Source organism: Mesobacillus sp. QJM3NY_10, assembly GCF_056173465.1.
The window spans coordinates 2,803,040-2,918,382 of sequence record NZ_CM149675.1; the positions used below are offsets into that span (position 1 = coordinate 2,803,040).

The 115,343-nt window shown below is 41.1% G+C and carries 120 protein-coding genes and 1 riboswitch (2 of these 121 running past the window's edge); of the genes, 42 read left to right on the plus strand and 78 right to left on the minus strand.

Annotation, left to right across the window (positions count from 1 at the left end; all coding sequences use genetic code 11):
- Positions 1-264, minus strand: partial view of a LysE/ArgO family amino acid transporter gene (locus AC0VX7_RS14080; RefSeq protein WP_475424745.1) — the start only. It extends 345 nt beyond the left edge of the window; only the first 264 of its 609 coding nucleotides appear in the window; its start codon is at positions 262-264; its stop codon lies beyond the left edge, outside the window.
- A gap of 176 nt (positions 265-440) precedes the next feature.
- On the opposite strand from AC0VX7_RS14080, the gene AC0VX7_RS14085 reads away from it, so the two are divergent.
- Positions 441-1,181, plus strand: a complete 741-nt coding sequence (locus AC0VX7_RS14085; RefSeq protein WP_475424746.1) for a class I SAM-dependent methyltransferase — start codon at positions 441-443, stop codon at positions 1,179-1,181.
- 39 nt (positions 1,182-1,220) lie between these two features.
- Here AC0VX7_RS14085 and AC0VX7_RS14090 read toward each other — a convergent pair whose 3' ends face one another.
- From AC0VX7_RS14090 to AC0VX7_RS14120, 7 genes are all read right to left on the minus strand, one after another.
- The gene (locus AC0VX7_RS14090) at positions 1,221-1,394 is read right to left on the minus strand and encodes a hypothetical protein (protein ID WP_475424747.1); all 174 of its coding nucleotides are present in this window, start codon (positions 1,392-1,394) and stop codon (positions 1,221-1,223) included.
- A gap of 9 nt (positions 1,395-1,403) precedes the next feature.
- Entirely contained in the window at positions 1,404-1,868 is a 465-nt protein-coding gene (locus AC0VX7_RS14095) for an NUDIX domain-containing protein (protein WP_475424748.1), read from the minus strand.
- The gene (locus tag AC0VX7_RS14100; protein ID WP_475424749.1) at positions 1,849-2,232 is read right to left on the minus strand and encodes an HIT family protein; all 384 of its coding nucleotides are present in this window, start codon (positions 2,230-2,232) and stop codon (positions 1,849-1,851) included. Before AC0VX7_RS14100 ends, AC0VX7_RS14095 begins: the two co-directional genes overlap by 20 nt.
- 59 nt (positions 2,233-2,291) lie before the next feature.
- Positions 2,292-2,747, minus strand: a complete 456-nt coding sequence (locus tag AC0VX7_RS14105) for an NUDIX hydrolase (protein WP_475424750.1) — start codon at positions 2,745-2,747, stop codon at positions 2,292-2,294.
- Between the two features lie 5 nt (positions 2,748-2,752).
- Entirely contained in the window at positions 2,753-3,469 is a 717-nt protein-coding gene (locus tag AC0VX7_RS14110) for a class I SAM-dependent methyltransferase (protein WP_475424751.1), read from the minus strand.
- A gap of 25 nt (positions 3,470-3,494) precedes the next feature.
- Complete coding sequence (dnaN, locus tag AC0VX7_RS14115) at positions 3,495-4,616, minus strand: DNA polymerase III subunit beta (RefSeq protein ID WP_475424752.1); 1,122 nt, start codon at positions 4,614-4,616, stop codon at positions 3,495-3,497.
- Positions 4,617-4,731: 115 nt separating this feature from the next.
- Positions 4,732-5,328: a class I SAM-dependent methyltransferase gene (locus tag AC0VX7_RS14120; RefSeq protein WP_475424753.1), complete on the minus strand. Its 597-nt coding sequence runs from the start codon at positions 5,326-5,328 to the stop codon at positions 4,732-4,734.
- 234 nt (positions 5,329-5,562) lie between these two features.
- On the opposite strand from AC0VX7_RS14120, the gene AC0VX7_RS14125 reads away from it, so the two are divergent.
- Positions 5,563-5,766 (plus strand): thioredoxin domain-containing protein, encoded by a 204-nt coding sequence (locus tag AC0VX7_RS14125; protein ID WP_475428155.1) that lies wholly within the window; start codon positions 5,563-5,565, stop codon positions 5,764-5,766.
- 155 nt (positions 5,767-5,921) lie between these two features.
- Positions 5,922-6,461: a DUF3231 family protein gene (locus AC0VX7_RS14130; protein WP_475424754.1), complete on the plus strand. Its 540-nt coding sequence runs from the start codon at positions 5,922-5,924 to the stop codon at positions 6,459-6,461.
- 931 nt (positions 6,462-7,392) lie between these two features.
- Here AC0VX7_RS14130 and selB read toward each other — a convergent pair.
- Positions 7,393-9,276 carry a selenocysteine-specific translation elongation factor gene (selB, locus tag AC0VX7_RS14135; RefSeq protein WP_475424755.1) on the minus strand — a complete coding sequence of 628 codons (1,884 nt, stop codon included), beginning with the start codon at positions 9,274-9,276 and terminating at the stop codon, positions 7,393-7,395.
- 204 nt (positions 9,277-9,480) lie between these two features.
- Between selB and AC0VX7_RS14140 the strand changes: the two genes are divergently transcribed.
- The 3 genes from AC0VX7_RS14140 to AC0VX7_RS14150 all read left to right on the plus strand — a co-directional run bounded on the left by AC0VX7_RS14140 (position 9,481) and on the right by AC0VX7_RS14150 (position 10,735).
- Positions 9,481-9,705 (plus strand): spore coat protein, encoded by a 225-nt coding sequence (locus tag AC0VX7_RS14140; RefSeq protein ID WP_475424756.1) that lies wholly within the window; start codon positions 9,481-9,483, stop codon positions 9,703-9,705.
- 135 nt (positions 9,706-9,840) lie between these two features.
- A complete protein-coding gene (locus AC0VX7_RS14145; protein ID WP_215036824.1) occupies positions 9,841-10,275 on the plus strand; it encodes a spore coat protein in 435 nt (144 codons plus the stop codon).
- Positions 10,276-10,303: 28 nt separating this feature from the next.
- Positions 10,304-10,735, plus strand: coding sequence for a spore coat protein (locus AC0VX7_RS14150; protein ID WP_215036823.1), 432 nt, complete (start codon positions 10,304-10,306; stop codon positions 10,733-10,735).
- Positions 10,736-10,806: 71 nt separating this feature from the next.
- Here the strand turns inward: AC0VX7_RS14150 and hutG are convergent, their stop codons facing one another.
- The 6 genes from hutG to AC0VX7_RS14180 form a co-directional block, all read right to left on the minus strand.
- Complete coding sequence (hutG, locus tag AC0VX7_RS14155; RefSeq protein ID WP_475424757.1) at positions 10,807-11,748, minus strand: formimidoylglutamase; 942 nt, start codon at positions 11,746-11,748, stop codon at positions 10,807-10,809.
- Entirely contained in the window at positions 11,717-12,997 is a 1,281-nt protein-coding gene (gene hutI, locus AC0VX7_RS14160) for an imidazolonepropionase (protein WP_475424758.1), read from the minus strand. Before hutI ends, hutG begins: the two co-directional genes overlap by 32 nt.
- Positions 12,998-13,099: 102 nt before the next feature.
- Positions 13,100-14,761, minus strand: a complete 1,662-nt coding sequence (gene hutU, locus AC0VX7_RS14165) for a urocanate hydratase (protein WP_475424759.1) — start codon at positions 14,759-14,761, stop codon at positions 13,100-13,102.
- Positions 14,762-14,790: 29 nt separating this feature from the next.
- Positions 14,791-16,311: a histidine ammonia-lyase gene (gene hutH / locus AC0VX7_RS14170; protein WP_475424760.1), complete on the minus strand. Its 1,521-nt coding sequence runs from the start codon at positions 16,309-16,311 to the stop codon at positions 14,791-14,793.
- Between the two features lie 104 nt (positions 16,312-16,415).
- Positions 16,416-16,850 (minus strand): hut operon transcriptional regulator HutP, encoded by a 435-nt coding sequence (gene hutP / locus AC0VX7_RS14175; RefSeq protein WP_215036819.1) that lies wholly within the window; start codon positions 16,848-16,850, stop codon positions 16,416-16,418.
- A gap of 162 nt (positions 16,851-17,012) precedes the next feature.
- Positions 17,013-17,594: a branched-chain amino acid aminotransferase gene (locus AC0VX7_RS14180; RefSeq protein ID WP_475424761.1), complete on the minus strand. Its 582-nt coding sequence runs from the start codon at positions 17,592-17,594 to the stop codon at positions 17,013-17,015.
- A gap of 195 nt (positions 17,595-17,789) precedes the next feature.
- Between AC0VX7_RS14180 and AC0VX7_RS14185 the strand changes: the two genes are divergently transcribed.
- Positions 17,790-18,536, plus strand: a complete 747-nt coding sequence (locus AC0VX7_RS14185) for a CotY/CotZ family spore coat protein (RefSeq protein ID WP_475424762.1) — start codon at positions 17,790-17,792, stop codon at positions 18,534-18,536.
- 235 nt (positions 18,537-18,771) lie between these two features.
- Positions 18,772-19,587 (plus strand): CsxC family protein, encoded by an 816-nt coding sequence (locus tag AC0VX7_RS14190; protein ID WP_475424763.1) that lies wholly within the window; start codon positions 18,772-18,774, stop codon positions 19,585-19,587.
- A gap of 40 nt (positions 19,588-19,627) precedes the next feature.
- Here the strand turns inward: AC0VX7_RS14190 and AC0VX7_RS14195 are convergent, their stop codons facing one another.
- The 3 genes from AC0VX7_RS14195 to AC0VX7_RS14205 all read right to left on the minus strand — a co-directional run bounded on the left by AC0VX7_RS14195 (position 19,628) and on the right by AC0VX7_RS14205 (position 22,723).
- Positions 19,628-20,632, minus strand: a complete 1,005-nt coding sequence (locus AC0VX7_RS14195) for a hypothetical protein (protein WP_475424764.1) — start codon at positions 20,630-20,632, stop codon at positions 19,628-19,630.
- Positions 20,633-20,854: 222 nt separating this feature from the next.
- A complete protein-coding gene (locus AC0VX7_RS14200; RefSeq protein ID WP_475424765.1) occupies positions 20,855-21,634 on the minus strand; it encodes a CsxC family protein in 780 nt (259 codons plus the stop codon).
- Between the two features lie 321 nt (positions 21,635-21,955).
- Positions 21,956-22,723, minus strand: a complete 768-nt coding sequence (locus tag AC0VX7_RS14205; protein WP_475424766.1) for a CsxC family protein — start codon at positions 22,721-22,723, stop codon at positions 21,956-21,958.
- 201 nt (positions 22,724-22,924) lie between these two features.
- On the opposite strand from AC0VX7_RS14205, the gene AC0VX7_RS14210 reads away from it, so the two are divergent.
- Together AC0VX7_RS14210 and AC0VX7_RS14215 are read left to right on the plus strand one after the other, a co-directional pair.
- On the plus strand, positions 22,925-24,115 hold the full coding sequence (locus AC0VX7_RS14210; RefSeq protein WP_475424767.1) for a ParM/StbA family protein: 1,191 nt from the start codon (positions 22,925-22,927) through the stop codon (positions 24,113-24,115).
- 5 nt (positions 24,116-24,120) lie between these two features.
- Positions 24,121-24,495, plus strand: a complete 375-nt coding sequence (locus AC0VX7_RS14215; protein ID WP_286181261.1) for a hypothetical protein — start codon at positions 24,121-24,123, stop codon at positions 24,493-24,495.
- 106 nt (positions 24,496-24,601) lie between these two features.
- Here AC0VX7_RS14215 and AC0VX7_RS14220 read toward each other — a convergent pair whose 3' ends face one another.
- The 12 genes from AC0VX7_RS14220 to pdxR form a co-directional block, all read right to left on the minus strand.
- A complete protein-coding gene (locus tag AC0VX7_RS14220; RefSeq protein WP_475424768.1) occupies positions 24,602-25,255 on the minus strand; it encodes a hypothetical protein in 654 nt (217 codons plus the stop codon).
- Positions 25,256-25,358: 103 nt separating this feature from the next.
- Complete coding sequence (gene glsA / locus AC0VX7_RS14225; protein WP_475424769.1) at positions 25,359-26,285, minus strand: glutaminase A; 927 nt, start codon at positions 26,283-26,285, stop codon at positions 25,359-25,361.
- A 92-nt stretch (positions 26,286-26,377) separates the two neighbouring features.
- Complete coding sequence (locus tag AC0VX7_RS14230; RefSeq protein WP_475424770.1) at positions 26,378-28,054, minus strand: ABC1 kinase family protein; 1,677 nt, start codon at positions 28,052-28,054, stop codon at positions 26,378-26,380.
- 14 nt (positions 28,055-28,068) lie between these two features.
- Positions 28,069-28,452 carry a phasin family protein gene (locus AC0VX7_RS14235; RefSeq protein ID WP_475424771.1) on the minus strand — a complete coding sequence of 128 codons (384 nt, stop codon included), beginning with the start codon at positions 28,450-28,452 and terminating at the stop codon, positions 28,069-28,071.
- A 174-nt stretch (positions 28,453-28,626) separates the two neighbouring features.
- Complete coding sequence (locus AC0VX7_RS14240; protein ID WP_475424772.1) at positions 28,627-29,892, minus strand: LysM peptidoglycan-binding domain-containing protein; 1,266 nt, start codon at positions 29,890-29,892, stop codon at positions 28,627-28,629.
- Positions 29,893-30,165: 273 nt separating this feature from the next.
- Entirely contained in the window at positions 30,166-32,742 is a 2,577-nt protein-coding gene (locus AC0VX7_RS14245) for a DEAD/DEAH box helicase (protein ID WP_475424773.1), read from the minus strand.
- A gap of 165 nt (positions 32,743-32,907) precedes the next feature.
- Positions 32,908-33,288 (minus strand): hypothetical protein, encoded by a 381-nt coding sequence (locus AC0VX7_RS14250; RefSeq protein WP_475424774.1) that lies wholly within the window; start codon positions 33,286-33,288, stop codon positions 32,908-32,910.
- Between the two features lie 178 nt (positions 33,289-33,466).
- A complete protein-coding gene (ppdK, locus tag AC0VX7_RS14255; RefSeq protein WP_475424775.1) occupies positions 33,467-36,139 on the minus strand; it encodes a pyruvate, phosphate dikinase in 2,673 nt (890 codons plus the stop codon).
- Positions 36,139-36,951 carry a pyruvate, water dikinase regulatory protein gene (locus AC0VX7_RS14260; RefSeq protein ID WP_475428156.1) on the minus strand — a complete coding sequence of 271 codons (813 nt, stop codon included), beginning with the start codon at positions 36,949-36,951 and terminating at the stop codon, positions 36,139-36,141. Before AC0VX7_RS14260 ends, ppdK begins: the two co-directional genes overlap by 1 nt.
- 20 nt (positions 36,952-36,971) lie before the next feature.
- On the minus strand, positions 36,972-37,619 hold the full coding sequence (gene ccpN, locus AC0VX7_RS14265; RefSeq protein WP_475428157.1) for a transcriptional regulator CcpN: 648 nt from the start codon (positions 37,617-37,619) through the stop codon (positions 36,972-36,974).
- Between the two features lie 965 nt (positions 37,620-38,584).
- Positions 38,585-39,340 carry an exodeoxyribonuclease III gene (locus AC0VX7_RS14270; RefSeq protein ID WP_475424776.1) on the minus strand — a complete coding sequence of 252 codons (756 nt, stop codon included), beginning with the start codon at positions 39,338-39,340 and terminating at the stop codon, positions 38,585-38,587.
- A gap of 59 nt (positions 39,341-39,399) precedes the next feature.
- Positions 39,400-40,809 carry a MocR-like pyridoxine biosynthesis transcription factor PdxR gene (gene pdxR, locus AC0VX7_RS14275; protein WP_475424777.1) on the minus strand — a complete coding sequence of 470 codons (1,410 nt, stop codon included), beginning with the start codon at positions 40,807-40,809 and terminating at the stop codon, positions 39,400-39,402.
- 139 nt (positions 40,810-40,948) lie between these two features.
- Here pdxR and AC0VX7_RS14280 point away from each other — a divergent pair, with 139 nt between their 5' ends.
- Positions 40,949-41,836 (plus strand): DMT family transporter, encoded by an 888-nt coding sequence (locus AC0VX7_RS14280; protein WP_475424778.1) that lies wholly within the window; start codon positions 40,949-40,951, stop codon positions 41,834-41,836.
- Here AC0VX7_RS14280 and AC0VX7_RS14285 read toward each other — a convergent pair.
- The 4 genes from AC0VX7_RS14285 to AC0VX7_RS14300 form a co-directional block, all read right to left on the minus strand.
- The gene (locus tag AC0VX7_RS14285) at positions 41,819-43,204 is read right to left on the minus strand and encodes an FAD-binding domain-containing protein (RefSeq protein WP_475424779.1); all 1,386 of its coding nucleotides are present in this window, start codon (positions 43,202-43,204) and stop codon (positions 41,819-41,821) included. The two genes, AC0VX7_RS14280 and AC0VX7_RS14285, sit on opposite strands and share 18 nt — an antisense overlap.
- A gap of 111 nt (positions 43,205-43,315) precedes the next feature.
- Positions 43,316-44,179, minus strand: a complete 864-nt coding sequence (locus tag AC0VX7_RS14290; RefSeq protein WP_475424780.1) for a DUF3307 domain-containing protein — start codon at positions 44,177-44,179, stop codon at positions 43,316-43,318.
- Positions 44,180-44,209: 30 nt separating this feature from the next.
- A complete protein-coding gene (locus AC0VX7_RS14295; protein WP_475424781.1) occupies positions 44,210-44,953 on the minus strand; it encodes an RNA polymerase sigma factor in 744 nt (247 codons plus the stop codon).
- A 207-nt stretch (positions 44,954-45,160) separates the two neighbouring features.
- Positions 45,161-45,598, minus strand: coding sequence for a peptidylprolyl isomerase (locus AC0VX7_RS14300; RefSeq protein WP_475424782.1), 438 nt, complete (start codon positions 45,596-45,598; stop codon positions 45,161-45,163).
- A gap of 573 nt (positions 45,599-46,171) precedes the next feature.
- Here AC0VX7_RS14300 and AC0VX7_RS14305 point away from each other — a divergent pair.
- On the plus strand, positions 46,172-46,663 hold the full coding sequence (locus tag AC0VX7_RS14305) for a VanZ family protein (RefSeq protein ID WP_475424783.1): 492 nt from the start codon (positions 46,172-46,174) through the stop codon (positions 46,661-46,663).
- Positions 46,653-47,183 carry a GNAT family N-acetyltransferase gene (locus AC0VX7_RS14310; RefSeq protein WP_475424784.1) on the plus strand — a complete coding sequence of 177 codons (531 nt, stop codon included), beginning with the start codon at positions 46,653-46,655 and terminating at the stop codon, positions 47,181-47,183. The genes AC0VX7_RS14305 and AC0VX7_RS14310 overlap by 11 nt, the downstream gene beginning before the upstream one ends.
- 137 nt (positions 47,184-47,320) lie before the next feature.
- On the opposite strand, the gene AC0VX7_RS14315 is transcribed toward AC0VX7_RS14310, so the two are convergent.
- From AC0VX7_RS14315 to AC0VX7_RS14325, 3 genes are all read right to left on the minus strand, one after another.
- Positions 47,321-47,839 (minus strand): mismatch-specific DNA-glycosylase, encoded by a 519-nt coding sequence (locus AC0VX7_RS14315; RefSeq protein WP_475424785.1) that lies wholly within the window; start codon positions 47,837-47,839, stop codon positions 47,321-47,323.
- A gap of 36 nt (positions 47,840-47,875) precedes the next feature.
- On the minus strand, positions 47,876-48,121 hold the full coding sequence (locus AC0VX7_RS14320; RefSeq protein ID WP_041965827.1) for a hypothetical protein: 246 nt from the start codon (positions 48,119-48,121) through the stop codon (positions 47,876-47,878).
- Positions 48,122-48,207: 86 nt separating this feature from the next.
- On the minus strand, positions 48,208-48,639 hold the full coding sequence (locus tag AC0VX7_RS14325; RefSeq protein WP_475424786.1) for a hypothetical protein: 432 nt from the start codon (positions 48,637-48,639) through the stop codon (positions 48,208-48,210).
- A gap of 183 nt (positions 48,640-48,822) precedes the next feature.
- Between AC0VX7_RS14325 and AC0VX7_RS14330 the strand changes: the two genes are divergently transcribed.
- Positions 48,823-48,978, plus strand: coding sequence for a hypothetical protein (locus AC0VX7_RS14330; RefSeq protein ID WP_475424787.1), 156 nt, complete (start codon positions 48,823-48,825; stop codon positions 48,976-48,978).
- A 70-nt stretch (positions 48,979-49,048) separates the two neighbouring features.
- On the opposite strand, the gene AC0VX7_RS14335 is transcribed toward AC0VX7_RS14330, so the two are convergent.
- Complete coding sequence (locus AC0VX7_RS14335) at positions 49,049-49,291, minus strand: hypothetical protein (RefSeq protein ID WP_041965829.1); 243 nt, start codon at positions 49,289-49,291, stop codon at positions 49,049-49,051.
- A 260-nt stretch (positions 49,292-49,551) separates the two neighbouring features.
- Entirely contained in the window at positions 49,552-49,740 is a 189-nt protein-coding gene (locus AC0VX7_RS14340) for a hypothetical protein (RefSeq protein ID WP_475424788.1), read from the minus strand.
- 243 nt (positions 49,741-49,983) lie between these two features.
- Here AC0VX7_RS14340 and AC0VX7_RS14345 point away from each other — a divergent pair, with 243 nt between their 5' ends.
- The 5 genes from AC0VX7_RS14345 to AC0VX7_RS14365 all read left to right on the plus strand — a co-directional run bounded on the left by AC0VX7_RS14345 (position 49,984) and on the right by AC0VX7_RS14365 (position 54,138).
- Positions 49,984-50,232, plus strand: a complete 249-nt coding sequence (locus tag AC0VX7_RS14345; protein ID WP_475424789.1) for a hypothetical protein — start codon at positions 49,984-49,986, stop codon at positions 50,230-50,232.
- A 77-nt stretch (positions 50,233-50,309) separates the two neighbouring features.
- A riboswitch (TPP riboswitch) is annotated at positions 50,310-50,408 on the plus strand.
- A 105-nt stretch (positions 50,409-50,513) separates the two neighbouring features.
- On the plus strand, positions 50,514-51,116 hold the full coding sequence (locus AC0VX7_RS14350) for a YkoF family thiamine/hydroxymethylpyrimidine-binding protein (protein ID WP_475424790.1): 603 nt from the start codon (positions 50,514-50,516) through the stop codon (positions 51,114-51,116).
- A complete protein-coding gene (locus AC0VX7_RS14355) occupies positions 51,116-51,712 on the plus strand; it encodes an ECF transporter S component (protein WP_041965833.1) in 597 nt (198 codons plus the stop codon). The genes AC0VX7_RS14350 and AC0VX7_RS14355 overlap by 1 nt, the downstream gene beginning before the upstream one ends.
- Positions 51,696-53,372, plus strand: coding sequence for an ABC transporter ATP-binding protein (locus AC0VX7_RS14360; RefSeq protein WP_475424791.1), 1,677 nt, complete (start codon positions 51,696-51,698; stop codon positions 53,370-53,372). The genes AC0VX7_RS14355 and AC0VX7_RS14360 overlap by 17 nt, the downstream gene beginning before the upstream one ends.
- Positions 53,359-54,138, plus strand: coding sequence for an energy-coupling factor transporter transmembrane component T family protein (locus tag AC0VX7_RS14365; protein ID WP_475424792.1), 780 nt, complete (start codon positions 53,359-53,361; stop codon positions 54,136-54,138). The genes AC0VX7_RS14360 and AC0VX7_RS14365 overlap by 14 nt, the downstream gene beginning before the upstream one ends.
- 45 nt (positions 54,139-54,183) lie before the next feature.
- Here AC0VX7_RS14365 and AC0VX7_RS14370 read toward each other — a convergent pair whose 3' ends face one another.
- The 4 genes from AC0VX7_RS14370 to AC0VX7_RS14385 form a co-directional block, all read right to left on the minus strand.
- Positions 54,184-55,116, minus strand: a complete 933-nt coding sequence (locus AC0VX7_RS14370; protein ID WP_475424793.1) for a c-type cytochrome — start codon at positions 55,114-55,116, stop codon at positions 54,184-54,186.
- A 150-nt stretch (positions 55,117-55,266) separates the two neighbouring features.
- Complete coding sequence (locus AC0VX7_RS14375) at positions 55,267-55,695, minus strand: ferritin-like domain-containing protein (RefSeq protein ID WP_475424794.1); 429 nt, start codon at positions 55,693-55,695, stop codon at positions 55,267-55,269.
- Between the two features lie 65 nt (positions 55,696-55,760).
- The gene (locus AC0VX7_RS14380; protein WP_475424795.1) at positions 55,761-56,360 is read right to left on the minus strand and encodes a class I SAM-dependent methyltransferase; all 600 of its coding nucleotides are present in this window, start codon (positions 56,358-56,360) and stop codon (positions 55,761-55,763) included.
- Positions 56,361-56,508: 148 nt separating this feature from the next.
- A complete protein-coding gene (locus AC0VX7_RS14385; RefSeq protein ID WP_475424796.1) occupies positions 56,509-57,642 on the minus strand; it encodes a zinc-dependent alcohol dehydrogenase in 1,134 nt (377 codons plus the stop codon).
- Positions 57,643-57,786: 144 nt separating this feature from the next.
- Between AC0VX7_RS14385 and AC0VX7_RS14390 the strand changes: the two genes are divergently transcribed.
- Both AC0VX7_RS14390 and AC0VX7_RS14395 read left to right on the plus strand, forming a co-directional pair.
- Complete coding sequence (locus AC0VX7_RS14390) at positions 57,787-57,987, plus strand: hypothetical protein (protein WP_475424797.1); 201 nt, start codon at positions 57,787-57,789, stop codon at positions 57,985-57,987.
- A gap of 2 nt (positions 57,988-57,989) precedes the next feature.
- Positions 57,990-58,241 (plus strand): sigma-G-dependent sporulation-specific acid-soluble spore protein CsgA, encoded by a 252-nt coding sequence (locus tag AC0VX7_RS14395; protein WP_475424798.1) that lies wholly within the window; start codon positions 57,990-57,992, stop codon positions 58,239-58,241.
- Positions 58,242-58,360: 119 nt separating this feature from the next.
- Here the strand turns inward: AC0VX7_RS14395 and AC0VX7_RS14400 are convergent, their stop codons facing one another.
- Both AC0VX7_RS14400 and AC0VX7_RS14405 read right to left on the minus strand, forming a co-directional pair.
- Positions 58,361-59,221 carry a YihY/virulence factor BrkB family protein gene (locus AC0VX7_RS14400; RefSeq protein ID WP_475424799.1) on the minus strand — a complete coding sequence of 287 codons (861 nt, stop codon included), beginning with the start codon at positions 59,219-59,221 and terminating at the stop codon, positions 58,361-58,363.
- Between the two features lie 304 nt (positions 59,222-59,525).
- A complete protein-coding gene (locus AC0VX7_RS14405) occupies positions 59,526-60,281 on the minus strand; it encodes a TraR/DksA C4-type zinc finger protein (protein WP_041965843.1) in 756 nt (251 codons plus the stop codon).
- Between the two features lie 152 nt (positions 60,282-60,433).
- Between AC0VX7_RS14405 and AC0VX7_RS14410 the strand changes: the two genes are divergently transcribed.
- Positions 60,434-61,213 (plus strand): hypothetical protein, encoded by a 780-nt coding sequence (locus tag AC0VX7_RS14410; RefSeq protein ID WP_475424800.1) that lies wholly within the window; start codon positions 60,434-60,436, stop codon positions 61,211-61,213.
- 342 nt (positions 61,214-61,555) lie between these two features.
- Here AC0VX7_RS14410 and AC0VX7_RS14415 read toward each other — a convergent pair whose 3' ends face one another.
- The 3 genes from AC0VX7_RS14415 to AC0VX7_RS14425 all read right to left on the minus strand — a co-directional run bounded on the left by AC0VX7_RS14415 (position 61,556) and on the right by AC0VX7_RS14425 (position 67,103).
- A complete protein-coding gene (locus tag AC0VX7_RS14415; RefSeq protein WP_215034021.1) occupies positions 61,556-62,326 on the minus strand; it encodes a 3D domain-containing protein in 771 nt (256 codons plus the stop codon).
- A gap of 368 nt (positions 62,327-62,694) precedes the next feature.
- Complete coding sequence (gene fdhF, locus AC0VX7_RS14420; RefSeq protein ID WP_475424801.1) at positions 62,695-64,755, minus strand: formate dehydrogenase subunit alpha; 2,061 nt, start codon at positions 64,753-64,755, stop codon at positions 62,695-62,697.
- Between the two features lie 188 nt (positions 64,756-64,943).
- Positions 64,944-67,103 (minus strand): PAS domain S-box protein, encoded by a 2,160-nt coding sequence (locus tag AC0VX7_RS14425; RefSeq protein ID WP_475424802.1) that lies wholly within the window; start codon positions 67,101-67,103, stop codon positions 64,944-64,946.
- Between the two features lie 358 nt (positions 67,104-67,461).
- Here AC0VX7_RS14425 and yhfH point away from each other — a divergent pair, with 358 nt between their 5' ends.
- From yhfH to AC0VX7_RS14445, 4 genes are all read left to right on the plus strand, one after another.
- Positions 67,462-67,596, plus strand: a complete 135-nt coding sequence (gene yhfH, locus AC0VX7_RS14430) for a protein YhfH (RefSeq protein WP_079509337.1) — start codon at positions 67,462-67,464, stop codon at positions 67,594-67,596.
- Positions 67,597-68,456: 860 nt separating this feature from the next.
- Entirely contained in the window at positions 68,457-68,627 is a 171-nt protein-coding gene (locus AC0VX7_RS14435; RefSeq protein ID WP_475424803.1) for a hypothetical protein, read from the plus strand.
- 66 nt (positions 68,628-68,693) lie between these two features.
- Positions 68,694-68,942 (plus strand): transcriptional regulator SplA domain-containing protein, encoded by a 249-nt coding sequence (locus tag AC0VX7_RS14440; RefSeq protein ID WP_041965879.1) that lies wholly within the window; start codon positions 68,694-68,696, stop codon positions 68,940-68,942.
- Positions 68,943-69,282: 340 nt separating this feature from the next.
- A complete protein-coding gene (locus tag AC0VX7_RS14445) occupies positions 69,283-70,314 on the plus strand; it encodes a class I SAM-dependent methyltransferase (protein WP_475424804.1) in 1,032 nt (343 codons plus the stop codon).
- Between the two features lie 34 nt (positions 70,315-70,348).
- On the opposite strand, the gene AC0VX7_RS14450 is transcribed toward AC0VX7_RS14445, so the two are convergent.
- From AC0VX7_RS14450 to AC0VX7_RS14460, 3 genes are all read right to left on the minus strand, one after another.
- Positions 70,349-70,507 carry a hypothetical protein gene (locus AC0VX7_RS14450; RefSeq protein WP_475424805.1) on the minus strand — a complete coding sequence of 53 codons (159 nt, stop codon included), beginning with the start codon at positions 70,505-70,507 and terminating at the stop codon, positions 70,349-70,351.
- A gap of 20 nt (positions 70,508-70,527) precedes the next feature.
- Positions 70,528-70,728 (minus strand): YozQ family protein, encoded by a 201-nt coding sequence (locus AC0VX7_RS14455; RefSeq protein ID WP_475424806.1) that lies wholly within the window; start codon positions 70,726-70,728, stop codon positions 70,528-70,530.
- A gap of 151 nt (positions 70,729-70,879) precedes the next feature.
- On the minus strand, positions 70,880-72,055 hold the full coding sequence (locus AC0VX7_RS14460; protein WP_475424807.1) for an MFS transporter: 1,176 nt from the start codon (positions 72,053-72,055) through the stop codon (positions 70,880-70,882).
- Positions 72,056-72,262: 207 nt separating this feature from the next.
- On the opposite strand from AC0VX7_RS14460, the gene AC0VX7_RS14465 reads away from it, so the two are divergent.
- Positions 72,263-72,433: a XapX domain-containing protein gene (locus tag AC0VX7_RS14465; RefSeq protein ID WP_192471710.1), complete on the plus strand. Its 171-nt coding sequence runs from the start codon at positions 72,263-72,265 to the stop codon at positions 72,431-72,433.
- Positions 72,434-72,787: 354 nt separating this feature from the next.
- On the opposite strand, the gene AC0VX7_RS14470 is transcribed toward AC0VX7_RS14465, so the two are convergent.
- Together AC0VX7_RS14470 and AC0VX7_RS14475 are read right to left on the minus strand one after the other, a co-directional pair.
- Positions 72,788-73,624, minus strand: coding sequence for a formate/nitrite transporter family protein (locus AC0VX7_RS14470; protein ID WP_475424808.1), 837 nt, complete (start codon positions 73,622-73,624; stop codon positions 72,788-72,790).
- Between the two features lie 301 nt (positions 73,625-73,925).
- Positions 73,926-75,854, minus strand: coding sequence for an endonuclease MutS2 (locus AC0VX7_RS14475; RefSeq protein WP_475424809.1), 1,929 nt, complete (start codon positions 75,852-75,854; stop codon positions 73,926-73,928).
- A gap of 522 nt (positions 75,855-76,376) precedes the next feature.
- Between AC0VX7_RS14475 and AC0VX7_RS14480 the strand changes: the two genes are divergently transcribed.
- Positions 76,377-77,039, plus strand: coding sequence for a Crp/Fnr family transcriptional regulator (locus tag AC0VX7_RS14480; RefSeq protein ID WP_475428158.1), 663 nt, complete (start codon positions 76,377-76,379; stop codon positions 77,037-77,039).
- Between the two features lie 44 nt (positions 77,040-77,083).
- Here AC0VX7_RS14480 and AC0VX7_RS14485 read toward each other — a convergent pair whose 3' ends face one another.
- Together AC0VX7_RS14485 and AC0VX7_RS14490 are read right to left on the minus strand one after the other, a co-directional pair.
- Positions 77,084-77,731, minus strand: a complete 648-nt coding sequence (locus AC0VX7_RS14485) for an LrgB family protein (RefSeq protein ID WP_475424810.1) — start codon at positions 77,729-77,731, stop codon at positions 77,084-77,086.
- Between the two features lie 13 nt (positions 77,732-77,744).
- A complete protein-coding gene (locus AC0VX7_RS14490; protein ID WP_475424811.1) occupies positions 77,745-78,143 on the minus strand; it encodes a CidA/LrgA family protein in 399 nt (132 codons plus the stop codon).
- Positions 78,144-78,333: 190 nt separating this feature from the next.
- Here AC0VX7_RS14490 and AC0VX7_RS14495 point away from each other — a divergent pair, with 190 nt between their 5' ends.
- The gene (locus tag AC0VX7_RS14495) at positions 78,334-78,933 is read left to right on the plus strand and encodes an SCO family protein (RefSeq protein WP_475424812.1); all 600 of its coding nucleotides are present in this window, start codon (positions 78,334-78,336) and stop codon (positions 78,931-78,933) included.
- A 131-nt stretch (positions 78,934-79,064) separates the two neighbouring features.
- On the opposite strand, the gene AC0VX7_RS14500 is transcribed toward AC0VX7_RS14495, so the two are convergent.
- A complete protein-coding gene (locus AC0VX7_RS14500; protein ID WP_023627787.1) occupies positions 79,065-79,202 on the minus strand; it encodes a hypothetical protein in 138 nt (45 codons plus the stop codon).
- Between the two features lie 530 nt (positions 79,203-79,732).
- Here AC0VX7_RS14500 and AC0VX7_RS14505 point away from each other — a divergent pair.
- Positions 79,733-81,352, plus strand: a complete 1,620-nt coding sequence (locus tag AC0VX7_RS14505; protein ID WP_215034041.1) for an ABC-F family ATP-binding cassette domain-containing protein — start codon at positions 79,733-79,735, stop codon at positions 81,350-81,352.
- Between the two features lie 58 nt (positions 81,353-81,410).
- Here AC0VX7_RS14505 and AC0VX7_RS14510 read toward each other — a convergent pair whose 3' ends face one another.
- Positions 81,411-81,545 (minus strand): YuzL family protein, encoded by a 135-nt coding sequence (locus tag AC0VX7_RS14510; protein WP_475424813.1) that lies wholly within the window; start codon positions 81,543-81,545, stop codon positions 81,411-81,413.
- Positions 81,546-81,649: 104 nt separating this feature from the next.
- On the opposite strand from AC0VX7_RS14510, the gene AC0VX7_RS14515 reads away from it, so the two are divergent.
- From AC0VX7_RS14515 to modB, 3 genes are all read left to right on the plus strand, one after another.
- Positions 81,650-81,901 carry a YkuS family protein gene (locus tag AC0VX7_RS14515; RefSeq protein ID WP_475424814.1) on the plus strand — a complete coding sequence of 84 codons (252 nt, stop codon included), beginning with the start codon at positions 81,650-81,652 and terminating at the stop codon, positions 81,899-81,901.
- A gap of 181 nt (positions 81,902-82,082) precedes the next feature.
- Positions 82,083-82,856, plus strand: a complete 774-nt coding sequence (gene modA / locus AC0VX7_RS14520) for a molybdate ABC transporter substrate-binding protein (protein ID WP_475424815.1) — start codon at positions 82,083-82,085, stop codon at positions 82,854-82,856.
- A 5-nt stretch (positions 82,857-82,861) separates the two neighbouring features.
- Complete coding sequence (gene modB / locus AC0VX7_RS14525) at positions 82,862-83,518, plus strand: molybdate ABC transporter permease subunit (RefSeq protein ID WP_475424816.1); 657 nt, start codon at positions 82,862-82,864, stop codon at positions 83,516-83,518.
- 361 nt (positions 83,519-83,879) lie between these two features.
- Here modB and AC0VX7_RS14530 read toward each other — a convergent pair whose 3' ends face one another.
- The 4 genes from AC0VX7_RS14530 to AC0VX7_RS14545 form a co-directional block, all read right to left on the minus strand.
- Positions 83,880-84,533 carry a DUF4352 domain-containing protein gene (locus AC0VX7_RS14530; protein WP_475424817.1) on the minus strand — a complete coding sequence of 218 codons (654 nt, stop codon included), beginning with the start codon at positions 84,531-84,533 and terminating at the stop codon, positions 83,880-83,882.
- Positions 84,534-84,599: 66 nt separating this feature from the next.
- Positions 84,600-85,988 (minus strand): alkaline phosphatase, encoded by a 1,389-nt coding sequence (locus tag AC0VX7_RS14535; protein WP_475424818.1) that lies wholly within the window; start codon positions 85,986-85,988, stop codon positions 84,600-84,602.
- A 159-nt stretch (positions 85,989-86,147) separates the two neighbouring features.
- The gene (locus AC0VX7_RS14540) at positions 86,148-87,314 is read right to left on the minus strand and encodes a D-alanyl-D-alanine carboxypeptidase family protein (protein WP_475424819.1); all 1,167 of its coding nucleotides are present in this window, start codon (positions 87,312-87,314) and stop codon (positions 86,148-86,150) included.
- A gap of 337 nt (positions 87,315-87,651) precedes the next feature.
- A complete protein-coding gene (locus tag AC0VX7_RS14545; protein WP_475424820.1) occupies positions 87,652-88,845 on the minus strand; it encodes a DHH family phosphoesterase in 1,194 nt (397 codons plus the stop codon).
- Between the two features lie 138 nt (positions 88,846-88,983).
- Between AC0VX7_RS14545 and AC0VX7_RS14550 the strand changes: the two genes are divergently transcribed.
- From AC0VX7_RS14550 to AC0VX7_RS14565, 4 genes are all read left to right on the plus strand, one after another.
- On the plus strand, positions 88,984-89,433 hold the full coding sequence (locus AC0VX7_RS14550; protein ID WP_475424821.1) for a cupredoxin domain-containing protein: 450 nt from the start codon (positions 88,984-88,986) through the stop codon (positions 89,431-89,433).
- Positions 89,434-90,229: 796 nt separating this feature from the next.
- Positions 90,230-92,455: a formate C-acetyltransferase gene (pflB, locus tag AC0VX7_RS14555; RefSeq protein WP_475424822.1), complete on the plus strand. Its 2,226-nt coding sequence runs from the start codon at positions 90,230-90,232 to the stop codon at positions 92,453-92,455.
- Between the two features lie 79 nt (positions 92,456-92,534).
- The gene (gene pflA / locus AC0VX7_RS14560; protein ID WP_475424823.1) at positions 92,535-93,275 is read left to right on the plus strand and encodes a pyruvate formate-lyase-activating protein; all 741 of its coding nucleotides are present in this window, start codon (positions 92,535-92,537) and stop codon (positions 93,273-93,275) included.
- A gap of 90 nt (positions 93,276-93,365) precedes the next feature.
- Positions 93,366-94,100, plus strand: coding sequence for an urease accessory protein UreH domain-containing protein (locus tag AC0VX7_RS14565; protein WP_475424824.1), 735 nt, complete (start codon positions 93,366-93,368; stop codon positions 94,098-94,100).
- A gap of 793 nt (positions 94,101-94,893) precedes the next feature.
- Here AC0VX7_RS14565 and AC0VX7_RS14570 read toward each other — a convergent pair.
- The gene (locus AC0VX7_RS14570) at positions 94,894-95,214 is read right to left on the minus strand and encodes a hypothetical protein (protein WP_475424825.1); all 321 of its coding nucleotides are present in this window, start codon (positions 95,212-95,214) and stop codon (positions 94,894-94,896) included.
- A gap of 182 nt (positions 95,215-95,396) precedes the next feature.
- On the opposite strand from AC0VX7_RS14570, the gene AC0VX7_RS14575 reads away from it, so the two are divergent.
- The 3 genes from AC0VX7_RS14575 to abc-f all read left to right on the plus strand — a co-directional run bounded on the left by AC0VX7_RS14575 (position 95,397) and on the right by abc-f (position 98,594).
- Positions 95,397-95,684 (plus strand): hypothetical protein, encoded by a 288-nt coding sequence (locus tag AC0VX7_RS14575; protein WP_475424826.1) that lies wholly within the window; start codon positions 95,397-95,399, stop codon positions 95,682-95,684.
- 21 nt (positions 95,685-95,705) lie between these two features.
- A complete protein-coding gene (yidC, locus tag AC0VX7_RS14580) occupies positions 95,706-96,476 on the plus strand; it encodes a membrane protein insertase YidC (protein WP_475424827.1) in 771 nt (256 codons plus the stop codon).
- A gap of 396 nt (positions 96,477-96,872) precedes the next feature.
- Positions 96,873-98,594 carry a ribosomal protection-like ABC-F family protein gene (gene abc-f, locus AC0VX7_RS14585; RefSeq protein WP_475424828.1) on the plus strand — a complete coding sequence of 574 codons (1,722 nt, stop codon included), beginning with the start codon at positions 96,873-96,875 and terminating at the stop codon, positions 98,592-98,594.
- A 105-nt stretch (positions 98,595-98,699) separates the two neighbouring features.
- Here abc-f and AC0VX7_RS14590 read toward each other — a convergent pair whose 3' ends face one another.
- From AC0VX7_RS14590 to AC0VX7_RS14645, 12 genes are all read right to left on the minus strand, one after another.
- Positions 98,700-99,050, minus strand: a complete 351-nt coding sequence (locus AC0VX7_RS14590; protein ID WP_475424829.1) for a fluoride efflux transporter FluC — start codon at positions 99,048-99,050, stop codon at positions 98,700-98,702.
- Complete coding sequence (gene crcB / locus AC0VX7_RS14595; RefSeq protein WP_475424830.1) at positions 99,047-99,436, minus strand: fluoride efflux transporter CrcB; 390 nt, start codon at positions 99,434-99,436, stop codon at positions 99,047-99,049. The genes AC0VX7_RS14590 and crcB overlap by 4 nt, the downstream gene beginning before the upstream one ends.
- A gap of 24 nt (positions 99,437-99,460) precedes the next feature.
- A complete protein-coding gene (locus AC0VX7_RS14600; RefSeq protein WP_475424831.1) occupies positions 99,461-100,045 on the minus strand; it encodes a GNAT family N-acetyltransferase in 585 nt (194 codons plus the stop codon).
- 133 nt (positions 100,046-100,178) lie between these two features.
- Positions 100,179-100,385 (minus strand): DUF6501 family protein, encoded by a 207-nt coding sequence (locus AC0VX7_RS14605; RefSeq protein WP_475424832.1) that lies wholly within the window; start codon positions 100,383-100,385, stop codon positions 100,179-100,181.
- 69 nt (positions 100,386-100,454) lie between these two features.
- Entirely contained in the window at positions 100,455-100,658 is a 204-nt protein-coding gene (locus AC0VX7_RS14610) for a hypothetical protein (RefSeq protein WP_475424833.1), read from the minus strand.
- Positions 100,659-100,764: 106 nt separating this feature from the next.
- A complete protein-coding gene (locus tag AC0VX7_RS14615) occupies positions 100,765-101,433 on the minus strand; it encodes an SOS response-associated peptidase (protein WP_475424834.1) in 669 nt (222 codons plus the stop codon).
- Positions 101,434-101,539: 106 nt separating this feature from the next.
- A complete protein-coding gene (locus AC0VX7_RS14620; protein ID WP_102263167.1) occupies positions 101,540-101,809 on the minus strand; it encodes a hypothetical protein in 270 nt (89 codons plus the stop codon).
- 180 nt (positions 101,810-101,989) lie between these two features.
- The gene (locus AC0VX7_RS14625; RefSeq protein ID WP_475424835.1) at positions 101,990-103,084 is read right to left on the minus strand and encodes a threonine aldolase family protein; all 1,095 of its coding nucleotides are present in this window, start codon (positions 103,082-103,084) and stop codon (positions 101,990-101,992) included.
- Positions 103,077-103,646 carry an N-acetyltransferase family protein gene (locus AC0VX7_RS14630; protein ID WP_475424836.1) on the minus strand — a complete coding sequence of 190 codons (570 nt, stop codon included), beginning with the start codon at positions 103,644-103,646 and terminating at the stop codon, positions 103,077-103,079. Before AC0VX7_RS14630 ends, AC0VX7_RS14625 begins: the two co-directional genes overlap by 8 nt.
- Before the next feature lie 182 nt (positions 103,647-103,828).
- Positions 103,829-105,469: an AMP-binding protein gene (locus AC0VX7_RS14635; protein ID WP_475428159.1), complete on the minus strand. Its 1,641-nt coding sequence runs from the start codon at positions 105,467-105,469 to the stop codon at positions 103,829-103,831.
- Between the two features lie 153 nt (positions 105,470-105,622).
- Positions 105,623-106,192, minus strand: coding sequence for an FAD-dependent oxidoreductase (locus tag AC0VX7_RS14640; RefSeq protein WP_475424837.1), 570 nt, complete (start codon positions 106,190-106,192; stop codon positions 105,623-105,625).
- A 316-nt stretch (positions 106,193-106,508) separates the two neighbouring features.
- Positions 106,509-107,642: an MBL fold metallo-hydrolase gene (locus AC0VX7_RS14645; protein ID WP_475424838.1), complete on the minus strand. Its 1,134-nt coding sequence runs from the start codon at positions 107,640-107,642 to the stop codon at positions 106,509-106,511.
- Positions 107,643-107,927: 285 nt separating this feature from the next.
- Here AC0VX7_RS14645 and sda point away from each other — a divergent pair, with 285 nt between their 5' ends.
- Together sda and AC0VX7_RS14655 are read left to right on the plus strand one after the other, a co-directional pair.
- The gene (gene sda, locus AC0VX7_RS14650; protein WP_023627756.1) at positions 107,928-108,062 is read left to right on the plus strand and encodes a sporulation histidine kinase inhibitor Sda; all 135 of its coding nucleotides are present in this window, start codon (positions 107,928-107,930) and stop codon (positions 108,060-108,062) included.
- 292 nt (positions 108,063-108,354) lie between these two features.
- Positions 108,355-109,263, plus strand: coding sequence for an NERD domain-containing protein (locus AC0VX7_RS14655; RefSeq protein WP_475424839.1), 909 nt, complete (start codon positions 108,355-108,357; stop codon positions 109,261-109,263).
- 634 nt (positions 109,264-109,897) lie between these two features.
- Here AC0VX7_RS14655 and odhB read toward each other — a convergent pair.
- The 4 genes from odhB to mnmH all read right to left on the minus strand — a co-directional run.
- A complete protein-coding gene (odhB, locus tag AC0VX7_RS14660; RefSeq protein ID WP_475424840.1) occupies positions 109,898-111,190 on the minus strand; it encodes a 2-oxoglutarate dehydrogenase complex dihydrolipoyllysine-residue succinyltransferase in 1,293 nt (430 codons plus the stop codon).
- Entirely contained in the window at positions 111,177-114,032 is a 2,856-nt protein-coding gene (sucA, locus tag AC0VX7_RS14665) for a 2-oxoglutarate dehydrogenase E1 component (protein WP_475424841.1), read from the minus strand. The genes odhB and sucA overlap by 14 nt, the downstream gene beginning before the upstream one ends.
- Before the next feature lie 277 nt (positions 114,033-114,309).
- The gene (locus tag AC0VX7_RS14670) at positions 114,310-114,546 is read right to left on the minus strand and encodes a hypothetical protein (RefSeq protein ID WP_475424842.1); all 237 of its coding nucleotides are present in this window, start codon (positions 114,544-114,546) and stop codon (positions 114,310-114,312) included.
- Positions 114,547-114,745: 199 nt separating this feature from the next.
- Positions 114,746-115,343, minus strand: partial view of a tRNA 2-selenouridine(34) synthase MnmH gene (gene mnmH / locus AC0VX7_RS14675; protein ID WP_475424843.1) — the 3' portion only. It continues 461 nt past the right edge of the window; the window shows 598 of its 1,059 coding nt (coding positions 462-1,059); its start codon lies beyond the right edge, outside the window; its stop codon occupies positions 114,746-114,748.

The following is a 115,343-nucleotide window of genomic DNA, read 5'->3' on the forward strand; positions in this document are numbered from 1 at the left end:
ATAACCCATGTAGATTAAAAATAGTATTCCGGCTGATAACAGCAATGTTTTCAGCCAGGCAACCTGCAGGACGATGACCGATATCCCCAGAACAGCCAAAGTAATTAAGAGAGTGTCACTAATCGAAGCAGTCAGGATCACCGGTAATACCCTCCTATATTTTTTGTGAATCGATCCCTGATTGAAGACAAATACATTCTGGACTCCTAATGGCAGGATCAAACCGAATGCGAGGATGAATCCATGAATACCTGCAGCTAGCATGCGCCTTTCCCTCCACCTAACCACCTAGCTATTTCAGAATTAGCCTTCATCAAATTCTTTTAATAAGCTGGCAAATGAATTTTCAAATCATTAATTATTACAAACCACAAATATACTTGGAGGAAATTTCTAGATATTAGAGAAATATAACATATTAAGTTTTGGAGGTATTAAGTTTGAACAATGACACACTATTAATCAATAAAAAGAGCTGGGACGAGGTCGCTCCTCGTTTTTATGGACGAACAGCATTGCCTGAGTACGGTCCGTTCGCTCCTGAAGAAACAGAGCTAAACCTGTTTGGGAACATAAACGGAAAAAAAGTTCTCGATATTGGTTGTGGAAGCGGACACTCTTTAAAGTACATGAACGATAATGGCGCTGTAGAACTGTGGGGGTTGGATCTTTCACACTCACAAATTTCAGCGGCAAAGGAATTACTAAAAGATACAAAGGTTCAATTATTCCAATCACCTATGGAACTCAATCCTGGCTTACCCCATGCCTACTTTGATGTTATCTACTCGATTTTCGCACTTGGTTGGACGACGAACCTGGAACAGACACTTAAGAATGTCCATCAATATTTAAAGCCAGGTGGAACATTCATTTTCAGCTGGGAGCATCCATTATTTAGCAGAATCCAAAATACAGAGGATGGCCTGTTGTTTAATAAATCGTACCATGAAGAAGGCCCCTATGATCATCAGGCATGGAACCACCCTGCCATCATGCAGCAGTATAAAGTAAGTACATACATTAATTCACTTGTCGATACAGGTTTTAAGATTGTGAAAATGGTGGAAGAAGTGAGAATCACCGAAGAATTAATAACCCGGGATCATAACAGATGGTATAACCGGGCTAAAGTTGAGTCAGTACCGACGACGATTATTTTCAAATGCGCAAAATTATAGTAGAACAAAAAAGGACTTAGGCCTAAGTCCTTTTTTTGATTAGTCTTTAATCACTTTCTGTGTGAGATAAAAAACAGCTAAACTGACAATAAAAGCAAACATGCCAGCGTAGATTTTATTTTCCCAAGCAATCACATGATTGGTGAACGTTAAAATTGTAGCAATAAAAAAGCTCGCGAAAAGCACCTGAAAGAAACTTAATTTTTTACTCATTTTCAACTCCTATGATTTTAAATTTAATAGACTTACGTATTCTAATATAGCTAAATCCACCTGATCGATGTGTATAGCTTCTTCAAGGCACCAGAGTCTAATATCAGTCATCTCTTCATTTTGTTGAAAGGGGCGTAGAGAATTAGTTTTCGAATAGTATAATGGATTGAACTTTTCTGCTCCGTTAAGATGATTTCTCACCCTTGCAAGGCCAATAAATTTAAGATCATCGACGTATTGTCCAGTTTCTTCAAGAAGTTCTCTTCGAGCGCAATCCATAGGAGTTTCACCTTTCTCCCTCTTTCCGGCCGGTACTTCCCATTGCTGCCTGAAGGTGTTGTATCCAATTAGATATCTCCCCTTCACCTTAATAATGGCATATGATCCTGCCAGTGGCTGATATTGCCCCATATTCATTTCTTTTATTTCTAGAATTTCTATCAATTCAAACCCATTATTTTGTTTCGTGATCATGAAGCAACCGTCCTTGCTCGTCACGTACCCTCGCACCGAAATGAACATGCCAGTGCATATGCTTATTGCTTTGGTAGTTTCCAATGTTAGTCGAAATCGTGCAGGCGCCATAATCCTTTTCAAGCTTAGAGGCAATCTGCTTCACAACTTTAAGCACATCAATCAAGATTTCATTTTCCTCACTGGATACTGTTAAAAAGGATAAAATATGTTTCTTTGGAATGACTATAATATGTATCTCATAATATGGTCGAGTGTGATAGAACGCGATTGTTTGCTCCGTTTCCAGCACCTTTTCTACCTGGGTTTTACCTGATAATACTTCATCACAATAGAAATCTTCCCATTTTTGTTCAGCGATCATATGAACACCTCTTTAATTTCCTGTCTTCACTTCGGACAATGAGCCGCAAACCTTTCTCACTATTCTATGGCGTTATTTTTAAGATAATGATTTATATAATCCAGGTAACTTTTTTGCAAGTCTTCAGGCAATTGGTCCAAGCTAAAGAATTGAAGATCGATTGATTCAAGTTCATCTATCTCTAGTTCCCCGACATATTCATTTGTGGAATAGACTGTAGTCACTGAGTAGAGTTCGTCGCCATTGGCTACTTTTAAATAATATTCTGCACCTGATATTACGCCCTCCAGCTTCAGTTCTCCAGTGTCGAGTCCCGTTTCTTCTTTTACTTCCCTTCTTACAGTTTCTTCGAGGCTCTCTCCTAGTTCCATCAATCCTCCTGGAAGACCCCAGCCTCCGTCACTTCTATGCTGAAGAAGTAATTGACCTTTATTGTTAAAAACAAGCACAACAGCTCCTGGCAAAATAAGCGGCCTGTGGCCCACTAGTTTTCTTAAATCACTAATATATCCCAACTCGTTCACTCCATTGTTTCTTTTTTGAATAATGCAGCTAATAATGCAGATGTTCCAAATTGAGAGGATTCAAGGCTCATGTCCTTCATTTTCCGGATTTCTACTGCCTTAAAGTCGTTGAAAATTCCCTTTAGCTTTTCATCCGTAAAGCCTAAGCCGCCTCTCATGCTTTTACCTCTATAGACTTCCCAATCGGAAATAGCCGCTCCACCAAGCTCTCCCCCCTCTACAAAGCAGGTAAGCGCAAATAAACCACCAGGCTTTAATGCTTTCTTTACAAGATCAATATAATTCATTCTCCTGTGCGGCGGGATATGGTGAAAGCAGCCAGAATCATAGACAAGATCGTATGTACCTTCTTCAATTTCCATTTCAAAAATATTGCTTTGAATAAAATTCACTTGTATCCCGTGTTCTTTTGCCCTTTCTTCCGCCCAACCCAATCCTTCTTCTGATTGATCGACTGCATCCACACTGAAGCCATTCCTGGCCATATAGATTGCGTTCCTTCCAGGTCCGCAGCCTAATTCCAACGCTTTTCCCGCCTTAATTCTCTTCGTTTCAATATATTCCACTAAATTCTCATCAGGATGATTTTCAAAAAAAGGAACTCTTCTTTCTCGATCAGAATAAAAATTATCCCAATTGAATTCACTCTCTTCTTTCAGAAGATGATCTAACATTCTTAATAAATCCTCATAGCTTTGTATTGTTTCTTTCATAAATACCTCCCAAAGACTTTCTGATTTACCCTCTCACAGGTGATATAAGGTGTAAATGACGCTTGTTGTTGTTCGGTTTGATCAATATTGGTCTCATTGTTCCGGTGAAGTTCAACTTAACCTCTTCTTCCGTAAAAGCTTTTAATGCTTCAATTAAAAATGTGCTGTTCAACGATAGGGAAAATTCCTTTTCACCATGTAATTCAGTGATTTGCTGTATTTCTTCAATATTGCCCAAATCCGGAGAATATGAAGATATTTTAAGGGTGCTTCCATGCATCAATTCCAATTTAACGTTGTTGTTCCTTGATTCCCGGTTAAATAAACTGGCTCGATCGATTCCTTTCAATAGTTTGGAAGTTTGGACCGTAATCATTGTCTTTGGATGTGCTGGAATGAGACTATCAAGATCCGGATAGTTCCCTTCAATTAGTCTTGTGTACATTGCAAGATTAAGAGCTTTAAAGACAAGATAGTTCTCACTTACATAAACAGTAATCATATCTACTGAATCTTTGAACAATCTCATGAAATCTTTAACTGATGCTAGCGGCAAAATATAAGAGCCTTCAATATCAGTTTCAATATCGCATTCTCTCAGCGCTAATCTGTGGGAATTAGTTGCTGCACATTTGATTTTGTTATCCTGAAAGGTGACCAGCAATCCGGTCAGCACGGGTCGTGTATCTGATGAAGAAGCAGCAAACGCCGTTTGGCTCAAAATCTCATTTAAAAGACTACCAGGTATTTGAACACTGTTATTAAGGTTGAGGACAGGAAGCTTAGGATATGTCTCTACGTCAAAACAACTTAACACTATAGAGATTTCGTCAGTCTTTATTGATAGCTTATGTCGATCCATTAGTTCAACTGTAAGTTCCTCTGGAAGCTTCTTCACCAATTCAACTAAATATTTTGCCGGTGCCACAACACTTCCTGTTTCATAAACAGTCAACATTTTGTCAGCCTCAATCGGGATTGTCCTTTCAATGAAAAATAAGTGGTTACAGACGATAAGGGTTAATCCTTCAGAGTGGGCTGTAATTTTAATACCGCTCATAATATGCGGTTCTGCTTTTGCTGAAATACTCCTGCTTAAATCGGATAAAGCTTCATAAAAACTGCCTCTATCAATGTTAAATTTCATGGCCTTTGTCCTTTCAATTTTCCTCTGTATTTAATTCGACAAATCCTTGGGAAATCCTTGAAAAAATAGAAAAAAGCGACCTTCTTTTAAGAAGAGCCGCTGGTTTTGCAAAGCTTTATTTTTCTAAAATTATCTGGATTACATGACCAGTCCCGGTATGTAATTGACCTTCAATTCGTTCCTGTTCTCCGTAGAAGAAATGCACTATTTTAAATCCTTTCAGCCATTGTAACAGGTCTGCTGGATCGTAAAGCATATCGACTGTTTTTGGCCCGCCTGTTCCATATTGGACCTGATCCTCCGAATATACTTCAAGCATCACTATGCCACCCGGTTTTACGGCCGATACTAATTTATCAAACACAGTCTTTTGGTCTTGTTTAGCAAAATGGCCAAAAACCATGATCGCTGCGTCGAATTCATCACCTGGGACTGAATCGCGAATTAAATCTTTCTGTTCAGTCTTGATTTTCACTCCATTGTTTTCAGCCAAGGCTTCAGTTTTCTTCAACCCATTCAGCGCATAGTCATAAGCTGTGACATCTAGACCTTGTTTCGCAAGGTAGACAGCATTCCTGCCTTCTCCTTCCGCGAAACATACAACCTTCCAGCCCTTTTCCAGCCTGTGTGCCTGGTTCTTTATAAATAGGTTTGGTTCCTCACCATACACATATTGTTCAGACCCAAAACGTTCATTCCACGAATTGCCCATTTTATCATGCCTCCTTATTATACCCATTACCCTTTTTATAGTATGATTACTATTCATAAGGCTATTCTATTTTTAAATGGGTATCAATAAGACAAGGAGGTATATCAAATGAGAGAACTAACGACAATGGATGAAGTTAAAAGCTTGATCAGTGACAATGAATTAAGCTTTATTTATGTATTGACCGACAGCTGAAGCGTCTGCCATGGTCTGCTTCCTCAGGTTGAGGAAGTGATGAAAGATTTCCCTAAAATCGAAACCGGGTTAGTAAATGCGGGAAAGGTCGAAGAAATCGCCGGATTCCTGATGGCCTTCACAGTTCCCGTCCTTGTCCTCTATGCAGATGGACGTGAATATTTAAGAGAAGCCAGGTTTGTGCAGGTAGAGAAGTTAAGGGATGATCTCACCAAAATTTATGAAGGATTTTTCGGGGATTGATGAAGATCTTGGGATTAACAAGCTCTTATTCCTCTACCTGAAAAATTAATTCCCCCCTCCTTATCCTTTAATTTTACATAAAAGAGAGTGTATTAAATCCTATTGATTATGCAAACTAATCTATGGACCAACTTCCTTTCATAAGGAGTAATAACATGAATATAGGAACGATAAGGAGTGCGATCATGGGAATATTAAGCGGGAATCCTAAAGATGAACCAATGCATTATGGTGAGGTTTATGGCACGTGGAGCCATCTTTCCGTTAATCACGGATTGATTGCTGCATACCAGACGTTTATCAATCATATTGGTGATGAGGATCTCAAAAAACTTGTTCAAGAAGCTATTGAAGCGATGCAAGAAGAAAACAAGCAGGTTGAGGAATTACTAAAAACAAATGGGATTGGACTTCCTCCTGCGCCACCGGAACGCCCGGTTGCCCACATGGAAGATATCCCTCCTGGTGCCAGGTTCAGTGATCCTGAAATTGCTGCTGCCATTTCAAAGGATGTTGCAGAAGGCTTAGTAGCTGCCAGCACAATGATTGGCCAAGCCATCAGAGAAGATATCGGCGCAATGTATGGCCAGTTCCATATGGCTAAAGCACAATTCGGGGCTAAGATGCTGAAACTGAATAAAACAAAGGGATGGCTGATTCCTCCTCCATTACAGGTTAAATCGACAGAGAGTTAAATAATTATATTATGTAAACTTGATAAAAGAAAACCAGCAGATCCCCTAGGGTCTGCTGGTTTTGATTTTAATCATCGAATTTGTTTAAAGGATACTCGGGTTCGGACAAATCCTCGTTGCATTCCTTCTAATTTGTCCGAAGTCTGGTCATGTTCGGACAAAATCCTGTTGCATTCCTTCTAATTTGTCCGAAGTCTGGTCAAGTTCGGACAAAACCCCGTTGCGTTCCTTCTAATTTGTCCGAAGTTTACCCTTGTTCGGACAAAATCCTGTTGGTTCCTCTCTAATTTGTCCGAAGTCTACCCCTTTTCGGACAAAACCCCGTTGCATTCCTTCTAATTTGTCCGAAGTCTATCCCTGTTCGGACAAAATCCCGTTGCATTCCTTCTAATTTGTCCGAAGTCTACCCCTGTTCGGACAAATCCCTGTTGGTTTTCACCCAATTTGTCCGAAGTACACTCATGTTCGGACAAAACCTCGTTAAATTCCTTCAAAATTGTCCGAAGTCTACCCCTGTTCAGACAAAATCCTTTTGGTTTCCTTCTAATTTGTCCGAAGTACACTCATGTTCGGACAAAATCCCGTTGCATTCCTTCTAATTTGTCCGAAGTCTACCCCTGTTCAGACAAAACCCTCATTGTTTCCTTCTAATTTGTCCGAAGTACACTCATGTTCATACAAAATCCCGTTGCATTCCTTCAAAATTGTCCGAAGTACACTCATGTTCGGACAAAATCCCGTTGCATTCCTTCTAATTTGTCCGAAGTACACTCATGTTCAGACAACATCCGCTTGGCTTTCTTCTAATTTGTCCGAAGTACACTTGGTTCGGACAAAATCCCCTTGGTTTTCTTCTAATTTGTCCGAAGTCTATACCCATGTTTAGGGCTGCGTGCAAGAACTGCACCGTTCAATAATCCATTTGATAGGATTATTTCCTCCATACCCTCTTGTTCTCAATTCTTCGTGTATATCCTAGTGCATCGAGACGCTCCAGGAAAGGAATCATGTATTTCCGCGATAACTCCACTGCTTCCTTAGCCTGGGGTACCTCAAACTCATCTCCTGTATGTTTTCTTAGCCTATCAACCGCATCCGCAAAATGAGCGCCGTACCAGGCATATTGATCATCTAAAGGGACAATTTCACCCTGGTCTTCAAGGAAGCGTTTCAACTCAACTGCTATGGAGTCCGGGATGCCGGCATTTTTTATATAATCATTCAGGTAAGCAACTTTTAGGCCATCTGCCTTAAGTTCATTAAGCATATTCTCTGTCCGCTTCACCCAATTTTTCGGGACATGAGGAACGAAGCTTGCCAGGTAAATATACTGTTCTTTCCTTAGAAATAAGCCCTTGTTGATACCATTATCGATAATGAATTCAAGCAAATTTTTAGAAAATGATTTTTGCAGTGACTGAAGCAGCTCGGCTTTGTTTATCCCTGTTCTCATAGGGTTTTCCTGATGGTAATCTTCCAGCCGGTCCTTGATATCCTCTTCAATGAGTTCGACAACTGAGACAAGGGCGTATTCCTTATTCGAAATCTGGACAAACTGGTCATCGTTCAGATTGGTCAAAATCGATCCTTCATCAAGAGCAGTTCGTTTAATCAGTTCTTCGACAGATAAACTCTTCGCTTCATATAAAGCGGCATTAATTCGTTCAATTGGTGTACCCGCCTTCTTTTTCTCCAACTCTTCAATAGTCTGCTGGCCAAATCGATATTTATTTCCACGCGGGTCAATTACCCAACCGCCGCCAATCGTTTCCTGCGGACTAGGCCGGCGAACGATGAATCGGTCTCCTCGCTTGGTAACGATTTTTTCATCCAGACGGAGCTGGCAAAGGATTTCCCCGTTGTCTTCTTTTAGTTCATTTCTGTCAAAAAATACAATTCGCCCCATTACTTCGGCGGTACCAATATGGCACTTAATTGGGGTTCTCTGTTTTACCAGATGTTCTAGATCCTCTACAACCCTGATTGCGACATCAATCGTATTCGTTACAATGAAATGTTCAGACGAAACAAGTACTTCGCCTCGTTCTAAATCATCCTTCGAAACGCCCGATAGATTGATGGCTGCTCGCTGCCCTGCGAAAGCCGTTTTTGCTGGTTTATGATGCACCTGCAACTGACGTGCTCTCACTTCAAGCCCGGAAGGCAAGACTTTTAAAAGCTGGCCCTCTTCGACCGTCCCTTCGTAAACAGTACCTCTGACAACGGTACCTTGCCCCTTAACAGTAAATACCTGATCAATCGGCAGTCGGAAGGCTCCTTTTGCATCACGCATCTCTTGCTCTTTCAGCGTTTCTATAATTATTTCTTTTAATTCATTGATTCCTTTTTTAGATAAACTATCGACCATCATAAAAGGGGCATTCTCAAAGACTGTCCCTTCAAGTTCGCCTAAGATATCATCTTTAACAAGTTCAACGAATTCTTCTTCAACTCTGTCAATCTTTGTGATCGCAATAATACCCGAACCTATTCCTAGGAAACCTAGTATATCAAGATGTTCCCTTGTTTGAGGCATAACACCTTCATCCGCAGCAACCACTAGTACTACAAGGTCAATTCCTGCAACGCCAGCGATCATTTGGCGGATAAAGCGCTCATGACCCGGGACATCGACAACGGAAATTTGCAGTTCCTCATCCTCATATAATGGTGCAAAGCCAAGTTCAATTGAAATTTGCCGCTCTTTTTCTTCTTTCAGGCGATCCGTATCCACGTTTGTCAACGCCTTGGTCAGCGACGTTTTCCCGTGGTCAATATGACCTGCCATTCCAATGGTAAAATACCTCTTGCTCAAATGCTGACACCCTCTTTTATTATGTATAAAATAACTCTAACTTTAAAAACAAAATAGTTCAAGCAACGAAAATTAGACAATTATATTTCTACAGAAACATGCTTTAAATTAAAGAATATTCTCAAGTCAAGATTACCGCCCTGTCCATATTTAATTCGCATTCATATCTTAATAAGACGAAATAATTTACAGGGAGTGATTATATTGAGCGACAAAAATCAAAAAAACAACCCAATCCCCAATAGTCTAGTTGACTTGTTTGTAACAGACATCTTGCAGAAAAACGGAATTAGCAAAAAGGATATTAAGGAAAAGATCACTGATGATAAAAAACAGGCAATCAAAGAATTAGTTGAAGATCTAAGCAAGCAAGTGGAGTCTTTTGTCAATGCAAACAGCAAGGCTAATAAAGACTCCGATAAAAGATAATAGACATATCCCTAGGCACCCTAATAAATGGGTGTCTATTTTTTCAAAATGGGACTCTATTTAGGGTATATACACAAGCTATCCAGAGGTTTTATTAATAAGATATTCCATACTAGAATAAAAGGAGTGAAAGCAATGTCAAACTATTATCATGATCACCATAGGCCACATCATTCTGGTAAAAGCTGCAAGAAAAAAGCGGATGTGGAGCAAGAGGCAAACCAGTTGGAGTATACGGAGCAGGATTCTGATGAATTAATTTGGATTAAAGACTCTTGTAACATCAAGGTTCACACTACCGATACACAAGCTGCGGTCTCACTGCAGGTTGCCCTTCAGTTAGCTATCGCATTAGTCATCAGCATCACAATTGGTGACTCTGACCAAGGCCAATACGTCTCCCAACAATTAATTCAGGAAATGGGAACTGAACAATCTAACACACAAAAAATCATCATCAATAATTCCAAAGATGTCAATGTCACTACAACTGATACAGATATAGCAGTAAATGTTCAGGCATTACTGCAGGTTTTGGTTGCCCTTGTTGCTGAATTGGACATTCTGTAATCTATTAATCTTGAAAGAGGTGAAAAGGATGAGCAAAGAAAAAAAGTGGAGAGCGTTGGATCATTGTGATACTGGAAAAGGAAATGAGGCTGATGTGACACAGGAAGCTGATCAAAAGCTGGTCACAAAGCAACAGTCTTTCGAATGGATTATCATCAAGGATTCAGAATGCATCGATGTTCATACAACTGATACTCAGGCGGCTATCTCCCTGCAACTTGGTCTTCAGGCCGCAATTGCTGCTGTCATCAGCATTGCAATTGGGGATACTAATAAAGGCAATGCCGTTGTCAACGAAATCAAACAAGTAATCAAAACGAAGCAGCGAAATACGCAAAAAACAATTATTGAAGGTTCAAAACATGTAGAAGTCAAAACAACAGATACTGATGTCGCTGTGAATATCCAGGCGCTCCTTCAAATTCTAGTTACCCTGGTAGCGAAGCTAGATATAGGATAATATTCTAGAGTTTACACCTAAAAAAGTTCAGCCTGCAGACAAGAATGTCTGCAGGCATTTAAAATTGAGTGTCAATTGTACATAAAACGAATCATAGCGGCAGCTGCCAGCCTGCTTGTCATATCGCGGAAGTCTTTGGAAGGATCTATTTCTACGATATCCATCGCCTTCACTTTTTTATGGGAGGCAGCAGTCGTAATGCTTGCAAGCAATTCCCTGCTTGTAATGCCACCCGGTCCAATTGCCGGGCAACCTGGCGCGAAAGCCTGGTCAACGACATCCATATCAACAGATAAGTATATTATATCTACTAATTCAGATAATCTTTTCAATTCCATTTTTATAATAGGGATGATACCTGTCATCTCTATATCCTCCATTGTATAGACAGAGATCCCTTTTTCTTTTGTAAAATCATGATATTCCTTCGCATTCGCATAGTCACGAATCCCAATTTGGACAAGGTTCTCACCTTTTAAGTGACCACCATCAATAAGACTTCGGAATGGTGTGCCATTTGTCCGTCCCCCATCATCAAGATTCCTTACATCATGATGAGCATCCCATTGAATAACCCCTACTTCACCGTAATGTTCCTTGAAAGCGCGTATCGAAGGATAGCTGACCCCATGGTCTCCTCCAAGCATGATATACCGTTGACAGGCGTTCTTTTCAAGCATCTCCCTAACACTGACATGCAATCTCTCGATGGATTCCTCCAAATCAGTTGGATGGGTATTCACATCGCCAAAGTCAATGATGCTAATACCCTTGTAATCTTTCTCTTTTTCACCTGAAAAAGTGGAGAATGAACTCATGCTTGCCCTGATTGTTTTCGGTGCATCTGAAGCCTGTGATAAAGAAATGGATGTTTTAGAGAATGGAAGACCGATTATGCCGATCTCCCCTTTCTCACCTCCAGAATAAGGTATAAGACACTCATTGACCTTTGTGACAAATCGGTCCTTGAAAACTGCAGGCTTACCTGGCTGGAGATAACTGAATTTCACCATAAGGAGTCCTTTCCCAAAGTTTTTCACCAGAATGGTAAACACTTTGTGCGTGATTCACGCCAAAGTGGTACGGGATATATTTATAGTTAGGCACATCCCAGATGACGAAATCAGCTGAGCGCCCTTCTTCTAATGTCCCTGCCTCTGAGGATTTTCCGATTGCATGGGCAGCATTGACTGTGACCGCATTCCAGATTTCTTCCGCTGACATTTTAAGCTTTAATGCAGCCAGTGACATAATCATCTGCAGGTTCTCTGTTACACAGCTTCCAGGGTTGAAATCTGTCGCCAAAGCGACGGCCGCCCCCTCATCAATCATTTTTCTTGCGCGGGCGTAATGGTCCTTCCCCAGGTAAAATGTCGTTCCAGGAAGCAGAACAGCTACTGTATTTCCTTCGCTTAGCTGTCTAATTCCTTCATCAGAGGCGGCAACCAGATGGTCTGCACTTGCTGCCCCTAATGACACGGCAAGTTCAGTACCGCCAAGCGGATCAATTTCATCAGCGTGAATCTTCAAGCCAAATCCCTTTTCCTTTGCCTGCTGCAAAAACATCCTTGACTGTTCAATGGTAAAAACACCTGTTTCGCAAAATATATCCACGAATTCAGCAAGTTGGCCTTCCTTAATATCATCAAAAAGCCGGGACATTTCTTCCAGGAATTCATCCTCTTTCCCTTTAAAACCGGGAGGAACAGCGTGGGCGCCAAGGAATGTCGATACAACAGAAACAGGGTACTTTTCTTTTAATTTTTGAACCACCCTAAGCTGCTTGAGCTCTGTATCAGCATCCAGGCCATATCCACTTTTAGCTTCCAGAGTCGTAACTCCGTAAGAAATCATTCTCTCCAGATGGAAGGATGCTTTTTCAAACAATTCTTCCTCTGTGGCTTTTTTAGTGGATCCTACAGTCGATAAAATCCCGCCTCCCTGTGAGAGGATCTCTAGGTAAGGGACTCCAGCTTGCTTCAAGGATAGTTCATGTTCACGAGATCCCCCAAAAACCAGATGAGTATGAGGATCAACAAGACCTGGGGAAACGACTTTTCCCTGGGCATTAATTCTTTCAGAAGCCTTTAGTGATTCGGCTTCAGCATTCGATCCAAGCCAGGCTATTTTCCCATCCAAGATTCCTATTGCTGCGTTTTCAATTATGTTCAGCTCTTTCATTTCCTGCCCCTTCAATGGCTTATCAGAGCCTTTGGGTAAAATAAGCTGGCCAATATTGTGTACTAATAAATCATATGTCAATCTTCTCCACCCTTTCTTTCTATATTTAAGTCCAATAGTTTAAGTTGTTGCAAAACGGGCCATGTTTGGTCTCTATCAGTCCAAACACCGTCTCTTTACATTTTAAGGGAGCATCGGGATGTCGACGCCTTTTTCTTTCGCTGTTTCAATGGCTTTATCATAGCCTGCATCTGCGTGGCGGGCTACTCCCATGCCTGGGTCTGTAGTCAGTACTCTTCTAAGTCTTTCTTCAGCAAGGTCTGTGCCATCTGCCACTACGACCATTCCTGCGTGAAGCGAATATCCCATGCCAACTCCGCCGCCATGATGGACAGAGATCCAGGAGCCACCAGCTGCCACGTTGACTAGTGCATTGAGGATCGCCCAGTCACCGACTGCGTCGCTGCCGTCTTTCATTGCTTCTGTTTCGCGATTTGGAGAGGCAACGGACCCACTATCTAGATGGTCGCGTCCAATTACGATCGGCGCTTTCAATTCACCTTTTCGAACGAGTTCATTGATTGCCAATCCCATTTTCACTCGCTCACCATAGCCTAGCCAGCAAATCCGTGAAGGCAGACCCTGGAATTCCACTTTTTCCTGGGCCATGTCAATCCAGCGCTGAAGGGCTTCATTTTCCGGAAAAAGTTCCTTGATCAGTTCATCTGTCCGGTGGATATCAGCCGGGTCTCCTGATAAAGCTGCCCAGCGGAATGGTCCTTTTCCTTCACAGAACAGGGGCCTGATATAAGCAGGAACAAAACCAGGGAAATCGAAAGCATGCTCCTCCCCATGATCCTTGGCAACCTGACGAATGTTATTGCCGTAATCAAATGTGATTGAGCCTCTCCGCTGGAATTCAAGCATGGAAGCGACGTGCTTAGCCATTGAGAAAGATGATTGCTTTACATACTCTTCAGGATTTTCCACACGAAGTTTAGCTGCTTCTTCCAAAGTAAGACCAACGGGAATATATCCATTCAACGGATCATGAGCAGATGTCTGGTCCGTAACAATATCCACTTTAAAATTCCTGGACAATAATTCAAGATGGACTTCGGCTGCATTTCCAACCAGACCGATTGATAGGGCTTCTCCTTTATGCTTGGCTTCCTTTGCCCACTCAATGGCTTCATCGATTGAATGTGTCATCCGGTCGCAATATCGGGTATCAATTCGCTTTTTGATCCGTTCTGGATCGACCTCAACTGCTATACACACCCCATCGTTCATCGTGACCGCGAGAGGCTGCGCTCCACCCATGCCTCCCAATCCAGCTGTCAACGTAATAGTATTTTTCAATGTGCCTCCAAAGTGCTGTCTCGCAACCTCGGCAAATGTTTCATATGTCCCCTGCAGGATTCCCTGAGAACCAATGTAAATCCAGCTCCCCGCAGTCATTTGCCCATACATCATCAAGCCTTTTTTATCGAGTTCGTGAAAATGGTCCCAATTCGCCCATTTAGGAACTAATACGGAGTTCGATATTAACACTCTTGGTGCAGCCTTGTGCGTTTTGAATACTGCCACAGGTTTGCCTGACTGGACGAGCATTGTCTCATCATTTTCCAGCCTGCGCAGCGTATTAACAATTGCGTCGAATGCCTCCCAGTTCCGTGCAGCTTTGCCAATTCCACCGTATACAACTAGATCCTCCGGCTTTTCAGCGACCTCTGGATCAAGATTGTTATAAAGCATTCTTAACGCAGCTTCTTGCTCCCAGCCTTTACATTCCAGTTCAAGACCCTTTTTTGCTTTAATATTTCGCTTTGCTTCGATTGCCATTGTTTCCACACTCCTCAATTTTTTAGTTTTTAAACCAGGCTCTCCTGATTTTTTATAGCTGTCCACTGGCGTCTATTTTTTTTTAGCCATTCTGCAAGTCTTTCGATATCTTCAGAGAAAATTCGGTCCTCAGTAATAGAAGGAACTATTTTTCTTGCGTCCTCATAGAAGCTCCTTGTTTTAGGTGCCATTTTTTCTACACCACGATATTGGACTGCTTGAAGGGCACAAATACATTCAATTGCCAGAACACGCCTGACGTTCTGGATGATACTGTGTGCATGTCGGGCAGCAATCGTTCCCATGCTCACATGATCCTCCTGATTGGCAGAGGATGGGATGGAATCCACACTTGCAGGATGAGCGAGAGTCTTATTTTCAGAAACTAGTGACGCAGCACTGTATTGCATGATCATCGCACCAGATTGAAGTCCCGGTTGTGGACTTAAGAATGGGGGCAGATCATTTAATTGTGGGTTTACCAGTCTTTCAATCCTTCTTTCAGAGATACTGGCAAATTCAGCAACAGCTATTTTCATAAAATCCATCGCGATTGCAATTGGCTGGCCGTGGAAATTACCTCCCGAAATGACGGTTTCTCCCCCGTCAAAAATGAGCGGATTATCCGTAGCTGCATTCATTTCGATCTCTAGCTTTTCTTTTACATAATCAAGAGCTTGCCATGAGGCCCCATGTACCTGAGGAATACATCTTAATGAATAAGCGTCCTGTACCCTTTTTTCACCCTGGCGAGTCGTCAGGTTGCTGCCAGCCAGTAAATTTCTCATGCGCTCCGCTACATCCATTTGCTGCTGGTAGCCGCGCGCTTCATGAATCGCGGGATGGAATGCATCAATGACACCTTCTAGACCTTCCATTGTAAGGGCTGCAATCCATTCTGATTGATTTGCCAGATCATTTGCTTCAATCCAGTTGACAACACCCATTGCCGTCATTGCCTGGGTTCCATTAATCAAGGCAAGACCTTCTTTTGCCTGTAATACAATTGGCTCAAGACCTTCTTTGTTATATGCCTCTTCTGTTGCACAAACCCTTCCCTCATAAAAAACTTTGCCCTCACCTAACAGTACTAGTGCCAGATGCGATAGTGGCGCTAAATCACCCGAAGCGCCAAGTGAGCCTTGCTGCGGGACAACCGGGTGGATCTGCAGGTTAAGCAATTCCTTAAGCCTCTCAGCGATTACCGGTCTGATCCCGGAAAACCCTTTAATCAACGCATTGAGTCTGAGTAAGACCATGGCACGTGAAACGACCTCTGGAAATGGTTCTCCTACGCCGCATGCATGTGACCTGATCAGGTTTAGCTGCAATGCATTGACATCCTGTTCATTAATGATGACATCACTGAACTTGCCGAATCCTGTATTGATTCCATAAATCGTACGCTTGTCGGCAACGATTTTCTCTACTGCTTCCCTGCTTTCAGTAACCTTCTTCATACTATCGGGACTGATAGCGACTACCTCGTCGAGATAGCAAACCTGCCTGATTTGCTCCAAAGTTAACGTTGCACCTGTTAAAACAACCATTCTCGTAACCTCCAAATCTCTGGATAAAATAAAAAGGAGGCGACAATGGCATACTTAAACCATCATCGCCTCCTACTGACTAGTGGACTATAGGCAATGCAACTTTATATATGATTGATTCCTAAACCAACCGTTTCGTGTTCAGATCCTTTTACAGGAGCGCCAATCGTTCCATAAAAAGCGACAGCAATCCATTCTCCTTCATCTTCATCTGTAAAAGGTGTTCCACGGACAACGGCAAAGCGAAGACCTACAGTGCGGCTCATTTCACCAATGGAAAGATGACCTCGCGTGACCCCCTCCATCCCTTCCATGATCGCATGGTATAGTGCATGGGTTTCACGGTATAAATTGGGATGTATGAGGCCATGGCGTTTGGCAGCTGTTTCCACTGCGGAAATAACTTTTTGCATGTTCATCGATCCTACTTTGCCAAGGCAATAGCTTACTTCTTTTAAGGTATCCTGAAAGAAAGCCATTTCTTCCTCTGTAAAAGATGCAAGCAGGACCGCTGTTTTCCCAATCGCAATTTTGCTCATGACTAACCCCGTTTTCTGAATTTTAACTATTGACTAATAACTTATATTAATTTTATGTTTCCTTCATGCCATTGTCAACACATATGGTAAATTTTAGTATTCTAATATAGTAGTATGATAACTTGTTAAAGCATTGAAAAAGCGCCCAAAAGGCGCTTTTTATTACTTATTTTCAATTGACTCTGCCAGCCTAAAAAGAAAACCGTATATTAAAGTATAAGCTTCTCTAACAGATAAATCCTCTTTGAATCCTCCAATCCCATTCAATGGGAAATTAAGGCTCCAAATTCCTTCATTGGCATCGAACATTAAATTATATCTAGACCCTTCACCATGGAGGTTTTCCTCCAGGTATTTTTTTATGACAGCTTCATATTTCTTCTGCACCTTAAGTCCCAGCATGACATCATATGTTCCGAACACATCATCTTTTTCTAGACTGACGGCATCAACGCTAATCAGATCAAACCATTTGGATTCCAAATACATGAATTCATTTTTTCGCTCATTAAAATAACCAATTGGCTGATTCAGGAACTCAAATGATTCTTCACCTAGGAACTCCTCAGTTTCTTTGTTGCCTCTTTCAACATAAGCATCCGCAAAACGGACATCTGATTCTAATTCTTTTACTTCAACTCCATGAAGCAGTCCATGACGTTGTGCATATTCTTTTTCTTCAGTATGTAATTCAACTGGATTCTTCAGCGTTGTTATATACTTCTCCACCTGTTTTTTTAACATATATATTGCCTCCATATTTATTTAGCTGCTATTAATATTGAATGGTAAATTTGCAAATAGCAAATATTCTTTATCAGTTTTCCCAAAATTTCATTAAGAATTTCGTCTGTCTAGTCACATCCCCATACAAACCACTGCTTTTCCCCATATCCTGTTAATACATCACCATTCTATAAGAAAGGAGAGGCGCTTTTTATGAATTATTATTACAAAGATGACCATCGACCTGACGATGATTACGGTCATAAAAAGGAAAAGTCTAAGCATCGCGATATGGATAAACATAAGGATTGGGATGACCACAAGGATTGGGATGACAAAAAGGATTGGGAGAAACGGAAGCATAAAGATAAGCACAATGATTGGGACGATCATAAAGATTGGGGTCATCGCAAGGACAAAGATAAACATAAAGACAGGGATCACGATTTTCATGACTGTGGCTGCAAAAAAGACCATGATGACAATCATTCGCACAGCTGCGTTTGCAAAAAGGTAAGGGATATCAATGAAGCACAGCATGAAGTTACCCGCAAAAAACACGGCTGTGATGTAAGCTGTGATCGGTCAATCAAAGAACTTCTTAATCAATGTAAACAGTCAAACTTCGATACCATTCCTTTCAAGTTATTATGCGGATGCAGCAAAGGTGACTGCGAGACTTTCGTGGGTACAGGAGTCGTTAAAATTAATGGCTGCTTTTATGACATTAAGTCTACTTTCTTCCGTGTAGTTGATTTTACGAAAGGTTCCAAATGCTGTGCGATCCTCGAGTTGCTCTGTCCAGAACGATGTGAAGGAAAACACCATGGAATTGAGGGATTCGTCAGGACTGGAGCATGCTTTGAAGTCGATTTAAAAGATTTTGTCGGGATTACCTGCTTCCCACCTGTAAAAGCAAAGAAGATGGACCCTAAGAAGCTATTATGCTCTGGACGCTAATTCTCCGAATAGCTCAACAGCCCCGCTCTATGTGGGGTTCCTTTATGTAAAATAATCCGCACTTGTCCCGAAAACTCTCAACTTTTCCTTTCAAAGAAAAAAATATGTGATTGCCCTCTATCATTCGTCTATTCATTTACCGTTGTACTGGCATATAAAATAGTAAGTCAAAAGAAAGGAGCAGTCCTTTACTGTTTCTTACTGCTTTTGATTATAAAAAAAAGGAGTGAAAGATATGAAGAGAAATACAGGTTGCAATTCTAACCATGGCTGCCCGCCACAGCTTTCATGTGATGAAGCAAAAACGCTTCGGGTTGATTGCGATAATGATTCTTACTATCCTTATGGCAACTACCTTCAGTACCCAGTCGCTGACATTGATGTTGCATTAGCAGAAGTGGAGCTACAGGTAGAAGTTGAAAGCGACATCGAACTTCCAACTGCAGCACGTGAGATCAAACACATGCGCAGGAATGTATCCCTGACCCAATGTAAGGCGATCCGTTCAGCAATGGACTATAACAAGGTTAAACTGTATATCACCGGTATTGTCCACAAGAATATCCAATATGTAGAGCAATGCAGCGGGGTTCTTAAGGACTACAGTGTCGATGTGCCTTTTACTTGCAGTCAAGCTGTTAAAGTCTACAATTACCCTGACTATGAACACCTGAGCCAAAAGAACACTGTGTATGAAAGAAGGTTCATTGATAAGAAAGGACACGGTGCTGATAATTGTACTTCAGGAGCCTATACGTACGAATACTACAATGAACCAGTTGAATGCAAATTGCTTGCATCTTTTGTCAATGACCTTGACCTTTACAAGGATTTTGACAACTGGGGCCGATTTAGCCGAATCACAGAAAAGATGGAAGTTGGCTTATTCTTCAAATTGCTACAAAAGCAGCAGGTAAACTTAGGCTATTGCTATGGCGGCAAAGAAGAAGAATCCTCATCTTCTTCCTGTGACACAGGTTATAAGATGGATCCTCAGCCAAAAAGCATGAAGGACAGGATGAAAGAATTAATGAAACGCCATGAAGGTTAACATGCATCAAGGGTGTCTCACATGAGGCACCCTGTTTTCCTTATTGTGAAAGCAGCCTTTGTAAATCCAGGCATTGTTTTTGATATAGATCAATTTTCATCCTTGCCGTACCCTGAATCATCACTCGGTCGTTTTGAATGAATTGTTCATTCCATACGCAATGCAAACTCGATAGACTGTAATTCACTTTTTCTACTAAACTCTCACTATATTCGCGTGTACACCCTTCTTCCATACCAAGACTTGAAGTGAATAAGTATTCCTTGCTGTCTTTGGAAGATAGTTCGGGCCTATGAATCCATTTTACCGGAATGATTTTTTTCCATGGGATGTGAATCTTAAGTGAATGCATCGTCCCTGCATTGTCAGCACTTACATAATCAATGTTTATCAGAAGTATTCCTTTTGTGAATAAATTGGCTGACGGGAGTAAAACCTCAGCATCAATCGATTGAAGCGAGCACTCTACATTAGAAACAGATGACATCTGCCTTGAGAGGCTGAATGTATCAAAGATATCTATTTCGAGGTCTACATCTGCCAGGTGTAAAGGAAGTCTCACCTTCGTCATTTCTATCCTATTATTTTTTCCACTGTAAGCCGCCGTAGCCAATTTCATAGGTTCTGAGGATGATTCAGATGATTCATATTGAAAATCAACTGATTCCTCGTGGTTTTCATAATAATGAGGTTCATCACCTGACTCGTCTATGGCTGATAACTGATTGGCAGATTCCTCTTCATATAGGAAACTACTGGACTCCTCATATATTTTTTCATCAGAGGATTCACCAAAGCTTCCCTGAATTTCTTCTTTTAAATGTTCCCCCACATCATCAGCTATTCCCATCGAATCACTTGATTCTTCCTCTTCCTCATCTATTGTAAATCGTCTTTTTGATGCAGAAGGCTTTTCTTCAACGCTTTTAATAACAGGAGGAGCGAGGATCAATGGTATGCCTGAACTCTTTGCTTTGGGACGCAATCTGTTTTCATTGACATTCTCGGCAAGATCTTTATCGATTTCCTCAAAAACTTTTTCCATCTCTGATTCACTTTGTGATCCCCTGGGATCCACAGAATTTTTTCCCCAATTGCCCTGGAACAGATTCATTTCATGGAACGTTCTATTTCTGTTTTCCATCTTCAATGGGAGGGTCTGCTTTTATTGCAACCTATCCCTACCCTCCTTTCTTTATAGAGGTAAAAACATAAAGGGGCATATACTATTGTTGCCTAGTATAATACCCCGCCATTTATCTAATATTTATTCTGATTCGTCATAGCAATCTGGATCATTAGTTGCTGATGAAACGCGGATTTGTTGATTTTGAAGTACCCGTACTGTGAAATCAATGACCATTTTCTCTTCAATTGTCTGGAAATATCCTTCATCAATCGGTGAAGATGTAGGAAGCGGCTGACGGTCAATCGCTTCATCCCATTCAATGATTTGGCTGGATACTAATTCGCAGAAAGGCAATTCATTATAATGCTGCGAGCTTTCCTGGTGGAACTGGCTCAAGTCGCTAGTAAGCAATTCATCTTTTTCCGGGAATCCCGTTGACAAAGGTTTTGAGACAAAGAAATCAAATTCCTTCCGGTTGTTTACTTGAGGCATTACCGGCTTCGAAAGGAAGTTCTTTACCTCTGTTATTACCTGGAACGGAATATCGACTGTATATGAATGCAGGTCAGAAGCTACTGATGATGATGAGGAAGCTTCAATCTCCTGGCTCGGACTTGCATATTGGATGTTCTTTCTGACAAACCCTTTGATAAATAATTTATTTGTCGGCAATAGCAGTCTGCATTGGGTCAGCTTTATTCTCTTTTTTATATCCTTGATCTCAAGCACCGGTTCTGGAAAATTAATTATCGTATCCAGATTCACATGCAGGGTCAATTCAGCAAGAACGACAGGGACTTTGGTAACCACCTTTCCAAGACTTACATGTGGATGATGATGTTGAGGTGAGCACTCAAAATGATCAGTTGAAGGCTTACACTCAAAATCAGGCTTTTTATTTTTATCTAATTCAAACATACATGGCTCCTCCTTAAACTCCTTAGAGTGAAGATGTTTTATCCTATGCGCCATGATTTTTTGGGTCTAGGCGTATGCCCTTATGTATGATCAGAATCCAAGGCAAGTACCCAATATAACCCTTGATTTAACATGTGTTGTACTGGCCGAAAGAAACACAAAAAAATTTTCGCCACTTTTTTTACTTCTATATTTACTGTCAAAAAGGATTGGCCAAGAATATGTATAATCTATAAACTAAAAAAGCATGACCAGCCAGGTTTAACTGGTATCATGCTTTTTCAATCATCTCTAATTTACCCTTACTAAGAGCCATAGACCTTATGTCAATAAATCAGTGATATTAACTTGCTGATTTTGGTAAATTCTTACACGGAATTGCAAGAAAGTTTTTTCAACGATATTGTGGAATGTTCCTTCTTCGAATGGTCCATTGTTTGGTAATGGATAGCGATCGATTGATTCATCCCACTGTACAATGCTGCTAGATACAAGTTCACAGAACGGAATTTGATTATAATTTTGTGTGCTCACTTGATGGAATTGAGATAGGTCACTTGATAGCAATTGATCCTTTTCAGGGAATCCATGCCCCAATGGCTGAGCCCTGAAGAAGTCGAATTCTTCGCGAGTATTTGATACTGGGAATTCTGGGAGCACTAAGAAACGGTCAGCGTCAAGGATTGTTACGCATTCAAATGGAACATCGACAGTCAAAGAGCGCATTTCAGATGAAACACAGTCGCTTTTAGCATGAGCACATGGCGTAGCATATTGGATGTTTTTGCGTATGAAGCCCTTAATGAAAAGTGGGATGCCTATTGCCGCATCAAATGTGTCCTCAGTTCCTAATAGCAACCTACACTGAACGATTTTCACTCGCTTTTTAATGTCCTTAATTTCTAGAACTGGATCAGGAAAGTGGATTTCTGCAACAAGATGATCTCTAACAGTGATATCAGCAAGTGTCACTGCAAGGTTGGCAAGTGGCGTTCCAGTATCTACAGCTGAAACATTTTCGCATTCCGCCATAGAAGCAGACTTATTCACATTTACACAACCACGTTTACCTTTATGGTCATTAGTCATTTTTTTTCCTCCTTTTAATTTCTTGTACAATTTATCCTATTCCTGCCAGATTTTTTGGACTAGATGAATGAATCAGCACAAATGCGGATTTTTTCAGATTTCCAATGTTTCCTCATTATTTACATTCTTTACTACATAAAAATTAGGTACTTGCACAATTGAACTTGCCTTTTGCATAGGATTCAAAAGGAGGAGGATAAAATGAACAATTATAATTATTTCGCAGTCGACATAGGCAACAGCTGGTATAAGGTTCTGGCCTCTGATCACGGAGAGCTGAGGGAATACCAAATGCCAAACGCCATTGCATTGTATGACGATGAATTTTATGAAAAGCCCTATGACGAGGAAGATATTGAACTCGAGGAAAATTTGATCGTAGAGATAAAAAGCCCAGCGATCACAAACAAAAGAGAAATCTTTTACGCTGGAAAGGCGGCTGCCAAGCAAAGAAACGTCAGCCTGACAGCAAGCAATAATCAGAAAGCTGACGAAGACCGCACATATATCCTTCTGTTTGCCGCTGCAGCCTACCATGCTTCTATCATTAATCCAACCGACATTGAACTAAGCTATTGTATAGACCAATTAGCTGTATCTCTTCCAACCACTCAATACAAAGAGAAGAAAGAGTTATTGAAGCAGCGATTGATTGGAAACCATACCATTACACTCCATAAGGTGCCAGGAATTCCTGAACCTAAAGAACTGATTGTCAAGCTTGAAATCAAGGATGTGATTGTGGGTGCTGAAGGAGCCTGTGCATATTTAGGTTTGATCCGGGACGTCGATACACTGACAATTAAGGACGATCACCTGGTGAAGGATTCCAAGAAAGGAATCATCATCGGAGACCTGGGCGGTGATTCAGTAGATTTCGTTGGGATTAAGAACAGTAAACCTGTTGCTTCAGTTGAAGGAGACCACTTTGGAATCAATTTGTTTTTGGATACAATCATTAAAAAAGTCAGCAAGAATGAATTATACACCTTCGACTCCAGGTCTGAGCTAGAAGAAAAGCTATTCGCCGGCCAATCAGAATGGTATGTAGAACCTTTTGCCGGTGTAAGGAAAGATATTAGCAAGTATGTGATCCCTCAATTGAGGATCATGGCTATAAAGTACCTTGAGCATTTTGACCGCGCCAGGAGCAGTTCCAGTGAGATCAAAGGGGCATCCCGCTATATCGCTGTTGGCGGGGCAGCAAAACTCGCCCAAACGCAAATACAGGAAGCCGCAGTAAGATGGGCTGATAAGGGGCGCCCGATTGAGCTGACTTTTCCAGAAAACCTGGAAAAATTGAACGTCTTCGGACTCATGATTTTAGCCAAAATGAATCAACTCAAAAAACAACATGAGAATACCGAGGAACTAATTTCCATTGAAGGATGATCGGTATGTCAAACACTTATACGGATTATGCAAATAAGATCGCGATAACTGTCCCTGAACGATATATTGATGTCAAGACTGGTGAGTCGTATTCGGTTTCTCCAAAAATCGTGGACCAAATCGAATACCATGCTGAAAACAGTTCGCTGAGCCATCTTGTTCTATCCGCTCTCCACCATTACCTAAATCCAAAGCCAGTATTGAGTGGTGGTTCTGCTGAAATCCTTCAGCAGCTCGCTGACATTCGTTCTATGCTTGAAGATGGAATCTACCACATCCAGCCGCCTGTAAAGGCAAGAACCATAAAAGAACAAACGGATGCTGCTAAATTACTCAATATGAAGGAAGTAGAAGATATCCTTGAAGCGTTCGGGGGGTAATTATATATTCAAATTAAGGACGGTACTCATGTACACGTCCTTCAATTTTGGATTGGTTTTAACAACCCTTTTTAAAGTTCTGAAACAATTTCCCATTGAAAATACATCACTTTTTAAGTACGTTTGAAATAATTGAGAGTAGTTTTGGATATTCGCGGGCGAAGAATTCATAATCTGTGGTCTCGGCCTTATTATAGAACTCAATGATTCTATTTGCCGCTTGTTTTTTGTGGATAGCAGGAATGTGGAAAAAGTCTATAATTGGGGAGTAGGTGCCATCGCCTGCGGGAAGAAGATATCCTATAAGTAAATCGCTTTCCCTTGGCTGATGGTATATTTCATTATATACTCCGACTAATCTCTCCTTCATGAGAATGAGATCATTGAGTACTAGCACTCTTTCTCCAAGACATTCCTTTATGTAATACACTCCTGGAACTGCATATATCCATTCACTGATGAGTGTATGCACTTTGGGTTTCATTCTGTTTTTATATCTTGGCGAGTCTAGATATAACTCAAAGATAGACTTTTTCTCATCGCTGAGGCGGTGGGAAAACACAGCCCAAGAAATAAAGTGAGGTACCAGTGCGGAGGCAATTTCTTCAGGAATCTGTTCTGCTTCCAAAAAGTCATCAACTAATCCAAGTAAATATGCTCCATAGTAATCACTGCTGAAAATGAATATTTCTCCAATCTCTTCAAAAGCCAAATCTTTTAATTTCTCCTGAATTGAGATTACCTTTTGTTCAACTGTCATATTTTTCTCCTTTCAATTGTAATCAATCACCTCCTTATCATATCAAGAATCCAAATACGCACGCGGGTAATATTTGTCTGAATTTTTACAAATTTAACATACATTAAAACATGCTCATCTTATACTTTGCAGACATGCTTTCTAGCAGTTTGATCCCACCGATGCTATTCCCTTTTTCATCAAGGGCCGGCCCTAAAATGCCAATTCCAAATCTGTTTGGAACAGACCCCATAATCCCGCCTGATACACCACTTTTCGCAGGAATTCCTACCCTGACAGCGAACTCTCCAGACGCATTATACATTCCACAGGTAACCATGAACGTTTTACATAGGCGAGCCACATGGGCAGGTATCAATCGTCGGTTAGTAACAGGCTCCAAACCATCCATAGCGAACACACAACCAATTCGGGCGAGATCCAGGCAGTCCATTTCAATCGCGCATTGCTTTGTATACACCTTCAACAATTCCTCTATATCCTCATCAATAACCCCGTGCTGCTTCAAAAAATAGCATAAAGCCCTGTTCAGATCTGAAGTTTCATATTCAGACTGAGCAACTTCATGTGAATATCCAATGGAAGAATTACCTGCCAGTTCCTGGATGAACGAGAGAATCCGTTCAAATCGTACATCAGCATCCTTCCCCTTGATCATATGAGTAACGGCAAGTGCGCCTGCATTAATCATTGGATTCAACGGTTTCGAAGGACTGAATTCAAGCTTAACAATTGAATTGAATGGATCACCAGTAGGCTCATAACCCACTTTGTCAAAAACGGCTTCTTCCCCGTAATCTATTAGGGCAAGGGCAAGTGTCAATACTTTTGAAACACTTTGCAAAGTTAGCTTCTGATGAATGTCTCCGGCCGATACACAAGTTCCGTCATCATGAAAAATAGCGACGGACAACTCTTCAGGATTCGCTTTTGCCAAAGCAGGAATGTAGTCTGCAACCCTCCCGCCGTCAGTGTATTTTTTTGCTTCTTGGACAAGTTCATTTATTTCATCAGTAGTTCTGCAAGGCATAATTAACTCCTCCGAATCATTAGTTCATAACATTCTTAACCATCTTTCCACAGAAAAAGGGCAATGGTGTTAACATTGCCTAATTTTACGAATTAAAAGCGTCCCGATTTCAATATAGAATAAATTATCCATAAAAACATTCCGAATGCAATGATAAACCCTACTTCGATTGCCGGTACGCTTGTCAGTATAGTATTATTGCCAAATGTTGCTCCGACAATCAGACCGAGAACAACAATACTGAAGGCAAGCAGTGTCAAACTGAAGGAAACCTGGTTGCTGATCCGGTCGAATTTATGAAGAATCCGATTGATTTCCGATAAGCTGATTTCAAATTTCAAATCACCTTTGGAAGCTTGATCCAACACATTTTCAACCTGATTCGGAATATTGGTGAACGTATCTGATAAGTCCTCGGCTTTATTCCAAACCCTTTTGCCCATTTTTATCGGATCGTACCTCTCCCTCATAATCTGTTCACCATAAGGCTTGGCTAATTCAATCATATCCAGGCCTGGGTCAATTTCAGAGATGATTCCTTCAATCGTGATTAACGCTTTCCCCATCATTGTCATTTCCTTAGGCAGGATGATCCGATGTTCCTGTGCCGCAGCAAACAACTCCTTGACCGTCAAGCCTAAACTTATACCTTCTTTTGACGACCTTTCAACCGTTTTCCTGATTCCATCTACTCGGTCATAAAAATGCTGTTCATCAATATCAGAAGGCACATAGGCCATCCTGAAAATAGACCTGACAATCTGGTGGGTGTCTTCCTGCATGATTCCCATCATCATTGATGCAGAATCATACCTCAAGCTTGCTGACAGACGACCTACCTGCCCAAAGTCTATAAAAATCAGCTGTTGAGTTTCTGGATTATATAGGATATTGCCAGGATGCGGATCACCGTGAAAAAAACCTTCTTTTAAAATTTGGGTTATGAATGCACTTACCAATAAATCCGCAATCATTCGTTTTTCCTCATAATCAATAACAATAGTATTCAGTTCGTTGAGCTTGATACCTTCGACCTTTTCCATGGTGAGAATCTGTGGAGTTGAGTATTCAGGAAAGATAACTGGCACTTTTATCGATTCGCAATCTTCAAATTGCATTTGGACCATATCCGTATTACGGCCTTCCTCTGTGTAATCCAGCTCCCTGCGGATTGATTCAGACAGCTCTTCAACCATATCAGTGATATTGTAATATTGAGCCCAGTCATATCGCTGCTCAATCAATCTCGCAATATCCCTTAAAATTTCAAGGTCTGTATGGACTGTATGCTTAATGCCCGGTCGCTGGACCTTCACCATGACAGATTCCCCTGTTGACAGTACCGCTTCATGAACCTGTCCAATCGACGCTGCTGCTACATAATTCTCATTAAAATAGGTGAAGACTTCCTCAACAGGCCTGCCAAACTCGTGGTGAAGCTTTTCTTTTATTTCATCAACAGGCACTGGGGGAACCTGATCCTGAAGCAGTTCCAGTTCTTTAACAATCTCTTCAGGAAGCATATCACTCCTAATGCTGAGGAGTTGGCCAAGCTTTATAAAAGCGGGCCCCAATTCCTCCAGCATGCACCTTATACGGTAACCAGCTTCCTTTGTATTTCCGTTTTTTACGTCTGCAGCGATCCGGTCCTTCAATGACAGGACATGGAACAGCCCCACCTCTTCCAGTACATAGCCAAATCCATATTTCACAAATGATGAAGCTATCTCTCTATATCTATTTAAACGTCTCAATCGGTCCGTCAACATTCCATCACCCGCTGCTAATCAATGTCTTTTGAAAATCCAGGCGGAATATTCTCCATTCCGTTTTCAACCTGGTCAATTTCTTTATTTAATCCGCTGTTTCGAAGTTGTGAAATTTCCTCCCGCAATAAAACAAGCTGTGCCTGCACAGTGTCTAATTCTTCCCTAGTGACAAAACCAAGCTCAGTCAGCTGCTTTCTCGCCATCTCCTTGAATTCCTTATTCCATTCCCCGCTCTTCGATTCACCCTTTTTGAAAAAGTCGTCAAAGATGGTGTCTGCTTCAGCCTGGGTCATATTCCCTTTCTCAACCAGCTTCATAATGGTTTCATCTACTTTTTCCTTACCGGCAACCGCTGCTCCCAGTCCAAGCAGAAAGCCGCTCTTCAGAAAATTATTCATCTATGATCCTCCTCTTATATAAGTCAATTTACTTATTAATACCCCAAAAAAGCGAGCAATCACCTTATTAAATAAAAAAAGCACCTGTTTCTATTGGAAAACAGATGCTTACTTCTTACTAGATAACATTCACTTTCACAATGAATACAAGATGTGGAGCAATTAATGATAAATTCACAGTTTGATAACATCCACTTTATCCAAGTAAGCCCAATTTTGCGGAGCTTTCAAGCTGAGCTGCCAATAGGTTGCGCCATAAAGCTGATATAGATCAATCAATCTGTACTTTTCAATATAGCTTCTGATGTCCTCAAACCAGACGATATGCTCTTCGGTTCCATTCCAATACCTGAACCACGGTGACCTGGCTGCGGTATCATATTGGATGACCGCACCAGTAGAAATAGCGAGATTTTGTGCGTCCAGCACGGAGAGTGCTCGATATTGTTTGGTCGAGACGACTTTATCATGCCCGTAAAGCGGCAGACCGATTTGCAATTTCTCACGTGGAATCAATGTTATTGAATACCTGACAACGAGTGCGATCCACCATAAAGGAGAAACAGGATCAGGCGGGCCTCCCGGGTATCCGTAATCAATGGTCATAACCGCAACAATGTCAGCAATCTCCCCTATCGTTTTATAATCATACGCTCCGATTATTGGATTTGTCGGGATATCTTCTGTCTTTGCATGGACATTTACATGTAAAATTAGATTTCCCATCCCCGCCTTTAGTTCACGGAGGAAAGTATTGAAATCTTCCCTCTGCGGCGGCGGAATAAATTCCAGGTCGACACTTATGCCGCCATAGCCTCTTTGATTTGCTAAATTCACGAGACTGGCAACAAGGTTCCTTCGGTAAGACGGAGAAGCCAGTACATTGCCTGCAAGTTCTTTGCTGAATCCAGATGCCGTGGTGTTTTGTACTAATAATAAGGGGATAACATTCAATTCTTTGCTTTTACGAACAATAGGGGCATCATTGCCTACCACATAGGCATATCCTTCTGCTGTAAAGGTAAAGGCCGCAACAGCAACGAATGTAAGATTGGGAGCCATTCTTTCGAAATCAGTTAGAAAGGTTTGAGAGGCGCCAGGTACGATGAATCCAAGTGTAGAAAACCGTGGCTTAACAGGTGAAGGAATATTAATGTTCTGGCCAATATATAATCTGTTGGGATCCAGTCCCGGATTTGCACTGACAATGCTGCTGACACTCGTCCTGAACTGTAAAGCAAGCCTCCATAATGTATCGCCAGCCTTGATTTGATAATAACGAGTAATTGGCTGTTGATCTGGGATATAGAGTGCCAGCCCGGGAATGATTAAGCTAGTGGAAGGAAGTCCGTTGACATCGACAATACTTTGGATCGATACACCATATGTTCTGGCGATTGCCCAAAGGTTCTCTCCTGAGCTAACTACGTGGACAGCCATCTAATCACACCTTTTTATTTTTTCCTTCTATAATCATATGGCGATTGAGCTGTTATATACTTCTGTCATTAGAAAAGCGTAAGCGCCTTGGTCAGCCCCGACAAGCGCTGGAGGGCCTGACAGTGAAGTCGTTCTTTGACTTCATTGGCAGGACCGAAGCGACTCGAGGGGCTAGGCGCTGGAACTGGACACTAATCTAAGTGTAAAAAGTTTTATACGCTTATAAAATTAAAAGAAGCGGGGCTTCCAAATAAAAGCCCCGCTTACAGCTGATTACCTCCAGCGATCTCTGTTGTCCACTCTTTTTCTGTTTCTAGCTGAATAGCAGGAGTCACAAATCTGGTATGGGGAGTCAACATGGATCCCTTTTCCGCAATGCCTGCACTTCTTTTTATAGTTTTTCACTTCTGACTTTAAAAATTCGTGAACATCGTCGCTTAAGCCTGTACGAACTCTTTCCCAGTAAACAGCCTCAGTTTTTCTTCCAAGCTTATATAAAAACAACAAATGCAGACCGATTGCTTTATAGGAAAGCTCCAGTTCCTCCAGGGAGGCGGTTTTGACTGGCGGCTCCGGGAGTTCTGCATCTGCGACAATTGCTCTGATTGTTTCAAGCCATTGTTCAATAAGGGCAGGTTCTTTTGATGAAAAAGGCAGGTGAAGAAATCCATACAGTTCCATCATTGGCAGTCTCGCTTCAATTTCAGTATCCCTGATGTACTCATAAAGCTCTCTTTCTTCTGACAGCGAAGCTTTGTTCGTCCCTTTAGGACTCTCGAACTTATCCCATAATTCAAAGAACACAGCAAGTGAACGGTGATATTTTTGGAACCTTTCAAAAATACCCGATGTTGGAGCAATGGAAAATGTCTCTACAGGTTTGTCCTCTTTCTCAAGCAGCTTTGTCATCAAGCTAATATCCGAGGTGAACGCTACTCGGCCGACATTGTAAATCCCTTTTCTTCCGGCACGCCCCGCTATTTGCTTTATCTCCTGGGTAGTAAGCCTTCTTCTCCTCGTACCATCGAATTTTTCATTTTCCAAAAAGACGATTCTCCTGATTGGCAAATTCAGACCCATTCCAATAGCGTCGGTCGCCACTACCACACTTGTTTCTCCTTTGATAAATCGGTCGATTTGCTTTTTCCTTGTTTCGGGCGGCATGCTTCCATAAATCATGCTTACCTGGCGACCGTTGTTCTGTAGTTTCGATGCATTCTCAAGCACTTGTTTTCGTGAGAAGCAAACAAGTGCATCGCCTTTCTTGGTATCCTTCAGGCTGAACTCTTTATTCTCTACCTGGAGAGGAATATCACGAGTGTATTCATATATTTCCGCCACCCCATCATCAAGAAGGCCCAACATCATTTCCTTGATATTCTTGCTCCCGATGATGTGGACTTCCTCTGCATTTGCTTTTGTAATGGCTTTAAACCAGGAAAACCCTCTATCCTTATCAGCGATCATCTGTGATTCATCTATGACGACTACTTCATAAAATTCCTTTTCGTGAAACATTTCTACTGTGCAGGATATATGGTTTGCGCCTTCCACAGGCTTTTCTTCCTCACCTGTTTTAAGCGAGCAAGGAACGCCCTCTGCATTGAGCTTTTCATAAACCTCAAGAGCCAGCAGACGAAGCGGTGCCAGATACAATCCAGTTCTTGCATCCTTCATTCTTTCCAAAGCATGGTGGGTTTTCCCTGTATTTGTTTCACCTATATGCAGAATATATCTAACATTTCTTCTCAGTGAAGGATTATATTCTCTGCCGAATATGTCCTCAAGCATGCGAGCTTCTTCTTCCCTTTTCCGTTCAAGCTCGGCCAGCTCCTCTGCCTTTCTGCGTTGCCTCTCTGCAAGGTCTCTTTCATAGATCGCAAGATGCGCCCGTTCTTCAAATTCTAATTCAGCTAGAGCCAATAGGTCTGTTACATACTCTTCCTGAAGCTTGATAAGAAAACCATCTAAATAAACATCAGCCAAGTCGTTAATGATTCTCTTAGTCTCAGGAACTGAAAGCTTGTCCGCGAACACTTCCTCATATTCGCTGAGGATATGCTGGTCAAGATGATTCATTACCTCCTCAGCCGCTATCACTGTAAAATACTTTATAACACTGTTCTCAAAATGATACTGGTAGGTCTCATATTCAAAATAAAACCGCCCCCAGCTTGCTGTTTGATGAATCTGGCCCGTCAATTCATCAAAAAAGTCAGCCATTGTCCTGTAATCATCGGGGTTGAAAGAACCAATGACGGTCAATTTTTCTTCCAGCATGTATGTATCGATATCCTCGAATTTTTGATTTTCATTGAAGATTGCCTTTAATTCCTTTGCCATCTCATGCCGGATTTTTAAATACGCGGACTCCTGGAAGTCAGTTAAAACTGTGTGGGCAACCTGGTAAATCTTTTCCTTTATGCCTGCCTTTTTCTCAAGCAGCCGGTCTTCCTCGACTTTTTTAAGGAACCTCTTTCTTGCACGGTTATAATGTTCATCCCAGTTGTGCTCATCGATTACAGACTTGATCCACTCCCTTGTATGGAAGGGTCTATAGTCTCTCATTTCATTCCTGAAAAGCTTATTGATTAACTTCCGGTCGACACCTTCAACCACATATCCCCGTTCACTCAAAAATGCTTTTTTATCACGTTTAGAAAAATCATTTGTAGACTTGGTAAGCCACACATTCAGCCAGATCTGGCTGATGTAAGTGCTTCTTTTATCTAGATACTCCTTGAATTCCGGAAGAGTTTCCTGTTCACCTAGAAAATTCTCGATATCATCCATTATCTTAGTTTTCGTGTTATCCACTGCCTGCTGATGAATCAATTCAATTTGTTTCATATCTGAACCCCTTAAAATCTGTAAAATATAAGCTTTAAGACAAGCGCCAAAAAGAATATCGGCTGAAAGCAAAAGTTATAAAAAGAACCTAAATAAAAGGCCGCACAACGAGATGTGCGTGCCCTTCCATTTAGGATTCTTCTTAAAACCAGTGGAACGGCTTGACTATGCGTTCTTCACCTTCAACTTTTTCATGACTTTAGTTAAGACCTTTTTGTCGTCCTTTGTTACACTTTTAGGTTTGATCGGTGATACTGGTTTAATTTTATCGCTGTTATCGACACTTAGGATTTCAAGATAAAAAGGAGTGGTTTGCCGATTTCCTTTAAGATATCCCTTTAGAATTTTCATTTTTTCAGAGGTACCTGTAAAAGCTCCTTGATAATCCCATTCTATTTCATTCTTATATCTTGAATCCATTTTTTCTTTTAAAGCAAATGCTTCAGATAATGCATCCTCCGGTGTCATAAAATAGGATTGCGTTCTCCTTAACCCCTTTTTTTTGCTGCCATCGCCCGCTTTTGCCTGATATAGTTTTACTAACATTTCCCTCATCCTCTCTGGTTTGGTCTCACGCCTTCTCATGGTAAGTGGAAACACCAGAAGACCCGAGGAATTGCGTATATAAATAGTATACCCTTTTTTCCATCAGTTACCTATTAATAAGGAAATAAAGGATTTTAAAACAAAGGAGCGTGATTTAGTAACACGCTCCAGTTCAAGATTATTTGGCAATAACAGCCTCTTTTTCGTTATTTCTCTCGTGACGTATCGTTGCCTGTGCAGCAGCCAGTCTGGCAAGCGGCACACGGTATGGAGAACAGCTTACATAGTCAAGTCCAGCATTGTAGCAGAATTCGATCGAACTCTTTTCACCGCCATGCTCACCGCAAATACCGGTCTTTAGGCCAGGCTTAGTCTGGCGGCCAAGTTCCACTCCAGTCTCGACCAACTTGCCCACTCCCTCACGATCAAGGACTGCAAACGGATTTTCTGGAAGGACTTTTTGTTCGATATACGCTTGAAGGAACTTACCTTCAGCATCGTCTCGGCTGTATCCGAAAGTTGTCTGTGTCAGGTCATTCGTACCAAATGAGAAGAAGTCAGCTTCCTCGGCGATTTGGTCTGCAGTCAATGCAGCACGCGGTATCTCGATCATGGTACCCACTGTATATTCAAAATCCTTGCCAGTTTCTTCTTTAATGCTTTGAGCAGCCGCGTTTACCAGCTCACGCATTTCCTTTAACTCATTGACATGACCGACTAGAGGAATCATGATTTCAGGCTGTGCATCGATACCCTTATCAGCCAAGTTCGCTACAGCATAGAAAATCGCTCTTGCCTGCATTTCATAGATTTCCGGATGAATCATGCCAAGTCGGCAGCCACGGTGGCCAAGCATCGGATTGAATTCGTCCAATTGGCGTACCTTCTTAAGCAATGCTTCCTTTTCCTTAAGCTCTTTCGATTCTGGGTCCTGGATTTGCAATTTGGTGATTTCGACAATAAGTTCTTCTTTATCAGGCAAGAACTCATGTAAAGGTGGATCCAGCAAACGAATTGTTACTGGCAGCCCCTGCATCACTTCAAGAATCCCTTCAAAATCCCCCTGCTGCATCGGCAATAGTTCATCAAGTGCTGCGTTTCGCTCATCGTATGTTTCAGCAAGAATCATTTTCTGGACAATTGGCACCCTTGCTGCGTCCATGAACATATGTTCAGTACGGCATAGACCAATACCGCCTGCACCGAATTCCAGGGCCTTGGCAGAATCCTCAGGATTATCCGCGTTGGCCCGGACTCCAATTTTACGCTCTTCGTCAGCCCATGCAAGCAATAACTGGAACTCTTCTGAAAGCTCAGGTTCGATCATTGGGATTTCACCAAGCATGATTTCACCGGTTCCACCGTCAATTGTAATGATATCACTATGTTTTACTACCACTTCGCCAACACGGAACTGCTTTTCATGAAGATCAATTTTCATTGCTTCACAGCCACAAATACATGCTTTACCCATACCCCGCGCAACTACAGCAGCGTGGCTTGTCATTCCACCCCGGCTCGTAACGACGGCTTGTGCGGCAATGATTCCATGGATATCATCTGGAGTTGTTTCTGGTCGGACAAGAATGACCTTTTGACCATCATTCGCAAGCTGTTCTGCCTCATCCGCATCAAATACTACTTTCCCGGTAGCGGCACCTGGTGAAGCAGGCAATCCTTTTGCCAGCTGATTGCGCTCGAAATCCTCATCAATACGGCGGTGCAGAAGCTGATCCAATTGTTCTGGATCCACGCGTAGCAGAGCGGTCTTCTTATCAATGATCCCTTCATTGACAAGTTCTGTGGCGATACGGATTGCTGCTTGAGCAGTACGTTTCCCGGTACGAGTCTGAAGGATGAACAACTCTCCTCGCTCTACTGTGAATTCAATATCCTGCATATCCTCGTAATGCTGCTCAAGGTGATTGCAAGTTTCAACGAATTGCTGGTAAACAGCAGGCATTTCATCTTTCAAGGTTTGGATTGGCTGAGGAGTCCTGATGCCTGCCACGACATCTTCACCCTGGGCATTGATCAAGTATTCACCGTACAGTAGACTCTCCCCAGTGGATGGGTCACGGGTAAATGCAACACCAGTTCCGGAATCATCACCCATATTGCCGAATACCATACTCTGGATATTTACTGCTGTTCCCAAGTGTGAAGGGATTTTATTCAAGCGGCGGTAAACAATCGCACGCTGGTTATTCCAGGAATCAAATACTGCATTGATGGAAAGGAAAAGCTGCTCCTTTGGATCCTGCGGGAAAGGCCTTCTTGTATGTTTTGTCACGATATTCTTATAACCTTCGATGACTTCCTTCCAGTCCTCTGCTGACATTTCAGGATCAGCTGAATAACCTTTTGCTTCTCTAGTTTCTTCAAGCAAGCGTTCGAAGAAGAACACATCAACATCCAGGACGACATCACTGAACATCTGGATAAAACGGCGGTATGAATCGTAAGCAAATCTTGGATTGTTCGTAAGCTTTGCCATCCCTTCAACTGTTTCGTCGTTCATTCCAAGATTCAGGATGGTATCCATCATTCCAGGCATCGAGAACACTGCACCAGATCGCACTGAGACTAGCAGCGGGTTTTCAGGGTTACCGAGCTTCTTGCCTGTTTTCTCTTCAAGCTCACCCAGTGCTTCGAGTACTTGTGCCTGTACTTCAGCCGGGATAGTCTTGTCAGCGTCATAATAAGCATTACATGCTTCCGTGGAAATCGTGAATCCAAAAGGTACCGGCAGGCCGATCCGTGTCATTTCCGCGAGGTTCGCGCCTTTACCTCCCAGAATTTCTTTCATTCCGCTATTTCCTTCATTAAAAAGATAAACAAATTTAGACATCAGCCAAAACTCCTCTCACTTTTTAAAATATCGAGTATCAATCCTGCCGTTTCTTCGATCGCCTTATTGGAAACATTGATAACAGGGCAGCCAACACGTTTCATGATTTTCTCTGCATAATCCAGCTCTTCCAGGATTCGTTCATAGCTTGCATAATTTGCCCTGGCACCAAGTCCTAACGCTTTTAGCCTTTCAGTCCTGATTTCGTTAAGCTTATCTGGCGAGATGATCAGTCCGACACATTTGCTTCTCGGTATCTGGAACAATTCATCTGGCGGTTTTACCTCAGGAACGATTGGTACATTGGCTACCTTGTAACGCTTGTGTGCAAGGTACATCGATAATGGTGTTTTTGAAGTCCGTGAAACGCCTACCAGTACGATATCCGCTCTTAATATGCCGCGCGGGTCTCGGCCATCGTCATATTTGACGGCAAATTCAATCGCTTCTATCTTACGAAAGTATTCATCATCTAGCTTTCGCATCATTCCCGGTCGGTGGTTTGGCTCCTTATTGAACTTCTTTTCAAAGGCATTCATCAGCGGATTCAGTAAATCTACCGCATAGATCCCTTCCTCTTGAGCCCTTTTATCAAGATAAGCCTTTAGTGCTGGAACGACGATGGTATAAGCAATAATCGAACGCCCTTGCTTCGCAACCAAGATGACATCTTCAATGTCTTCCTCGTCCTCAACATATGAATTTCTTCTGATATCAACCTGACCGCCGTTAAACTGGGTTGCCACAGCCTTAACTACAAATTCTGCCGTTTCCCCGACTGAATCGGATACCACGTACACAACTTCCCTCATATCCAAAATACGCTCACTTCCTAGACAGATTTTTGCTCTGCGATTTCTAGATAAACCTTTGTAATGGTTGTTTTCGTTATTCGTCCGATGACTTCATATGAATCGGGTTTATGCTTGAGTTCACGGACGACAGGGAGAGAATCTATTCTGTTTGTTACAAGCTTTTTTGCAGCCTGGACCAATGTTTCTTCAGGGTTCACCGTTACAATATTTGGCATCCTCGTCATGATGACGCTTACAGGCAGATCCTCCAGACTCTTGTTTCCGATAGCAGCCCTTAGCAGGTCTTTCCTTGAAATGACTCCAGCCAGGCAACTTTCAGAATCAACAGCATAAAGCGTTCCTACGTCTTCCAGGAACATCTGGACAATCGCATCATAAACAGAAGATGATTTTTGCACGACTATCGGATGGCCTTTATAGTCATTGACTTTAAGATTAAGAAATTCTGTCGGTTCAAACAGTCTCTCTCTGTCCTTATTGAAGAAATAGCCGACTCTGGGCCTGGCCTCAAGGCTGCCCGCCATCGTCAGAATCGCCAAGTCGGGACGGAGAGTTGCCCGTGTCAACTTCAGCTTTTCGGCAATCTGTTCACCAGTTATCGGGCCATCCTCCTTGACAATTTGAACGATTTCTTCCTGCCGTTTTGTTAGTTTAATAGAACTCACCACCAACGTACCCCCAATAATTAATATGTAACATTATCAAGGATTATTTTAATGTGTTATCCTTATTAATTTATAGTATATAACATTTAGTTAAAAATCAAAAGAAAAGGTTTTTATAATTCTTTGAATATATTAAAACAACAGCATTTCTGGCGTTTGATTGGGATAATTTTTTATTTTATAAACTTAAATATGTCATACTGTTTCTGGTAGGTGTAGGTTATTTTCCTTTGCGTGCAGATTTTTTGACTGCATTGAAGGGAATCGGCGAAAATCTGTCTGAACCCGAGGCTACTTCTGACAGCTTTGAAGGAAATCAGTGAAAAGCTGTCTGAACTTGAGGCTACTTCTGACAGCTTTGAAGGAAATCAGCGGAAACCTGTCTGAACTTGGGGCTACTTCTGACAGCTTTGGAACAAATCCCGGTAAAGCTGTCTGAACTTGAGGCTACTTCGGACAGCTTTGAAGAAAATCAGCGAAAAGCTGTCTGAACCTGGGGCTACTTTAGACAGCTTTGAGGTAAATCAGTGAAAAGCTGTCTGAACTTGAGGCTACTTCGGACAGCTTTGGGGTAAATCAGCGGAAACCTGTCTGAACTTGGGGCTACTTTTGACAGCTTTGAAGGAAATCAGCGAAAAGCTGTCTGAACTTAGGGCTACTTCTGACAGCTTTGAAGGAAATCAGTGAAAAGCTGTCTGAACTTGGAGCTACTTCTGACAGCTTTGGGGTAAATCAGCGGAAACCTGTCTGAACTTAGGGCTACTTCTGACAGCTTTGAAGGAAATCAGTGAAAAGCTGTCTGAACCCAGGGCTACTTCTGACAGCTTTAGAGCAATTCCAAGTAAAGCTGTCCGAACCTGGGTCACTTCGAACAGCTTCGGCGAAAATCAGCGAAAAGCTGCACTTAACAATGAAAATAGCCATATAAAAATCCCCTGAGCACTATTCAGGGGATACATTCACTTCTATAGACTTAGTTCAAGCGTTACCGGGCAGTGGTCACTGCCCATGACAAAGCATTCTGCTCCTGCTTCTTTGATTGCAGGTGCCAATTTTTCTGAAACAATGAAATAATCGATACGCCACCCAATGTTCTTTTCTCTTACTTTACTCATGTAAGACCACCAGGTGTAGACATCCTTAGCTTCAGGGTGCAGGTGGCGGAAGGAATCAACGAAGCCGGTGTCGAGAAGTTCTGTCATCTTCCCCCGTTCCTCATCGGTGAATCCGGAATTGCCGCGGTTTGGTTTTGGATTTTTCAAATCGATTTCATTGTGGGCGACATTCAAATCGCCGCAAAGGATTACAGGCTTAGTTTTGTCTAATTCAAGCAAGTACTTTCTGAGTTTGTCTTCCCAGGATAGGCGGTAGCCGAGGCGCGCAAGATCACGCTGAGAGTTTGGGGTATAGACATTAACGAGATAATACTCTTCAAACTCTACAGTGATTGCCCTGCCCTCATGATCGTGTTCAGTTGATCCAATCCCATATTTAACAGATAGAGGCTCTTGTTTCGAAAAAACGGCAGTTCCGGAATAGCCTTTCTTTTCTGCGTAATTCCAGAACTGATGGTACCCTTCCAACTCAAGGCTGATCTGGCCTTCCTGCAGCTTCGTTTCCTGGATACAAAAAAGGTCAGCGTCCGCTTCTTTAAAGAAATCTAGAAATCCTTTACGAGCACAAGCCCTTATCCCATTCACATTCCATGATACTAATTTCATAATTCCCTATTCTCCTTGATGTTTTTTCGTCCTTAGTTAAAAACTCATATTCTTCTATTCTAGCAGTCTTGAATCAGCGATTCTAATATGGCGATTCCCTTTTGTATTTCCTCAACCGGAGCATTCGCGAACGAAAGCCTGAAGTGCTGCATTTTACTGGATGAATATATCCGACCAGGATTGATCAACACACCATTCGCGAGAGCTTTCCTGTACAAATCAGGCAACGAGATATTAGGATTCATTTTTACCCATATGAAAAATCCACCAGCAGGCCTGTCCCATTCAGCAAAAGTGCTCAAGTGTTTTTCCAGTGCTTCCAAGGCGGCATTTCTTCGTACCTTAAGCTGTTTTCTTACCTTCGATAAATGCTTCTCATACAATCCGCTGGATAACCATTCTGCGGCGGCACGCTGTGATAAAGAGCTTGAACCGTAGTCGGTCTGCATTTTCAGGTCAGCCAGCCGGTCAATGACCGCTTCCGAACCGGCAATCCATCCGATTCTCAATCCGGGATTCAGGCTCTTCGAAAGGCTGCCAAGATATAGAACATTTCCGTGCCTATCATGCGATTTAATGGGAGACGGCGGAGGAGAGTCTAGCCATAGATCGCCGTACACATCGTCCTCGATGATCGGAAGCTGTGCACTCTCTGCGAGTTTGAGCAGTTGCTGCCTTCGTTTTTCTCCCATAAGAGTACCTGTGGGATTATGGAAATTTGGATGGCAGTATAACACCGATTTCTTACTGTGATGCGATGCCTCTACCATCTCTGGGATGATGCCTTCCTTGTCCATCGGGATTCCATGGAGTTTCATGCCTGCAGATTGGAACGTGGATAAAGAATATAAATAAGATGGGCTCTCGAGGAAAACTGTTGACTCCCTTTCTAATAGCCCAATCGAAATGAGGTGCAAAGCCTGTAAAGCACCCGAAACGACTAAAATAGATGAAGCATGGACCATGATTCCTTTTTGATTAAGGTATTTAGCAATCGCTTCCCGCAATAGTGGATTTCCTTTTGGATCTTCATAGCCGAACGGCTCCAGTTCCTGTCCAACCTTAGTTAAAACAGCCTTCATTTCTTCCAGTGGGAATAAATCCTTCGATAGTTCTCCTTTACTCAGCTGAATCAAATTCTCATCGGCCTCTGCCAGATTTATAGCCTGGACTGTCGACAGGCTTGCCTGATGGGTGCCCAGTCCCACTTGTTCATTCCAATTTACCGGTGGTGCAGACCGCATGAGTGTCCAGGTATTGTTAATGACTACCGTTCCCATTCCCAGCTTACCTTCAACCAGCCCATCTGCAGCTAATTCATCCAGTGCTGTTACGATTGTGCTTCTGTTCACACCGAATTGCTTGGCAAGGTCACGCTGACTCGGGAGCCTGCTGCCAACTGGCCAAATCCCGTTTGTAATCTGCTCTTTTATATAATCGATTATCACTTTGTATTTTGGCGCTTTCATGTCCCTGCTCCATTCAAAAAATTGGTTGGTTTTTATAAACCCCTATTGGTTGGATACATTTTACCAAGACCCAGTTATATTTGAAAGATAAAACTGACTATAGGAGTAAATTGGATGGTATTTAACAGAGGTGGTTTACATGAACATTAGAATGGGAGCAGCACACATGCTTGTTATTTTATTATGGGGATCAGCCTTCGCGGGGATTAGGCATGGTCTCGAAGGATATTCACCAGAGCATTTATCTTTCTTGAGGCTCTTGATCGGATCAATGGCTCTTGTTTGCTACGCGGCAGTCATAAAAATGAAACTACCGGAAATAAAAGATTGGCCTGTGATCTTTTTATTCGGATTCCTGGGTTTCGCAGTCTATCAAACGGCGCTTAGTTTTGGTGAGCTAACTGTCAGCGCCGGTGCTGCCAGCCTTCTTGTTTCAACTTCACCAGTTTTTATCGGATTATTAGGGAGGATGTTCTTCCAGGAGCGCACTGGGAAATGGTACTGGTCAGGCGCCTCCATCAGTATGGTAGGGATTTTCTTCATTTCTTTTGGCGCTGGTGGGGGTTTGGAGCTTGGTATTGGCGTACTTCTTATACTAATTGCTTCATTTTCTGAATCACTTTACTTTGTCTTTCAAAAGAATTATTTAGATAAATATGGAGCTCTTCCATTCACGGCCTATACGATTTGGGCCGCCACCATATTAATGGCTTTCTTTTCTCCTGGCATTGTGTCTCAGATTACTGAAGCCCCGTTAGGAGCAACGATTAGTGCTATTTACCTTGGACTTTTTCCTACGGTGATTGCTTACTTTGCTATAGCCTATATTACAGCTCAATCCGGAGCCTCTGAAGCAGCAAGTTCCTTATACCTTACGCCTGCTGCTTCTTTTCTGATCGCCTGGATCTGGCTGGGAGAAGTACCGGCGATCCTGACAGTAGCAGGCGGTGTGATTACCCTTATAGGAGTTTCCCTGACCTACTTCAAAGGGAGGAATGAAATGGCACCTTTAAATATCAAAGGATAGCTGCTCCGTTTCTCCTTCCTCTTTTTTCCGTCCGGGCTTTCCCTTTTTCTCTATGGCCTGGTTTTGAAGCCTGGCATTTTTATACGCCTTTTTCACATCGACCATAGGTGCTTCATAGCCAAGCTGATAAAAAGCAGGGTAAAGCCACGGTTCGTGAATGTATTCGTCCGGCAGCTTGCTTAACTCAGGGATATATCGGCGGATGAACGCGCCATCTGGGTCAAGCTGCCTGCCGATTTTAACAGGGTCAATGATTTTCATCTTCCCTTTCATTCCCGCTTGTTGCTGAATATAAAAATCATGCACAGCTGGTTCGTAATCTAAATACAACTCTGCCAGGGCAGCGGATAGCTTTTGCTCATCCAGCAATAAAGTATTAGCAAAAAAAGACGTAACCATAGCACGCAACGAAAAGTTCATCCATCCCGTTTTTTCCAGACTCCTCATGGCTGCATCGATAATCGGGATTCCCGTCCTTCCCTGAAGCCAGCGCTGGAACCAATCTTCATTCCATTCCCTTTTAATTTCCCTTACATCACCCAATTGCTGATGTGGTATTTTTATACTGTAAATTTTGACCCGGGCAGTAAGCTTTGATAAAAAAACTTCAAGCTGCTTCTTATCTTCCTCCAGCTCACATGCTTGCAATTTTTCGTCAACATTCTGGTAAATGGTCCTGACCGATATGTTCCCCCATGTTATATAAGCAGAAAGTCTTGAGGATGAAAAGGAAGATGGCAATGGTTTTTGCTGGTTTTCGATGTAGTTTGCGAATCTGCCTTCGAGGAAAGAATCCAGCGTTTCAATAGCCTTCACTTCTCCCCCTTGCTGTCCAAAGCGGATTTTAGATCCCTTGACTCTGAAATTATTAAGTTTTTTAAAATCAGTGAACAGAAAATCCGGTGTTTTTGACGGTACATCAATCCTGTTTGGAACTTCAGCTATCGGTTCTTTTAAATAAGAGTTCAAATGATTTTTAAAAAGCTTTCCTGATATATTTTCAAGGTCCGGACCAAAAGAAAAAAGAAGCTGCTGATTTTGCTTCGCCCATTCCCCCACTTTGTCCTTTAACCTATTATCATTGTGTGCAAATAAGTTTATAGAATCATAAGTATCCAGCAATTTCCCGAGAACCGTCTCCAACTCATCGATTGCGAAAAGGAGTTTCCCTCCCTTTTCCTCAATACCCTTTGACAACTCCTCAAGACTTTCAACAACAAATTGAAAATGGCGGGCTGAAAGCGGCGTTTCCTTCCATTGTGAAGGTTCAACTACATACACCGGCAATACCTCTCCCGCCCTGGCTGCTTCGGTCAAAGGCTGATGATCGGAAATACGCAAATCATTATTGAATAAGACGATGTTCATTCGAATCACTCCGCTATTCACTCTTTTTCTCTCTTGAGGCTGGAAAAACTGAAAAGGACGTATGAAGTAATCAGGGTTTTCTAAAGGCTGCAATAGTGAAATTAGATACAACTAATTTAATATTTCCCTTAAAAGAATTCCGAACATGATACCGATGAACATGGACGTCAAGGTACCAAGGAGAAAGTATTCCGCCCAGTCACGATCATCCATTTGTTTAAATCGGGCGATGGATTTCGCGGTAACAATAAAGGCGATTGCCGGATACGAACTGTAGTATGTAAGTAAAATAACCAGAAGTCGCTCGATATAGCCAATCAGCTTCCCGCGTGACATATCGTGTTTGTTGAAGATCATGTAGCTGTATTGCTCGGACAGTCCTCTTTCACCATTACTTTTTTGCGGATATGCCGGCTCCTTCAGCTCATTTTTAAAAGTATATTTCCCTTCAAAGGTTAACAGCTGCCCAGGCAGAGAGCCAAGAAGGATACGTATTATATGTCCGCTGACCGTTGTCCCCAATATTAAAATAATGACAATGACGAGGATCGTACTAGAAGCGTCTAATTGCCGCCCTTCCTCGAACAGAAGCTGTATAAATCTATCAACATTGGAGACTAGCGATTTTTGATAAAACAACTGCAGAGCTATCAATAGCATGAAAAGATGCAGCAGCTGATCTAATACAAAAAACCATAGCTTATTTAAATTTTCCCGTACCGTAAATTGGTCAACAAGTTTAATCTTCACCAGGTCAATGATTAGGTGCGTTCCTGTTATGAATAGAACTGGCCAGACGACAGAAGTTACCGGCTCATTCTCCTTATAAAATAAGAGCCACCCTGCCGTGAGTACAGCTGTGTTTACCAGGAAATGATGAAGTATATGCTTTTTAAGATTTTTCAGCTTATCCTGCACCATATGATCAGTCTGAAGGTAAAAATCGGCTAGTAGATGCGCAATAATTAAACTCAATAAAAGCATGCCTGCTCCTTTCACCAGAATCTAGAAGCTGAAAATATCCTGCACCTGGCTTTTAATATTTGTTCTAATGCTTTCTTCAAGAGTCTTCGTGTGGTTATTTCCCATTTCCGGGAACTCCTTTGCCTGACAGGCATCCAAAAAACTGACGATATTACGGAAACTACGAAGGATCTGCTCGCAATGGCCCTTCTTAACATGGCTGTATACCGTAGGAGCCGAGCGATCAAGAAGCTCGGCTACAGCATTTTGCTTGCCATAGATGAGATAAAGCGAGCACACTAGCCGTTGCACATCAGTTTGCTCTATTCTCAATACATGCTGCAGCATGAGCATGCTATTTATTAATGTCTGCAAACTAGGCTCAACATCATTAAGTTGAAAATGGAAGGATTCCCTGTCCTTCTGTTTTTTTAGATGGTCATTCGCGTTTCTAGCCTGCTTCACAAATGGATGGATCCACTTTTCAATATCAATTTCCGCTACTTTCTTATCCAGGCTTCCATAGGAGAGCCCGAAATAAGGCGGGTTTTTTTCATATTTCCAAAGCGAGCTTACATAAAAGGCTGTAATAAAAGCGGATGAAAATCCCTCGGACAGAAGAATAAGTTCATCCCCAGAACGGTGTTTAACCTGAACTGAACCGCTCTTTCCATACCAATCTCCAATATAGCTCTCAAGCTGCGCTAAATAATTGCTCAGCTCCTCACCATAATCTGCAGAAGAAGACTTCGTTACATCCATTATGAATACAGAAACTGGCACCATTGCCATTCCACCCAACATTTATAATTTGATTAATTAGGCTAATTTTATATAAATTAGATAGTATAGTCAAATTTATTCAATGTTAGACTGTATAATTAAATTATTTTAATACAGTTAACCTCTACTACATTTTAACAAGAGCGTATGTTCGATTCAATGGGTATAAAAGTACAAAAAAAGAGCCCTCAGGCTCTTTTTAAGAAATTCTTATTCTTCGGTAACAACGACCTTTTCCATAACGTCTCCGTTGCTCATTGCTTTAGCTGCTTCCAAGTTAGAAGTAACTTTTCCGAATACAGTGTGCACGCCATTAAGGTGTGGCTGTGATTCATGTACGATGAAGAACTGGCTTCCGCCTGTGTCTTTCCCAGCATGTGCCATTGATAGTGAACCCGGTACGTGCTTATGAGGATTGCCTTCTGTTTCACACTTGATGGTGTAACCTGGACCACCAGTACCTGTTCCGGAAGGGCATCCTCCCTGACTAACAAAACCAGGAATAACGCGGTGGAAAGTCAAACCGTTATAGAAGCCTTCGTTTGCAAGCTTCTCAAAGTTCGCAACTGTACCAGGAGCTTCATTTGGGTATAGTTCGATTTCGATTTTTTCACCATTTTGCATTTGTATGTATCCTTTTTTAGCCATGTAAATCATCTCCTTATGGTAAAATCATTGTTATCATAACACTATTCCAAATAAAAATAAAAGTATCCACCTTCAAATTGTATTTTTCCAACATAGTTGTGTTAAAATATAACTGCCTCTGCCGGACATTCGCTTGTTGCGGGACACTTAACCACTGTACGGACGGCAGGGGCCCTGCTCTAGCAGGATGAAAATACATATGTTTAAACCTTGCCTTGGGGTAAGGTTTTTATTTTAATTGAACGCTGTTTTCGTAAAGATTGTTGTTAAAATCCTAAAGCCGATTTTAACGTAATATATACCCATTTTGCAGGTCGGTATTAAGTTTGCATGCTCTTTTCTCACAAAAGCGTCAACTTTACGAAGGAATATAGGTAATTCACTCAAATTTGTATTCAATAGCAACAAAGTTTGAGTAAAGAGCCTAATTGAAAATTGTTCAGGCTGTTGGTTTAAATTGATGTTTTGAAAATCAAAGTTTAATACCCGGTAATTAAATCGATACTTTAGTAGATTAATAGATTCCATGAACGTAACAATGGCTGTTTATATCAACAAACCTAAGGAGAGGTTATGCTAAATCTAATAGATTTTAAACACAAGAAATGGATTTCAGCAATATCTTATGCATTATTCATCATATACATCATCATTGCCATCATTTTGTTGTTCCTTAGCCCATACAGGCAGGCTGCATATCAAATCAATTCTGCAGGCACCAATCCATATAACATCATCCCGTTTAAAACAATCACAGACTACATTAAGGCTTCTTCGCACATCAATCAAAGTATCTGGATGTCCAATTTATTTGGCAATGTTCTTGCCTTTTTCCCGTTAGGAACCTTCCTTCCCTGGTTGTTTAAAAGGTGCATTGGTTTTTGGCGAACGATTAGTACTGTCTTACTGGCGACTACCTCGGTGGAGATCCTCCAGTTTACAACCAGGGTTGGCAGTTTTGACATCGACGATATTATACTCAACACAATAGGCGGTGCAATTGGCTTCCTGCTAATCAAAATTATTTATCTACTGATATTGAAGAGGAAAACACATGGACATTAGAATGTTAAAAGTCGGCGAACAGCCGCCCTGGCACCTGCTCCTCCTGGCTGATCCTTCCAAGGATCTGGTTTCAAGGTATTTAGATAAAGGTGTGTGCTATGTTATCGAGTCAGAAAACGGTGACACAATCGGGGTAATTTTACTGGTTCCGGTTAGTAATCATATCATCGAAATTATGAACCTGGCAGTCGATGAATCCCACCAAGGCAAGGGATTAGGCACAATCCTGCTTAAGCATGGGATTCAGATTGCAGCCAAAAAAGGCTATAATACGGTTGAAATCGGTACAGGGAATTCAAGCATTAAGCAACTGGCTCTATATCAAAAAGTCGGCTTCAGAATCACTGGAATTGATCAAGACTTTTTTATAAGGAATTATGAAGAACTCATTTTTGAAAATGGCATCCAGTGCAGGGATATGATCCGATTATCGATGCCCTTGTCAGAAGAACAAAAAGCGCAAGCGCCTCGTTCAGCCCCGACAAGCGCTGGAGGGCCGACCGGTGAAGTCGTTCTTTGACTTCATCGGGCGGACCGAAGCGACTCGAGGGGCTAGGCGCTGGAGCTAGATTAAGAAGACTACATGTAGTAATCCACAACTAAATACATTTTATAATTTCCTAAAAGATAAAAAAAGGACCTCTCTCAGGTCCTTTTTTACTTGGATATTATATGGTCTATCAATAACGGAAGTTCTTTATAAATCCCCACTACTTCATCCATCTTCATCCTCACGAGCCCGCTTGAGGATGGAGCAACGAAGTCAACGGTACCAGTCACGACAGGTTCATCCTGTTTTCCCCATGGAATATCTTTTTTGCCGCTGTATTGCTGATAGACACCTTTACCAACGAAACAAACGATTTTGGGACTGAATATCTCGATTTTACTCCTTAACTCAAGTTTCCCCTGCTGGTATTCTTCTTTCGTAATCTCATCGGCTGCTTTAGTCGGACGCGCAACTATGTTCGTCATCCCGTATCCTAAATCCAGCAACTGGTCATCCTCTGAAGAATCATACTTTCTTGGTGTTATGCCTGCTTCAAAAAGAATCTTCCAAAATCTATTGTTTGGATTGGCGTAATGATGACCTGTTTCAGACGAACGAATGCTCGGATTGAAACCAACAAAAATGACGTCAAGGTTTTCACGTAAATGATCAGAAATCGGCTCCACAATCCCACTCCTCTCCAATCTAATGTATCTATGCACTCACCAAAATCGGGGAGGCAGCTCATTATTTTTGCGGATATTCTTGAAAATTCTTAGATGGAATAAAAACTCATCATAATACATCGTTTCGGCACTTTCAAATGAATAAGCGTCCGAAAAGTGATCCAATAGTTCGGTATCAATATTATCTTCAAGGCCGCTCAGCCACATTTTATAGCCGTGTTGTTCATAAACATCTGATAAACCTGCCCATTCAAACATATCTTGCAAATCCTTTTCACCCATTCTATCACTCCTTCAGATCTCTCCTCCATTTTTCCATACTTTTACACACCTTATACAAGTCCTCATCTCTGCACAATGGTATTACTCTATAAAAAGCGGCAGGCATCATTCCCCACTTCATCAGAGGAAAGAATATACAGGGAAGTTCCACTAGGGGATTTTTCTTTAGAAAAACCAAGGCTTTCTAAATCATCGTATTCACCGTTTACGATGATTGCTGAAGCGAAAAGCAATGCCTGCAGATGGAATAGTGAAGCATCAATAATATCTGTCAGTGAATCGCCGGGCATGATGTCTGCCAGTACAGCAACCCTCCCGCGAATTCCCAGGTTTTCATAAGCATATTCAATACTATCGGCCATTGTGTCGGAAATGGCTGCAGCAGTACTAATGATGTCATTCCAATTTTCATCAAAAACATAAGCATGCCACGGAGATTGTTTTGAGGCAATTAGAAACTCAATTTTAAGAAATTGCTGGTCATTATCAAAATGATAAACAGATTTGAGTGCATCCATAGTTTCCCTCCATTAGTAAAGTAGGAATAGTTTCCCACAGCAAGCAAAAGTTAATGAATTTGTTTTGCATGATTTAAATTCGTTAGTAAATACTTACAACGACATGACCCTAAGCATGAATTTTGTTGATAAGGGAAAAAGGTAATAAACAAATATTAACCAGGTGTAAGGAGGATGAAAAAAATGGAGAAAAAGCAAAATAATCATAAAAATCCAAATGAGGAAAATGAACAGCAGCACAGCATGGTGTGCAATGATCAATTATTTTTTCAGGAATTAAGGATAGCAGCTGAAGAGGCAGAACGTGACCACGCAGATACAAATCAAAGCAAGGCATAATAAAAGAGAAAGGCAATTTTGCCTTTCTCCCCATTACTTCTTTAACTATTGATATCCACATATTCTTTAATTAACTGATGAAACGGTCTCTTTCGGCCGCCTCTTCCTCGCGCTCTGCTTCTCGTTCTTCATACCAAAATTTAATATGGGTAAGGATGGAGAAAACAAGGAAAAAGTTCATTGACCAGACACTCACAAACGGGGCCATTCCTCCAAACTCAATCGTCTCATACTGTTTAAAAACCATCACAATATATGACTCAATGAACACAAGGACAAAGCCGGCTACACCTGCAATTGCCATACGCATCATATCAATAACCACCTTATCGTATTATCAGATTATTTAAATAATACGACTAATTATTGATTACCGCAACTATTTTGTCACTAATTTGCCACATTTTCAAATTGACAATTTGGCATAGTACTTTTTATCTATTGCTCTTTTGGTAAACTTTGTTGAGTTCTCAACTAATTATTACAATTCTTGTTCAGAAGTCTCCTGGGAAAAGCTTTATAATGTTGGACTTGGTATATGTTCAAAAAGAAACAATTTGTGCCAAAAAAGCTTTATCTGTTCAACTTCTTTTGCTTTTGCATGATCTCATATGATTTTTCAATAATATCTGTTAATACATCGCCTTTGTATACTCTGCCGACTTTCGTATTTTCCTGATAGTATTCTAAAATTTCATCAAGCTTGTCAGATGTATCCTTGGAGACTCTAACGTTCAATTGAATTCTCTGGGTTTCATTCATGGATTCGACTTCCTTCCAAATACTTCCACTTCTATATAAAAACAAAAATCTATCATATTGCTAGCAGTTTGATATTATGTAGATATATGTCGCTAACTCTGCTGCAACGTTCTCTATCTTAACATATTCCGTCATCTTGCAACACTATGTTGGATTGAGATTCGTTTCTCCCCCAGTCTTAAAGGGTAATTAATATCTGAGTCGTACCCTCTAAAAGTTTATTGAAATAAATGGAGATTTTATATGAAGCTTATAAAATGGTCTTACACAAAGAGATATAATATAAAAGCGCAATTTGACGTTTTTCCCAATTCGATCGCCATATTCCGGCAAATCAAAGATTACTACTTCGTATATACTGTGAATTGGTCCTTTGGTGACCCTGTTGTCTCGAAAACCGCGTTAGAGGAAATGGAGTGGCTGTTGAATAAGGAGCTCGGCACCCTGGAAAGCTACTGCGAGAGAAAATTTTTCCGGAGTGATATCGAATGATTCATTTTTTTAAATTAGGGCATTTACAATTCCGACTATTTACATTAAGATGATTTTGGAAACAACAACTGCATAGTTTTTTGCACTAGGGGAGCTTTAGGCTGAGAAGAACTTTGTTCTGACCCTTATTACCCGATCTGGATAATACCAGCGTGGGGAAGTGCAGGTGAAGCTCTTCGTTATATCACTTTTTTATTCTAACGATAGAATTCAACTGCATCCACCCCGCTGGATGCAGTTTTTTTGTTTTCCAACCAATGAACAAAAGGAGATGTAACGTAATGAAAGAAATTCACTGTGGTACTAGCGAGATTACAGGTGCGAGGTTTTCCATTTACCCAATGTCAGACAAGTTCGTGGATATTATCCTCTCTGCACTGAAGGAAGTTGATACAACAAAGGTTTGGATGAAGACGGATGATGTCAGCACTTGTGTGCGAGGTCGTTCTGAACATGTTTTTGACGTGATTAAAGCAATCTTCTTAAATGCATCAAAGGGTGGAGACCACGTGGTCCTTAATGCTACGTTCTCAAATGGATGTCCTGGTGATAGTTCCGGTGATGCTTACATGGCGGAAGATTCAATTTTATTGAATGATGAGCTTTCACAAAAAATCAACCAGGAGGTCGCAACCCAGTTCGCTCTCTATCCGTTAGGCTTTCCAGGATATATGGATGTAATTATGAACCAAATAAAGACGGTAGAACAGGATGGTGTCTTTAGCGGAGGAGTTCATTATGCCTCAAGATTAGACGGCGAGACCAATAAGGTTTTTGCCGCATTGGAAGGTGCGTTTGAAGGTGCCCGGAACAGTGATTCTTCACACATTGTCATGACGGTGACCATGTCAGCCAATAGCCCTTCTCGCAAGGAGGATCAATAATGCTCGCAAACTGGAAACTTCGTGAGGTTGTTGTCCTATCTGTCCTGGCAGTCGTTTTTGGGGTCATCTACCTCCTATTCTTACAAATCGGCAATGTGCTTGTTGGTATGTTCGGCCTTATTGGCTATGATTTGATATTCGGCATCTGGTTCATCGTTTCCATCATAGCTGCATACATCATCAGGAAGCCTGGAGCAGCGGTGTTATCAGAAACGATTGCGGCGACAATCGAGGTCATGCTTGGCAATGCTGTGGGGCCACGCCTAATCCTTGCTGGCATTATTCAGGGACTAGGTGCAGAAGCTGCTTTTGCGGCAACCAAATGGAAGAACTATTCAACTTGGGTGCTGGTAGCCGCAGGAATGGGTTCTTCAATTACCAGTTTCATATGGGGTTACTTTTTAGGAGGATTCGCTGCACTCTCACCTGGTTATGTAACTGCAATGTTTTTCGTCAGGCTTGCAAGCGGAGCAATCTTAGCCGGCCTACTAGGTAAATACATAAGTGACAGCCTCGCTAAAACTGGAGCGTTGAATAGCTTCCCGCTTGGAAAGGAAGCCAGAAAGGCAAAGCAGAACGATGATATCTCAGCCTAGCCATCCATTTTTTGAAGTGTCAATCTTAACTTTCAGGTTTGATCCTGACCAGGATCCTGTCTTAAAAAACATCACTTTTAAAATAAATGAAAATGAGAATCTCCTTGTTCTGGGACCAAGTGGTTCAGGTAAAAGCACACTTGCATACTGTCTGAATAATCTTTATCCATCTTCTGTTGATGGAATCATGAAAGGCTATATTAATTATAGAGGGCGCGCTTTATCCTCCTTTGAGCCAGGAGAAGTAAACCGAAAAATCGGATTGGTCATGCAGGATCCAGATTCGCAATTTTGTATGCTGACTGCCGAGGAAGAAGTGGCTTTCGTATTAGAAAATATTCAGTTTCCCAGATTAAGAATGGGTGAAAGAATAGATTATGTCCTTGATTTAGTAGACATGCTGCCCTTCAAACACAGGCTGATCCACACTCTCTCTGGAGGGCAAAAGCAAAAGCTGGCGATTGCCTGTGCACTTGCAATGGAACCTGAATTATTGATCCTTGATGAACCCACCGCTAATCTAGACCCCGCTTCCGGGTTTGAATTAGTCCAGACTTTAAAAAGATTAAAGCATACCCATTCCTTCAGCATTCTCATTATCGAGCATAATCTAGATAATTGGCTCGATATCGTGGATCGGTGCATCATTTTGAATTCTGAGGGTGAATTGTTTTTTAATGGTCCGCCAAACGTTTGCTTTGCAGAATTTGCCAAAGAACTCGCAAGTGAAGGCATATGGCTCCCCTGCACAATTGACGCAGGATTAAAACTGCGGGACGCCGGTTTGTTAAAGAACTCTTCCCTGCCAATGACAATCAATGAAATTATTGAAAATAGTAAAGATATAGGGCGTACAATTGAATTTTTATCAACTAACGTCCGCAAGCAAATGGTGAACCCCTCTCCTTCCATTTTCGAAGTGGAGGATGTCAGCTATTCGAGAGACAATCAGTTGATAATCCAGGATATTTCTTTATCACTTAATGCTGGGGAATTCATTGCAATAGCTGGGGCAAACGGATCCGGGAAGACAACTTTCTCCAAATGTTTGTCCGGTTTGATCCCATCACGAGGCGAAATAAAATTGTATGGCCACTCTTTAGAAGATTGGCATGAGGAACAAAAGTGGAAAACGCTCGGTTATGTATTCCAGAATCCTGAGCACCAATTTATTACTGATTCTGTTATCGAAGAAATAAATTACAGCCTTCAAGCGAAAGAGAAAAGGACGCAAGTATATAAGAGTAAAGAAATTTTAAAAACCCTTCGTATGGCTGACCAGGTTTACAGTCATCCCTTCTCATTGAGCCAGGGCCAAAAAAGAAGACTGAGTGTGGCAGTCATGCTGGTCAATGGCCAGGAGGTGCTGATTATGGATGAACCAACCTTTGGCCAGGATGCGATCACTTCAAAGGAAATCATCGACTTTGCTGTAAAGTCTGTACCCGAGACAGGGAGCATCATCATGATTACCCATGATATGGATATAATTGATCGTTATGCAGATAAAGTTTTGGTACTCGAAAAAGGAAAAATGATATTTTACGAGTCTCCAGGCAAACTTTGGAATCAACCTGAAATTTTGGCTAGAGCTAATCTAAGACTACCTTTCCTCAGGGAATTAGAAATGCATGTGGAGGGAAGATATGCTGTTAAATGAGATGAATCCGAGCATTAAAGCCCTGGGCATTCTTGTCAGCATCTTGCTGCTCTCGATATTTTTCGATCCGGTCACACCTTTGCTAAGTTTCGTTTTGACCATAGCGATTACATTTATTTTGGGGAAAATTAGTTTTAGGAAGTGGATTCTGTTATTTTCTCCTTTTCTCTTCATGGCGATTGTCTATGTCTGGTCATCACTTTTGTTTCCGAGAGTAGATCCGGGAGACAGCATCATCTGGGAATGGTGGTTCATCACCATCACTGCAGAAGGATTCCAAAGAAGTATATCGCTTGGATTAAGAGTGCTGAGTTTCGCTTCCCTTTCGCTTTTATTTGCCCTTACGACAAATCCGATTAACTTTTTGCTTAGCTTGATGCAGCAATGCAGGCTATCTCCGAAGATTGCTTATTCCATCATGGCGGGATATCAATTTCTTCCTTTGATAAAAGATGAATTTGAGATAATCAGGAGTGCCCATCGAATCAGAGGTGGAGGAAGAACAGAAACTTTCTTGGATAAAATTAAGCAAATAAAGAAGTATGGCATTCCTTTACTCGCGAGCGGAATCAGAAAAGCAGAAAGAACAGCTATTGCGATGGAGTCAAAAGGTTTCACAGGAGATAGAAACCGAGAATTTTATAAGGAAATCGCCGTTTCTAAAAGGGATTGGCTGCTGTTATGTTTACTGATCTGCATAGTTCTTGTAAGTGCTTTCACCTCACACAAGCTTGGTTACCTGACATTGTATAAAGGCGAACTATAATAAAACCCAGCACCTTCAAATGCAGGTGCTGGGTTTCTGCTAGACTTAATTTTTTACCGAGAGAATTGCTTCCCAATCGATTGTACCGTTTTTGACTTGTTCACGTTTTTCCTTATCCATGATGTCTGCCGGTCTCCCGCCTTTCGGCCAGTCTCCCTCATGTCCTTCGAATTCTGGTCTGTCATGTGAAAGGATAAATGCAGCCAAGTCGATTGCTTGCTGGTCAGATAAAGTTCCACCTTGCCCTTTTGGCATGTTCTTCTGCACGTATCCCGCCATCTTTGTCATTCTCGACATACCTGCACCGTCGTTGAAAGAGTTTTCTCCCCAAACAGCAGGTCCTGTGTTTGTTCCAGTACCAGATCCATCAGCAGCATGGCAGCTTGCACATGATTGTGCGTAAAGCTTTTCTCCGTCCTCAATGCTAGGAACAGGGTATTGCTTAGGCTCTTTAGGTGCTCTCCAAGGAAGGTCCGACCCAGCCGGTACACCCTCTGACATGTATTGCAAATAAGCAATCATCGCGCGCATTTCTTTACTGTCAGTCGGGAGCATTTTTCCATTCATGCTTCGGATCATACATCCATTGATGCGATCTTCCAGAGTGTAAACCTCTCCTTCGCGCGGCCTGTATTCCGGATAGACAGCAGAAAGTCCGACCATCGGCGCTTCTTCTTTCACTGTACCTCCATTTGCGTGGCAGCTTGCACATGAGAGATTATTGCCGACGTACTCATCGGCTACTGTATTTGTTTCCATGACTAGTTCATGACCATATTTTATACTTTCCCCAAGAGGACCATCAGGCACATCCTCCATGCTTGGCGGGTTGAACTCAATTTCTTTGCTGGCACTCTCAGTTTGCGGCTGAGGCGCAGTTGCTGTTTCAACTGGCCCCAGATCCTGGCTTATTTTCCAGCCGACGAATAATGAACCAACGATTAAAAATCCGATAATAATTGCAAGACTGTTTTTCACAATGTTTTCCTCCTTATGTAGTTTCTGCAAATGCCTCTTCAATTTCTCTATACCCATTGTAGTATAGATAACTCTAGTATTTTTACATTAAATATGTAGAAATAGTGAAAACTATAAAAATAGGAAAAAGGAGCTGGAATGCTCCAGCTCCTACTTTTCTTTTCCAAAATAATAGAGGAACCACACGGCATGGTTCTGCTCATCATAAGCCGCCCGCCTGAAAATTTCTTTTATGACAGTGTCTGCAGCTTCATCCGCTATTTCATGATAAAAATCAGTTGTTTTTTGTTCATCCTTGAAAGATGCTTCAAGTCCTTCAAGATATGTCTCACCGCATTCTTCAACCATCTGCGGGCGTGGCTGCTTTCCTGTTAGAGTTGTATAAATTTGTGAAAACTGCCGGAGATGCTTTTTTTCATCATTCAGTATCTCATTGATTTGGTCCCGCTGTTCCTCATTCGGCGCCATACCTGCAAGCTTAGCGTAGCATTGTGTCGCACTGTATTCGCCATTTATAGCTTTAATTAGATCATTAACAAGCTTTTGGTTCTGTCTGTAATGGTCATAATATGGATACATGTCTATCCTCCCCAAATTCTTTGTATCAGTGTATGGAGAGGAGTGACGGGTGTGCTTGTTTCCGTTTATTCCGGATTAAGCCCCTCATATTCAACAAAAACACCCTTTAAATACTTCTTTTCTTTTACCATTTTGATTCCGGATTCCTTCATATAGCGACCTGTATCTCGATTTAAATGGCAGCCATCACATAGCCGTTTCCACGCGGGAGTCAGGACATCCTGCAGTGCCGCAAGCGATTTCGATTCTGTTCTGACATGCTCAAAGAGAATAATTTTCCCTCCTTGTTTACATACTCTTCTCATTTCCTGAAAAACTTTTTGCGGATCACTAACAGAACAAAGAACAAGCGTGGCGACAACTGTATCAAACTCATCATCATTGAATGGAAGTGTCTCTGCCATGCCCTGATGGAACTCGACTGGCAGTTCAAATTCTTTCGCTCTGCGTTTTGCCTGATCAAGCATATGGGGATTTGGCTCCAATGTTACCAACCGTTCCACCTTAACTTTAGAATAATAAGGAAAATTCGCACCAGTACCTGCGCCAATTTCAAGAACCTTCCCCTGTAGTCCAGAAACTATCTTTTTCCTGATACGAGCTATCCATCTTTTCTCAAGAGGTCCCATTACAGTATCGTATAAAACAGCAAACGATTTACCCAAAATTTGTGCTCCTATCTGTTACGTTTTAAACTATTATAATAAAAAAGACCCTGGAAAAGCTATTGCTTTAGCCAGGACCCTTATTGGTGGCAACAATGTTTACCTGTTACCCATTCTTTTCGATTTTTCAAAATCAATATCAACAATCTTAAGGTTTTAAAATTACCTTAATACAGTCATCTTTACGATCATTGAACATCTCATATCCTTTAGCCGCATCTTCAAGCGGGATTTTATGGGTGATGATGTCAGTTGGATCAAATTCACCGTTTGTAACCATATCGAATAGTTTTGGCATGTAGTGAATAACAGGAGCCTGTCCCATTTTCATCGTAATATTGCGTTCGAAAAATCGGCCAAGCGGGAACATATTGTACCTTAATCCATAAACTCCGGTGATTTGTACGGTTCCGAATTTACGAACAGCGGTATGGGCAATTTCCAAAGCGGAAAGGGTTCCTCCCTGCAGCTTCAGTTTTTGTTCCACTTTTTCCACGACAGACTTCTTTCCATCCATTCCTACACAATCAATTACTACGTCGGCACCGCCGTCCGTCAAGTCCTGAAGGAATTTACCCGGATCATCTTCCTGTGTAAAATCAAAAATCTCTACACTATTTGTCTTTTTAGCATGCATCAGCCTGTAGTCGAGGTGATCGACAGCAATGACTCGCTTTGCCCCTTTCATCCAGGCAAATTTCTGCGTCATCAATCCAATTGGCCCGCTCCCAAGAACAATGACTGTATCTCCCTTTTTTACGCCAGCGTGCTCTACACTCCACCATGCTGTTGGAATGACATCCGACAGGAACAATAACGATTCATCCTCAAGCTCACATGATTCAGGTACTACAAATGATGTGAAATCAGCGTAAGGCACCTTTAAATACTCTGCCTGTCCACCCGGGTGATTGCCATATTGTTCGGTGTACCCAAAATACGCCCCTGTATCTTTGTATTCATTAGTGTTATCACACTGGCTTTCCATCTGATTCTGGCAGTAGAAACATTCACCACATGAAACATTGAAAGGAATGACCACACGGTCCCCTTTTTTTAAATTCTTAACGCCAGGACCCACTTCTTCAACAATACCCATGGGTTCATGTCCGATGATGTAGCCTGGACGGAGAGGCATGTTGCCCTGATAAAGATGGAGATCCGACCCGCAAATAGCTGTTGAGGTAATCTTCACGATCATATCTTGTTCATGTTCTATTTTTGGTGCTTCTACGTTTTTCACTTGTACGTCTTTAGAACCTTGATAAGTAACTGCTTTCATAATTCGCCACCCCATTCCAGTTAAGTACATTTTATGTTTCCCCCCAACTTATCAGAGAAAACACCTATGGAAGTTTTTCCAATAATTAGCTCTGTACATAAACTACCCTTCAATAAAGCAAGTTATAAAATGGAGGTGTTGAAAATGAAAAATAAACAGCCTGGAAGTAAAAACCTTCCTGACTTCAAGGAAATGACAGACCGAGTTATGGCAGAACCTGCAAATGGTCCGCAGCTGGTCATTAAAACAAATCTGGACCCGAGTGATGCAACAGAGGATAACCCTTATTTCAAAAACGACCAAATCACCGATTCTGAACAATTTAAAGAATTTTTCAAGGAGTAGACATGGAAAAAACACAGGCTTATTTACGCGAAATCATTTCCAATTACACAGAGACGTATCCACTTAGCAAGAAGATTAATCAACGCTTAGAACAAGGTGATTACCCTTCTGAGGGTGACTTTGTCAGGGACCTAACGGCTGAAGAAATAGAATTTTTGAATAAAATCCTCCCTGATGCGATTGAATATGCGAAAAATGAATTAGACGAAAAAAGAGCACAACAATTAAATGAAGTTTATGAATTACTCTATTGAACAGTGGAAACTCCTTACCACTTTTACATTAAAAGATATAAAAAACAGCAGAAGAGTAATCTGCTGTTTTTTTTACTGATTGATTTTTATAAACTTTTTTGCTTTCTTCATTAGAAAAGTTAACTATTTACTGAAGCTGCATGCTCTTCGATGGGCTCCTCACCAGTTTTGTCCCTGTGATAAAGCGCATTGATTTCTCCTCCAAGAACAAGAGCAAGTCCAGTCAGGAACAGCCAGAGCATCAAAACGATGACACCGCCAATGCTGCCATATGTGGCCGAATAGTTTCCAAAGTTACTAACATAAAAGGAAAATCCAAGGGAAATCAGCTGCCAAACAACTGTTGCGAAAATCGCTCCTGGTATTACATGCTTGAAAGGATAATGTTTATTTGGAGCTACTCGATATAAGCCTGCCAAAACTGCTGCCATTACGACTAAAGCTACAACCCATCTAACAATGGTGAACACAATTTCAAAAGGCTCCGGGATTTGGATGAAAAATTGGATTGTATCCATGATTACCCTGCCGAATACCGGCAAGAGGAGCGCCACAACAAATGCCAGGATCAGTCCGAGTGTAAGCATAATAGATACGAGCCTTGCCTTGATGAATGATCTTGTTTCCTCTACATCAAACGCAATATTCATTGCTTTTATAAAAGCATTCATCCCACTTGATGCTGACCAAATCGTACCTATGATACCAAAAGTAAGAAGTCCTCCGTTTCGTTCGCTAACCAGTTTGACAACATTATCTCGTAATAATTCAGCCGATTGCGAGGGCAATAATTTATTCACGACATTTATTGCTTGCTGGGGGTCAATATTTAAATAAGGAACAATTGCTATCAATAGGATCAGCAACGGAAACAATGCCAGCATATAATAATACGCCTGTTGAGCAGCCAAGCCCGTTGCCCGGTCTTTTTTCAGCTCGCCCAGCAGGCTCTTTCCGTAGTACTTAATTTTCTCTTTCAATTATGGCTCACCTCTCATTGACGTTTAAGTATGCTTGTCTTTTCCCCGTCATGAGAGGTTTTAATCATGACAAAAAATCCTATTATAATGTAAAGAAAAAAGCGCAAGCGCCTCGTTCAGCCCCGACAAGCGCTGGAGGGGCGACCTGTGAAGTCGTTCTTTGACTTCATTGGGCGGCTCGAAGCGACTCGAGGGGCTAGGCGCTGGAGCTGGATTAAGAAAACCACATACAGTTATCCACACCTAAATAAATTTTATAATTCCTTAGCAACAAAAAAGACCATCGCTGGTCTTTTTCACATTTCTACTTATCGCCCTCTACATATGGATCATGTTCGTAAGCTGGAAGGTCGCCAAAGGAGGTCATAATTCCCTCTTCATCGAGCTCGTTTTCGTACTTCTCATGCTGCTTATTTGGGTAAACGGTTATTTCCTTGCCGGTAATATCGTTACCAATAAAATTCTCAAAATCCTCAACATACCCTACATTCTCTTCTGACTCAATATAAGTGTCATTATAGTGGTTCTGTGGCGTCACAAAATCAGAAGGAGTTTCTGATGTACCCCAGCTAGAAACCTCTTGCCAGGAATCTTCTGCATCAAAGGCAACATTTTCATCCTTGTTATCAAGATCGAATTTTCCAAAAGGCGGCATGAGCACACCTTCTTCTATAGGTCGGTTATGGGAAACAGTGCGGTCAGGTGTATGTTCAATACAAAAGGTCGTTTCTGGTACAGCTTGAAGACGCTCATAGGGAATTTCACGCCCGCAAGCCTCGCATTTTCCATATGTTCCTTTTTCAATGGCCTGTATGGCTTTATCTATACTTTGGATTTGATATTCTACATGATCGTTCAGTGCAATATCCTTCTCCCGTTCATATAACTCAGTTCCTTCATCCCCTGGATGGTTATCATAACTCGAAAGCTCACCAGTTGACTCATGAGCATGTCCACTTCTCAGGTCAAAATGGTCATTCCCGTCAAGGTGGGATTCAAGGTCTTGTTTATTTTTGAGAAGCTCTGCCTTGAATGCCGACAGTTGCCCTTGTGTTAGCATATCAGCTGCTCCTTTCGTAAAAGCGATTTTTATTAGCTTGCTGCAATCTGCTCTATTTAATAAAAGGTAATAAGTGTTATCTTTCCCGCAAGTACCATTATTGCAGTAGAAGTCATAGTATATATGACAACTTATAACGAGGAGTGATGCCTATGCCTTTATTTGTAAATGGATATGTTTCACCACAGGTTTTTAGAAATAACGATAAAATTGCAGAACAGAGCAACCAGGAGAAATTTCGTCTAAACTATTTACAAGAAATCCTGAATGAGCAGCAAAAGTTCAATGATGAGTTAACAGGCAGCGTAACAAAATTCGATCGCAACCTGGAGCATAACAGACAAGAACAATATAGTCAGTTCCATGAAATGGTTTCTTTTCTGGCGAAACAGGAGAATTTTTCAGAAAAAGTCATGGAAAACATCTCAGAACAAAAAGAATCCACAACTGAAATCGATGATAAACTGATCAAGCTCGAAGAAATGCACGAACAATTTACAAAAGCACTTTTGAATCGGGAGTTAACAAGCGAGGCGATTTTGAACCAGCTTGCCCATCAGCAATCAATGATTCAGGACTTGAACCGAAAGCTTCTTGAATATGAAGATGTCACTAAAGCACTGGTTATCCAGGCTAAAAAGCAAGAAGAGCTGCAGGATATGCTGGCAAAACATGCAGACTTGCAGGGAATATTCCATGAAACAATTATGGAACGACTCAGGAAACAAGATGCTGTTGGTGAAACAATCACCGATCAACTTGGCGACATCAAGATATCTTTATCGCAAAAAGCTAACTCAATCCTTGAAAAAATTGAAGAACAGTCCTCCAAATTCTCTCAGTTTTTCTTAAGCCTTATCATGCCCAATATCACTCAAAAGAAAATTATTAAAGGTAAAACGTTTAAGACAAAAACAAAACAGGAAAGATAAGAAAAGCGCATGCGCCTTGTTCAGCCCCGACAAGCGCTGGAGGGCCTGACAGTGAAGTCGTTCTTTGACTTCATTGGCAGGACCGAAATGGAAATGTATAACCGACTGCCCAGAAACACAGAAACTGGAGACTCCGACAAAGAAGCGCTTTTTGCTTCTGCCGGCGGAGTTGAAGTTTCGGAGTTTCTAGGAGGCGACACTAGACAAGCGACTCGAGGGGCTAGGCGCTGGAGCTGGACAATTATCGAAGTGAAATTTATACTTTCTTATCTGTTAAAAAAAGCATTGGCAAATTGCCAATGCTTTTCCGAACTACATCCCATCCAATTTCTGTACTAATTTTTAATCCAAGATTGTAACTTTCACTTGCTTTCTTCCCCACTGAAGAGCAGCGCTTTGAGTAGGGATAAAGACATCAATGCGGTTTCCTTTGATGGCTCCGCCAATATCTTCAGCAGTGGCATAGCCATAGCCTTCAACATATACTTTAGATCCAAGAGGAATAACAGTTGGATCAACAGCAATTACTTTTGCATTTGGGTTTGCTTTCAGGTCCACACCTGTCTTTGTAATCCCTGAGCATCCTGTGCAATTTGCTGTATAAGCTGTCGCTTCAACGGTAATCTGGTTTGTCGCTGCTGCAGGCTTTGTTGCAGCTGGTTGTGCTGTGACCTGAGTTGCAGGTGCTGCTGCGGGCGTTGCAACCGGAGTTGCAGCCGGCTTGGCAGACTTTTTCTCAACCTTCATATCAGCTGGCATGTTTGTATACACAGTCAGACTCATTCCTGGATGAATAAGGTCTGATGATAATTTATTCCAATCTTTAAGATCATTTACTGTAACACCATAAGCCTTAGATATACTCCAAAGTGTATCACCTTTTCTAACTTGTGCATATTTAATAGGAGATACTTCTAGTAAATCGTTTGGATGAATTACATCACTCGATAAGTTATTCCATTTTTTTAGTGAATCTACTGTTACGCCGTATTCCTTAGAAATACCCCAAAGTGTATCACCCTTATGTACGACGATTTCCTCTGCCTGTGCTTGTGTGCCGGCAGCTCCAGAAATTGCCGCTGCTGCAACCAAAGATAATAATGACTTTTTCATTTGTTTGCCTCCCATCGGCTAATTTTTATCACGTGAATTATCGTAACATAGAATTTCGGTACAAAAAGAACAAGCACATTTAAATTGGATTACGAGAATAACAGAATTATAACGAGAACATGTCATTTTTACTGAAAATTCTGTCTACATAATACTTTCGTAGGAATAATTTCTAGTTTATTTGAAAATTATTCTATACTTTTCTTGTGTAACCATATTTTTCTTATATAAAAACCGTTGTCTTTTAAAAAAAAACCTCTTTTCATGACATCAAACTTTGATGCAACCTATATTGATTTTAAAAAGATCGTTTATATGGATATGTAAAAAGCCAAAATCCCACGAAAGGATTTTGGCTTTTTACTTCTTTATGCGATTGTTTCGATTTTAACTGCACATGCTTTAAATTCTGCTGTGCCGGATATAGGGTCATATTCATTAAGAGTAAGGACGTTGGTTGGAACTTCGGACCAGTGAAAACTCATGAAAACGAGTCCTGGAACTACCTGTTCTGTTATCTTCGCCTTTACATCAAGAGTTCCTCGCCGTGAACTTACCCTTACAAGATCGCCGTCATTAATATGAAGGCGCAGTGCATCTTCGGGATGAATATCCAAGGTTTCCTCTGTTTGTTTAATTTTCACCCCTGCTGCATAGTGCCGAGTCTGTGTATGAGTATTGTAGGACTCATACCTTCTTCCAGTCGTCAAGGTAAAAGGATATTGTTCATCAGGCTGTTCCAAAGGTGGTGTGAATTCAACAGGTACGAAACTGGAGCGCTTTTCATTTTCTTTTTCAGCATGGAACCTTTCATGAAGTACTTTCGTGCCAGGATGAGTTTCATCTGGACATGGATAGTGGATTCCATACTCTTTATCAAGACGTGCATATGATATGCCGCCATACATCTCCCAGGCAAGTTCTCTGACTTCATTCCAAATCTCTTCGCTTGAACTATACCCCATTGGATAGCCCATCCTCGTGGAGAGTTCACACAATATCTCCCAATCTTCTTTCACTCCTGGCTGCGCAGTGACCGCTGTGCGTACACGCTGCACTCTCCTGTCTGTATTCGTGTAAGTCCCGTCAACTTCGCCCCATGACTTGGCTGGAAGCACGACATCTGCCATCTCAGCTGTTTCTGTCATAAAGATATCTTGAACTATAAGGAAATCGAGTTTTTCTAATAAGCTTCTCGTATGGTTCATATGAACATCTGCAACTAGCGGATTTTCCCCTATGCAATATAATGCTTTGATTTCACCCGTTTCGATTTTATCGAAGGCCCTCGTCTGGGTGTCACCGACTTTTTTACTGATTTCTATATTCCATTTTTTCTCATAGCGTGCCCGGTATCCGTCGTCCAATAAGCTTACAGCACCGGTAAGCTGATTCGGTAAACAGCCCATATCTCCTGCGCCCTGGACGTTATTTTGTCCTCTTAAAGGCATGATACCGGAACCTCGTTTCCCGATTTGGCCACTCAGCAATGCAAGGTTGGCGATATCGAATACATTGTTCACTCCACAGTGATGTTCTGTAATACCAAGTGTATAAGCGATCATAGCCTTGTCAGCATTTGCATACAAGCGAGCAACCTCTATGATATCTTCTGCAGCCAATCCTGTGATTACAGCTGAATATTCCGGTGTGTATTGTTCAACCTTTGACAACAACATATCAAAATCTTCAGTGTGCCTGCCAATGAAGCCTTCATCATACAGTTTTTCAGTTATGATAACTCTAATAATTGCGTTGATCAGCGCAATATCTGTACCAACGTTAATTTGCAGATGTTTATGAGCTGACTTGACCATATCAATTCTTCGTGGGTCAATCACGATTATCTTGAGACCGCCTTTGGCAGCTTTTTTAATTCTATTTCCAATGATCGGATGGGCTTCCGTTGTATTGGAACCCATTAATAAAAGCACCTCAGCCTCATCAATATCTTCTAATGTATTTGTTGGGAAACCGCTTCCAAAAACAGTCGCCAGACCGGCGACACTAGGTGCGTGTCAGGTTCGATTACAGCCGTCAATATTATTGCTTCCGACAGCAGTCCTCATGAACTTCTGGGTAACATAGTTCGATTCATTGGTCGTACGGGCACATGCGAACATCGAAACTGATTCTGGACCAAAATTATCTCTTAAATCAGACAATCGGTTTGCGATGTAATCATATGCTTCATCCCATGTAGCCTTTACCAGTTCTCCTGCTTTTCTGATCATAGGTGTATTTAATCGTTTCGGAGCATGGACATATTGATAGGCAAAAGCACCTTTTACACATGTCTGTCCTTTATTTACCGGCGCTTCTTTGTCTCCTCTGATTTTAACAATCTTATTATCTTCTACTTCCAATATCAAACCGCAGCCTGTACCACAATAACCACAGACCGTCTTAACCTGGCTAATCGATGACATAGCTTCCCCTCCGGCATTTTAGATAAATTTCTCTTACTTCCATAGTAGTCTAAATTTTCAAAGCGATGTAGGAAATCGAAAAGTTTTTTTGTCATATTTCCAACATTTTTTCGACAAATTTTGATTTTGGCCCTGAGAAAGTATAAAAAATAAGGCAGGATTACCTCCTGCCTTACTCAGACTTTCTATTATGCAGTTTTTGCCGGGAGCATAATTTTGAATGTTGTACCTTTGTTCTGCTCACTTTCGATGTATACCTTACCATTATGGCTTTCAATAATCTTGAAGCTCACCATCAGGCCGAGTCCATTGCCATTTTTTTTGGTGGTATAGAAAGGCTCGCCAATTTTCTTGAGCGTTTCTGGAGGAATTCCTACGCCTGTATCCTTTATGGAGATGACGACATTATCATCCTGTATTTCTGTTCTCACTTTTAAATCTCCACCATCAGGCATTGCTTCAATTCCATTTTTTATAAAATTCAAGAATACTTGCTTCAATCGGTTCTCATCACATTCAATCTGGATGATTTCCTCTGTAGCATCAAAATCCAGTTTGACATTCCTTTTTCTTGCTTCGAATTTCAACATGGACACTACATTTTGGACAATCGGAATGATATTTTGTTCTTCAAGCTCCACAGCCTTTGGTTTTGCAAGTACCATGAACTCTTCAACAATATTATTGACTCTGTCAATTTCATCAAGAATGATTTCAATAAACTCCTGGCGTTGTGGATCTGTTTCGTCAAGCTGCAGGAATTCGGCATATCCTTTCATTGATGTCAGCGGATTTCTGATTTCGTGGGCAACCCCAGCAGCTAGCTGGCCAACAGCAGCAAGCTTATCCTGGCGGTGCAGCATTTCCTCTGACTTTTTCTTCTCTGTGATATCATTACGAATTGCAAGATACTGATATGGCTTTCCTTTTTCATTTAGGAAAGGAACAATCGTGGTATCCACCCAGTAAAAGGAACCATCCTTCGCCCTGTTTCGAATATCCCCTTTCCAAACCTGGCCGGATCCAATGGTTTTCCACAGATTTTTAAAGAATTCCTTCGAATGTAGTCCGGAATTCAATAAGCTGTGATCATTACCAATCAATTCTTCCCTGTTGTATTTAGAGATTTCACAGAATTTATCATTCACATTTTTGATAATCCCCTTCTCGTCAGTAAAAGCCACGATGGATGATTGATCTAGGGCAAAATTAATATCACTGACCTCTTTCAGTGTTTCCTTTAGGCTCGCTTCCGCCTGCTTTCGTTGAGTTATATCAGAACGAATAGAGACATATTGATACGGCCTGCCTTTACTATTCAGGAAAGGGACAATCGTGGTATCAACCCAGTAATAAGAACCATCTTTCTTCTTATTCCGTATTTCACCCTTCCAAACCTCTCCAGAACCAATCGTTTTCCACATATCTTTGAAAAATTCCTTAGTATGAAGTCCAGAATTCAAGATCGAGTGATTTTGACCCAAAAGCTCAGCTTCACTATAGCCAGAAATCTCAATAAATTTTTCATTAACATATGTGATATTACCTTTAGGATCCGTAATCGCAACAATTGCTGATGAATTAAGTGCATCTGTAATATCTTTCAAGTTGGTATCTGAAACTGCAAGCCTTTTGCTGATTAACGCACTTGAACCGATCAATCCAGCAAGGATGAGAACCGAGATAAAAATAATAAGATAACTGATCAACGACTCTGGAATCCCGGTCTGCTGGGCAACACCGTTGTTCATATTGATTGAAGATGATCTAGTTAATAGAAAATGACCTTCTACAATTGCAGCCGTCACGAAAAGTGCACTTAACGGCTTTATCCAACCATGGTCTCCCTGAGTGAAACTTTTCGAAAAGAAAAGCATCCAGAAGGAAAAATAAAAAGACACGAAAACAAGGGCAAGTGCTACCAGTAAAATAGAAGGCTGATAACTAAAATCTAACCTCATAGAGTACATTCCAAGAATATGGACAACAAGGACTGCGAGCATCATGAAGAAGCTTCCTGCAAGCATATTGCTTTTCTTTACCGACTTGCCTGTCATTGAATAGAACGCCATTGCTGTAAATGAAATAACTAAAATAATCGATAATACTGTTATTGGAATTCTGTAAGACACATTGCCATTTAGGTTCATTGCAAGCATTCCAAAGAAATTCATAACCCAGATCCCTATGCCAAGTGAAAATGTCCCACCCAAAAACAGGAATCGTTTATTTCGATCTGATGTTTTGATTAGACTGAATAAATCGAGTGCTGTATATGATGACATGACTGTCAATAAAATGGCTACTAGCAGTAATATTGGATTGAAGGATAATTCCGGATTATCCATTTAGGCATCATTCCCCATTTAAAGTTTCATTTCGATTGTATGTTAAAACTGAAAAGAATAAAAGGGTTTCTTGAATAAAATGTAATAACTTTGTCACTTTTATCTATTGACAATTGAAAGTTATGGTAATTCCCTTTCCTTTTGTAGTTGACTTCTCTGCAAACAGCATAATGAACTTACCAATCCTAGATAACATATACCCTGGCACTTATTAACTATTACCCCAAACAGATCATACGAACAAACACCTATTTTTAAATTTTTTTAAAAAAAGGCTACACAAATTTTCTAATAATGTTTATACTGTACTATAACAGGTTAAGTAAAATATAAATTGTACTATAAAAGGAGGATTTTTATTATGATGAGTCCGGTTGAATTTTTTCGTAATCTACCAAAGAAGGTTTGCCCTGAGTGTGGTGAAGGAATGCACGAACAAGCTGAGTCATATTTAATGGAATGTGACCGTTGCTTATCTAAAAAAGAGGAATAATGCAAGAAGGCACCTTTTAAAAAAAGGTGCCTTCTTATATAACCCCAAGAAAAAACTCACATAGAAAAAGAAGCTCATATGAGAGCTTCTTTTTTAACATCTTAGGAGACCCAACCAGCATCAGCCCAAAACTTTTTGGAACTATTGAGTTGTATGATCCTCTTACTATAGCCGATGTGTGTTTGTTCCGCATTAAAGTGTCTTATCATAGAAAGGTTTCCCTTCTTTATGACGACTCTTTACAAACACATTTTTCGGTATAATCACCGAGAGACTCATTATTCCCTTTAGTAGTCGTTTAACACTTTTCTTCATTTACATCATGTATCCCTACTGACCATTCCATTTGGATGGTTAGCTGCCATCAAGGTTATGTTCTCCTAAGGACTGTTATACCTGAAAATTGTTGACTTCCCTTGAGAATGGTACTTTTCCAAGTATCAATTGGTGAAATTGATACTCTGTTGGTTAAAAGCTTCCTTCCTGCGTACAAGTAAATAGTAGGCTGGACTTCTGCTTTTTCCCTTTTGAATTGAACCACTGAAAAGACAACATTCTTTCTGGTTTAACTTTTATTAGGTTCAAGATTCCTGTGGCTGGTGATACTGATTTTGTGAAGAGAAGGTAACAACACTTTAGGAATAAACCTTTTTTCGTTCACTACGAAACGAACACAATTGGTTGAGCCTCCTAAGATGTTAATCACTTTCTTTCTACACCTTTATTATACCACCACTTACGAATGTAAACCCTTACACTTGTGACAATTTAGTGTCTTTTCCAATATTTATAACACAGGTTAAATTACCCGTATATCCTATATCTCAATACAAAAACTAGTCTTACCAGGGGGTGAGATTATGGATAATAAAAAAGAAGATTTTAAACGGAACAAGGATTTACTTAATTCAACATACACACCAAATCAACGGTATGTGCCAGGAGGATCGGTTGATGAGCATAGGGATTTTGAAGCTGGAAATATTATTCTTACCGGGGATGAGATAAAGCAGCAGAATGAAAATTTATGATTCAAGGGATGTCATCGACAGATAATGCAACCAATGCTTAAAACTTAACGAAGAGAGGTATTAAACTTGGATTTACTCGATCCGAAAAATTTGAAATTTGGTGATGAAGTGTTCGTAATTTATCGGAACCCTCATGTACCTTCTGTTTCAAACATAAAAGCTGGTGAAATTGTTCCGCATCCAAAAGATCCTAATCAGTTCGCCCTATTCCTTAACGAAACCTTACATGTAATTGAAGACGATGATGCTCTGTTTGCTACACAAGATGCAGCCGAAAAAGCTTATTTTGATGCAATGGATCCTTATAACACATAGTAACCCCTTCCCTTTCCAAAAGTTTTAAAAGCATTTTATACGGGTAAAAATAGAAACGCAAGCCAATTTCCAATAGGAGGGATGAAGATGAAAGTTTTATCAGCATCTTCTAAGTTCGTCATTGGCTCTGCACTCGAAGGAGGATTTGTCTATCTAAAGAAAGGCATCCTTACCCCCAACAAAGTGATACGACGTGGAAAGCTTTAAATCGGCAAATCCTCTTTCTAGAAGCACATCCATCCAGGGTGTGCTTGTATTTTTGTAATTTTTAAAAAAATAAAGGGGTTTTATCAATATGAAACGAATTTAGTTAGCAATATAAATGTGTGAGGTGACCAGATTGCTTCAATTAGAGAACGAGCCGGTCTTGAATCCAAATGAAACCCGATTGCAACCTTCCTACAGAATGGACCTTAGAAATTTCTCAGAAAAGGAATACAACAAGTTTGTAAAATTGAATACCGTGAATGATTGGAGCCAGCTAAGCTGGAAAGGTGTAGGAAGACCATACGAGGTAACATCTTTCGCACAGGAAAAGAAGGATTGGGAAGAAGTAAATCAACAAAGTCTTCCAGCGAACATCTCCTGGCAGATGTTCAACAAGTCTTTCCACGAGTGGTTCGTTAAGGATGTTCCTGCTGAAATGGACAATTCGAAACAAAATTTCATGAAAAGTCTTACGAATTTCAAGCTGACAGAAACAAAATCTGCATTGGGTGAATTGATCAGAATACACCTGTGGAACTACGCTCACCGGATCGAGGATGGCATTTGGGATCCAAGGGGCAAACGTGCTTTGTTTGAAGGACTTGATTTAATTAAGCCAAGAATTCTTTTCCTTGGAGCCGCTGAAGGATATGAAGCAATGCAGTTAAGCGCAATGTATCCAGGTGGTGATATAGTCTTTGTAGATTATGATCCTTTCTGCAAGGATACAAGATTTGCGGAATTCCCTGACACTTATCCATTTTTGGGAAGCAACCCCTCAACAGGAGGTAATAAAGTCTACCATAAAAGTGATTTTGAGACTGAATACATTGTTGAAGATATTCGCAAGCTCCCTTTTGGCCGAGAATTCGATATCGTCCTTAGCGTCGGATTACTCGAGCACTTCCCGGATTCTTTAAAAAGCGAAGTCGTGGATTGGCACACAAAGTTCCTAAAAACGGGTGGATATATCATCATGACAACACCCCGGGCTCAGTTAAAGTCCAAGCTGTATTATGAAATCATGGCTGATGTCATGAACCATACATACAGGGAACTAATGACAGTCGAGCAGATGGGACTTTATTTATATGAGAACGGTTTAGACATTTTAAGGCACGGCTTTATTAAAGTCCATAACGGAATCATAGCACGTCCTCGATAAAAACAGGCCCTTCTTTAGAAGGGCCTGCAAATTTTTATAGATCCGATCTCTTTACCGGTTCCTCTTCGTTATTTGTTTGATTACCGGTACTTGAAGTGTACCCTACTCGATAGACAAAATCTTTCTTCTGTTTTAACGCGTTTGGCATTTTGTATTGATCACCATTGGATTGAAATTCACCTTTATGCGACACTTGTACCCCTCATTTCCTGCTTACTGATAGCCTCTGTTATTCACATCTTCGGCTCCCGACGAGCGCTCAATCTTTCCGCCGACCTGCCCTTCTACATAACTGTCACTGGCTTGTTCATGGGTCATTGCAAGCCCATTTGAAAGTTCGTCATTTTTTCGATAATCCGATGTTTCGTACATACGCCCTGCAAGCTCAAGATTTTTATCTTTATTCTCTTTCATGAAATTCCCTCCTTTCGTACTTAAATTATTTTCTGATATAAAGACTAAAACCATACTTCTGTTTTCGATCCTATTGAAAAACAAAAAAACCCTTCAATTAAGAAGAGCTTTTTCTGTGAATAATTGTAAATCGTCATTATCCTTATAGATTTCACTTAAAACCTGTTTCAAAAGACGTTTTTTTGTCATCCTGCAACAACCAGACTGTCAGCAAAACACCAATTAAAGTCAGAGCAGCAAAGAATATGTACACCCCATAAATACTGAATTCCTCAAAAATGATGCCACCGAAAAACGTGAAAAACCAGTTGCCTAATCCGTTGCCAACTGCGGAATAAATTGTTACTGCCGTAGCCGTAATATGCAGTGGTGTGATATCCCGAATATACTGCAAACCTGCAGGAATGAACAATCCAAGTGAAAAACCTTGAATAACAGCTGATGCGTATACAAGAGATAGAGCAGGCTCTGTAAAATAAAAAATCCATCTAATTAATGATACAAGCGCTGCAATAAAAGCGACCTGGAGCAACCCTAATTTACTGATCCAGCTTCCAGCAACCCTCATAAATGGAATTTCGGATAACACAGCGATAAGGAACGCAATACCAATTCCTGTATAAGTGCCGCCTCGGTCCTCCACGAACAGACTGAAGTAGAAGTTATTGGCCAGGTTAGGACCAAAAACCATGAATGTGACCCCTAGGAAAATAAGAAACTTCTTCATCTTCATTAAATCCTTCATTCCTGCGAAAAGACCGCTTGGCCGACCAGAAGATTCTCTAGGCATTTTCATCGAAAATGCTGCGGAAACCAATAATGTCAAGAAAAACGCGTAGAATATCACTTGCGGATTCCACTCGGATATTCGGCCCATAACAAAAACTGCCAGTCCAAAACCGAGGGATCCAAATAATCGTACATTTCCATAATTAACTCCGGCATTGCTTGTATATTTTAAGGAAATACTATCTGATAAAGGAATGATCGCACTTTGAAAAATCGCAAGAATCGTTGCTACAATTATGAACGTAGAGAAGCCTTCGAAGAAAATATAACCCAAAGCGGCAATCCCTGTTATCAACGTTGTTAATGTAAGCAGCACATTATGGGCATTTTTCATGTCGGCAAGCATTCCCCAAAACGGCTGAAAGAAGATCATGATCACTGGACCAATGGACAGGATCATGCCAATCTGATACCCATTTAAATTTTCAACTTCGCTTAAGTAAACACTTAACAAAGGGAATAAACTGCCTATGCCAAAAAACACAAAAAGATAAAAACCTTGCAAATTAAAGATGTTGCGTTTGACGTGCTTGTCCATTTGAATCCTCCGTACTGACGAATTATAGAGTTATATTTTACCACTATTTTAATATAAGAATAGATCATTTCGTTTAATGCATTATAAAAGGATAAATAAAGCGTTTTCAATTTATGCAGGTCATGATAAAATAATGTTGCCAAAAGGTGATCAGACGTCTGCTCACTGATAATCCATTACCATCTTGCCATAAGAGGCGGTGAAAACATGAAAGAAATCATCTTAAGCTTAGTTGCTGGTTTAGTCGTAGGAATCCTATTTAAATTCCTGAAGCTTCCTCTTCCTGCACCTCCTGTACTAGCAGGTGTCCTTGGAATTGTAGGAGTTTATTTAGGTGGTGTTGTCGGGGAATGGATCTTGAATTCCTTTAAAGGGTGACAGGAGGAAGATATGCATAGGCTCTTTTCGTAAGCTTTAAATGACGTAATAAAAGCCTACTCCCACTCGAACAGAGCCCATCATCTTTAAATTTGAGCTGCATTATTAGAAGAATCAATGCGAATATAGCGATAACTAAAAATCCACGGATTCCTCCGTGGATTATTTTTCGTTTAGGAAATTATAAAAATTATTTAGTTGTGGATAAATACATGGAGAATTTTTTAATCTAGCTCCAGCGCCTAGCCCCTCGAGCCGCTTCGGTCCGCCCAATGAAGTCAAAGAACGACTTCACTGGTCGGCCCTCCAGCGCTTGTCGGGGCTGAACAAGGCGCTTGCGCTTTTTGTTCTTGCTTACAGTCGCTTAAGTGCATTTTGTCCATACACTGAATGGGCTGTCGTTTTGTTCTTTTCGCCAACTACCCCTTTGGCATTCAGGTAGACATATAGAGTGCCCACAAAAAAGCCTCCGCCTATTATATTTCCCAATGTTACAGGCACTAGATTGAATATACTTCCAGCAATGCTGACAGTTTCAGGATGGGGAACAAAGAGTGCAATTGAAAAGAGGACCATGTTCGCAACACTATGCTCGAATCCTGACACTACAAAAGCAAAAACCAAAAGCATCATGACTCCTATTTTTGCTCCATCTCCTTTTACATTAAACGGTACCCATACAGCAAGACACACAAGCCAATTGCACAGGATTGCACGAAAGAACAATTGAGAAGCAGGTGTGTTCATCTTCATGCTCACCGTTTCCATCATGTATTGCGATTTTTCTGGCGATATAAAAATGCCCGACATCATAATAAGTAGTCCAAAGAATACTGCTCCCAACAAATTTCCGGAATAACACGCTATCCAATTTTCAATGGTATCCTTCCACGTCGTTGCTTTTTTTAATGAACTGATTGTCATCATCATTGTGTTGCTTGTGAATAATTCTCCTCCCCCGTACAAAATCAGGACAAGAGCCAAGCCGAAAAAGATCGAGCTAACGATAGGTGTCGCTGCTGAATGAGTATCATAGAAATATTCTCCCAGCCGGTATGAGACCATGATGCCAAAGCCGATATAAACACCAGCAAGCGCTGCCCGCAGCAGGTACTTTGCTTTGGACTCCCTGAGATACTTTTTCTTTTTTAAAGCTGTGGCGATCGCTACTTCCATTGGCTGTTCACTCATTTTAAGACTCCTCTATTTGTGAATAAAGTCACATTTTTACTGTTAGATTAATCTTAAACCTGAAATCCGGGTTTGTTAATAGTAAACACGATGAACTGTTTATGTCTATTTTCGAAGCGTTTTCATCCCTTATATATAGCGTTTCTAATAAAACCGGAATTCTAATCATAAAGACATATAGGGGAAATCCTTTAGATGCTACCAATAATGTTGCAATATAAACAATCGTTATTACGAAAAAAAGAGCCCTTTTCAATAAGGCTCTCCTTGCAAAAATTACAATATCAAAAACAAAATAGGATCAAGTATCATCCCTTATAACACGCTCTTCAATATGTTTTTTACTCATCTGGTTCAACAGCTTTCGGTGCTCTTTAGATTCAAAAATAATACTGAAATCATAGTCTTCTGGATAAAGTTCTGACGCAGGCAGATTCAGCTTCAAACGTTTATAATTGACGTCAATTTTACGATCCCTGACCTGGACGAGATAATTACCCTGACTGTCAGGGCCTTTAAAAATCACCCCTAGCTCACCTGAGCTTAGCACATGTACACTATCACCCATTTCAAATCGTTTTACCGGCTGCTTCGCAACTGTAGAAGACTTCTTTCTTTTGTGTTTGTTTGCTATGATTTGCTGCTCTCTTGCTTTCAGCTCCGCAGGATCATTCGCAAATAAGGCAGTGTAATCATTCTCAGATTTGTAGGTTATATTATGGGCCCGTTCAATCAACTTCGGATGGATGCCAAGTTTCAGCGCAATGGCAAAAGCCTGGCTTTCCCCGCCCTTTCCAATCCGCAGACGGTAAGTGGGCTTTAGTGTTTCAATGTTGAATTCCATTGAACCATTCATGAAATCCTCATGATTGTCAGCAAAGTCTTTTATCTCGCTATAATGAGTTGTCGCAAATATAGTTGCCCCTTTATTGTTCAGGTTCTCAAGGATGGCTGTAGCAAGGCCCATCCCTTCTCCTGGGTCAGTTCCAGATCCCAGCTCATCCAGGAGGACAAGCGTCTTGTCATTGGTCTCCTTTAATATCTCAATAATATTAACAATCCTGGAACTGAAGGTGCTAAGGTTCTGCTCAATGCTTTGACCATCTCCTATATCGACAAGTACTTTATGAAAAATCCCTGATACGCTCCCATCTTCAACCGGCAGAAGCAAACCGCTTTGTGCCATCAACGACAGCAGTCCTGCTGTCTTGATGGACACGGTTTTCCCGCCTGTATTTGGCCCGGTAATGACAAGAGCATGATAATCTTTTCCAATTTCAATTGTTAATGGAACTGCCTTTTCACCAAGGAGTGGATGGCGTGCATCATTAAATAAAATGATTGGTTCGGGATGAATGTCCACTCTTTTTCCATCAATAGACCGGCAATATTTTGCTTTTGAAAACAGATAGTCATAATGAACCATTGTCTCCATGGCCATTCGGATTTCCTTCTCTTTCCCCTCAGCCAATCCAGTCAAGGCAAATAGCACCTTTTCCACTTCCGCTTGCTCTTCTAAATAAAGCCACTCCATCTGATCCTGGAACGATCCAATTTCTTCAGGTTCTACAAAAAGAGTTGAGCCTGATGCTGATGTATCTAGGACCGCACCTCTTACTTTTCCACGATATTCCTTTTTTACAGGAACAACATACCTGCCGTTTCTTTGACTGATTACAGCTTCTTGAAGAAATGGTTTTATTTTTGCAGATTTCAGCAACTGGTTAAGTTTCTCTTTTAAACGATCTTCCTGTATTCCAAGCTGTTTCCGCACCTTCAATAGTTCCCTTGTTGCGTAATCATCAATTTGGCCATTGCGGATACATCTTTGTATCTCAGCAGCAAGTTCGGGAAGTTCTTCGATCGCAAAGACGTATGCAGAGACTCTAGGAGCTACATACTCCTTATCCTTCATAAACCGGCGGATCTTATTGCAGGTTTCCAGGAACGAAAGCAGCTGCATCAGTTGTTCTGTCCTAAGCGGTATTCCCTTGTTAAAGCCTTTAAGAACCAATTCCATTCCCTCAAGACCATGTATGGGTACACTAGAACTAATCTTGAGAATTTCAATCGCTTCATAGACTTCCTCCTGCCATGATGTAATTTGTTGCATATTGATGGATGGCTGCATTTCCCTTGCTTTTATTCGCCCTGATTCAGTCAAAGCAAAGCCGGCGATCTCCTCCTTAATTTTGTCGTAACCAAGAACCGTAAACGTTTGTTCGTTCAATTTATATTCCTCCTTAAAATATAAAAAAGCCGCAATGGAACAAGTCCACAGCGGCTTCTTAAAATACCTTGCAGTCATCTCTGCAGGCATTCCTCTCCAAAAGAAAAAGCTGTGTACAAGTACACAGCTTATGCTCATGGATATCGAGCATGCATTACTATGTTCATTGTTCTTAACATTCAATCCAGCGCATAATTAAATAAACCTATAACAGGTTTAAAAAAAACCGGATTGACCGTATTAAATTAACGGTTTAGTTAAGAACGACACCTAACATAAAACATACTCCCTAATATAAAAAAATATCTTCTACAATAGATTACCTCCTCTACACCGATATAGTCAACCACAATTATCCAATTAAAAGAAAAATATAGAAAACCAACACGTGTGAAAAAGAATGTTCACATTTTCTCTATTGACCTCTTGTTTATATTTCATTTTAAATTAGGTTAAACAACGGACGGAAAAGGTGGAGATATTGTGGCCGGCCAGGAAAATCAAAATAATTTAACTTATGAGATGAGCGAATTAATAAAAGCCTCAGAAAAAATCATTAAATTTAAAAAAGGTACTTTTTTATTCCGCGAAGGACAGGAAGCAAAAGAAATGTTTATTATTCTGTCCGGCAAAGTACAGATCTCAAAAATGAATGCGGAAGGCAAAGAATTGTATTTAAGATTATGTAATAAAAACGATATTGTAGGCGAGCTAACCCTCTTTACCGTGGGTCCTCGATATTTATTCAATGCAAGAGTAGTTGAAGATGGCGAGGCAGCAGCGGTTAATATTGAGAACCTTGAACAAACGTTGTTCAACAACAGCCAGCTTGCATACCAATTCCTAAAATGGATGAATGACCATATCCGAAAAACAATCACTAAATTCCGCGATCTTGTCCTTCACGGCAAAAAAGGAGCCTTGTATTCCACCCTTATCAGGCTGAGCAATAGTTACGGCATTCAAAAGGACGATGGCATTCACATCAACGTACCGATCACGAACCAGGATTTAGCGAATTATTGCGGAACTGCCAGAGAAAGCGTCAGCCGCATGCTTGGAGAATTACGCGATGAAGGGATCATCTCCATACACAAAAAAAGGATTATCATTCATAACCTACTCTACCTTAAACAACAAATAGACTGTGAGAATTGTCCAATAGAGTTTTGTAATATAGATTGATTAAAAAAGGAAACCTGCGGAGGTCTCCTTTTTCATATGCTTCCTTATAAAAATACTGGGAGAATTATGGGCAGGAACAACGAAGTTATTATAGCGGCCATACCCATTGCTGCTCCTGAAACTGCGCCCTGCAACTCTCCTTCCCTGGCTGCTTCTGCTGTACCAATTCCGTGAGCAATGGTGCCGATGGCCAAACCTCTCGAAAAAGGGTCGTCAATTTTCATGGTGTTCATAAGAAATGGGCCAATCATCGCCCCGAGCATGCCTGTGATCATGACGAATGCTGCAACCAAAATCGAGTCTGCCCCGATGATCCTAGCAACCTCGGAAGCTACAGGTATTGTGATAGACTTGATCGTCAAAGAAACTAAGATCAAATCTGATAAGTTAAGCAAATACGCTATGAACACAGCTGAGATAATGGTCGAGACTATCCCTGCTATAAGACCGGACAAAGCAGGAACCGCGTAGGCTGAAATGATCTTTCTTTGGCGATACAATGGTACAGCTAAAGCCACAGTAGCCGGCCCCAGAAAATAGGTCATAATCTCACTTGCTGGTTCATATTTCTTATAAGGTATATTCAGCAACAGCAACACAGCAATTACAATCACTGTACTTAAAAATACCGGAGATGTTAGCGGAGATGGATATTCACCTGCAGCCCTCCTGGCTAAAAGGTAAGCAAGCAAGGTTATAATAATGCTAAAGATCGTGAGCAGAGTTTCCAGTTTCCTTTCCCTCCTTACGCTTTACCAGCATATGTGAAGTGCCACCCGCAAACACCATGCCTATTATAGCGCTCAAAACTAAAATAACCGCAAGTTGTATGCCATTTTCTGCAATAAGTCCCCCGAGAGTCATCAAACCAACTGAAATCGGTACAAAAAAGAACGATAGATGCCTGACGAGAAAATCAGCTGCGCCTTCAAACCATTCAAGCCGGACTACCCTCGTCCATAACAGCACGAAAAGTAGAATCATTCCCAAAACATTACCCGGAATACGCAGCTCGAACAGTTCTACAATATAAAAGCCGGCTTTGTTAATCAGGATCAACCCTGTGATTTGCAAAAAGTATTTTATAATTTTATCAGCTTTCAAAGCTTAATTCCCCTTTATATTTCCCTAGACGTTGAAATTGTTTTACAATTCATTATAAATCTCATTCGTTATATTGCAAGAATATTCACTTATCTTTTTTCTTGGAAGCTTTAAGTTAAACATAGTTCACACAATGTCCATATGATTTTCCTCATATTTCTTATATCTTTATAAGGGGGAGGATTGTGTTATGAAAAAAATCTATCTTATCAGCTCACTTATTGTATTAATAGGAATTACATCGGGAATCTCATTTTTTCTAATCCGGGATGCGAATGCACAAATTCCAGAGGACATCACGCTTGTCACCATGGATGAAGGAAATTATACTTTTGGTGAAGAATCAGAGACTATCAAGCTTGTAGAATTCATTTATACTCATTGTCCTGATATCTGCCCAACGACAACACAAAAAATGAACCTACTTCGAAAAGACTTAATCCAAGAAGGTGTTTACGGTAAGAAAGTACAATTCGTTACTATTACAATTGATCCGTACCGGGATACGCCTGAAGTTTTGAGGAAATATATGGACAATTTCGGACTCGAAAACGACGGGAATTGGATCTTCTTGACGGGTGACCCAGCAGACACATTGGAAGAACAAAAGAAAATCAAACAGGTTGCCGATACATTCCAATTCCAGTACCGTGATCCAGGAAATGGCTTTTACGTCCACAGTACATTTACTTACCTGATTGATGAGAATAATAAATTCATAAAAAAATTCCCGATGGGGGAAGATTTTAATAAAGATGAAGTGTTCGAAGAAATAATGGAAGAAATCTAAACAACAAAAAAAGCGGTCGTTTGCACCGCTTTTTTTGTATGCTGTTTACTTTGCTGATTTAGCTTTTCATTATGACTCCTAGGATGAGATTCATGAAGGGTTCTGCATCATGGGGAGAGCCTGTCTATCTCTTAATGTGAATTTACTGTGGTGGGATGTTTCTCTGTTTTTTGCAGGGAGAAAAATTCTGATTTTGGCTTAGTGAAGCTGACTTTTATCCCTGATTCCTTTAGGCGGTTAACAAAATCAACCAGCTGCTTTTTAGCCATTTTCAAAAACTCCTTTTATCCATCTTTGTCTATTATTATTTTACATGAAAAATATGAAAAATGTGTGAAAATGAGCAAAAAAATTGACATCAGCTAGCAAAAAAAATTCGCAATTTTCCCAATAGACACTCTGTGGATGTTGTGATTAATAATAAAAAACTACCCCGCTTACTTACTACTCTCGCCTTTTCCCAATTTGACTCCCTTAAAAACACCATTCCACAAAAAAATCGTATCTATTCACTCTAATACCTGCCCTCATCTTTATAATGGGCTGTTTTCGTAAAGATTGTGGTTAAAATCCTAAGACCGATATTAACGTGATATACACTTTTGGCAGGTCGGGTATTAAGTTTGCATGCTCTTTTCTCAAAAGAAGCGTCAACTTTACGAAGGTATATAGTTAATTCAATCCAATTTTGTAATCAATAGTAACCAAGTTTGAGAAAAGAGTCTTAAAAAGAATTCGCTCATAGCATTCAAACATGTTATAATCTTTGGGATATATATTAATGGAGGCTACTAAATAAATGATTACAGTTCAAAATGTCGGCTTGAGATATGGTGACCGCAAGCTTTTTGAAGATGTTAATATTAAATTCACTCCGGGAAATTGCTATGGCCTGATCGGAGCAAATGGTGCAGGCAAATCCACTTTCCTTAAAATCTTATCAGGTGAAATTGAAGCGCAAACAGGAAATGTTTCAATGACACCTGGTGAGCGTATGGCTGTATTGAAGCAGAACCACTTCGAATATGAAGATATCGAAGTGTTGAAAGTCGTCATAATGGGACATGCCCGTTTATATGAAGTCATGCAGGAAAAAGATGCAATTTACATGAAGGCAGACTTCACTGATGAAGACGGCATGAAGGCTGCAGAACTTGAGGGCGAATTTGCTGAGCTTAACGGCTGGGAAGCAGAATCCGAAGCAGCGATTCTTCTTAAAGGCCTAGGAATTGGTGAAGAGCTTCATGATAAAAAAATGGCTGATATTGGCGGCGGAGAAAAAGTAAAAGTACTTCTTGCCCAAGCTTTATTTGGTAAACCTGACGTTCTTCTTCTTGATGAACCAACGAACCACCTTGATATCGCTGCAATACAATGGCTGGAAGAATTCTTGATCAATTTCGAAAATACCGTTATTGTCGTTTCCCATGACAGGCACTTCTTGAATAAGGTTTGTACGCATATAGCGGACCTGGATTTCGGTAAAATCCAGCTTTATGTCGGAAATTATGATTTCTGGTATGAATCCAGCCAGCTTGCACTAAGAATGCAGTCAGATACGAACCGTAAAAAAGAAGAGAAGATCAAAGAATTGCAAGCGTTCATCGCGCGTTTCAGTGCAAACGCATCTAAATCCAAGCAAGCTACTTCACGTAAAAAACTGCTTGATAAGATCTCTCTCGATGATATCAAACCATCATCGCGTAAATATCCATACGTTGGATTTACTCCCGACCGTGAAATCGGTAATGACTTATTGAGAGTTGATGGAATTACCAAAACGATTGACGGCGTAAAGGTTTTGGATAACATCAGCTTTATCATGAATAAAGATGACAAAATTGCGCTTGTTGGGAAAAACGAAATTGCGATTACGACTTTGTTTAAAATCCTAACTGGTGAAATGGAGCCGGATAGCGGGACTTTCAAATGGGGCGTAACGACATCCCAGGCATACTTCCCTAAAGACAACTCTGAGTTCTTTGAAGGAAGTGACCTTACCCTGGTTGACTGGCTTCGCCAATTCTCACCAAAGGATGACAGCGAGAGCTTCCTACGCGGGTTCCTTGGACGTATGCTGTTCTCAGGTGAAGACGTACTGAAAAAAGCAAGCGTACTTTCCGGAGGCGAAAAAGTCCGCTGTATGCTTTCTAAGATGATGCTATCTGGAGCAAACGTCCTTCTGCTGGATGAACCAACGAATCACCTGGATCTTGAATCGATCACAGCATTGAATAATGGTATGATTAATTTTAAAGGTTCAATGATTTTCTCGTCCCATGACCACCAATTCGTCCAGACTGTGGCAAACAGGATTATGGAGATCACTCCTTCAGGGTTGATTGATAAGCAGATGACTTATGACGAATACCTAGAAAATGAAGAGCTTCAAAAACAAATTGCAGAAATGTATGCTTAAACACCAAAACCCTCGGACATTAACCGAGGGTTTTGATTTTTGCTTCTTAAAAATGCCACTAACCTCTTTTTTGCTTTTTCCGCGAAGAAGAGGAGGTCCTGCTTCCGGTTTCGCTGGTTGTGGTCCCCTGCCCTTCTACTTGTGATGAATTCAACCCAATAGTCGAAGGATCCTTTTTCCTTATATTACTCATGTCTGCACCTCCCATTGATCATTAGTATGCTCTTCTATTGTCTGGTGATTGGTATATTTTATACCTGCGCCGGACAACTTAAATTAAGTGAGGAGGTGTTATTGATGGCAAGAGTTGGTGTAGAACAATCGCTTACTAATATTTCGGAAGCTTTGCGTGAAAGAGGCCATGACGTCGTTGAATTGCGCTCTGAAGCCGATGTACAAGGCTGTGATTGCTGCGTGGTTTCTGGTATCGATTCAAACGTAATGGGTATGCAAGATGCCTCGATCCAAGGATCAGTCATTGAAGCAAATGGCCTTTCCGCTGAAGAGGTTTGCAGCCAGATTGATCAAAAAACTGGACAGAATCAATAGTATTTACAAAACTGCCACCTGGCAGTTTTTTATTTTAAATCTTCCTTACTCCCCATTAACTCAAATCAATGATAATTTCACCAACTTGTGATATTTTTTGTATATAGCATCCTTTTTAATTCGATATAATCAGTTATATCTATTGTAAATGTTAAAAAGGTCTTTTGAAAGGATGTCTTGATTGAAGATAATACATATTGTTTTATTCGCAGCCCTACTACTCTTCATTACGGGCTGTGCGGATGACAGTGAGTCAAACACAATTGAACTTACCATCTCTGCAGCAGCAAGCCTCCGTGATGTAATGGAAGAATCCGGACAACAATATATGAAACAAAATCCAGGAATTAAAATTGTCTACAATTTTGGCGGCTCCGGTTCCCTCCAGCAGCAAATATCCCAAGGTGCCCCCGTAGACATGTTTATTTCCGCGGCTGAGGATAAATTCGATTACTTACTTTCCAAAAAGCTTATAGATGAACAACACAGCGTTAGGCTACTTAGGAACGAACTTGTGTTGATCACACAAAGAGATAACAAGAATATCGATTCAGCTCAATTACTTACTAACGAAAATATTAAAAGAATCGCCATAGGCACTCCCGAATCTGTTCCTGCAGGCATGTATGCAAAACAAGCATTGCTGTCATTGCAATTATGGAGAGATCTCGAGAAAAAAATCATTCCCGCTAAGGACGTCCGCCAGGTTCTTTCCTATGTTGAAACAGGAAATGTTGATGCTGGCATTGTATATAAAACAGATGCACTCGTTTCCGATAAAGTAAAAATTGTCCCTTTGGACGGAAAAGACTTACACGACCCTATTGTTTATCCTGTTGGTGTCATTGCGGGAACTGAGCATCCTGAAGAGTCTATCGACTTCTTCAATTTCCTAAAAGGACCAGAAGCAATGAAGATTTTCAAAAAATATGGCTTTTCAGCAGCATTGGAATGATTTTTATGAGCAGTGAGTTCTGGAGCCCGATTAAACTTTCCCTTGAGATTGCCTCAGTGTCGGTAGTATTTGTATTTTTATTCGGCATATTTGCTGCAAGGTTTATGGCAAGGAGGCAGTTCTTAGGTAAAACAGCCGTAGAAACGCTGTTAACTTTGCCTTTAGTACTCCCTCCAACTGTAGTTGGATTTCTATTGATTGTCATCTTTGGCATAAATAGTCCGATTGGAAGATTAATTGAAAATGTTTTCGGGAGTCCCATTATCTTTAGCTGGTGGGCAGCTGTTATCGCTGCATCAGTCGTAGCCTTTCCGTTGATGTATCAATCAGCCAAGACAGGGTTCTTATCGATTGATCCTGGCGCGGAGGAAGCGGCGAGGGTAGATGGAGCAAATGAGTGGAAGGTTTTCTTATATGTTACTCTCCCCCTGTCAGCGAAAACATTAATCACCGGGCTTATTTTAAGCTTCGCCAGAGCGCTTGGTGAATTTGGAGCAACCCTGATGTTTGCCGGCAACTTGCCAGGAAAAACCCAGACCGTCCCAACGGCAATCTATGTAGCACTTGAGTCTGGAAACATGCAATCAGCCTGGTTATGGGTAATTGCCATGGTTGGCATATCATTCCTTATGCTGCTTTCCACATCCTTATTAAAGCAATAAAAGGGGCCTACCGATTACCCCGCCTTTTTGAACAGATTTAACCTGTGTTTGTGAATTTGCCAAACATACCGGATGAACAAAAAGCGCAAGCGCCTTGGTCAGCCCCGACAAGCGTTGGAGGGCCTGACAGTGAAGTCGTTCTTTGACTTCATTGGCAGGACCGAAACGTCTCGAGGGGCTAGGCGCTGGAGCTGGATTAAGAAAACTACATGTAGTTATCCACACTTAAATAATTTTATAATTTCCTTAACAAAGAAAAAAGCCATGGAGCCTCCATGGCTTTCTTGCATTCTATTAAACTCTAAAGTGGTGTATTCACTCATGCTTTTGAAAAGGAAAGAATACTGGTTATATTACCCTCTTATTCAAAGGTTACAACGAGGTTGACAGGTTCCCCTATTTTCTTTTTATCCTTGTCAACGAGGTCCCCTGAGAGGATTTCCACTTTATCGAGGTTTTCGAGGTCATCCACGATAAACCCAAGGTTTCCTTGCTTTTTTTGTCCGCCTACAATTTCACCATGTAATTCTTCCAGGTAAAAATCATCTTCCCAAGTTTTGTGAATTGAATCATTTATATTCACCATTGCCGCCGGCCCAAAGTGGTAACTTTCTTTGGTATTATTCTGTATTTCAACTCCAATTTTAACAAAATCAAATTCTTCATCATGTGTATATGGATGGAAGAAATCGATCAGACTGTAATCAGGGATAAAGTGCAGCAACTTAATTTCTTTAACCTTATATTCAATACCATCGAGATTGAAAGTTTCATTGACTTCTTTAACCGCCTTAAGAGTTAATTCTCCTTTATCGTCAATTAAAGAATCCCCTGCTTTTTTCAGTTCCCTGTCGTCTGTGACTTGCGGATTAGGTACAAATACTTCTGTATTTTTCTGTATTGGTTTTTCTGCAATTGTTTCAACAGATTTGATTTCATCACTTGTATCAGCTTGTGCGAACGAACAACCAGTCAGCAGTAAAACAGCTAACATTACCTGCAAATGTCTTTTCATTTTTAAAACCCCCTTTTCATAAAACCTCCCGCAGATCCAAGGTTCGGCGGGAGATTTTCAAATTCATTACTTTCTTTTGCCATTTACAAGGATATCAAAAATGTTTTTCGCATTGTCAGTGTTGTCAATCTGTCCGTAGAAACGCTCTTTACCAGGACCGAATGCATATACTGGGACGTCTTCACCAGTGTGTCCACCGGTTGTCCAGCCGGTGTGTGAACGTTTATCGAAAATCTGTTCAATAGCGTTGTCAATGTCTCTGACTTTCTTTGTTGGAGCAACATCTTTAACAGCCTGAAGCTCTTCTGAAGTCAGCTCAGGGAGACCTACAGATTGAAAGTCAATATATTTTTTTAATGTATCTTCAGCATCAGCACCGTTAGCAATTTCTGCAGCCATGAAATCTGGAGTGCGTTTTGCAGCTTTGATCGGTGCTCCAAACCAGTTATAGATTCCATCAGCACCAATGGAATATCCGCCAGTTGAATGGTCAGCAGTGGCCACAACTAAGGTGTGCTTGTCCTTCTTAGCGAATTCGATTGCTGCTTTGTATGCTTTCTCAAAATCTTCCATTTCGCTCATGGCAGCAACAATATCGTTGTCATGTCCAGCCCAGTCGACCTGGCTGCCTTCTACCATTAAAAAGAATCCATCCTTATCCTTGTTTAAACGTTCGATTGCTGTTTTAGTCATATCTTCTAGGGAAGGAGTTTCTTCATTGCGATCGATCATCTTGTCCATTCCACCTGGTGCAAAAAGCCCAAGTACCTTTTCGTTCTTGTTTTTTAACAGGTCCTGTTTGTTCGTTACATAGCTATAGCCATCTTTCTGGAATTCCTCGGCCAGATTCCTGTCATTACGAACAAAGTTACTTACTCCCCCGCCAAGCATTACATCAATTTTATGCTCACCATTAACCAGTTCATCATAATAATCGTCTGCAATTGCATTCATGTTTTTGCGGCTTTCATCATGCGCACCAAAAGAAGCTGGAGTGGCATGCGTAATTTCAGAAGTAGCAACAAGGCCAGTAGCTTTGCCGTTTTCCTTTGCAGCTTCCAAAACTGTCTTTACTTCTGACCCGTCATTATCCACTGCAATTGCATTATTATAAGTTTTGATTCCAGCTGACATCGCTGTTGCAGCTGAGGCAGAGTCAGTTACGTTCTGTTCAGGGTCTTCCGGGTAAGTCATCTGGCTGCCAACAAGATATTTGTCAAATTCCGTCTTCTCAGCTTCTGTAGTTCCAGGGTTGTCCTTCAAGTAGCGGTAAGCGGAAGTATAAGAAACTCCCATTCCATCACCAATTAAGAAAATAACATTCTTAATTTCTGAACGGTTATCTTTTCCTTTATTTTTTGCTTCTGCGTCAAAAGTACCTGCTAAGCTGCCGAACGCTAAAGTGGATAGAACAGCGATCGGGAGAATCTTCTTTTTAAAATTTGCCTTAATCATTACAAGACCTCCAGAAATGTTATTTACTACGCCTTTTAATATACTGGGAAACTATTAACCTCTTATTAACACAATGTAAAAAAACATTGTGTTTATGTTAAGACTCTTCACAATTCCTTCATTTCACTTTTGGAAAAAATAAAAATAGCAGGTGATCACTCACCTGCTTTTGAATCTTCTGTTCTTTTTTTGTTTTCTGTTCAGCACCCATGCAATTGCCGTCAAAATAAACAACGCTGCACCTAGTAAGGTATTCATGGATAGCATCCCGCTTTGCTCAGGCTGTTCTGTTGTTTTCTTCACTTCAGGCTTTTTCTCTATCAATGGCTTCAGTTCAACAGAATGAACCGTTTCCCCGCTGCCGTTCTCTACTCTTAGTACGCCCTCGTCGTCTACCACTCTTTCACTCTGTCCGTTCGGCTCAGTCAGATACATATCATCTCCAGCCTTGAATTTCAGGTTGCCGCTATTGAATTTCTCACCTTTCCTGATTTGAACTGAATGAAAATTAGCAAAGCCGAAATCAAAGAGTTTTGAAGTATCTTCATAAATTTTACGTTTGTATTCTGATTTCAATAAAATGGCTGTCAACTTCAACTTCCCGTTATCAGCTGTGGTAGCAAGTGTCTGCTTCGACTGGTCCACAAAGCCTGTCTTTCCTCCCGTAACTCCTTCATAAGGAATTTCACCTTTTAGCATACGATGATGGGAAAGAATCGTTGTATCCCAAGACTCCCCATCCCACTCCAATTCCTTAGTACCAAAGATTTCACGAAATTCAGGATTGTTCATTGCATAGTTTACTATCATGCCTAGGTCCTTGGCTGTTGTATAATGATTTTCATCAAACAGACCATGCGGATTGACGAAATGAGTATCCCCTAAACCAATATTTGTCTCCAGGAACTTATTTATATTTTCAGAGTAACTTTCTAAAGAACCGTCCAGGTGAATGGCGATTGCCAACGCGGCATCATTTCCTGAGTTGATCAGCATTCCCTGAACCAACTTCTTTAATGATACCTGTTCGCCAGGATTTAAATAAACCCTTGTACCATCGATATTTTCAATTTCCTTACTAACAACGACCTGCTCATCCAAGTCAGCTGTTTCAATAGCATAAATGGCAGTTGCAATCTTTGTCAGGCTCGCAGGATACATCTTTTGTTCTTCATTTTTCCCGAATAGTATGGCACCCGATTGAGTGTCCATCAAAACAGCGGCCTCAGAAGTTAAGACAGGTGCATCTGCCTCTGCTTTAACCAATTCAGCAGAAGCATCCATACTTACAAATAACAACATAAACAGGGCCAAAAATTTTCTCATCAAACCACATCCAGTGTCCTATTCTCTCCAACCATTTTAACAGAACCTTGTCGAAAGATGTTTGGTGTTATAATTTTTTAATCAAACTGGAATAATCCGAAAAGTTTGTAAAGATTTAAACACCTAGCCAAACTTATAATGCATTAAAAAGTACTTGTGAAGCCCGTTGGGGGTTGAATAAGCTAGATTGTGGAGAACTGATGCCTATTGGTGAGAGGAAATGTGTAAATTTAAGAAAACAGGTCACCAATAAAGAGCATCGGTGACCTAAATGTAAATACCTTTTAAAACAATTGACTAGCATTGACAGCCTAGCTCGTCACCGACAGGGCTGTACTCAATTCCTCCCGTTAAAAACGATATTTTCGAGATAGGAAATATATACGTCATCCCTGACGAGTGCTGCTCCATATTCTCTTCTCACAAAGCGTTCGGCTGCTTCAAAACTGTCAAAGGGGCCATGGCGCTCTTTACTTTCCTGCTGAACAAAATACCGTGTTCCATCCGTATAAATCAGAAACAAGTCCCGGTCACGATTCTCATACAGACATCCACTTTTCGATCCCTTAAGATTATAGGTATTTTTAAAAGCGTCCGGCTTTATTGGATCAAGCGGGAATGCTCGTTCAATATATCGGTTGTAAGCTTCCTTATTCATAGAACATCCAGAAGCTTTGGCGTGTCCGCCCCCTCCAAATTCACCAGCGACAGCAGAGACATCTACGTCATCATGAATTGTCCTGAAGCTTATTTTCTTTCCTCCCAAGTTCAAAATCGCTATATAGTCCAGATGTGGATACTCCTTGCCCAGCTCGTTCCCTAATTCCGAATGATAGGATTCTGCATGAACGACCCCGCCGTATAAACCATCATTTTCAATTTGAATAATTTCGCGTTTTTTCCTCCTGATATATCGTTCGATCTTATCTTCTTCCATTTCAAGGAGTTTTTTTTCAAAATCATCATAATCAAAGTTATCCCCGGATTTGAGACGCGGTACCATCCGTTCTTCGAATTCTTCCATTGATACCATAAAAAATAAGTCATTCAAATTCTTAGCTTTATAATTCTTGAGGAGGTCCCAGTCCCAGGTATCATATTGCCTAACAAGCTCAACAAACTCATCAAGAGATCCATTTCTAACAAGATGATTTCCCTGTATTAAATATTCATATACTAGTGACGCCGCGCTTGTCAGTGTCCCGGATTCATCCTCCACTTTTACCATACCCCAGCTATATTCATTGAAATTCAATGCTGTTTTATGGTGGTCTATCAGCTTTGCCTTTCCCCCATCTTTAACAAACTGATTGATTTTTTCAGTGACTTCATGGTTGACAGATAAATCTGTTATGTATAGTTGGTCTTCCTTTTTCATCCGGTCATTCATTCGCTCGAAATATTTCTCCACCTGAAAATTCAGTCCAGAGACAGAATTATATCGGATATCTGCTTTGTCTTCGAATGCAAGCCTGAATAGAATTCCGCAGGCCACCCCATCCAAATCATTATGAGTAAATAAACGGTACATATTTTCCTCCTTGGCTTGTATCTAATCTATAGTTTGTTTTTGCCCAGATAATCTATACAAGAGAAAATCAAAAAATTAGACAAGTTCAGCATGGGGACGAGCATAGATATTTATAGAGGATAGTGAGGAGGTGAAAAAATGCATTTCTTTGTGTTTAAAAGAAAAACATTATATTTTTTTGGCTTAATCGTTTTTATTGCCATCATTGGTTCTCTTTGGTTGGGCCTAAAGCCTGATGCCACTCCGGCAATAGGTGGACAAAATGAACAAATCCGCGAAATTCACATGGTGACAGGCGAGTTCAAATCTACCACGGATGATGGAAAGGAAATTGAAGCATACCGATGGGATCCAGGAACAATCTTTTTGGAAAAAGGAGAAAAGGTTCGTTTGAAGATACTGGGTGTCAACGGAAAAGAACATCCTTTCATCATTGAAGGAACGGATATAAAAGGCGTGGTGAAAAAAGGGGAAGAAACAGTCGTCCCTTTGCAGTTTGATAAAGAAGGAACCTACAGGCTGATTTGTCTGACCCACCCTTCAGCTGAACATAATGGACCTATGATCGCCTATATCGTTGTCGATTAGATAATCGGTATTATGTACCCTTATCGGAAGCTGAATCGCTGCATAAGGGTATCTTTATCATCTTATCGTACCCTTATGGAAGGCAACATCGCTGCATAAGGGTATCTTTGTCAACTTATCGTACCCTTATGGAAGGCAACATCGCTGCATAAGGGTATCTTTGTCAACTTATCGTACCCTTATGGAAGGCAACATCACTGTATAAGGGTACCTTTATCGACTTATTGTACCCTTATGGGAAGCAACGTCGCTGCATAAGGGTACCTTTATCGACTTATTGTACCCTTATGGGAAGCAACATCGCTGCATAAGGGTATCTTTTTCTACTTATTGTACCCTCATGGAAGGCAACATCGCTGCATAAGGGTATCTTTATCAACTTATCGTACCCTTATGGGAGGCAACATCGCTGCATAAGGGTATCTTTATTAAAATCGAATCTATTGGATCGTCCTGATGATCCCGCTTGGTACCACTGGAACAGGATATTGCATCCTGTTTTTTCTTTTGGTTACACTTCTTAAATTGACACAAAACATACATAACACTATAAACACGGTACTAATTTTACTGATAGAATTATATACATAAAGAAATTCTTATATAACAGCAACAGAAAAACTTCACACAATTATAGAACAGTTTTTAGAACCTGAACCAAGAATAATTCCGTAACGCATACCAATATTATCTTGTTCACATTTTCACAAATATGTCACACTCAATCTGTTATATCCGTAGTATGATAAAAGTGTAGCAACTGTTATATAAACATCTACTTTAGAGGTGAATTTAAATGGAACAATGGAAAGGCTTTAAAAATGGTGCTTGGCAGGAAGATATCAATGTTAGGGACTTTATTCTAAAAAACTTCTCTGAATATACCGGTGATTCCAGCTTCCTTGAAGGTGCAACTGAGGAAACGCTTCAATTATGGCAGCAGGTTATGGAATTAACAAAGCAGGAACGTGACAATGGCGGTGTACTTGATATGGATACAAAAGTAGTATCCACCATTACATCCCATGGACCGGGCTATCTTGATCAGAACAAAGAAAAAGTTGTAGGCTTCCAGACCGATAAGCCATTTAAGCGTTCTATGCAGCCTTTTGGCGGCATTCGGATGGCAAAAGCAGCATGCGAGGCATATGGTTATGAATTGGATAAAGAAGTTGAAAAGATCTTTACTGACTTCCGTAAAACGCATAATCAGGGTGTATTCGATGTTTATACAAAAGAAATGCTCCAGGCCCGTAAAGCCGGAATCATCACTGGACTGCCAGATGCTTACGGACGCGGCCGCATCATTGGTGACTACCGCCGAGTAGCTCTTTATGGTGTAGATTTCCTGATGGAGCAAAAGAAGAAAGATCATGGAACGACAAGCAGTGTCATGACTGAGGACACAATGCGCCTGAGGGAAGAAATTTCTGAGCAATATCGTTCATTGAATGAATTGAAGCAGCTTGCCCAGAGCTATGGCTATGATATTTCCAAGCCAGCATCCAATGCAGTTGAAGCATTCCAATGGGTTTACTTTGCATACCTTGCAGCAATCAAAGAACAGAATGGAGCAGCAATGAGCCTTGGCCGTGTCGCAACATTCCTGGATATCTATATTGAAAGAGATCTCCAAAATGGAACTCTTACAGAAAAAGAGGCACAGGAAATTGTCGATCATTTCGTCATGAAGCTTCGCCTGGTGAAATTTGCGCGTACTCCTGACTATAACGAGTTATTCAGTGGTGACCCAACTTGGGTAACTGAATCAATCGGCGGTATGGCACATAACGGGCAATCGCTTGTAACGAAGAACTCTTTCCGCTTCCTTCATACACTTGATAATCTCGGACCAGCTCCAGAGCCAAACCTGACAGTGTTATGGTCTCCTGCCCTGCCTGAGAACTTCAAGAAGTATTGTGCTGAGATGTCAATTAAAACGAGCTCAATCCAATATGAAAATGACGATTTGATGCGCTGTGAATATGGGGATGACTACGGAATTGCCTGCTGCGTTTCCGCAATGGAAATCGGTAAGCAGATGCAGTTCTTCGGAGCACGCGCCAACCTGGCGAAAGCTTTGCTTTATGCAATCAATGGCGGTGTCGATGAAAAGCTTAAGATTCAAGTTGCTCCAGCTTTAAGTCCGATCACTTCCGATGTGCTCGACTATAAAGAAGTTATGGCTAAATTCGATACTGTAATGGAATGGCTTGCCGGCCTTTACATCAATACTCTTAATGTCATCCACTACATGCACGATAAATACAGCTACGAAAGAATCGAAATGGCACTGCATGATACAGAAGTCCTTCGCACAATGGCAACTGGAATTGCAGGCTTAAGCGTAGTAGCGGATTCATTGAGTGCCATCAAGCATGCACAGGTAAAAGTAATCCGTGATGAAAACGGGATTGCCGTTGATTTTGAAACAGAAGGCGACTTCCCTAAATACGGAAACAACGATGACCGTGTGGACAGCATCGCAGTTGAACTTGTGAAAAACTTCATGACAAAGCTGCGCAAGCACCCGACATATCGCAATTCTGTTCATACAATGTCAATTTTAACGATTACTTCCAACGTCGTTTATGGTAAAAAGACAGGTAATACACCGGATGGAAGACGTGCTGGTGAACCATTCGCGCCAGGTGCAAACCCAATGCATGGCCGCGACACGAAAGGAACACTCGCTTCCCTGTCATCAGTAGCAAAATTGCCATACAGCTATGCATTGGACGGAATTTCCAATACATTCTCCATCGTGCCAAAAGCACTTGGGAAAGATGAAGACAGCCGTACAAATAACCTAGTTTCCATCCTTGATGGCTATGCGATCAAAGATGGTCACCATTTAAACGTAAACGTGTTTAACCGAGAAACTCTGTTAAATGCGATGGAACATCCTGAAGAATATCCGCAGCTGACAATCCGTGTATCTGGATATGCAGTAAACTTCATCAAGCTTACACGTGAACAGCAGATGGATGTAATCAACCGTACTTTCCATGAAACAATGTAAATAATACAAGTGTACGAAACAGGAGTTTCCCTCCTTTCCCATGGCGGGAACTCCTGTTTTAATGAAAGGAGAAATCATCATGAACGGAAACATTCATTCTATTGAAACCTTTGGGACTGTAGACGGACCCGGGATACGCTATGTCATCTTCACACAGGGGTGCCTGCTGCGCTGCCAGTTTTGCCATAATGCAGACACCTGGGAGATCGGCACAGGCAAACAGATGTCTGTTTCCGATATCATTGATGATCTGAAATCCTATCTCCCATTTATTGAAGCATCTGGCGGCGGCATCACTGTTAGCGGCGGTGAGCCACTGTTACAAATTCCTTTTATTACTGAACTTTTTAAGGAGTGCAAAAAACTCGGAGTGCACACCACAATTGATTCTTCAGGTGGATGTTATTCAACCGCCCCTCTTTTTCAAGAGCAGCTTGCTGAGCTATTGAATTACACTGACCTGATTCTATTAGATTTAAAACATATCAATAGAAAAAAACATATCAAACTGACAGGTATGGCCAATGATCACATCTTGGATTTCGCCCGCTTTTTATCTGATCATCAAGTTCCAATTTGGATTCGCCACGTTCTGGTCCCTGGGGTCACAAATGAAATCGAGGATCTCTCGAAATTAGGCGAGTTTATTGGCACACTGGATAATGTAAAAAAGCTTGAGGTATTGCCATATCACAAGCTTGGCGTTTATAAATGGGAAGCATTGGGGCTCCAGTACCCTTTTAAGGATGTTGAACCTCCATCCGACGATGAAGTGGAGAATGCATATAAGCTATTGACAGCCCATATAGCAGTGAATTAACAGCAGGATACTCTCCTGCTGTTTTTTTCTGCATACATTTTGGATATATTTTTAGTATCATAGTGATAATAGTTTTAGTGGAGGTACTTTATGTATCAACTGTTTACAGAAATCAGTAATTTTCTAAGCGGACCATTTTTCACCCTTGTGAACCAGACTGAACAAATCCCATTATTGGCAAGCTTTCTGCTGGGTCTTGTCGGCGCTCTTGCTCCATGCCAGCTGACAGGCAATCTGGGTGCAATCACCTACTATGGCAATCGGAGTCTGCAAACGAAAAGCCAGTGGATCGAGATTACATTTTTCATAATGGGTAAAATACTGGTCTTTACACTGCTAGGCCTTGCAGTCTGGCTAGTAGGCCAGAGCTTCCAGCAAATTTTGCCGGGCTTCTTTTCCTGGTTCCGCAAACTGATGGGACCTCTTTTCATTTTGATCGGCCTGTCACTCATTGGTCTTTTCTCATTCAATTGGATCAATCGTTTCACTTCAGTTTTGCCACAATGGACAGGCAGCGGAAAAACAGGATCTTTTTTAATGGGGGTAAGCTTTTCAATCGCATTCTGTCCTACGATGTTTTCTCTATTCTTCTTTACACTTATGCCGATTGTCCTGAATACATCATACGGAGCAGTCCTTCCGTCTGTTTTTGCGATTGGCACTTCCATCCCGCTGATTATCTTTGCAGTTGTAATTTCATATATCGGGCTGAACGGTTCATTAATGAAAAAAGGACGCAAGCTGGGTTCAATGGTACAGAAATTAGCAGGATACATTTTAATTGTCGTTGGAATTTTTGATACAGTAACCTATTGGGGGTTATAAATTTGTTTTAATGAAAAGCTGTCACAATAACGAGCTTTTCTTGACAGCTTTGCCTCCTTTCTCTGAAAAGCTGTCACAATAACGGGCTTTTCTTGACAGCTTTGACCTCTTATTCTGAAAAGCTGTCACAATAACGAGCTTTTCTTGACAGCTTTTCCCTCTTTCTCTGAAGAGCTGTCACAATAACGAGCCTTTCTTGACAGCTTTGACTTCTTATTCTGAAAACCTGTCAAAATAGCGAACCTTTCTTGACAGCTTTGACCTCTTATCCTGAAAAGCTGTCACAATAATGAGCTTTTCTTGACAGCTTTTCCTCCTTTCTCTGAAAAGCTGTCACAATAATGAGCTTTTCTTGACAGCTTTGCCTTCTTTCTCTGAAGAGCTGTCACAATAATGAGCTTTTCTTGACAGCTTTTCCCTCTTTCTCTGAAGAGCTGTCACAATAACGAGCCTTTCTTGACAGCTTTGACCTCTTTCTCTGAAGAGCTGTCACAATAATGAGCTTTTCTTGACAGCTTTTCCCTCTTTCTCTGAAGAGCTGTCACAATAACGAGCTTTTCTTGACAGCTTTGCCTCCTTACCCTGAAAAGCTGTCTAAATACATGCTAATTCCTAATAATTACTCAGTTGTTCCGGGAGTTTTGTTTGCTTGCAGATTTAATGTATATGACTGAGCAGTTACCTGTTCAGAAAAAGCAAGCAACCTGTGAAATGCAGTAACCATACCTTTGTCATAACCAAATAACATACTGATACCAAAAAGCCATGGAGGTCTAGTCCATGGCAATTCGACTTATGCTATATTCATATTTTCCTTATATCCAGGCTCACAGTTGATGCACACTGCTTCGTCGTAATCAACAGTGTTTACGTCTTCTGGATTGTACTCGACCCCACATAGTGGGCACTCTATCATTTCTTCTTCATCATATTCTGCTGCTTCTGGGATGGAGTCATTGACCTTGAGCTCCCCCACCCAAACGCCGCTAATCGTAGACATTTCATTTTCAATATATTCATTCGCTGCTTCTTCTGTTTCCCATACACCATGGTCCCACAGCATTTCGTCAGCGTCACCTGAATTAATCATTAGTCCATATACTATTTTTTTCATGATTTGCCACCCCTTTTCGGTTTGGGAAGTTTGTTTTATATACATAGCCACTATTCTAATTTTTGAAACCCCCATTATTTGGGAAATGAAACTTTCTAAGTTTATTTCCGTATATATTGTACGGATTGCTTAGAGTCGATTTTTCAAATATAATTGAGCAATGATCGAAAAGAGGTGATGGCATGCTATTGGAAATTTATGCTCAGTCTGTTGATGCAACGGCCGTTTACAGCGCTTATTTGACTTTGCTCATCAGCATGTCGATGTCCGTCTTCTGGTTATATCGTGACGCCTCTATTATCCAGTCATGTTTATTGCGAATCAGGCTGAAGCCATCCACTTCTGAAATAGCTTTTAACAATAAAGCTGAACTTGGATTGAAGTTTCACCTGCAATTTCTTAAGCGAATTAAAATTAAAATTGATCCGGGTGATGAGGACAGCCATTTTTCTCCTATAGTTACTTACTAGATATAATTTAGGAGGAGAAAAATGAAGAAGCTTTTCACCATGATTATTGTTCTACTTATACCAGCACTATTAACTGGCTGCCAGGCGTTGACAAGCGAGGGGTCGTTCTTCCAGTCAACATTCATCAACCCCTTCACCTGGCTCATCAAGCTATTCGCCGGCATCACAGGAGAAAGCTACGGTCTGGCGATTATTTTGATTACAGTGCTCATCAGGCTGGTGTTAATGCCCTTAATGTTAAAACAATATAAAAACCAGCAGAACATGAAAGAAAAGATGGAAGTCCTCAAGCCTGAAATGGATGAAATCCAGAAGCAGCTGAAAGGGACTAAGGATCCAGCTGAGCAAAGAAAGTTACAGCAGGAAATGATGGGCCTCTATCAGAAGCATGGGGTAAATCCCCTATCTGTTGGCTGTCTGCCGATGCTGGTTCAGATGCCAATTTTGATGGGCCTATATTATGCGATTAGCGGTTCTGCCGAAATCGCCAGCCACTCCTTCCTCTGGTTCAACCTGGGACATTCTGATATTTGGATCACGGCAGCTGCCGGGCTGATTTACTACCTGCAGTTTAAGGTCTCGATGTCCAATGTAACGGAGGAGCAGAAAAAGCAAATGAAGTTCATGGGGTTGCTGTCACCAGTTATGATTGTGATGTTTTCGTTAAATGCCCCGTCTGCCCTTCCCCTTTACTGGACAGTTGGCGGGATGTTCTTGATTGTACAAACATTACTGGCTAGAAAGGTCTATGCCCAAAAAGAAAGTCCAATTAGGGTTGAGAAGCAAGCTTAATGTACTAATACCTGGGGAATTGCTGCTCCCCAGGCTTTTTTAGTGGAATTATATGGTTGACACAAAACTTTTCACCAAGTTATACTTTGAATTAATGATATCTGAAGGGAATGGTAAAGAGCCGATGAAATACTAATCTTATTTTCTGCCCGATTTTTCTAATATGAAAAAACGTGTTGCCCGAAAATAGGATTAGTCTGCTCTTTTAGCCATTCCCAGTCGATTTATAACCTGATCAAAGCATGTTGCCTTTTGGCGTAACAATGCTTGTTTGGTGGCGTTTGAATCTATTGTGAGTGTATTGCAGAACCTTCCGGGTGACACCTGGGAGGTTTTTTTAATGGATAAAATACTCACCTTCATTCAATAGTTACAAAACGAAAGGTGGAATTTTTTATGACAATCATGAAAATAAGAGGTATTCAGAAGAGCTTTAATGAAAAGCAAATATTACAAAATGCAGAAATTGATATAAAACAAGACAGCCGTATTGGACTGGTCGGCAATAATGGCGCCGGTAAGACTACATTGGCGAATATTATATATGGTAGTATCATCCCTGATAAAGGAATAATCGACACTTTTAACAGCAGCGTGAGCATTGGCTACCTTAAACAATCCACTGAATATTCCATACATGAATTTGAGGACACCTATTTTCTTGCTGAAAACGGGCTCTTTCAGCTTTCAAGTCAGTTAGGTCTTAACAAGGATATTAATTGGGCTGATCCTGATTGGAGTAAGTTAAGCGGCGGTGAAAAGTTGAAAGTTTCTCTTGCAAGTGTATGGGCGAGCAGGCCAGAACTTCTCATATTAGATGAGCCAACAAATCATCTGGACTTGCAAGGAGCAGAGTGGCTGATAGACGAATTGAAAACTTTTAAAGGCGCCGTAATCATTATTTCCCATGATCGATATTTCCTCGACCAGACCGTGGCAGAAATTATCGAAATCGAAGATGGATCAACAAAATTATTCAAAGGTAACTACTTTTCTTACCGTCAGGAAAAAGAAAGATTATATGAAATTCAGCTGCATCAATACGAAATACAGCAAAAACACAAACAACAAATTGAACAGCAAATGGCTAATCTTAAAAACTGGTCTGAAAAAGCTCACCGTGATTCGACGAAACAAGGTTCGGCCTCTGAAAGAAGACAAATAGGATACAAGGAATATCATCGTATGAAAGCAAAGAAGATGGATAACCAAATAAAGTCGAAGATGAAACGGCTGAATCAGGAGCTTGAAAAGAATGAGGTTAGAGCGCCCATGGAGGAAGCCAAGGTGCGCTTCGAATTTCAGGATAGCCGAAAGAGAGGAAAACGCATATTAGAAGCTCGCGAGCTTTCAAAATCCTTCGGCCGCCGCTGTTTGTTTGAAGAGAGCCATTTTTATATGAACAACGGAGAAAGAATGGCATTGCTAGGTCCCAACGGCAGCGGTAAAACTACTCTGATTAAAATATTGCTTGGAGAAGAAACAGCTACATCAGGTGATGTTTGGGCCAGCGAAACGATAAGGATTGGATACCTCAGCCAAGATGTATCAGACCTCCCTCTCGATAAAACGGCACTGGAATATACAGGACTTACAGACAGAGAATCAATCGGCAGGGCGAGGACGATTTTTGCCAATATTGGACTATCAGAAGAAAAGCTTACAGTACCAATCAGCACCCTCAGCCTTGGCGAGAGGACGAGAGTGAAGCTAGTGATGATGCTTTTGGCAGAAATCGATTTGCTGATTCTAGACGAACCTACGAACCATCTCGACTTGGCCAGCAGGGAAAGTCTCGAAAAAACCTTATTGAATTTCCAGGGTTCGATTTTGGTTGTATCACATGATGTTTATTTTCAAGAGAAAATCAGTAATAAACTTTTATTGATTGATAACGGAAAGATTATCAGGAAAGAATTTGGCATGAAGGAATTCAACACCCAAAAATCTTCTCCTAAAACAGGCAGCAAGGAAAAAGAAGAACAATTGATGGTCCTCCAAAATGAAATCAACGCCATCATTGGCAGACTGTCTTTCATGACCAAGGATGAACCTGGATATGAGCAACTTGACAAGGACCTTATCGAGCTATTGAAAAAGAAAAAAGAGTTATCATAATCTTTGATCATTGAAAAAACAAGCAAAATAAAAACTGCACACCAGATGTTAGATTGTGTGTCTAACATCTGGGTGCAGTTCATATAAACTGGTGTTTCTCCATTCTTACAATAATCTTCCAATAACAAGTCCTGCTGCTGCACTTAAGATGCCGCCGACATATGTACTTACTACATACACAATCACAGCTTTGTTTTCATTGCTGTTGATTAGCTTGACTAAGTCAACATTCAGTGTGGAAAAAGTGGTGAATGCCCCCATAAAGCCTGTGGCAGCAAAAAGATATAAATGACCCTGGATTCCTTGACCAACAATCCACCCAAGCAGAAAAGACCCAAGGAGGTTCACAGTAAGTGTAGCGACAGGCAGCACCGATTGGGGCATTAACTTTTGGACACCGAACCTTGATAGGGCTCCAGCCATTCCACCTAAAGCAACCAGAACAAACCCAATCATTTTCGCGCCTCCCTGCCAAATCCTGTGCCAAGCTTATAACCTGCCGCGGCAAGGATCAGTCCGCCAATAGCACTGACAACCACATAAAATATTGCCATCCCTATACTGCCGTTCTCTATCATTACCAGCGTTTCAAGGCTGAAAGCCGAAAATGTTGTGAATGATCCTGTTAGACCCGTACCAATTGTTGCCGACAGTACAGGATTCAGTTTTCTTCTTGCTATGATGCGGGCCATGAACCACCCCAAGAACAAAGAGCCTGTGTAATTGGCAATTAATGTACCCATGGGGAATCCATTATTAAATAATTCGCTTGTGCTAAGACTGACCAAGTACCGCAAGAGGCTGCCTAACATTCCCCCAAGCCCTACTCCTAGATATACCAATGAAATAACCTTCCTTTTGCACTGCTATTTTCGGTTCAATTTATCTTGTAATCCTGTTTTAATCTGCGGCCACTCTTCTTTAAGAATGCTAAAGACAACGGTGTCCCTAACATAACCGTCAGCGATCATTCGATGTTTGCGCAACACCCCTTCTCTTTGGGCACCGAGACGGGCAATAGCATTTTGCGAGCGTACATTCCTGGAATCTGTACAAAATTGCACTCTGTTTACTTCCATTTTTTCAAAAGCATGTTGGAGCATAAGCAATTTTGTTTCTGTATTCACACTTGTTCTCCAGTAATCAGGACTGTACCATGTCCAGCCAATCTCAAGTGATTTATGCGCTTCTGAAATATCAAGATATCTTGAGCTGCCAACTAGTTTATCAGATTTATTATCAAGAACAACAAATGGTATCTGTGTTCCTTTCTCTCTCTCAACCATTGCAGCTTCAATAACCTTTTTCATGTCTTCTTTGCATCTGACCTTCGAAGATGTAAATTCCCATATAGACTGGTTTTGCCCGGCTTCCCACAAACCATCAAGCTGACTAGTTTCCATTGGCAAAAGCTTTACAGTTTTACCTTCTAGAGTGACTTTTTTATCCATCTTCCCAACTCCCAATTGGCTGTATATTCCTTTATCATACCACTGGGGAAGATCGTCTGGGAATTCCTTCATTCATAAAAAAAAGGACATCTCCAAACGAAAGGCTGCCCGGTCTCCCGGACAGCCTGCGAACTTATTTTACCTCTTCAAAATATTCCTTGTAATAGCCGCCAACCTTGCCGGAATTATCAACAATGAAATAAAATTCTTCGGTTTCGTTTTTTACTTCATATACTTTTCCAGTTGTCAGCTTGTTATTTACAATGTATTTTTTTGCATCTGTGTGAACGCACTTCAGAGTCTTAACCGTTTCACGTTCGTGCCAGTTCGTGTGGATCATCTTCTGCACTTCCTTTATATGAGTTTCATACTCTATAGTATAAAGAAAAGATGATACAATACGCAATAGTTAGCTGGCATTCGCTTCCTCGCCGGCTATTTTCAAACCACGGACTTCCGATTTATCAAAAGTCATTGTTTCGCCAGTAATTACATTTTTCAAAGTTATATAACAAACATCACAGATTACATCTTTGCGAATATATTGTAAAAAAGAAAAACGTTCATTTTTGTAAATCAGTTCATAAAAACCTGTTTTAGTAAAACCATTCATGTTAACCCCTCTTTCCAGGATGTTTTCATCTTGGTGTTTGGCTGTGTCATTCTATACCACAATCAAGACTTGTATTAAACATCCTGGAGCTAAAGGGTAATTTTCCCTACAAACTGTTAATTGGAGCAATTAGCTCCTTTCCCTCATTTTTGGCCGAATTAATTGCAGTGGAAACTGGATAAGCTTCCATTGATTCGGCATCGAATGGAACCAAGAGCTGTTGAATTTTTTGAGGTTGGCCAATAGAATGGTCAAGCCATATATCAAGCTTGTCTTCAGGAAGAATCACAGGCATTCTGTCATGAATTTTTTCGGTGACCTCATTCGGACTAGTAGTGATGATTGTGCAGGAAGTAATCTCCTTCCCATCCTTATTCCAATTTTCCCAGAGCCCAGCTAACGCAAACGCCTTTTTATTTTTCATACCGAATCGGTATGGCAGTTTTTGTTTGCCGTCTTTTTTCCATTCGTAAAATCCATCAGTTAGGATCAGGCAGCGTCTTTGTTTAAGAGCATGCTTGAAACTCGCTTTTTCATCAACTGTCTCGGCGCGAGCATTAATCATTCTGTAACCGATTTTTTCGTCATCCGCCCAGAAAGGAATCAATCCCCACCTCATTCTTGTCCCTATCCTGCCTTCCCCATTATCAATCACCGTCAAAATGTCCTGTCCAGGAGCTATATTGTACCTGGCATCAAGTTCATCCGGGAAGTCGAACTGAAATTGTTCCTTCAATGAACCTATATCCTCAAATAATGAAAACCTTCCACACATTTTCTTTCCTCCAACCGATTGTTTTTTACTATAATTCCCGTCCTTTTCAGGAAGTAACATCTTCTGTCGTAAAAAAATAAGCCAAGCTTCTTTGAGCCTGACTTATCTATATCTTTTCAGCATTGAGATTCTTTTTCATTTTAACCCTAAGTGCAATATTCGCTGCTACCAGGAATGGAATGATTGATGCAATTGTGAATCCAAGTGCATAACCTGATATACTTTCATTTAAAACTCTATCGTTTATGCTAAAGCCAAGAAATGTTATACCGATGCCATCCCCATCCACATGGTCAATGACCGACCAAAGCTCAATCCCTTTAATAAGGAACAAACCACTTATGATCGACAGCAATAAAACCCATAGCCATTTCATACGACCATACCTCCAATATCCCTAAACCCTCATACAAGTTCCAAGTTCAGGTGTATACACTATATTATAGGGAGATATGGTATTAATTAATATAAAGCAAGTGCAGTTGTAACAAAATGTTCATAATGATGTTCTTAATTTCGTCAATAAGGTGCTAATTGTTTGCAAAATTAAAAACACTCAAAAAGAAAATTTGTTCTTCATCAATCTATCCAGCTGCAGAAATGCATTTTTCACGGCTGCTTTTGGAACTTCCTGATAACGGTCCCCAATACTCACTTCAAAATAACATGAAGATTCTCCAGTTGCCTTCAGGTGATTAATGATGCCAACTCCCGTTTCGTGTATCACTTCTACCAAAATTGGTTCTATTTCCTCTTTAGAATGAGGAAAATGGACATGAAACATGTTCGAAACTGGAATTTCCGGCAGTGTGGTTACGTGGTGACAAGAATTATAAAAAACCGCAAGCTCCTTGGCATCTTCATAGTAGTCCGGCATTTTGTGAGACTTCTGATCGAAATAATGCTCTGCTGAAATGATATACGGGTACAGGCTAATCAAATCGCCACCGTACCTTCTTTTCCAAACCTTTGATTCAGAGATGAACGTTTCCTCGCCGGCAAGAATTGCACCGGCAATCCCTCCAATTCCCTTGTAGAAAGAGAGATAGACACTGTCAAAAAGCTCGCACACTTCCGATGCTGTCTTCTCATAAAAGGGCAGCACTTCCAGAAGTCTGGCTCCATCAAGATGCAGCTTGATGCCATGCTTTCGGCAATATTTTGATATGGCTTCTAGAGTTTCGTAGCTAGGGAGTTGCCCGCCTATTTCCCTTTGCGGCAATTCCAGCAATAGGCAAGCAACCTCTTCCTCCATGGATACTACGTCATCAAGCTCGATAACACGTGTTTCGTCTGCAAGCAAAACTGTCTTGATATTATGCAATTCCTTTAACCCATCCTCCTCGTGAATTTCCAGGTGACTTAACGGATGATATGCTACTTTTTGCAGTTCTTTTTCATCACACCAAATACGCATTGCGATTTGCTGGGCCATCGTTCCGCTCGGAAAGAAAACAGCCTTCTCCTTGCCAAGGAACGCTGCCAGTTTATCCTGAAAGGCTTCGATTACCTTTCCTGTTCCGTAAATATCACTATCCATTTGTCCATCGATATTTTCAAAAGCATCCTTTAATACTTGAACGTTTCGTCTGCCATGGCCTGGCAATGGATATGTCGATTGATTAAAAACTTCCTGTAATGCACTAACCATTGTTAATCCCTCTATTCTGTTTATTGATCCGCCCCATTACTATCATATTGTAAAAATTTCCGTCAGAAAGCAGTTTGTCATCCTTCATTATGCCCTCGACTTCAAATCCAAGCTTTTCATAGAGCCTCCGTGCCTTTTCATTGGACTCCATCACATTGAGAGTCATTTTTTTAATATCGTTTTCGTCTGCCCAGGAAATCGATTCTTGTAAAAGATTTTTGCCGATCCCATAACCCCAGAATTCTTTCAAAACACCTACCCCGAACTCTACCTTGTGCCTGAACCTCTTCAAGTCATTTCCAGCACACCTTGAAAACCCAATAAGTCTTCCATTCGTTTCTGCTACTAAAAATATGTTTCTGGCACTCTCACTGTCTGCTTTTATAATAGATTGAAAACCCTGCGAATCAATGAATGCCTCTCCTGGTTCCCTGTCGAGATTTTCAGTTTCACCATCGATTTGCAGTCTTAATTCAGACAAAGCCTCTGCATCCGCTTCAACTGCAGACCGGATTGTATAATACAAACTTTTAATATTGTAATCTTTTTTACTTATCAACATATATGTTCCTCCATAATATACCTTTTAGTTAATTTTAGACATATAGAGTTAATTTGTATATAAAAGGAAAGTTCAAGTCAGAGTAAACAGACTAAGACAACTCCTGCTATTTGCTTGAATCTCTGTGATCAATCGGAAGCACGAGTAAAAAAGGATGGAATCCTGAGATTCCATCCTGACTTTTATACTCTCTTTAGCTCTTCTACTGCTTCCATCGCCTGTTCTCTGAGCTTGAATTTTTGAATTTTCCCTGAAGCGGTCATTGGATAGCTTTCAGTGAACTCTAAATATCTTGGAATTTTGTGCTTCGAGATTTTTCCTTTGCAATATTCTTTGATTTCATCCGCTGTTGCAGATTCTCCATCCTTTAAAATAATCCATGCCATGACTTCCTCTCCGTATACGCTGTCCGGGATTCCTACAACCTGGACATCAAGGACTTTCGGATGTCTGTAAAGAAATTCTTCGATTTCGCGAGGGTAGATATTTTCCCCGCCTCTAATGATCATATCCTTTAATCTGCCGGTTACACGGCAATAGCCGTTTTCATCCATTACTGCCAGGTCTCCTGTGTGGAGCCAGCCTTCTGCATCAATCGTTTCCTTCGTTGCGTCAGGATTTTTATAATAACCGTCCATGACATGATAGCCGCGTGTGCACAGTTCTCCCTGGACTCCTCTTTGAACTTCCTCCATTGTGCCTGGCTTGACGATTTTTACCTCGACCTCAGGAAGCGCTTTTCCGACCGTTTCTACCCTTAATTCGAGTGGATCGTTCGTCCTTGTTTGCGTTATAACAGGAGAGGATTCAGTTTGGCCGTAGGCAATCGTTATTTCCGTAGCCCCCATTTTTTCATTTACAGCTTTCATCACTTCAATCGGGCAATTGGATCCGGCCATGATGCCGGTTCTCAAGGATGAAAGGTCAAATTTTTCAAAATCGGGATCATTGAGCTCCGCGATAAACATCGTTGGAACACCATGAAGCGCAGTACACTTTTCTTTTTCGACTGTCTCAAGAACCGCTTTTGGACTGAATTCCTGGACCGGCACCATTGTCGCGCCTACTGTGGCACAAGCCAACGTACCCATGACACAGCCGAAGCAATGGAAAAACGGTACCGGAATACAAAGTCTGTCCTGATCCGTAAGTTTCATTGCATTTGCAACATTATACGCGTTATTGACAATATTGCTGTGAGTCAGCATTACTCCCTTTGGAAATCCAGTCGTACCAGAAGTATACTGCATATTGATGACTTCATTCTGCTCTAGAGTTGCCATTTGCTCGTCCAGTTCTTCTTCTGTCACATCATCAGCCATATCCAGAATATCCTGCCAGCTATAAGTCCCCGGGAAACGTTTTTCTCCCATTACAATGACATTTTTCAAATATGGCAGCGTACTGCTTTCGAGCTTGCCTGGCTCACTCGTTTTCAGCTCAGGAACAATCTCATACACCATGTCAATATAAGACGCGTCTTTAAATTGTTCCATTAATATAATCGTCGTCGAATCTGACTGCTTTAAAAGATATTCCAATTCCGCCGTCCGATAATTTGTATTAACAGTAACAAGAACTGCACCCATCTTTCCGGTTGCAAACTGGGACACCACCCATTCCGGTGTATTAGAAGACCAGGCAGCAATATGCTCACCTTTTTTTACTCCCAGTTTCATCAGTCCTCTGGCAGCTTTGCGGCATAACATATTGAACTCCCGGTAATTCATCCTCAGGTCACGGTCCGCATAAACAACCGCTTCGTGTTCTGGGTATTTTTTAGCTTGAACCTCCAATAATTCACCTACAGTGTATGGCAGCAAATTCTCCAATCTATTAACCTCCTAAATTAGTTAAATATGTAAGCGTTTACTAATAACTATACCACCTTAGTTTGAATATTCAATATTTTTGGAATGTATTCCTCCCTTTTTCCTAAAAATATAAAAAAGCAGGAAAAATTCCCTGCTTCATCCTTATTTGTCGTGCCACATATAAGCTTTTCCGGTTTCTTTTGACACAATCGATATGCCTATAGAAGCGCCATGTCCCGCAGCAATGACGGATTGACTAGAAAGTCCCGCTAACAAGCTCGTGATATAAAGGTTAGGCAGTTTTGTAGTGCCATCCGGGTCAATGCCCAAAACCTTTTTAATTTTCCCGCTTGGTACCTTCTCATTTACTGCCATCTCGAACCCAAGGCTTTCGAGCAACGAAGTATGAAGATTCGTGGCAATAACCAAATGCTTTGAAGTAAACTCTTTACCGTCAGTCAAAATAACTGAATAGCCGCTATCATTCTTTTTGACAGTTTCCACGGCCCCGTCAATCCATTCAGTGCCTGCATCGAGAGCCTGGTCTTTAATGTTTTCGAGAAGTTCTGAACCGGTGATTTCTTTAATTCCCGGATAATTAAAAAGCTTTGAAACTTGTTTGATCTGGGATTTCCCTGAATCAATGACTGCCGTTTTTAACCCACCCTGGGAAGTGTAGATTGCTGCCGACCCACCTGAAATCCCGCCTCCAATCACTAATACATCTAGCATTTAATACTCCTCCTGATTATGTAGCCTCCCTTCTAACTAAAAAGGGAGGTTATTTTACGAAAATAACTATTAAAATAATTTAGAAATCAAATAAATGACTCCTGCCAGGAGCCATACGTACGTGGCCGGTCATATAGGGGGAAAGCCGGAAAACTTTCCTTTTCCCTCTTCGCCTGTACGCTTTGGTCCGATGCCTCAGGACCCGCCTGCACAATGGTTGGTTTTCTTATTCTCTTCCAAATTCTCACCTCACAAGCATTTACGAGCACACCGGTAACGATAAAAAGAGGAAAGCACTGCTCTCCTCTTTTGTTTTTTAGTGAGTGTGGTGCACAGCGCAGCGGTTAGGGCCGATTTCAAGCTCCATCGCTTCTTCTGCTGTCACTTCTTTAACCCCGCGGTTGATCGCAACAATATCTTCAAAATTTGGTGGTGTTTCGCTGGATGCTGATTGTGCTACATGGTCGACAAACTCTTCAACTGTTTTGCCTTCCATGATTTCATTTTGCTTGCGGATCAAACCTAACTGGCTTCCAATGAAACCTTCTGCATTTACTTCGTCATCAAATGCGGCATAGTGGCCTGGCAATACAATAACGTCATCCGCAATTTGCGATACTTTGCTGTAGACTGTTTCATACAGGTCTTTTGCCCACTCAGCAGCTTTTCCGCCTAAATCAGGACGGCCAAGACCATTAACAAAAATAGTGTCTCCTGAGAATAAAAGTTTATTATTCACAAAGAATGAAACACTTCCAGGGGTATGCCCAGGCGTCTTAACAGCCAAAACTTCAAGAGTAATGTTCTCAAATTCAATTTTATCATGCTGCTCCAGCGCTTCAAAGTCAAATGTTGCGCCTTCTCTCTTCATCAAATAATATTTTGCTCCAGTGTTATCAGCTAGTTGCTTGCCTCCGGACAAGTGGTCAGCATGCAAATGTGAATCCACAATATGAGTGATTTTTACATTTTCCTTCTCAGCAATTGCAGTGTAACGGTCTGTAAACCTTGAAGGGTCAACTACAAGTGCCTCGTTTTCAGATAGGACCATGTAAGAAAGGCAGCCTTTGCCGACACGGATAAACTGAAGTACTTTAATTTTGTCATCTTTAAATACTTCAACTGGATATAAATATTCGCTCCATGACTTCATTCCGCCAGAAAGATAAGAAACTTCAAATCCTGCATCAGCAAGCATTTCAGCCACCATTACAGAAGAGCCTTCTTTAGCACAAATCACTACGATGTCTTTATCCTTCGGAAGCTGATCAACCACTTCGTCTACACCATCGATTAAGTCGAAGTAAGGGGTATTGAGATATTCAATATTTTCGCCTTCAACCTTCCAATCTTCAAAATCCTTAACATTCCTTACGTCAAAAATAAAAAACTCTTTCTTTTCTACTACCCATTCATTCAATTTTTCAGCAGTAATAGCTTGCATTCCCATTATAATTCCTCCCAGTGTAAAAAATTGATTAAGACGAGTATCAAATCCCCATTTTATACCCTAATGGGTATATATTATAATTTCGAATAATAAAATGCAAGCTTTTTTTTGTTTAATAATGTGACTATGATGTTTTGGCCTTTTCAGCGGCTTCCAAAACAAGAAAATATTTCTAATAAAAATTGTTCATAATGGGTTTTCAAATCTTTAATAAACCTTTACAATGAATGAAACTATACAATATAGTTTGAAAATTCAATCCATTCTTACCGAGGAGGAATGCAAATGAAAATTATGAGCAATGAACAGTTGGTGGTCTCGTATCGTGATGCATTAAAGTCGGAAAGTGATAAAGAATGGGCAAAAGTATTAAAAACAGAAATATCCAAAAGAGGACTAAGGCCGTTTAAAAACCGTTAATCAGAAACAAGAAAAACATTTTTACCCTGGTGACAAAGCCGCTTGCTGCCGATTGGCAGTTAAGCGGTTTTTTATTTTTTTACAAATTAGAGTTTGTCCTGATCCGGGGAATATTTAAGCCGCTTGGTTGCCCTTTTAGCATTTGAGCAGTTTGTTGGTGAAAAAGTTAATCAGCTTTGCGCCACATTTGCTGTTAATCGGTTTTAACATTACACGGTGAAAAGTTAACAAAAAATTCACAAATTAGATTGTGAGTTTAGCTTAAAATTAGCTTATAGAAAGGAAGTGGACCATGCTACTAAAAGCACGCACTGAACCAATGGAATTAATCGCATTACGGCTTTTAAACAGACGAATGGAGTTATCATTCCAGGAAAAGTTTCAGCTTTGGACTATGGAAAAGGGTTTTATTGGAGAAGTCTTATTTGACAAGATGACCGAAAATCTAGCCGAAGAAAGATATATCATCGACGATCTCCTGCTTAAAGTGAATAATTCCTATTTCCAATTCGATAAAGTAATCATTGCGCAGGATGGAATTTATCTGAATGATGTCAAATATCACGAAGGCGATTACTATCTCGAAGGGGATAAGTTATATTCTGTCCGCAGTAGTCGAGAATACAAAAACCCCATCATTCAATTGACACGAAGCGAAACCCTTTTCCGACAGCTGCTACAAAACCTCAAGATGAATCACCTAGTCCGTGCCTCCGTCATTTTCAACAATCCTGAGTTCACCCTATACCATGCCCCAATGGATCAACCGATCATTCTACCAACACAAGTCAATCGGCTCCTAAAAGACTTAAACAGTACTCCATCCAAATTGGATGAAAGCCACAAGAAACTCGCCCAAGCTTTGCTTTCACTGCACCAGGTTAAAAATCCATTCGCCAATCTGCCTGACTACCAATATGATCAACTGGAAAAAGGGATGCTTTGCTCGGAATGCGGGTCTTTGAATACCGAAATCGGTGATTACGACCTCGTTTGCGGAAAGTGCGGTACCCATGAAAGAATAGAAAAGGCAATCGTGCGGCACATAGAGGAAATCAAGGTGCTGTTTCCTGAAAAGAAGATCACCACACAAACCGTTTATGAGTGGTGTAATGGTAAGGTTAGTAGGAGGACATTTTTGAGAGTGTTGAAGAAGAATTATAAGGCAGTTGGAAAGACTAAGGATGTTTATTTTGAATGAGATGTGAGTTGGCCTGGACTGGATCTGCGGGCGATTCTGTAAAGATATGACTATTTACTCTTTGGATATTGACTGAATAATGCGGTATTATTGACAGCTTTGGGCTCTAAACCTGAAACCTGTCAAGATAACAGCACTTTCTTGACAGTTTTGGGCTCCACACCTTGAAACCTGTCAAGATAACAGCACTTTCTTGACAACATTAGGCCCCACACCTTGAAACCTGTCAAGATAACAGCACTTTCTTGACAGCTTTGGGCTCCACACCTTGAAACCTGTCAAGATAACAGCACTTTCTTGACAGCTTTGGGCTCCACACCTTGAAACCTGTCAAGATAACAGCACTTTCTTGACAGCTTTACGCCCCACACCTTGAAACCTGTCAAGATAACAGCACTTTCTTGACAGCTTTTGGGTCCTACACCCTGAAACCTGTCAAGATAACAGCACTTTCTTGACAGCTTTGGACTCCACACCTTGAAACCTGTCAAGATAATAGCACTTTTTTGACAGCTTTGGGCTCTACATCCTGAAACCTGTCATAATAACGTCGCCACTACAATACCCCCAGACTCAAACAACAGTCTAGATTAAAAAAGCACTGCCAATAAAATTATCGGCAGTGCTTTAAAAGTTATCCCTGTAACAACAATGATTCTGGGTCTTCCATCAGTTCCTTAATCCGCTTCAAGAAAGTGACGGCTTCTTTGCCATCAACAATCCGGTGGTCATAGGATAATGCGATGTACATCATTGGCCTGTTTTCCATTCGTTCTTTATCGATGGCAACTGGGCGCAGCTGGATTGTGTGCATTCCCAGTATCCCTACTTGCGGACCATTGATGATAGGTGTTGATAGCAATGATCCAAATACACCACCGTTTGTAATCGTAAAGCTTCCTCCCTGAAGGTCCTTCAAGGAAAGTTTGTTTGTGCGAGCCTTTTCAGCAAGTTCATTAATATCATTTTCAATCTCGGCAAAGTTTTTCCTGTCCGCGTCCCTGATGACTGGCACTACCAGTCCTTCATCGGCAGCGACAGCGACTCCAATGTCATAAAACTTTTTGAGAACAATTTCGTCCCCCTGGATTTCAGCATTCAAGTAAGGAGTCTTCTTCAATGCGGCTACAACAGCTTTCGTGAAAAATGACATGAATCCTAAACGAACATCATTCTCCTCATAGAAACGATCCTTCCATTTCTTTCTTAGTTCCATAACAGCCGTCATATCGACTTCATTGAAGGTCGTAAGCATTGCCGCTGTCTGCTGAACCTCGACCAGCCTGTTGGCAATAGTCTGGCGCCTCCGTGACATCTTGATTCGCTCAACTCGGCTATCATCATCAGATTTACCGACAGGAGTAGTCTTTGGTGCTTCAGTTTTTTCAACAGCTGGCTTTTGGTTAGTTTTTTGCTCTGGAGAATATGAATCCACATCCTGTTTCCTCACTCTGCCAAGTGGATCCTGGGAAGCTACCTTGCTCAAGTCAATGCCCTTTTCCCTTGCCAGCTTTCTTGCTGCAGGTGAAGCGATAATCCTCTCCGACGCTGCATTATTACTAGACTGATCAACAGTAGCATTGTTCCCGGTGTTTTGTCCTTCGACCGAGCCATTTTCATGCTTAGCAGGTTCATCGGGGGATTCGTTCACCCTGCCTGCCTCTGCAGTAGGCTGATCGTTTGCTGCGCTGCCCTGTTCACCAACAATGGCGATGGCTTCCCCAACCTTCACTGTATCCCCCTCTTCAGCGAGGAGTTCAGTTAATACTCCATCATAGTCGGAGATAATTTCAACATTAACTTTATCGGTCTCCAGTTCAACGATATATTCACCTTTCTCGACTTGATCACCCTTTTTTTTCAGCCATTGGGCAATCGTTCCCTCGGTGATTGATTCAGCTAATTCAGGAACTTTAATCTCTGCCATTTTCATTTCCTCCTCCATTTCTCCTTGTCAGTGCGTCATTTATAATTCTTGCCTGCTCCAACTTGTGGATGTTTGGATCTCCCTCTGCCGGACTCGAACGTCTTCTTCTGCCAATGTAGGAAGCTTCCAGCCCGTTCGGTGCTGCTTCATTGATTCTTGGCTCAACAAAAGTCCATGCTCCCATATTTTTCGGTTCTTCCTGAACCCAGACGATTTCTTTTAGGTTCGGATATCGGCCTAACTTTTCTTTTAATTGTTCTAGCGGGAAAGGATAGATCTCCTCGATTCTCAAGACATGCAGCCATCCATGCTCTTCCGGCTGGATCTTTTCAGCGATATCTATGCTCACTTTTCCAGTGCACAACACCACCCGCTCCACTTTCTCTGGCTGGCCGCCAAGCCCTGGCTGTTCGATGATCGGCTTGAAGCTTCCTTCTGCCAATTGTTGTGGATCCGCAGCAACCGTAGTGTTCCTCAACAGACTTTTAGGTGTCATCAAAACGAGCGGGCGAACAGCTTCCTGCCTTAAGATCGCAGCCTGTCTACGTAGAATATGGAAATATTGAGCCGCTGAAGAAAGGTTCGCAACCGTCCAGTTATTTTCAGCCGCGAGTGTTAAAAACCTTTCTACTCTTCCGCTCGAATGCTCCGGCCCCTGGCCTTCATATCCGTGAGGCAGAAGCATGACTAGACCTGATTTTTGTCCCCACTTCGCCCTGCCAGCCGCCACGAACTGGTCAAACAGTACCTGGGCAGCATTGGCAAAATCACCATATTGCGCTTCCCAAAGGACTAAAGTTTCTGGGGCGAATACGTTATACCCATATTCAAAACCCACTACTGCCGCTTCAGAAAGCGGGCTGTTATGGATAGAGAAGGATGCTCTTGCTCCAGGCAAAACATGGAGCGGTGAAAATTGCTCGCCAGTTTCGCTGTCATGCAAAACAATATTTCTTTGGGCAAAGGTTCCTCTCTCAGAATCCTGTCCAGTAAGTCTGACTGGTGTTCCATCTTTAATTATGGAAGCAAACGCCAAAGTTTCTGCAAGACCCCAATCTATTTTACCGTTCGCAGAAAAAGCATCCTTCCTTCTTTGGAGGATTTTCTCTAATTTATTGAAGACATTGAATCCTTCTGGCCAATTCAACAGGTCACTATTTATTTTCCTTAGTATCTCGATTGGCACCCCAGTTTCGATCTCTGGTATTCCCATTTCCACTACATCCGGGATATCTGGTTCGTTCGTTACTTCCTTCTCTTTTTTCGGAACTTTTTCGTATGCTTCTGTCAGCCTGGTTGATACTTTTTGTTCAATTTCTGTTCTAGTCTCTTCCGACATGGTTCCTTGGTCTATGAGTTTATCACCATAGATTTTCTTCACTGTCGGATGTTTGTGGACAAGCACATACATTTCAGGATTTGTTGTCATTGGCTCATCCATTTCGTTATGGCCAAATCGTCGATACCCAATCAAGTCAATCAAGAAATCCTTTCCGAAAGTACTCCTGTATTCAAATGCCAGCCTGGCTGCCATTAAGCATGCCTCCGGATCATCTGCATTGACATGGATGATCGGAATTTCATATCCCTTTGCAAGGTCACTGGCATAACGTGTGGATCGGGAATCCATTGATTCGGTTGTGAATCCAATCGTGTTATTTGCGATTACATGAATCGTTCCTCCAGTTTTATATCCGTGCAAACGGCTTAGGTTCAGAGTTTCAGCCACAATTCCCTGCCCCGGGAATGCAGCGTCTCCATGAATCAGGATGGCCATTGCTTTTACCGGATCATATTTCGCGTAACCCGGTTCATTCCTGTCATCCTGTGCAGCACGGGTAAAGCCCTCAACCACTGCACCGGCAAATTCCAGGTGGCTAGGGTTATTGGCCAGTGTCAGTCTAGCGTTTAATGTGTTATCCGATTTGATTTTCCGGTCAATGCCAAGGTGATATTTAACATCGCCAGTCCAGCCAAAATTAATTCCAATTGAACCTTCTGATGGAACAAGTTCTTTGTTTGGAGCATGCTGGAATTCTGCAAAAATCATTTCATATGGCTTACCTAAAACATGGGCAAGGACATTCAGCCTTCCCCTATGGGCCATGCCAATATTGATTGTTTCAACCCCACTATTGACTGCGCCACTGATGACCTCATCAAGAAGCGGGACCATCGAATCCAGTCCTTCGACTGAAAACCTCTTTTGTCCGACAAAAGTCCGGTGCAAATACTTTTCGAAATTCTCGACCTCTGTAAGACGTTCGTATAAACTGGTTTTTCTTTCATTTCCAACTTTAGGAATTAGTTCACCAGACTCAACCTTCTGCCTTAGCCAATCCTTTTCAGCCATTTCATTTACATGCTCAAATTCGTACGCAATCGTATCGGAGTAAACCTTTTGAAGAAATTGAAAAGCTTCTTTTCCATTTTTAATAGAAGAAGGAGCACTAGGGCAGACGAGCTCCACTGGCATATCCGTCAAATCAGCCTCAGTCAATCCCCATTTTTGATAATCCTCAAGTTGATGATCTTTGCTACCAAACTGCAGTGGATAAATATTTGCAGATAAATGGCCGTAAGAACGGATATAATCAGCATATCTTAATGCAGCTGCGATTTTTGCCGGAGATCCTGCCACTTTTAGTGCAGGAATTACTTGATTACTTTCATTTGAAGATGGAGATTGAAGGTTAGAATTCTGTTCAAAATATTCCCTGATATCAGCATCAACGGAATCAGGATCTTGTAGGAACATTTCATATAACTCTTCTACATACCCCTGGTTAGGCCCATGAAATTCTGGCCATTTTAACCTGTTTCCCGAAACTGGCTTTTTCACAAAAAAACCCCCTTGCCAATTCTAATATTCACTAATTATCTGTTACCCTGTAGTGCTCAATTTTAACTGTAAATTCAAAGAATAATATTATTATTCTGATAGCAACCGTTTACATTAATATTCTACCATGATATTTTCTTTTAACCAAAGGTTTTGACTATCGTTATAGTGTTAATTCAATAACAAACTTTCATTATTCCAGTAAAACTATTCCTATTAAAAATGAACATAAAAAAAACCGGTTAGACCGGCTTTTCAATTTGTTTGTTGCTCATATCTATAAACTCATTAAAGTTGCATACATATTTTTTGGTGCAAAAAAGTTATTTCTTTTTTCAATCTGACTAGGCTCAATCATTTCACTATGTTCTACAGGCAATTCAATATGCCCGCATGTGATACACTTCTGAAATCTTGCTCCAGCTGTGAAAATGTCTACACCATCATTCGTTGTAAATCCCACATTCTCCTCGTGCATTGAAAAACGGTGGTGGCAATTTTTCGATTCGCGCATATTTCATCCTCCTGTTTAAATAGTTCTCATTTAATTATATATCAAATATTCAGAAATTTTACGTGACAAAAATCATAATTAATACTCAATCTGTTAAATAATTTTTACCGCAATATGAAAGTTCCCAGGCCAAGAGCAAAAAAGAAAAAGGAAAGCATTTACCTGCTTTCCTTCTTTAATTACCTTTTTTTTATTCATTTTAAACCGCTGTTGAATCAGAAAATGTCTTCTGTATTTCTTTTACAATATTCTTAATAACATCAGGGTCGTCTGAATCGATTTCTTGGAAAGGTCCCTCATATTCCAGAAGGGCATGGTTATAGCGCGGATCATAATAATGAACCAGTAAGATCTCAATTAATTCTTTATAGTTGTTTTCTTCCAGGGCAAATGCGAGGGATGGTGAAACATCATGATTAATTCGCTTAATTAGTTTCGATACCTTCTCCCTGACTTCCTCTTCAAACCAGGCTTCTCCCAGGAAAGGTTGAACATATTCATTGTATATCCGTTCGACTCTCTTAGGTATTGAGCTTTTTACCAGGTAATGAATACCATTCACCTTTTTCTTCAGCATTTCTTCCGGCTGGGCTGCACGCCCGATTCTTTTGCTCTCCGCTTCAATGATAAAGTAGTTGGAACCTTTTATTTCATTCAGCCTTTCAAATAACAAAGCATCAAATGTTTTTTGATTGTGTGCCTCTCCCATGCCGATCATGCCAAAAATGGATCCTCTATGGTTTGCCATTTTTTCCAGATCAACAACAGGATATCCCTTTTCCTGGAGAGCCTGCAAT

Coding starts and splice junctions, on each gene's coding strand:
- AC0VX7_RS14455 (WP_475424806.1), bottom strand. CDS start 70,728: ATGAAAGAGAATAAAGATAAAAATCTTGAGCTTGCAGGGCGTATGTAC.
- AC0VX7_RS14340 (WP_475424788.1), bottom strand. CDS start 49,740: ATGAATGAAACCCAGAGAATTCAATTGAACGTTAGAGTCTCCAAGGAT.
- AC0VX7_RS14285 (WP_475424779.1), bottom strand. CDS start 43,204: ATGAACATCGTCTTATTCAATAATGATTTGCGTATTTCCGATCATCAG.
- AC0VX7_RS14405 (WP_041965843.1), bottom strand. CDS start 60,281: ATGCTAACACAAGGGCAACTGTCGGCATTCAAGGCAGAGCTTCTCAAA.
- AC0VX7_RS14385 (WP_475424796.1), bottom strand. CDS start 57,642: ATGAAAGCAGTTACTTATCAAGGTTCTAAAGACGTACAAGTGAAAAAC.
- yidC (WP_475424827.1), top strand. CDS start 95,706: ATGAAGAAGCTTTTCACCATGATTATTGTTCTACTTATACCAGCACTA.
- AC0VX7_RS14210 (WP_475424767.1), top strand. CDS start 22,925: ATGAACAATTATAATTATTTCGCAGTCGACATAGGCAACAGCTGGTAT.
- pflB (WP_475424822.1), top strand. CDS start 90,230: ATGGAACAATGGAAAGGCTTTAAAAATGGTGCTTGGCAGGAAGATATC.
- AC0VX7_RS14510 (WP_475424813.1), bottom strand. CDS start 81,545: ATGAGTAATATAAGGAAAAAGGATCCTTCGACTATTGGGTTGAATTCA.
- AC0VX7_RS14395 (WP_475424798.1), top strand. CDS start 57,990: ATGGAAAAAACACAGGCTTATTTACGCGAAATCATTTCCAATTACACA.
- AC0VX7_RS14150 (WP_215036823.1), top strand. CDS start 10,304: ATGAGCAAAGAAAAAAAGTGGAGAGCGTTGGATCATTGTGATACTGGA.
- hutH (WP_475424760.1), bottom strand. CDS start 16,311: ATGGTTGTTTTAACAGGTGCAACGTTAACTTTGGAGCAAATCAGGCAG.
- AC0VX7_RS14620 (WP_102263167.1), bottom strand. CDS start 101,809: ATGAAATGGCTATGGGTTTTATTGCTGTCGATCATAAGTGGTTTGTTC.
- AC0VX7_RS14220 (WP_475424768.1), bottom strand. CDS start 25,255: ATGACAGTTGAACAAAAGGTAATCTCAATTCAGGAGAAATTAAAAGAT.
- AC0VX7_RS14260 (WP_475428156.1), bottom strand. CDS start 36,951: ATGAGGGAAGTTGTGTACGTGGTATCCGATTCAGTCGGGGAAACGGCA.
- AC0VX7_RS14575 (WP_475424826.1), top strand. CDS start 95,397: ATGCTATTGGAAATTTATGCTCAGTCTGTTGATGCAACGGCCGTTTAC.
- AC0VX7_RS14570 (WP_475424825.1), bottom strand. CDS start 95,214: ATGAAAAAAATAGTATATGGACTAATGATTAATTCAGGTGACGCTGAC.
- pdxR (WP_475424777.1), bottom strand. CDS start 40,809: ATGAAAGCGCCAAAATACAAAGTGATAATCGATTATATAAAAGAGCAG.
- AC0VX7_RS14530 (WP_475424817.1), bottom strand. CDS start 84,533: ATGAAAAGACATTTGCAGGTAATGTTAGCTGTTTTACTGCTGACTGGT.
- AC0VX7_RS14320 (WP_041965827.1), bottom strand. CDS start 48,121: ATGGGTGAAAAGGATTTGCAAGATATGTTTGAATGGGCAGGTTTATCA.
- AC0VX7_RS14310 (WP_475424784.1), top strand. CDS start 46,653: ATGGACATTAGAATGTTAAAAGTCGGCGAACAGCCGCCCTGGCACCTG.
- AC0VX7_RS14230 (WP_475424770.1), bottom strand. CDS start 28,054: ATGTTGACGGACCGATTGAGACGTTTAAATAGATATAGAGAGATAGCT.
- AC0VX7_RS14095 (WP_475424748.1), bottom strand. CDS start 1,868: ATGATCACGAAACAAAATAATGGGTTTGAATTGATAGAAATTCTAGAA.
- AC0VX7_RS14500 (WP_023627787.1), bottom strand. CDS start 79,202: ATGGCTAAAAAGCAGCTGGTTGATTTTGTTAACCGCCTAAAGGAATCA.
- pflA (WP_475424823.1), top strand. CDS start 92,535: ATGAACGGAAACATTCATTCTATTGAAACCTTTGGGACTGTAGACGGA.
- odhB (WP_475424840.1), bottom strand. CDS start 111,190: ATGGCAGAGATTAAAGTTCCTGAATTAGCTGAATCAATCACCGAGGGA.
- AC0VX7_RS14295 (WP_475424781.1), bottom strand. CDS start 44,953: ATGGTGCCAGTTTCTGTATTCATAATGGATGTAACGAAGTCTTCTTCT.
- AC0VX7_RS14600 (WP_475424831.1), bottom strand. CDS start 100,045: ATGGATAAAAAAGTCACTCTAGAAGGTAAAACTGTAAAGCTTTTGCCA.
- AC0VX7_RS14355 (WP_041965833.1), top strand. CDS start 51,116: ATGCTCGCAAACTGGAAACTTCGTGAGGTTGTTGTCCTATCTGTCCTG.
- AC0VX7_RS14655 (WP_475424839.1), top strand. CDS start 108,355: ATGCTACTAAAAGCACGCACTGAACCAATGGAATTAATCGCATTACGG.
- AC0VX7_RS14110 (WP_475424751.1), bottom strand. CDS start 3,469: ATGAAAGAAACAATACAAAGCTATGAGGATTTATTAAGAATGTTAGAT.
- AC0VX7_RS14610 (WP_475424833.1), bottom strand. CDS start 100,658: ATGAATGGTTTTACTAAAACAGGTTTTTATGAACTGATTTACAAAAAT.
- AC0VX7_RS14120 (WP_475424753.1), bottom strand. CDS start 5,328: ATGGGCAATTCGTGGAATGAACGTTTTGGGTCTGAACAATATGTGTAT.
- AC0VX7_RS14535 (WP_475424818.1), bottom strand. CDS start 85,988: ATGATTAAGGCAAATTTTAAAAAGAAGATTCTCCCGATCGCTGTTCTA.
- AC0VX7_RS14565 (WP_475424824.1), top strand. CDS start 93,366: ATGTATCAACTGTTTACAGAAATCAGTAATTTTCTAAGCGGACCATTT.
- modB (WP_475424816.1), top strand. CDS start 82,862: ATGAGCAGTGAGTTCTGGAGCCCGATTAAACTTTCCCTTGAGATTGCC.
- AC0VX7_RS14240 (WP_475424772.1), bottom strand. CDS start 29,892: ATGGCTGTCCACGTAGTTAGCTCAGGAGAGAACCTTTGGGCAATCGCC.
- AC0VX7_RS14640 (WP_475424837.1), bottom strand. CDS start 106,192: ATGCTAGATGTATTAGTGATTGGAGGCGGGATTTCAGGTGGGTCGGCA.
- AC0VX7_RS14090 (WP_475424747.1), bottom strand. CDS start 1,394: ATGAGTAAAAAATTAAGTTTCTTTCAGGTGCTTTTCGCGAGCTTTTTT.
- AC0VX7_RS14345 (WP_475424789.1), top strand. CDS start 49,984: ATGAAGCTTATAAAATGGTCTTACACAAAGAGATATAATATAAAAGCG.
- dnaN (WP_475424752.1), bottom strand. CDS start 4,616: ATGAAATTTAACATTGATAGAGGCAGTTTTTATGAAGCTTTATCCGAT.
- AC0VX7_RS14335 (WP_041965829.1), bottom strand. CDS start 49,291: ATGATGCGTATGGCAATTGCAGGTGTAGCCGGCTTTGTCCTTGTGTTC.
- AC0VX7_RS14190 (WP_475424763.1), top strand. CDS start 18,772: ATGAAGAGAAATACAGGTTGCAATTCTAACCATGGCTGCCCGCCACAG.
- AC0VX7_RS14330 (WP_475424787.1), top strand. CDS start 48,823: ATGGAGAAAAAGCAAAATAATCATAAAAATCCAAATGAGGAAAATGAA.
- AC0VX7_RS14245 (WP_475424773.1), bottom strand. CDS start 32,742: ATGAAACAAATTGAATTGATTCATCAGCAGGCAGTGGATAACACGAAA.
- glsA (WP_475424769.1), bottom strand. CDS start 26,285: ATGCCTTGCAGAACTACTGATGAAATAAATGAACTTGTCCAAGAAGCA.
- AC0VX7_RS14215 (WP_286181261.1), top strand. CDS start 24,121: ATGTCAAACACTTATACGGATTATGCAAATAAGATCGCGATAACTGTC.
- AC0VX7_RS14305 (WP_475424783.1), top strand. CDS start 46,172: ATGCTAAATCTAATAGATTTTAAACACAAGAAATGGATTTCAGCAATA.
- AC0VX7_RS14125 (WP_475428155.1), top strand. CDS start 5,563: ATGAAAGATTTCCCTAAAATCGAAACCGGGTTAGTAAATGCGGGAAAG.
- AC0VX7_RS14545 (WP_475424820.1), bottom strand. CDS start 88,845: ATGTACCGTTTATTTACTCATAATGATTTGGATGGGGTGGCCTGCGGA.
- AC0VX7_RS14200 (WP_475424765.1), bottom strand. CDS start 21,634: ATGTTTGAATTAGATAAAAATAAAAAGCCTGATTTTGAGTGTAAGCCT.
- AC0VX7_RS14250 (WP_475424774.1), bottom strand. CDS start 33,288: ATGTTAGTAAAACTATATCAGGCAAAAGCGGGCGATGGCAGCAAAAAA.
- AC0VX7_RS14300 (WP_475424782.1), bottom strand. CDS start 45,598: ATGGCTAAAAAAGGATACATACAAATGCAAAATGGTGAAAAAATCGAA.
- AC0VX7_RS14470 (WP_475424808.1), bottom strand. CDS start 73,624: ATGAGTGAACAGCCAATGGAAGTAGCGATCGCCACAGCTTTAAAAAAG.
- AC0VX7_RS14180 (WP_475424761.1), bottom strand. CDS start 17,594: ATGTTAAAAAAACAGGTGGAGAAGTATATAACAACGCTGAAGAATCCA.
- AC0VX7_RS14390 (WP_475424797.1), top strand. CDS start 57,787: ATGAAAAATAAACAGCCTGGAAGTAAAAACCTTCCTGACTTCAAGGAA.
- AC0VX7_RS14145 (WP_215036824.1), top strand. CDS start 9,841: ATGTCAAACTATTATCATGATCACCATAGGCCACATCATTCTGGTAAA.
- AC0VX7_RS14130 (WP_475424754.1), top strand. CDS start 5,922: ATGAATATAGGAACGATAAGGAGTGCGATCATGGGAATATTAAGCGGG.
- AC0VX7_RS14350 (WP_475424790.1), top strand. CDS start 50,514: ATGAAAGAAATTCACTGTGGTACTAGCGAGATTACAGGTGCGAGGTTT.
- abc-f (WP_475424828.1), top strand. CDS start 96,873: ATGACAATCATGAAAATAAGAGGTATTCAGAAGAGCTTTAATGAAAAG.
- AC0VX7_RS14185 (WP_475424762.1), top strand. CDS start 17,790: ATGAATTATTATTACAAAGATGACCATCGACCTGACGATGATTACGGT.
- sda (WP_023627756.1), top strand. CDS start 107,928: ATGAAAATTATGAGCAATGAACAGTTGGTGGTCTCGTATCGTGATGCA.
- AC0VX7_RS14495 (WP_475424812.1), top strand. CDS start 78,334: ATGAAAAAAATCTATCTTATCAGCTCACTTATTGTATTAATAGGAATT.
- AC0VX7_RS14670 (WP_475424842.1), bottom strand. CDS start 114,546: ATGCGCGAATCGAAAAATTGCCACCACCGTTTTTCAATGCACGAGGAG.
- AC0VX7_RS14205 (WP_475424766.1), bottom strand. CDS start 22,723: ATGACTAATGACCATAAAGGTAAACGTGGTTGTGTAAATGTGAATAAG.
- AC0VX7_RS14645 (WP_475424838.1), bottom strand. CDS start 107,642: ATGGGAATGCAAGCTATTACTGCTGAAAAATTGAATGAATGGGTAGTA.
- AC0VX7_RS14365 (WP_475424792.1), top strand. CDS start 53,359: ATGCTGTTAAATGAGATGAATCCGAGCATTAAAGCCCTGGGCATTCTT.
- AC0VX7_RS14515 (WP_475424814.1), top strand. CDS start 81,650: ATGGCAAGAGTTGGTGTAGAACAATCGCTTACTAATATTTCGGAAGCT.
- AC0VX7_RS14280 (WP_475424778.1), top strand. CDS start 40,949: ATGAACATTAGAATGGGAGCAGCACACATGCTTGTTATTTTATTATGG.
- AC0VX7_RS14415 (WP_215034021.1), bottom strand. CDS start 62,326: ATGAAAAAGTCATTATTATCTTTGGTTGCAGCAGCGGCAATTTCTGGA.
- AC0VX7_RS14605 (WP_475424832.1), bottom strand. CDS start 100,385: ATGATCCACACGAACTGGCACGAACGTGAAACGGTTAAGACTCTGAAG.
- AC0VX7_RS14375 (WP_475424794.1), bottom strand. CDS start 55,695: ATGTATCCATATTATGACCATTACAGACAGAACCAAAAGCTTGTTAAT.
- AC0VX7_RS14505 (WP_215034041.1), top strand. CDS start 79,733: ATGATTACAGTTCAAAATGTCGGCTTGAGATATGGTGACCGCAAGCTT.
- ppdK (WP_475424775.1), bottom strand. CDS start 36,139: ATGTCTAAATTTGTTTATCTTTTTAATGAAGGAAATAGCGGAATGAAA.
- AC0VX7_RS14270 (WP_475424776.1), bottom strand. CDS start 39,340: ATGAAATTAGTATCATGGAATGTGAATGGGATAAGGGCTTGTGCTCGT.
- AC0VX7_RS14435 (WP_475424803.1), top strand. CDS start 68,457: ATGGATAATAAAAAAGAAGATTTTAAACGGAACAAGGATTTACTTAAT.
- AC0VX7_RS14625 (WP_475424835.1), bottom strand. CDS start 103,084: ATGGTTAGTGCATTACAGGAAGTTTTTAATCAATCGACATATCCATTG.
- hutP (WP_215036819.1), bottom strand. CDS start 16,850: ATGAGCAAAATTGCGATTGGGAAAACAGCGGTCCTGCTTGCATCTTTT.
- AC0VX7_RS14590 (WP_475424829.1), bottom strand. CDS start 99,050: ATGATTGGGTTTGTTCTGGTTGCTTTAGGTGGAATGGCTGGAGCCCTA.
- AC0VX7_RS14615 (WP_475424834.1), bottom strand. CDS start 101,433: ATGTGTGGAAGGTTTTCATTATTTGAGGATATAGGTTCATTGAAGGAA.
- AC0VX7_RS14410 (WP_475424800.1), top strand. CDS start 60,434: ATGCCTTTATTTGTAAATGGATATGTTTCACCACAGGTTTTTAGAAAT.
- AC0VX7_RS14460 (WP_475424807.1), bottom strand. CDS start 72,055: ATGGACAAGCACGTCAAACGCAACATCTTTAATTTGCAAGGTTTTTAT.
- hutG (WP_475424757.1), bottom strand. CDS start 11,748: ATGGTGAAATTCAGTTATCTCCAGCCAGGTAAGCCTGCAGTTTTCAAG.
- hutU (WP_475424759.1), bottom strand. CDS start 14,761: ATGGCAATCGAAGCAAAGCGAAATATTAAAGCAAAAAAGGGTCTTGAA.
- AC0VX7_RS14235 (WP_475424771.1), bottom strand. CDS start 28,452: ATGAATAATTTTCTGAAGAGCGGCTTTCTGCTTGGACTGGGAGCAGCG.
- AC0VX7_RS14550 (WP_475424821.1), top strand. CDS start 88,984: ATGCATTTCTTTGTGTTTAAAAGAAAAACATTATATTTTTTTGGCTTA.
- AC0VX7_RS14100 (WP_475424749.1), bottom strand. CDS start 2,232: ATGATCGCTGAACAAAAATGGGAAGATTTCTATTGTGATGAAGTATTA.
- AC0VX7_RS14630 (WP_475424836.1), bottom strand. CDS start 103,646: ATGTTGATAAGTAAAAAAGATTACAATATTAAAAGTTTGTATTATACA.
- AC0VX7_RS14360 (WP_475424791.1), top strand. CDS start 51,696: ATGATATCTCAGCCTAGCCATCCATTTTTTGAAGTGTCAATCTTAACT.
- AC0VX7_RS14325 (WP_475424786.1), bottom strand. CDS start 48,639: ATGGATGCACTCAAATCTGTTTATCATTTTGATAATGACCAGCAATTT.
- AC0VX7_RS14465 (WP_192471710.1), top strand. CDS start 72,263: ATGAAAGAAATCATCTTAAGCTTAGTTGCTGGTTTAGTCGTAGGAATC.
- AC0VX7_RS14425 (WP_475424802.1), bottom strand. CDS start 67,103: ATGGATAATCCGGAATTATCCTTCAATCCAATATTACTGCTAGTAGCC.
- AC0VX7_RS14195 (WP_475424764.1), bottom strand. CDS start 20,632: ATGGAAAAAGTTTTTGAGGAAATCGATAAAGATCTTGCCGAGAATGTC.
- AC0VX7_RS14480 (WP_475428158.1), top strand. CDS start 76,377: ATGAGCGAATTAATAAAAGCCTCAGAAAAAATCATTAAATTTAAAAAA.
- AC0VX7_RS14540 (WP_475424819.1), bottom strand. CDS start 87,314: ATGAGAAAATTTTTGGCCCTGTTTATGTTGTTATTTGTAAGTATGGAT.